The organism is Streptomyces sp. NBC_01622, from assembly GCF_045209635.1.
Classification (GTDB): domain Bacteria; phylum Actinomycetota; class Actinomycetes; order Streptomycetales; family Streptomycetaceae; genus Streptomyces.
Map to the genome: position 1 here is coordinate 8,634,747 of NZ_CP109293.1, position 114,335 is coordinate 8,749,081.

104 protein-coding genes, 3 rRNA genes, 6 pseudogenes and 1 riboswitch (2 of these 114 cut by a window edge) are annotated in these 114,335 nt (G+C 70.3%); of the genes and pseudogenes, 64 read left to right on the forward strand and 49 right to left on the reverse strand.

Annotated elements, in window-relative coordinates; all coding sequences use genetic code 11:
• The 5 genes and pseudogenes from OH768_RS39995 to OH768_RS40015 form a co-directional block, all read left to right on the forward strand.
• Positions 1-594: the 3' portion of a transporter substrate-binding domain-containing protein gene (locus tag OH768_RS39995; protein WP_406461194.1), read on the forward strand. Its footprint begins 264 nt before the window's first position; the window shows 594 of its 858 coding nt (coding positions 265-858); its start codon lies off the left edge, out of view; its stop codon occupies positions 592-594.
• Positions 591-1,424 carry an amino acid ABC transporter permease gene (locus tag OH768_RS40000; RefSeq protein ID WP_406461196.1) on the forward strand — a complete coding sequence of 278 codons (834 nt, stop codon included), beginning with the start codon at positions 591-593 and terminating at the stop codon, positions 1,422-1,424. Before OH768_RS39995 ends, OH768_RS40000 begins: the two co-directional genes overlap by 4 nt.
• Positions 1,421-2,209, forward strand: a complete 789-nt coding sequence (locus OH768_RS40005) for an amino acid ABC transporter ATP-binding protein (RefSeq protein ID WP_406461198.1) — start codon at positions 1,421-1,423, stop codon at positions 2,207-2,209. The genes OH768_RS40000 and OH768_RS40005 overlap by 4 nt, the downstream gene beginning before the upstream one ends.
• Before the next feature lie 88 nt (positions 2,210-2,297).
• Positions 2,298-3,389 (forward strand): amidohydrolase family protein, encoded by a 1,092-nt coding sequence (locus tag OH768_RS40010; protein WP_406461199.1) that lies wholly within the window; start codon positions 2,298-2,300, stop codon positions 3,387-3,389.
• A gap of 126 nt (positions 3,390-3,515) precedes the next feature.
• Positions 3,516-3,881, forward strand: a pseudogene (locus OH768_RS40015) (hypothetical protein); the annotation flags it as partial.
• 42 nt (positions 3,882-3,923) lie between these two features.
• Here the strand turns inward: OH768_RS40015 and cobC are convergent.
• From cobC to cobM, 6 genes are read right to left on the reverse strand one after another with little or no spacing between them, the layout of a single operon-like run.
• Positions 3,924-5,009, reverse strand: a complete 1,086-nt coding sequence (cobC, locus tag OH768_RS40020; protein WP_406461200.1) for an Rv2231c family pyridoxal phosphate-dependent protein CobC — start codon at positions 5,007-5,009, stop codon at positions 3,924-3,926.
• Entirely contained in the window at positions 4,999-5,937 is a 939-nt protein-coding gene (locus tag OH768_RS40025) for a sirohydrochlorin chelatase (RefSeq protein WP_406461201.1), read from the reverse strand. The genes cobC and OH768_RS40025 overlap by 11 nt, the downstream gene beginning before the upstream one ends.
• Complete coding sequence (locus tag OH768_RS40030) at positions 5,934-6,524, reverse strand: precorrin-8X methylmutase (RefSeq protein WP_406465648.1); 591 nt, start codon at positions 6,522-6,524, stop codon at positions 5,934-5,936. The genes OH768_RS40025 and OH768_RS40030 overlap by 4 nt, the downstream gene beginning before the upstream one ends.
• Before the next feature lie 5 nt (positions 6,525-6,529).
• A complete protein-coding gene (gene cobJ, locus OH768_RS40035; protein ID WP_406461202.1) occupies positions 6,530-8,242 on the reverse strand; it encodes a precorrin-3B C(17)-methyltransferase in 1,713 nt (570 codons plus the stop codon).
• On the reverse strand, positions 8,239-9,477 hold the full coding sequence (cbiE, locus tag OH768_RS40040) for a precorrin-6y C5,15-methyltransferase (decarboxylating) subunit CbiE (RefSeq protein WP_406461203.1): 1,239 nt from the start codon (positions 9,475-9,477) through the stop codon (positions 8,239-8,241). The genes cobJ and cbiE overlap by 4 nt, the downstream gene beginning before the upstream one ends.
• Positions 9,474-10,304, reverse strand: coding sequence for a precorrin-4 C(11)-methyltransferase (gene cobM / locus OH768_RS40045; RefSeq protein WP_406461205.1), 831 nt, complete (start codon positions 10,302-10,304; stop codon positions 9,474-9,476). The genes cbiE and cobM overlap by 4 nt, the downstream gene beginning before the upstream one ends.
• Positions 10,305-10,414: 110 nt before the next feature.
• Here cobM and OH768_RS40050 point away from each other — a divergent pair, with 110 nt between their 5' ends.
• Complete coding sequence (locus OH768_RS40050; RefSeq protein WP_406461207.1) at positions 10,415-11,143, forward strand: ZIP family metal transporter; 729 nt, start codon at positions 10,415-10,417, stop codon at positions 11,141-11,143.
• Between the two features lie 11 nt (positions 11,144-11,154).
• Here OH768_RS40050 and cobI read toward each other — a convergent pair whose 3' ends face one another.
• The 10 genes and pseudogenes from cobI to OH768_RS40100 all read right to left on the reverse strand — a co-directional run bounded on the left by cobI (position 11,155) and on the right by OH768_RS40100 (position 24,887).
• The gene (cobI, locus tag OH768_RS40055) at positions 11,155-11,907 is read right to left on the reverse strand and encodes a precorrin-2 C(20)-methyltransferase (protein WP_406461208.1); all 753 of its coding nucleotides are present in this window, start codon (positions 11,905-11,907) and stop codon (positions 11,155-11,157) included.
• Positions 11,904-13,403, reverse strand: coding sequence for a cobyrinate a,c-diamide synthase (locus tag OH768_RS40060; protein WP_406461210.1), 1,500 nt, complete (start codon positions 13,401-13,403; stop codon positions 11,904-11,906). The genes cobI and OH768_RS40060 overlap by 4 nt, the downstream gene beginning before the upstream one ends.
• Positions 13,403-14,002, reverse strand: a complete 600-nt coding sequence (gene cobO / locus OH768_RS40065) for a cob(I)yrinic acid a,c-diamide adenosyltransferase (protein WP_406461212.1) — start codon at positions 14,000-14,002, stop codon at positions 13,403-13,405. Before cobO ends, OH768_RS40060 begins: the two co-directional genes overlap by 1 nt.
• A complete protein-coding gene (locus tag OH768_RS40070; protein WP_406461214.1) occupies positions 14,002-16,017 on the reverse strand; it encodes a putative cobaltochelatase in 2,016 nt (671 codons plus the stop codon). Before OH768_RS40070 ends, cobO begins: the two co-directional genes overlap by 1 nt.
• Entirely contained in the window at positions 16,014-19,676 is a 3,663-nt protein-coding gene (cobN, locus tag OH768_RS40075) for a cobaltochelatase subunit CobN (RefSeq protein ID WP_406461216.1), read from the reverse strand. Before cobN ends, OH768_RS40070 begins: the two co-directional genes overlap by 4 nt.
• A complete protein-coding gene (locus OH768_RS40080) occupies positions 19,673-21,184 on the reverse strand; it encodes a cobyric acid synthase (protein ID WP_406461218.1) in 1,512 nt (503 codons plus the stop codon). Before OH768_RS40080 ends, cobN begins: the two co-directional genes overlap by 4 nt.
• On the reverse strand, positions 21,181-22,122 hold the full coding sequence (locus tag OH768_RS40085; protein ID WP_406461220.1) for a cobalamin biosynthesis protein: 942 nt from the start codon (positions 22,120-22,122) through the stop codon (positions 21,181-21,183). Before OH768_RS40085 ends, OH768_RS40080 begins: the two co-directional genes overlap by 4 nt.
• 99 nt (positions 22,123-22,221) lie before the next feature.
• A riboswitch (cobalamin riboswitch) is annotated at positions 22,222-22,364 on the reverse strand.
• Positions 22,365-22,497: 133 nt separating this feature from the next.
• Positions 22,498-22,719 carry a hypothetical protein gene (locus tag OH768_RS40090; RefSeq protein ID WP_406461221.1) on the reverse strand — a complete coding sequence of 74 codons (222 nt, stop codon included), beginning with the start codon at positions 22,717-22,719 and terminating at the stop codon, positions 22,498-22,500.
• Positions 22,720-22,755: 36 nt separating this feature from the next.
• Positions 22,756-24,015, reverse strand: coding sequence for an anion permease (locus OH768_RS40095; protein WP_406461223.1), 1,260 nt, complete (start codon positions 24,013-24,015; stop codon positions 22,756-22,758).
• Between the two features lie 98 nt (positions 24,016-24,113).
• Positions 24,114-24,887 (reverse strand): annotated as a pseudogene (locus OH768_RS40100) (lysozyme).
• Positions 24,888-25,083: 196 nt separating this feature from the next.
• On the opposite strand from OH768_RS40100, the gene OH768_RS40105 reads away from it, so the two are divergent.
• The 7 genes from OH768_RS40105 to OH768_RS40135 all read left to right on the forward strand — a co-directional run bounded on the left by OH768_RS40105 (position 25,084) and on the right by OH768_RS40135 (position 32,899).
• Positions 25,084-25,815 carry a class II aldolase/adducin family protein gene (locus OH768_RS40105; RefSeq protein ID WP_406461225.1) on the forward strand — a complete coding sequence of 244 codons (732 nt, stop codon included), beginning with the start codon at positions 25,084-25,086 and terminating at the stop codon, positions 25,813-25,815.
• 67 nt (positions 25,816-25,882) lie between these two features.
• Positions 25,883-26,449: a TetR/AcrR family transcriptional regulator gene (locus tag OH768_RS40110; RefSeq protein ID WP_406461226.1), complete on the forward strand. Its 567-nt coding sequence runs from the start codon at positions 25,883-25,885 to the stop codon at positions 26,447-26,449.
• 107 nt (positions 26,450-26,556) lie between these two features.
• Positions 26,557-28,014, forward strand: a complete 1,458-nt coding sequence (locus tag OH768_RS40115) for an MFS transporter (protein ID WP_406461228.1) — start codon at positions 26,557-26,559, stop codon at positions 28,012-28,014.
• A gap of 69 nt (positions 28,015-28,083) precedes the next feature.
• Entirely contained in the window at positions 28,084-28,524 is a 441-nt protein-coding gene (locus tag OH768_RS40120; RefSeq protein WP_406461229.1) for an SRPBCC family protein, read from the forward strand.
• Positions 28,525-28,580: 56 nt separating this feature from the next.
• Complete coding sequence (locus tag OH768_RS40125; RefSeq protein WP_406461231.1) at positions 28,581-29,957, forward strand: carotenoid oxygenase family protein; 1,377 nt, start codon at positions 28,581-28,583, stop codon at positions 29,955-29,957.
• 207 nt (positions 29,958-30,164) lie between these two features.
• Positions 30,165-31,328, forward strand: coding sequence for an alpha/beta hydrolase family protein (locus tag OH768_RS40130; protein ID WP_406461232.1), 1,164 nt, complete (start codon positions 30,165-30,167; stop codon positions 31,326-31,328).
• A gap of 167 nt (positions 31,329-31,495) precedes the next feature.
• Entirely contained in the window at positions 31,496-32,899 is a 1,404-nt protein-coding gene (locus OH768_RS40135; RefSeq protein ID WP_406461234.1) for a hypothetical protein, read from the forward strand.
• A gap of 6 nt (positions 32,900-32,905) precedes the next feature.
• Here OH768_RS40135 and OH768_RS40140 read toward each other — a convergent pair whose 3' ends face one another.
• Complete coding sequence (locus OH768_RS40140; protein WP_406461236.1) at positions 32,906-33,331, reverse strand: VOC family protein; 426 nt, start codon at positions 33,329-33,331, stop codon at positions 32,906-32,908.
• Between the two features lie 133 nt (positions 33,332-33,464).
• Positions 33,465-33,614, reverse strand: a pseudogene (locus tag OH768_RS40145) (neutral zinc metallopeptidase); the annotation flags it as partial.
• On the opposite strand from OH768_RS40145, the pseudogene OH768_RS40150 reads away from it, so the two are divergent.
• Positions 33,607-33,972, forward strand: a pseudogene (locus OH768_RS40150) (neutral zinc metallopeptidase); the annotation flags it as partial. The pseudogenes OH768_RS40145 and OH768_RS40150 overlap by 8 nt on opposite strands.
• 37 nt (positions 33,973-34,009) lie before the next feature.
• Here OH768_RS40150 and OH768_RS40155 read toward each other — a convergent pair.
• Positions 34,010-34,231: pseudogene (locus OH768_RS40155) on the reverse strand (hypothetical protein); the annotation flags it as partial.
• Between the two features lie 225 nt (positions 34,232-34,456).
• Here OH768_RS40155 and OH768_RS40160 point away from each other — a divergent pair.
• From OH768_RS40160 to OH768_RS40170, 3 genes are all read left to right on the forward strand, one after another.
• Entirely contained in the window at positions 34,457-36,055 is a 1,599-nt protein-coding gene (locus OH768_RS40160) for an ABC-F family ATP-binding cassette domain-containing protein (RefSeq protein WP_019067438.1), read from the forward strand.
• 350 nt (positions 36,056-36,405) lie between these two features.
• Positions 36,406-36,624: a helix-turn-helix domain-containing protein gene (locus tag OH768_RS40165; protein ID WP_019060653.1), complete on the forward strand. Its 219-nt coding sequence runs from the start codon at positions 36,406-36,408 to the stop codon at positions 36,622-36,624.
• 117 nt (positions 36,625-36,741) lie between these two features.
• On the forward strand, positions 36,742-37,554 hold the full coding sequence (locus OH768_RS40170; protein WP_406461239.1) for an enoyl-CoA hydratase/isomerase family protein: 813 nt from the start codon (positions 36,742-36,744) through the stop codon (positions 37,552-37,554).
• A gap of 18 nt (positions 37,555-37,572) precedes the next feature.
• Here the strand turns inward: OH768_RS40170 and OH768_RS40175 are convergent, their stop codons facing one another.
• Complete coding sequence (locus OH768_RS40175; RefSeq protein ID WP_406461241.1) at positions 37,573-38,325, reverse strand: nucleopolyhedrovirus P10 family protein; 753 nt, start codon at positions 38,323-38,325, stop codon at positions 37,573-37,575.
• 87 nt (positions 38,326-38,412) lie between these two features.
• Here OH768_RS40175 and OH768_RS40180 point away from each other — a divergent pair, with 87 nt between their 5' ends.
• The 5 genes from OH768_RS40180 to amaP are packed head-to-tail and all read left to right on the forward strand — an operon-like array spanning position 38,413 to position 40,786.
• A complete protein-coding gene (locus OH768_RS40180) occupies positions 38,413-38,898 on the forward strand; it encodes an Asp23/Gls24 family envelope stress response protein (RefSeq protein ID WP_019067435.1) in 486 nt (161 codons plus the stop codon).
• 58 nt (positions 38,899-38,956) lie between these two features.
• On the forward strand, positions 38,957-39,142 hold the full coding sequence (locus tag OH768_RS40185; protein WP_019060657.1) for a hypothetical protein: 186 nt from the start codon (positions 38,957-38,959) through the stop codon (positions 39,140-39,142).
• On the forward strand, positions 39,139-39,531 hold the full coding sequence (locus tag OH768_RS40190) for a hypothetical protein (RefSeq protein ID WP_406461243.1): 393 nt from the start codon (positions 39,139-39,141) through the stop codon (positions 39,529-39,531). The genes OH768_RS40185 and OH768_RS40190 overlap by 4 nt, the downstream gene beginning before the upstream one ends.
• Positions 39,528-40,202, forward strand: a complete 675-nt coding sequence (locus tag OH768_RS40195; protein WP_406461245.1) for a DUF6286 domain-containing protein — start codon at positions 39,528-39,530, stop codon at positions 40,200-40,202. Before OH768_RS40190 ends, OH768_RS40195 begins: the two co-directional genes overlap by 4 nt.
• A 5-nt stretch (positions 40,203-40,207) precedes the next feature.
• Positions 40,208-40,786 (forward strand): alkaline shock response membrane anchor protein AmaP, encoded by a 579-nt coding sequence (gene amaP / locus OH768_RS40200; protein WP_406461247.1) that lies wholly within the window; start codon positions 40,208-40,210, stop codon positions 40,784-40,786.
• A gap of 7 nt (positions 40,787-40,793) precedes the next feature.
• On the opposite strand, the gene OH768_RS40205 is transcribed toward amaP, so the two are convergent.
• From OH768_RS40205 to OH768_RS40225, 5 genes are all read right to left on the reverse strand, one after another.
• Positions 40,794-41,549 (reverse strand): SDR family oxidoreductase, encoded by a 756-nt coding sequence (locus OH768_RS40205; protein WP_406461248.1) that lies wholly within the window; start codon positions 41,547-41,549, stop codon positions 40,794-40,796.
• A gap of 5 nt (positions 41,550-41,554) precedes the next feature.
• Positions 41,555-43,342 carry a glycoside hydrolase family 15 protein gene (locus OH768_RS40210; protein WP_406461250.1) on the reverse strand — a complete coding sequence of 596 codons (1,788 nt, stop codon included), beginning with the start codon at positions 43,340-43,342 and terminating at the stop codon, positions 41,555-41,557.
• A gap of 71 nt (positions 43,343-43,413) precedes the next feature.
• Complete coding sequence (locus tag OH768_RS40215; protein ID WP_406461252.1) at positions 43,414-44,208, reverse strand: SURF1 family protein; 795 nt, start codon at positions 44,206-44,208, stop codon at positions 43,414-43,416.
• A 72-nt stretch (positions 44,209-44,280) separates the two neighbouring features.
• Complete coding sequence (locus OH768_RS40220; protein WP_078532401.1) at positions 44,281-44,514, reverse strand: hypothetical protein; 234 nt, start codon at positions 44,512-44,514, stop codon at positions 44,281-44,283.
• A gap of 93 nt (positions 44,515-44,607) precedes the next feature.
• A complete protein-coding gene (locus OH768_RS40225; RefSeq protein WP_406461254.1) occupies positions 44,608-45,597 on the reverse strand; it encodes a DEDDh family exonuclease in 990 nt (329 codons plus the stop codon).
• Between the two features lie 172 nt (positions 45,598-45,769).
• Between OH768_RS40225 and OH768_RS40230 the strand changes: the two genes are divergently transcribed.
• The 8 genes from OH768_RS40230 (at position 45,770) to OH768_RS40265 (ending at position 53,472) form a co-directional block, all read left to right on the forward strand.
• Positions 45,770-46,567, forward strand: coding sequence for an acetoacetate decarboxylase family protein (locus tag OH768_RS40230; protein ID WP_406461256.1), 798 nt, complete (start codon positions 45,770-45,772; stop codon positions 46,565-46,567).
• Positions 46,567-47,451 carry an SDR family NAD(P)-dependent oxidoreductase gene (locus OH768_RS40235; protein ID WP_406461258.1) on the forward strand — a complete coding sequence of 295 codons (885 nt, stop codon included), beginning with the start codon at positions 46,567-46,569 and terminating at the stop codon, positions 47,449-47,451. Before OH768_RS40230 ends, OH768_RS40235 begins: the two co-directional genes overlap by 1 nt.
• Positions 47,452-47,461: 10 nt before the next feature.
• A complete protein-coding gene (locus OH768_RS40240; RefSeq protein ID WP_406461260.1) occupies positions 47,462-48,745 on the forward strand; it encodes an amidohydrolase family protein in 1,284 nt (427 codons plus the stop codon).
• Positions 48,742-49,980, forward strand: coding sequence for an amidohydrolase family protein (locus tag OH768_RS40245; RefSeq protein WP_406461262.1), 1,239 nt, complete (start codon positions 48,742-48,744; stop codon positions 49,978-49,980). Before OH768_RS40240 ends, OH768_RS40245 begins: the two co-directional genes overlap by 4 nt.
• Before the next feature lie 25 nt (positions 49,981-50,005).
• Complete coding sequence (locus OH768_RS40250) at positions 50,006-50,728, forward strand: VIT family protein (RefSeq protein ID WP_406461264.1); 723 nt, start codon at positions 50,006-50,008, stop codon at positions 50,726-50,728.
• A 126-nt stretch (positions 50,729-50,854) separates the two neighbouring features.
• Positions 50,855-51,721, forward strand: coding sequence for a sterol desaturase family protein (locus tag OH768_RS40255; RefSeq protein WP_406461266.1), 867 nt, complete (start codon positions 50,855-50,857; stop codon positions 51,719-51,721).
• Positions 51,718-52,383: a lysoplasmalogenase gene (locus OH768_RS40260; RefSeq protein ID WP_406461268.1), complete on the forward strand. Its 666-nt coding sequence runs from the start codon at positions 51,718-51,720 to the stop codon at positions 52,381-52,383. Before OH768_RS40255 ends, OH768_RS40260 begins: the two co-directional genes overlap by 4 nt.
• Before the next feature lie 42 nt (positions 52,384-52,425).
• Positions 52,426-53,472: a zinc-dependent alcohol dehydrogenase family protein gene (locus OH768_RS40265; protein WP_406461270.1), complete on the forward strand. Its 1,047-nt coding sequence runs from the start codon at positions 52,426-52,428 to the stop codon at positions 53,470-53,472.
• Positions 53,473-53,487: 15 nt separating this feature from the next.
• On the opposite strand, the gene OH768_RS40270 is transcribed toward OH768_RS40265, so the two are convergent.
• From OH768_RS40270 to OH768_RS40280, 3 genes are all read right to left on the reverse strand, one after another.
• Positions 53,488-54,498, reverse strand: coding sequence for a CopD family protein (locus tag OH768_RS40270; RefSeq protein ID WP_406461272.1), 1,011 nt, complete (start codon positions 54,496-54,498; stop codon positions 53,488-53,490).
• 100 nt (positions 54,499-54,598) lie between these two features.
• Positions 54,599-55,996: a CoA transferase gene (locus tag OH768_RS40275; protein WP_406461274.1), complete on the reverse strand. Its 1,398-nt coding sequence runs from the start codon at positions 55,994-55,996 to the stop codon at positions 54,599-54,601.
• 110 nt (positions 55,997-56,106) lie between these two features.
• Positions 56,107-57,639: a S8 family peptidase gene (locus tag OH768_RS40280; RefSeq protein WP_406461276.1), complete on the reverse strand. Its 1,533-nt coding sequence runs from the start codon at positions 57,637-57,639 to the stop codon at positions 56,107-56,109.
• 311 nt (positions 57,640-57,950) lie between these two features.
• On the opposite strand from OH768_RS40280, the gene OH768_RS40285 reads away from it, so the two are divergent.
• The 3 genes from OH768_RS40285 to moaA all read left to right on the forward strand — a co-directional run bounded on the left by OH768_RS40285 (position 57,951) and on the right by moaA (position 61,061).
• Positions 57,951-58,307 (forward strand): DUF485 domain-containing protein, encoded by a 357-nt coding sequence (locus OH768_RS40285; protein ID WP_406461278.1) that lies wholly within the window; start codon positions 57,951-57,953, stop codon positions 58,305-58,307.
• Positions 58,304-59,923 (forward strand): cation acetate symporter, encoded by a 1,620-nt coding sequence (locus tag OH768_RS40290; protein WP_406461280.1) that lies wholly within the window; start codon positions 58,304-58,306, stop codon positions 59,921-59,923. The genes OH768_RS40285 and OH768_RS40290 overlap by 4 nt, the downstream gene beginning before the upstream one ends.
• Before the next feature lie 148 nt (positions 59,924-60,071).
• Positions 60,072-61,061 carry a GTP 3',8-cyclase MoaA gene (gene moaA / locus OH768_RS40295; RefSeq protein ID WP_406465649.1) on the forward strand — a complete coding sequence of 330 codons (990 nt, stop codon included), beginning with the start codon at positions 60,072-60,074 and terminating at the stop codon, positions 61,059-61,061.
• A 45-nt stretch (positions 61,062-61,106) separates the two neighbouring features.
• Here moaA and OH768_RS40300 read toward each other — a convergent pair whose 3' ends face one another.
• Together OH768_RS40300 and OH768_RS40305 are read right to left on the reverse strand one after the other, a co-directional pair.
• Complete coding sequence (locus tag OH768_RS40300) at positions 61,107-61,325, reverse strand: hypothetical protein (RefSeq protein ID WP_406461282.1); 219 nt, start codon at positions 61,323-61,325, stop codon at positions 61,107-61,109.
• Positions 61,326-61,548: 223 nt separating this feature from the next.
• Entirely contained in the window at positions 61,549-61,947 is a 399-nt protein-coding gene (locus tag OH768_RS40305; protein WP_406461283.1) for a DUF3099 domain-containing protein, read from the reverse strand.
• A gap of 246 nt (positions 61,948-62,193) precedes the next feature.
• Here OH768_RS40305 and OH768_RS40310 point away from each other — a divergent pair, with 246 nt between their 5' ends.
• Positions 62,194-62,472 (forward strand): GlsB/YeaQ/YmgE family stress response membrane protein, encoded by a 279-nt coding sequence (locus OH768_RS40310; protein WP_381242647.1) that lies wholly within the window; start codon positions 62,194-62,196, stop codon positions 62,470-62,472.
• A gap of 58 nt (positions 62,473-62,530) precedes the next feature.
• Here OH768_RS40310 and tyrS read toward each other — a convergent pair whose 3' ends face one another.
• The 3 genes from tyrS to OH768_RS40325 are packed head-to-tail and all read right to left on the reverse strand — an operon-like array spanning position 62,531 to position 66,759.
• Positions 62,531-63,799, reverse strand: coding sequence for a tyrosine--tRNA ligase (tyrS, locus tag OH768_RS40315; protein WP_406461286.1), 1,269 nt, complete (start codon positions 63,797-63,799; stop codon positions 62,531-62,533).
• 45 nt (positions 63,800-63,844) lie between these two features.
• A complete protein-coding gene (locus OH768_RS40320; RefSeq protein WP_406461288.1) occupies positions 63,845-65,239 on the reverse strand; it encodes a metallopeptidase TldD-related protein in 1,395 nt (464 codons plus the stop codon).
• On the reverse strand, positions 65,236-66,759 hold the full coding sequence (locus OH768_RS40325; RefSeq protein WP_406461290.1) for a TldD/PmbA family protein: 1,524 nt from the start codon (positions 66,757-66,759) through the stop codon (positions 65,236-65,238). Before OH768_RS40325 ends, OH768_RS40320 begins: the two co-directional genes overlap by 4 nt.
• 241 nt (positions 66,760-67,000) lie before the next feature.
• On the opposite strand from OH768_RS40325, the gene fabG reads away from it, so the two are divergent.
• The 3 genes from fabG (at position 67,001) to OH768_RS40340 (ending at position 69,025) form a co-directional block, all read left to right on the forward strand.
• On the forward strand, positions 67,001-67,720 hold the full coding sequence (fabG, locus tag OH768_RS40330; RefSeq protein WP_406461291.1) for a 3-oxoacyl-[acyl-carrier-protein] reductase: 720 nt from the start codon (positions 67,001-67,003) through the stop codon (positions 67,718-67,720).
• Positions 67,721-67,725: 5 nt separating this feature from the next.
• Positions 67,726-68,493 carry an enoyl-ACP reductase FabI gene (gene fabI, locus OH768_RS40335; RefSeq protein ID WP_406461293.1) on the forward strand — a complete coding sequence of 256 codons (768 nt, stop codon included), beginning with the start codon at positions 67,726-67,728 and terminating at the stop codon, positions 68,491-68,493.
• A gap of 175 nt (positions 68,494-68,668) precedes the next feature.
• Positions 68,669-69,025 (forward strand): hypothetical protein, encoded by a 357-nt coding sequence (locus tag OH768_RS40340; RefSeq protein WP_406461295.1) that lies wholly within the window; start codon positions 68,669-68,671, stop codon positions 69,023-69,025.
• On the opposite strand, the gene OH768_RS40345 is transcribed toward OH768_RS40340, so the two are convergent.
• On the reverse strand, positions 69,000-69,695 hold the full coding sequence (locus OH768_RS40345; RefSeq protein WP_406461297.1) for a FadR/GntR family transcriptional regulator: 696 nt from the start codon (positions 69,693-69,695) through the stop codon (positions 69,000-69,002). The genes OH768_RS40340 and OH768_RS40345 overlap by 26 nt on opposite strands.
• Before the next feature lie 70 nt (positions 69,696-69,765).
• Here OH768_RS40345 and OH768_RS40350 point away from each other — a divergent pair, with 70 nt between their 5' ends.
• The 4 genes from OH768_RS40350 (at position 69,766) to OH768_RS40365 (ending at position 72,283) form a co-directional block, all read left to right on the forward strand.
• Positions 69,766-71,097: a CynX/NimT family MFS transporter gene (locus OH768_RS40350; RefSeq protein WP_406461299.1), complete on the forward strand. Its 1,332-nt coding sequence runs from the start codon at positions 69,766-69,768 to the stop codon at positions 71,095-71,097.
• Positions 71,098-71,175: 78 nt separating this feature from the next.
• Positions 71,176-71,292 carry an SGM_5486 family transporter-associated protein gene (locus tag OH768_RS40355; RefSeq protein ID WP_086021959.1) on the forward strand — a complete coding sequence of 39 codons (117 nt, stop codon included), beginning with the start codon at positions 71,176-71,178 and terminating at the stop codon, positions 71,290-71,292.
• Between the two features lie 200 nt (positions 71,293-71,492).
• Positions 71,493-71,699: a hypothetical protein gene (locus OH768_RS40360; RefSeq protein WP_406461300.1), complete on the forward strand. Its 207-nt coding sequence runs from the start codon at positions 71,493-71,495 to the stop codon at positions 71,697-71,699.
• A gap of 65 nt (positions 71,700-71,764) precedes the next feature.
• Complete coding sequence (locus OH768_RS40365) at positions 71,765-72,283, forward strand: SixA phosphatase family protein (protein ID WP_406461301.1); 519 nt, start codon at positions 71,765-71,767, stop codon at positions 72,281-72,283.
• 89 nt (positions 72,284-72,372) lie between these two features.
• Here OH768_RS40365 and serB read toward each other — a convergent pair whose 3' ends face one another.
• Together serB and OH768_RS40375 are read right to left on the reverse strand one after the other, a co-directional pair.
• Positions 72,373-73,581, reverse strand: a complete 1,209-nt coding sequence (serB, locus tag OH768_RS40370; RefSeq protein WP_406461303.1) for a phosphoserine phosphatase SerB — start codon at positions 73,579-73,581, stop codon at positions 72,373-72,375.
• A gap of 299 nt (positions 73,582-73,880) precedes the next feature.
• The gene (locus OH768_RS40375; RefSeq protein WP_406461305.1) at positions 73,881-75,863 is read right to left on the reverse strand and encodes a streptophobe family protein; all 1,983 of its coding nucleotides are present in this window, start codon (positions 75,861-75,863) and stop codon (positions 73,881-73,883) included.
• Positions 75,864-76,110: 247 nt separating this feature from the next.
• Here OH768_RS40375 and OH768_RS40380 point away from each other — a divergent pair, with 247 nt between their 5' ends.
• Positions 76,111-78,615 (forward strand): FHA domain-containing protein, encoded by a 2,505-nt coding sequence (locus OH768_RS40380; protein WP_406465651.1) that lies wholly within the window; start codon positions 76,111-76,113, stop codon positions 78,613-78,615.
• 89 nt (positions 78,616-78,704) lie between these two features.
• Here the strand turns inward: OH768_RS40380 and OH768_RS40385 are convergent, their stop codons facing one another.
• The 3 genes from OH768_RS40385 to OH768_RS40395 form a co-directional block, all read right to left on the reverse strand.
• Positions 78,705-79,499, reverse strand: coding sequence for a transglycosylase SLT domain-containing protein (locus OH768_RS40385; protein ID WP_406461307.1), 795 nt, complete (start codon positions 79,497-79,499; stop codon positions 78,705-78,707).
• A gap of 298 nt (positions 79,500-79,797) precedes the next feature.
• Positions 79,798-80,889: an S-adenosylmethionine:tRNA ribosyltransferase-isomerase gene (locus OH768_RS40390; protein ID WP_406461309.1), complete on the reverse strand. Its 1,092-nt coding sequence runs from the start codon at positions 80,887-80,889 to the stop codon at positions 79,798-79,800.
• A complete protein-coding gene (locus OH768_RS40395) occupies positions 80,886-81,581 on the reverse strand; it encodes an SDR family NAD(P)-dependent oxidoreductase (protein WP_406461311.1) in 696 nt (231 codons plus the stop codon). The genes OH768_RS40390 and OH768_RS40395 overlap by 4 nt, the downstream gene beginning before the upstream one ends.
• A gap of 184 nt (positions 81,582-81,765) precedes the next feature.
• On the opposite strand from OH768_RS40395, the gene OH768_RS40400 reads away from it, so the two are divergent.
• The 4 genes from OH768_RS40400 to OH768_RS40415 all read left to right on the forward strand — a co-directional run bounded on the left by OH768_RS40400 (position 81,766) and on the right by OH768_RS40415 (position 84,395).
• Entirely contained in the window at positions 81,766-82,911 is a 1,146-nt protein-coding gene (locus OH768_RS40400; protein WP_406461313.1) for a GAF domain-containing sensor histidine kinase, read from the forward strand.
• Entirely contained in the window at positions 82,904-83,545 is a 642-nt protein-coding gene (locus OH768_RS40405; RefSeq protein ID WP_019067391.1) for a response regulator transcription factor, read from the forward strand. Before OH768_RS40400 ends, OH768_RS40405 begins: the two co-directional genes overlap by 8 nt.
• Positions 83,546-83,711: 166 nt before the next feature.
• On the forward strand, positions 83,712-83,951 hold the full coding sequence (locus OH768_RS40410; RefSeq protein WP_406461315.1) for a chaplin: 240 nt from the start codon (positions 83,712-83,714) through the stop codon (positions 83,949-83,951).
• A 204-nt stretch (positions 83,952-84,155) separates the two neighbouring features.
• Positions 84,156-84,395, forward strand: coding sequence for a chaplin family protein (locus OH768_RS40415; RefSeq protein WP_400974217.1), 240 nt, complete (start codon positions 84,156-84,158; stop codon positions 84,393-84,395).
• 260 nt (positions 84,396-84,655) lie between these two features.
• Here OH768_RS40415 and OH768_RS40420 read toward each other — a convergent pair whose 3' ends face one another.
• On the reverse strand, positions 84,656-85,444 hold the full coding sequence (locus tag OH768_RS40420; protein ID WP_406461317.1) for a hypothetical protein: 789 nt from the start codon (positions 85,442-85,444) through the stop codon (positions 84,656-84,658).
• Between the two features lie 132 nt (positions 85,445-85,576).
• On the opposite strand from OH768_RS40420, the pseudogene OH768_RS40425 reads away from it, so the two are divergent.
• The 3 genes and pseudogenes from OH768_RS40425 to OH768_RS40435 form a co-directional block, all read left to right on the forward strand.
• A pseudogene (locus OH768_RS40425) lies at positions 85,577-86,101 on the forward strand (ABC transporter ATP-binding protein); the annotation flags it as partial.
• A gap of 346 nt (positions 86,102-86,447) precedes the next feature.
• Positions 86,448-86,882, forward strand: coding sequence for an NfeD family protein (locus OH768_RS40430; protein WP_406461319.1), 435 nt, complete (start codon positions 86,448-86,450; stop codon positions 86,880-86,882).
• Between the two features lie 130 nt (positions 86,883-87,012).
• Positions 87,013-87,972 (forward strand): SPFH domain-containing protein, encoded by a 960-nt coding sequence (locus OH768_RS40435; protein ID WP_406461321.1) that lies wholly within the window; start codon positions 87,013-87,015, stop codon positions 87,970-87,972.
• Between the two features lie 65 nt (positions 87,973-88,037).
• Here OH768_RS40435 and OH768_RS40440 read toward each other — a convergent pair whose 3' ends face one another.
• The 3 genes from OH768_RS40440 to OH768_RS40450 form a co-directional block, all read right to left on the reverse strand.
• Positions 88,038-88,544, reverse strand: a complete 507-nt coding sequence (locus OH768_RS40440) for an HNH endonuclease (RefSeq protein ID WP_019067385.1) — start codon at positions 88,542-88,544, stop codon at positions 88,038-88,040.
• 145 nt (positions 88,545-88,689) lie between these two features.
• Positions 88,690-89,229: a YbhB/YbcL family Raf kinase inhibitor-like protein gene (locus OH768_RS40445; protein ID WP_406461323.1), complete on the reverse strand. Its 540-nt coding sequence runs from the start codon at positions 89,227-89,229 to the stop codon at positions 88,690-88,692.
• 40 nt (positions 89,230-89,269) lie between these two features.
• The gene (locus OH768_RS40450; RefSeq protein ID WP_406461325.1) at positions 89,270-90,052 is read right to left on the reverse strand and encodes a sporulation protein; all 783 of its coding nucleotides are present in this window, start codon (positions 90,050-90,052) and stop codon (positions 89,270-89,272) included.
• Between the two features lie 137 nt (positions 90,053-90,189).
• Between OH768_RS40450 and OH768_RS40455 the strand changes: the two genes are divergently transcribed.
• The 6 genes from OH768_RS40455 (at position 90,190) to OH768_RS40480 (ending at position 98,999) form a co-directional block, all read left to right on the forward strand.
• The gene (locus OH768_RS40455; protein ID WP_406461327.1) at positions 90,190-90,831 is read left to right on the forward strand and encodes a DNA-3-methyladenine glycosylase; all 642 of its coding nucleotides are present in this window, start codon (positions 90,190-90,192) and stop codon (positions 90,829-90,831) included.
• 534 nt (positions 90,832-91,365) lie between these two features.
• A 16S ribosomal RNA gene (locus tag OH768_RS40460) occupies positions 91,366-92,893 on the forward strand.
• A 312-nt stretch (positions 92,894-93,205) separates the two neighbouring features.
• Positions 93,206-96,328, forward strand: a 23S ribosomal RNA gene (locus OH768_RS40465).
• Between the two features lie 106 nt (positions 96,329-96,434).
• A 5S ribosomal RNA gene (gene rrf / locus OH768_RS40470) occupies positions 96,435-96,551 on the forward strand.
• The 16S, 23S and 5S rRNA genes sit together here, the layout of an rRNA operon.
• Before the next feature lie 259 nt (positions 96,552-96,810).
• Positions 96,811-98,199, forward strand: a complete 1,389-nt coding sequence (locus OH768_RS40475; RefSeq protein ID WP_406465845.1) for a hypothetical protein — start codon at positions 96,811-96,813, stop codon at positions 98,197-98,199.
• Complete coding sequence (locus tag OH768_RS40480) at positions 98,136-98,999, forward strand: hypothetical protein (RefSeq protein ID WP_406465653.1); 864 nt, start codon at positions 98,136-98,138, stop codon at positions 98,997-98,999. Before OH768_RS40475 ends, OH768_RS40480 begins: the two co-directional genes overlap by 64 nt.
• Before the next feature lie 76 nt (positions 99,000-99,075).
• On the opposite strand, the gene OH768_RS40485 is transcribed toward OH768_RS40480, so the two are convergent.
• Entirely contained in the window at positions 99,076-100,368 is a 1,293-nt protein-coding gene (locus OH768_RS40485; protein WP_406461329.1) for a DUF1015 family protein, read from the reverse strand.
• 72 nt (positions 100,369-100,440) lie between these two features.
• On the opposite strand from OH768_RS40485, the gene OH768_RS40490 reads away from it, so the two are divergent.
• The 4 genes from OH768_RS40490 to OH768_RS40505 are packed head-to-tail and all read left to right on the forward strand — an operon-like array spanning position 100,441 to position 104,486.
• The gene (locus OH768_RS40490; RefSeq protein ID WP_406461331.1) at positions 100,441-101,469 is read left to right on the forward strand and encodes an HAD hydrolase-like protein; all 1,029 of its coding nucleotides are present in this window, start codon (positions 100,441-100,443) and stop codon (positions 101,467-101,469) included.
• A 49-nt stretch (positions 101,470-101,518) separates the two neighbouring features.
• Positions 101,519-102,562, forward strand: coding sequence for a FecCD family ABC transporter permease (locus OH768_RS40495; RefSeq protein ID WP_406461333.1), 1,044 nt, complete (start codon positions 101,519-101,521; stop codon positions 102,560-102,562).
• A gap of 26 nt (positions 102,563-102,588) precedes the next feature.
• Positions 102,589-103,614, forward strand: a complete 1,026-nt coding sequence (locus OH768_RS40500) for a FecCD family ABC transporter permease (protein WP_406461335.1) — start codon at positions 102,589-102,591, stop codon at positions 103,612-103,614.
• A complete protein-coding gene (locus OH768_RS40505) occupies positions 103,611-104,486 on the forward strand; it encodes an ABC transporter ATP-binding protein (RefSeq protein WP_406461337.1) in 876 nt (291 codons plus the stop codon). The genes OH768_RS40500 and OH768_RS40505 overlap by 4 nt, the downstream gene beginning before the upstream one ends.
• On the opposite strand, the gene OH768_RS40510 is transcribed toward OH768_RS40505, so the two are convergent.
• On the reverse strand, positions 104,470-104,817 hold the full coding sequence (locus OH768_RS40510) for an SCP2 sterol-binding domain-containing protein (protein ID WP_406461339.1): 348 nt from the start codon (positions 104,815-104,817) through the stop codon (positions 104,470-104,472). The genes OH768_RS40505 and OH768_RS40510 overlap by 17 nt on opposite strands.
• A gap of 42 nt (positions 104,818-104,859) precedes the next feature.
• Between OH768_RS40510 and OH768_RS40515 the strand changes: the two genes are divergently transcribed.
• From OH768_RS40515 to OH768_RS40535, 5 genes are all read left to right on the forward strand, one after another.
• Positions 104,860-105,153 carry a hypothetical protein gene (locus OH768_RS40515; RefSeq protein WP_406461341.1) on the forward strand — a complete coding sequence of 98 codons (294 nt, stop codon included), beginning with the start codon at positions 104,860-104,862 and terminating at the stop codon, positions 105,151-105,153.
• Positions 105,154-105,160: 7 nt separating this feature from the next.
• Complete coding sequence (locus tag OH768_RS40520; protein ID WP_406461343.1) at positions 105,161-105,976, forward strand: TlyA family RNA methyltransferase; 816 nt, start codon at positions 105,161-105,163, stop codon at positions 105,974-105,976.
• The gene (locus OH768_RS40525) at positions 105,973-106,878 is read left to right on the forward strand and encodes an NAD kinase (RefSeq protein ID WP_019059337.1); all 906 of its coding nucleotides are present in this window, start codon (positions 105,973-105,975) and stop codon (positions 106,876-106,878) included. Before OH768_RS40520 ends, OH768_RS40525 begins: the two co-directional genes overlap by 4 nt.
• A gap of 127 nt (positions 106,879-107,005) precedes the next feature.
• A complete protein-coding gene (recN, locus tag OH768_RS40530; protein ID WP_381246114.1) occupies positions 107,006-108,724 on the forward strand; it encodes a DNA repair protein RecN in 1,719 nt (572 codons plus the stop codon).
• Between the two features lie 228 nt (positions 108,725-108,952).
• Positions 108,953-110,089 carry a glycosyltransferase family 4 protein gene (locus tag OH768_RS40535; RefSeq protein ID WP_406461345.1) on the forward strand — a complete coding sequence of 379 codons (1,137 nt, stop codon included), beginning with the start codon at positions 108,953-108,955 and terminating at the stop codon, positions 110,087-110,089.
• Between the two features lie 8 nt (positions 110,090-110,097).
• Here the strand turns inward: OH768_RS40535 and OH768_RS40540 are convergent, their stop codons facing one another.
• The 4 genes from OH768_RS40540 to OH768_RS40555 form a co-directional block, all read right to left on the reverse strand.
• Entirely contained in the window at positions 110,098-111,744 is a 1,647-nt protein-coding gene (locus OH768_RS40540) for a PucR family transcriptional regulator (RefSeq protein ID WP_406461347.1), read from the reverse strand.
• 43 nt (positions 111,745-111,787) lie between these two features.
• Positions 111,788-113,170 carry an FAD-binding protein gene (locus OH768_RS40545; protein WP_406461349.1) on the reverse strand — a complete coding sequence of 461 codons (1,383 nt, stop codon included), beginning with the start codon at positions 113,168-113,170 and terminating at the stop codon, positions 111,788-111,790.
• 183 nt (positions 113,171-113,353) lie between these two features.
• Positions 113,354-113,569 carry a DUF6243 family protein gene (locus OH768_RS40550; protein ID WP_406461351.1) on the reverse strand — a complete coding sequence of 72 codons (216 nt, stop codon included), beginning with the start codon at positions 113,567-113,569 and terminating at the stop codon, positions 113,354-113,356.
• Positions 113,570-113,600: 31 nt separating this feature from the next.
• On the reverse strand, positions 113,601-114,335 hold the end of the coding sequence (locus OH768_RS40555; RefSeq protein WP_406465655.1) for a glycoside hydrolase family 15 protein. The gene runs 1,068 nt beyond the window's last position; 735 of the gene's 1,803 nt are visible here — the last part of the coding sequence; its start codon lies beyond the right edge, outside the window — the gene reads right to left on this strand; the stop codon is at positions 113,601-113,603.

The window sequence follows — 114,335 nt, forward strand, 5'->3', positions numbered from 1 at the left end:
AAGCAGAAGATCCTGGACACCCCGTTCGAGAACTTCAAGACCGGTGCCTTCCTCAACGCCGGCGAGTGCGACCTGGCCGCCGCCGGCATGACCATCACCGCCGAGCGCAAGAAGAACGTCGACTTCTCCGACCCCTACTTCGACGCCACGCAGGCCGTCCTCGTCGACAAGAAGAGCGGGATCACCTCCCTCGCCGACGTGAAGACCAAGGGCAGGAAGCTCGGCGCCCAGGCGCAGACCACCGGCGAGGACTACGCGAAGAGCAAGGGCTTCGACCCCGTCTCCTTCGAGTCCTCCGACGCCGTCCTCAACGGCCTGCGCACCGGCCAGGTCCAGGCCGTCATCATCGACTACCCGGTCGTCCAGGGCTGGCTCAAGACCAAGGCCAACGCCGATGCCTTCCAGGTCGTCGACAACCTCAACACCGGTGAGCAGTACGGCTTCACGGTCAAGAAGGGCAACACCAAGCTCCTCGCCGCCATCAACGAGGTGATCAAGGACGCGAAGGCCGACGGGACGTACAAGAAGCTGTACGAGAAGTGGATCGGCCCGTACGACGCCTCGGCGGCCTCGCCCTCACCCGCAGCCTCATGACTGATACCGATGTCCAGCTCCAACCCAAGGTACAGGGCCTGACGCGTCGTCAACGGCGCAGGCTGTCCAAGGGAGTTCAGTACACCGTGTTCCTCGGCGCGGTGATCGCCTTCGCGGTCACCGCCGACTGGGGCCGCCTGAAGAACCAGTTCGCGCAGTGGAGCATCGCCAAGCAGATGTTCCCCGACGTCATCACACTGGCGTTGAAGAACACCGTGCTCTACACCCTGTCCGGCTTCGTCTTCGGACTCGTCCTCGGCATGATCGTCGCGCTGATGCGGCTCTCGTCCGTCGGCCCGTACCGCTGGCTCGCCGGAATCTACATCGAGATCTTCCGCGGCCTGCCCGCCCTGCTCATCTTCATCTTCGTCGGCGTCGCCGTGCCCCTCGCCTTCCCCGGCACGGAGATCGTCGGCGGCACGTACGGCAAGGTCGCCCTCGCACTCGGCCTGGTGTCCGCCGCTTACATGGCGGAGACGATCCGGGCCGGCATCCAGGCGGTGCCCAAGGGCCAGTTGGAGGCGGCCCGTTCGCTCGGCTTCTCGCAGGCGCGGGCCATGGTGTCGATCGTCGTCCCGCAGGCGTTCCGGATCATCCTGCCGCCCCTCACCAACGAACTCGTCCTCCTCTTCAAGGACTCCTCCCTGGTCCTCTTCCTCGGCGTCACCCTGGAGGAACGCGAACTGTCCAAATACGGCAGGGACTTGGCCAGTACGACCGCCAACTCCACGCCCATCCTGGTGGCGGGCCTGTGCTATCTCCTCGTCACGATCCCGCTGAGCTTCGTGGTGCGCCGTATGGAGACGAAGACGGGGGAGGCCGTGCGATGACCGCCCCACCCGGGAACCCCGAGATCGAAGTACGCGGCCTGCACAAGTCGTTCGGCACGAATGAGGTGCTGCGCGGCATCGACCTGGAGATCGGGCAGGGCGAGGTGGTGTGCGTCATCGGCCCGTCCGGCTCCGGCAAGTCGACGCTGCTGCGCTGTGTGAACCTGCTCGAAGAACCCACGAAGGGGCAGGTGTTCGTCGGCGGTACCGAAGTCACCGACCCAGATGTCGACATCGACGCCGTACGCCGTCGTATCGGCATGGTCTTCCAGCAGTTCAACCTCTTCCCGCACCTGTCCGTCACCGAGAACCTCACCCTGCCCCAACGCCGGGTCCTGCGCCGGGACAAGGCGGCGGCGGAGAAGGTGGCCGCGGAGAACCTGCGGCGCGTGGGCCTGTCCGAGAAGGCCGCCGCCTACCCCGCGTCCCTCTCCGGCGGCCAGCAGCAACGCGTCGCCATCGCACGGGCGTTGGCGATGGACCCCGAGGTGATGCTCTTCGACGAACCGACCTCCGCACTCGACCCGGAACTGGTGGGCGACGTACTGGCGGTCATGCGGATGCTCGCGAACGAGGGCATGACCATGATGGTGGTCACCCACGAGATGACGTTCGCGCGCGAGGTCGCCGACCGGGTCGTGTTCATGGACGGCGGGGTGATCATCGAGGACGGCACGCCCGACCGGGTCATCGCCAACCCGACACACGAACGCACCCGCCACTTCTTGTCACGCCTACTGGACCCGGCGATGGCTGAAGTACAGGACGAGGAGAGCGCCCCTTAGGGGCGCGGGGCCGTATCGATATGCGGCTTCGCCGCGTGGGCGCGACCAGCCACAATGAACCCGCACCCGACGAACTATCGTGCGTCCCATGAGCGATCAAGCCGTGCTGCACGTAAAGGGCCGGGTCCTGGTGGGACCGGAGGACATCCGTGACGAACTCTGGGTGATCGACGGCCGCATCTCCTACGACCGCCCCGTCGACGCCCATGACGTCCGCACGGTCGACGGCTGGGCCCTCCCCGGCCTCGTCGACGCCCACTGCCACGTCGGCCTCGGCCCCCATGGCCCCGTAGACGCGGCCACCGCCGAAACGCAGGCACTCGCCGACCGCGACGCCGGCACCCTGCTCCTGCGTGATGCCGGCTCGCCGTCCGACACCCGCTGGATCGACGATCGCGAGAACCTCCCGAAAATCATCCGCGCGGGCAAACACATCGCCCGCACCCGCCGCTACATCCGCAACTTCGCCCACGAGATCGAGCCGGACGAACTCGTCGCCTACGTCGGCCAGGAAGCCCAACGCGGCGACGGGTGGGTCAAGTTGGTCGGCGACTGGATCGACCGCGACCTCGGCGACCTGTCGGCCTGCTGGCCGCGCGAGGCGGTCGAGGCGGCGATCGCCGAGGCCCACCGGCTCGGTGCGCGCGTCACCGCGCACTGCTTCGCGGAGGACGCGTTGCGCGACCTGGTCGAGGCGGGCATCGACTGCATCGAGCATGCCACCGGCCTCACCGAGGACCTCATCCCGCTGTTCGCCTCGCGGGGCGTGGCAATCGTCCCGACCCTTGTGAACATCGCGACCTTCCCGCACCTCGCCGCGGGCGGCGAGAGCAGGTACCCGAGCTGGTCGGCCCACATGCTCCGACTCTACGAGCGGCGCTACGACACCGTGCGCGCCGCCTACGACGCCGGCGTCCCGGTGTACGTCGGGACCGACGCCGGGGGATCGTTGGCCCACGGCCTGGTCGCCGCCGAGGTCGCCGAACTGGTCACCGCCGGCATCCCGGCCGTAGAGGCGCTGTCGGCGACCGCGTGGGGTGCGCGGCGGTGGCTCGGGCGGCCCGGGCTCGAGGAGGGCGCATCGGCGGACTTCGTCGTGTACGAGGCCGACCCGCGCGCCGATGTGCGCGTCCTGGCGTCGCCGCGACGGGTGGTGCTGAACGGGCTGGTGATCGAATAGTCGCCAGCCGATTCGAATGCGTTCACGGAAAACCCACGATGGGGTGAAGTGACGCAGGATCGCTGACGGTTCACCTTTCGTGGGTAATTCTTACCGGGTCCCAAGCATGTCTCTTCTGGGGGTCCCGCGGGGTTTGCTCACGCGACCACCAACCAGGGGCGCGCGAGCGCCGTCGTACTGCGCACCGGGCTCGACGTGTCCCTGCTCAACAAGACCGTGGACGTCCCGCTCGCGGTCTCTTTCAACGAGGTCCAGGCACCGCGGAGTGCCGAAAAGACCGCGCTCTCCGCCGAGTCGAATCTGCTCGGGTCCGTGACTGTGTTCGGCAAGCGGGTCACGGTGACCGCCGGTGGTCCTACGGAGGTTCAGGTGCCGGGGGTCGGGTCGGTCCGGCTGGACCTGTCCAAGACGTCGACCACGTCTCGTACGGCCGCTGCGACCGCGCTCCAACTCAAGGTGTCCGTCAATCCGTTGAAGCTGAACGTGGCGGAGGCGGGGTTGGCTGAGAAGTGTGCCTCTGAAAAGCTCCTCCCCTCACCGCCCCGCCAACGTCACCGCCTGATCCAGCGCCTGCAAGAACCGATTCACCGTCGTCCGGTCCCGTACCGCCAGCCGTAGCCACTGCTCGCCCAGTCCGGGGAACGTGTCCCCGCGCCGGACCGCGAAGCCCAGGTCGCGCAGGTGCCGCCGGACGGCAACCGCGTTGGGGACGCGGACGAGGACGAAAGGGCCCTCGGCGGGTTCCATGACCTGGAGTCCGTCGGGCGCGAACTCGGCGAGGCCGGCGACGAGATGGGCCCGGTCGGCGGCGATGCGGTGGGCTGCGTGGGCGGCCTCCGCGAGGGCCGGTGCGTCCATGCACGCCTCCGCCGCGGCGAGCGCGGGCGTGGAAACCGGCCACAGCGGCTGGGCCCGTTCGAGTTCGGCGATCGTCTCGGGGGCTGCCAGGACGTAGCCGATCCGCAGCCCCGCCAGGCCCCACGTCTTGGTGAGGCTGCGCAGGACCACGAGGCCGGGGATGTCGGTCCGGCCCGCGAGCGCCTCGCGCTCACCCGGCACCGCGTCCATGAACGCCTCGTCGACCACCAGGAGCCGTCCGGGGCGGGCCAGTCGGGCGATCGCCGCGGCGGGGTGGAGGACGGACGTGGGGTTCGTCGGATTGCCGACCAGCACCAGGTCCGCGCCCTCGGGGACGGCCCCCGGGGTCAGCCGGAAACCGTCCGCCTCCCGCAGCAGCACCCGCTCCACCTCGTGCCCGGCGTCCCGCAGCGCCGCCTCCGGCTCCGTGAACTGGGGGTGTACCACCACCGGCTGATGGACCTTCAGCGCACGGGCGAGCAGCACGAAGGCCTCGGCCGCACCCGCCGTCAGCAGTACGCGGTCCACCGGCAGCCCGTGCCGCGCCGCGACCGCCGCCCGCGCCGCCCGCCCGTCGGGGTAGGCGGCGAGGCCGGTGAGTGAGTCGGCTATTCGCTCACGCAGCCAGGTGGGCGGGGTGTCCGCGCGGACGTTCACCGCCAGGTCGATCAACCGGGCGCCGTCGTCCCGGACTTCGGCATCACCGTGATGACGGAGATCATGGGTTTCGCGCTTGGGATCGTGGGCTCTGTCAGTGTGCATGGGCGTGCCCACCGTGATGGTGATGCCCGTGGTGGTGACCGTCGTGGTCGTGACCGTCGTCGTCCGGGTGGAAGTGCGGCTGCTGCGGCTGCCCCACCTTGTCCTCGAAACCGGGCAGCGCGATGCGGTACACGCACGAGTCGCAGTTCATCCGCAGATCACCCTTGACCGCCTCCCGGTACCGCTCCATCACCAGGTCGAGCAACTCCGGCTCCGGACCGATGACTTCTGCCGACCGTACCTCGGTCTCCGGGTGCGCCGCCGCCCACCCCTCCGTCTGCTGCCGTACCCGATCCGGCAGGATGCCCGTGAACAGGAAGTACGGCAGCACGACTATCCGCCGCGCGCCCAGCTTCACACACCGGTCCAGGCCGCTCGGCACGTCCGGCGCCGCCAGCGACACGAACGCCGGCTCCACGCCCGCGTAGCCGCGCCCCTCCCACAGCAGCCGCGCCGCCTTGTGCACCTCGGCGTTGGCGTCCGGGTCCGTCGACCCGCGCCCCACGAGGAGCACGGTCACATCGGCCCGGTCCTCGGGCGTCCGCGCCGACTCGCCCAGCGCCTCGTCGAGCCGTCGCTCCAGCACCTTCAGCAGCGACGGGTGCGGGCCCAGCGGACGGCCGTACGTGTAGGAGATCCCCGCGTGCCGCTCCTTCTCCCGGGCCAGCGCCGCGGGGATGTCCCCCTTGGCGTGTCCGGCGGACACCAGCATCAGCGGTACGGCGGCGAACCGGCGCACCCCGCGCTCCACCAGCTCGGTCACCGCGTCGCCCAGCGGTGGCGGCGACAGCTCGATGAACCCGCCCGCGACGGGCAGTTCGGGGTGACGGCGGCCCAACTCCCGTACGAAGGACCGGAACGCCTCGGCTCCGGCCTCGTCCCGGGTGCCGTGTCCGGCGATGAGCAGGGCGGGCGGCGGGGTGGTCACGATTTCTCCTCGGACGGTGATGTGGGGTGGTACAGCAGGGCGTTGAGGGCGGCCGCGGCGACCGCCGAGCCGCCCTTCTCGGACACGTTGCTCACGGCGGGCAGCCCGCTCTCGCGCAACGCGGCCTTGGACTCGACGGCGCCGACGAAACCGACGGGAAGCCCGATGACGAGTGCGGGGGAGGCGTCCAGCGTCAGCAACTCCTCCAGGGCGGTGGGCGCGTTGCCGATCACCCACAGGGCGCCGGGCCCGACCTCCTCGTGGGCGAGCCGGATCGCGTGCGCCGAACGCGTCAGCCCGGGACCTGACTTGGCGTCCTTGAGCCGGCACACGGTCGGGTGCCCGGTGATTCCGGCCGCGACCATCGCCACGTCCACGACCACCGGTGCCCCCGCGTGCAGCGCGCTGTGCGCCTTCGCCAACTCGCCCTCGTCCAGGACGAGATCGGACGCGTACTCCAGATCGGCCGCGGAGTGGACGACCCGCTCCACGACCGCGCGGGTCAGCGGCGGGAGGTGCGAGGTGTCCAGGCGGGCGCGCATCCGCCGGTAGGACTCCACCTCGATCGGATGGATCACTCGGTCCACGGGGATCATTCGGCCACCTCCTGCGCTGTCCGGTCCGCCTGCCAGCGGTACCCGCGCGGTGTCACCATGCGTCCGGCGATGTCCCGGGTGGCCGTGTTGCCCACGGTCACCACTGTCATCATGTCGACCGTCGCCGGATCCAGTGCCGCCAGTGTCGTCAGGCGGCTGGATCCGTCCGGCCGCGAGGCGTTCCGTACGACACCGACCGGCGTGGCCGGCTCCCGGTGCTCGGCGAGGATCGCCAGCGCCTTCGGGAGCTGCCAATCGCGGCCCCGGCTGCGGGGGTTGTAGAACGTCACCACGATGTCCGCCTCGGCCGCCGCCCGCACCCGCCGCTCGATGATCTCCCACGGCGTGTGCAGATCGGAGAGGCTGATCGACACATGGTCGTGGCCGAGGGGCGCCCCGAGGATCGCGGCGGCGGCCAACGCGGCCGTCACGCCCGGGACTCCGACCACGTCGATGTCGTCCGAGGCCTCCGCCAGCGCGGGCGAGGCCATCGCGTACACCCCGGCGTCCCCGCTGCCGATCAGCGCGACCGCCTGCCCCTTCCGCGCCTCGGTCACTGCCGTACGGGCCCGCTCCTCCTCGGCGCCGAGCCCCGACTCCAGGACCAGCGTCCCGGGCCGCAGCAGATCGCGGATCTGGTCGACGTACTGGTCGAGCCCCACCAGCACGGCGGCGCGCTGGAGTTCGGCCTTGGCGCGCGGGGTGAGCAGGTCCCGGGCGCCGGGTCCGAGCCCGACCACCGCGAGCCGGCCGCGCGCGAGCCGCCGTACGACGGCGCAGGTCGCCATCGCGGGCCGCCCGTCGGCGCGTACCGACTTCCGCTTGGGGACGAGGAGTTCGCCCCCGCCGACGAGCGCGGCGGCCTCCGCCACGGACGGGGTGCCCACGGCGGCGAGCGGTGCCTCGGAGGGGTTGGGCACCTCCACGGCCGCCAACTCCTCGGCGGAGTGGGTCACCAGCGGTACCCCGAGCCGCCGGGCCGCCTCGACGATGCCGGGCTCGTCCGACTTGGCGTCGACGGTGGCGAGTTCGGCGAGGGACGTGAGGGACAGCCCCGCGTCGCGTACCGCGCTCTCGACGAGTCCCAGCACCTCTTCCACCGAGGCACCCTTGGACGCGCCCACCCCGACGACGAGCGACGGCGGCCGGAGTACGACCTCCCGCTCGGCGGGCTCGACGGCGCGATCGGTGACCCGGATGACGTAGGAGCCACCCGTCCCCGACACCGGGAGCGGCGGCAGCGGCCACGCCAACTCGGCGTCCAGGGCGACCGGTTCGCCGTCGAGCAGAGCCCGCGAGACGCCCGCTACATCCCCCTCCACCGGGAACCCGAGGGTGTCGAGGCCGGGCACGCCGACCGCGTCCGTGGCCGTGGTGACGACGGGCTGGGCGGCCAGCAACTCGCCCACCTGCACGGCGAGTTCATTGGCCCCGCCGCCGTGTCCGCCGACCAGCGAGACGGCGAAGCGTCCGCCCTCGTCGACGCACACGACCCCGGGGTCGGTCCGCTTGTCGGCCAACAGCGGGGCGATCAGCCGTACTACGGCTCCCGTGGCGAGGAAACACACGAGCTGCTCGCACTCCGCGAACGCGGCCCGGACGGCGTCCCCGACGGGACCCTCGTACACGCGCGTACGGTCCGGCCACGCGGCGGCCAGCCGGTCGCGCGCCGTCGCTCCCGCCGCCGTGGCGGAGATGAGGCCGATCACTGAGCAACTCCTTCAACAGATGCCGGAGGCCGGACGCCCCACAGCAGAAAGACGGGATTGGTGGCCGCCAGCCGGGTCACGTCCCCCGGCAGCGGCGCGAGCCGGGACGACTGCAGCAGCACCCCGTCGACCGCGAACCCGGCACCGCCGAGCGCCTCGCGGACCGCCGGTACCCGGTCGAGCGCGGCCATCGCGACGACCACGGTCCGCCGGGCCCGTCGCGCGCACGCGGTGACGATGGCGGGCAGTTCGCGCCCGCCCCCGCCGACGAACACGGCGTCGGGGTCGTCGAGGTCGGACAGCACGGTCGGTGCCGCCCCGTGCACGATGTGGACGTCGACGCCGTGCGCCTCGGCGTTGGCGCGGATCCGCTCGACACCGTCCCGGGTCTTCTCGACGGCGGTGACGGCGGCGCCGAGCCGGGCGCACTCGACGGCCACGGACCCGGAGCCGGAGCCGATGTCCCAGACCAGTTCACCGAGCCGCGGCCCGATCCTGGCCAGTGCCAGCGCCCGTACCTCGAACTTGGTGATCATCGAGTCCCGGTGCTCGAACTTCCGCTCGTCCAGCGCCCATTGGGCCGGTCCGACGGCGGCCCCGGCGACCGTCCGTACGCCGTCCGAGCCCCGGGACTCGTCGAGGCACAGGACCACACTCACCGCCGTACCCCAGTCCCGGGCGGCGGCCTCGGCGAGTGTGAGCCGCTCCACCTGTTCCTCCCCGGAGCCGAGCGCGGACGCGACGACGAGGACGCGCCCGGTGGTCCGGTGGGTGAGGGCGGCCCCCAGTTCGGCGGGTCCGGCCCCCGGTCCGGTGAGCACGGCGACCTTGGGATGCGCGCGGCATGCGTTGACCGCCGTACGGAGATCGCGTCCGTGCGCGCTGACCACGACCGCGTCGTCCCAGGTCAGACCGAGCCGGGCGAAGGCGGTGGCGACGGAGGAGACGGCGGGGCGTACGTCGAGGGCATCGGCGCCGAAGCGTTCCGCCAGCGCCCGGACGATCCCGAAGAACCCGGGGTCGCCCGAGGCCAGCACGACGACCGGCTCGTCCTTCTCGACGTACGCCGCGATGGTGTCGAGGGCGGGCGCGAGCGGGCCGAGGACGATCTGTTCGGCGCCGTCCGGGAGCGTGGCGGCGGCCAGATGGCGCCGGCCGCCGACGACGAGCCGGGCAGCGGCGAGCACCTCGTCCGCGACCGGCGCGCCCGTCCCCGTACCGACGACCGTGATCACGTGCTCGCACCCCGCGAGCGCAGGGCCCGGCGGGCCTCCGGGTCGGCCTTGCGGTAGCCGTGGAAATGACCCGGGTGGTAGAGGTGCGAGCGGGTGCCGTGGGCGTCGAGGGCCGGGCCGACCAGGAAGAGGGTGTGCTTCCAGAGCTTGTGCTCCTTGACCGTCTCCTCCAGCGTGGCGATCGTGCACTTCACGATCAGTTCCTCGGGCCAGGTGGCCTGGTAGGCGACGACGACGGGTGTGTCCGTCGGGTAGCCGCCCTCCAGCAGCTCCCGCACCAACTGCCCGCTGCGGGCGGCCGACAGGAAGATCGCCATCGTCGTACCGTGGCGCGCGAACTCCCGCACCTCCTCCCCGGGCGGCATCGGCGTCTTGCCGCCGCCGAGCCGGGTGAGGACGACGGACTGCGCGACCTCCGGGATCGTCAGCTCGCGCTGCGCGAGGGCGGCCACAGCCGAGAACGCGGAGACTCCGGGGACGATCTCGGTCTCGATGCCGATCGCACGGCACCGGTCGAGTTGCTCCTGCGTACCGCCCCAGAGGGCCGGGTCGCCGGAGTGGATGCGCGCCACGCGCAGCCCCTCCGCACCAGCCCGCTCGTACACGGCGACGACGTCCTCCAGGGACATGGTCGCCGAGTCCAGGATCTCGGCGCCCTCGCGCGCGTGGTCGAGAACCTCCGCCTGGACCAGGCTGGCCGCCCAGATCACGACGTCGGCCTCGGCGATGGCGCGCGCGGCACGGAACGTCAGCAGATCGGCGGCGCCGGGACCGGCACCGACGAAGGTCACCTTGCCGGTGGGGGTATCGGCGGCGGCATCGGCCATGGGGTCGGATCCTCTCAAGCGGGACAAACAGAACGGGAACGTCAGTACACGTGGGGGTGGAGTGGTCCAGGATGTGCGCGAACAGGGGTTGATCGGATAGCAAGGGGACTATGGCGGTCTTCGTCGCGCTCGGCGCGTTCCTGATGACGCTGGCCGGCGGCTGGACGGCACAGCGCGTGACCGACCGCCGCCATCTCGTCCTGGGCCTGGCCGGCGGCCTGATGCTGGGCGTCGTAGGCCTCGATCTGCTGCCGGAGGCGCTGCGCGCGGCGGGCCACGAGGTCTTCGGCGTACCGGCCGCCCTGCTGCTCTTCGTGGCCGGCTTCCTCGTGGCCCATCTGGTCGAACGCATGCTCGCCGCCCGCCAGGCCTCCCACGGCGCCGAGGAAAGCAACGGCCGCGCGCCCGAGGTCGGCCTCACGGCGGCCGCCGCGATGGTCGGCCACAGCTTCATGGACGGGGTCGCGATCGGCGCCGCGTTCCAGGTGGGCGGCGGCATGGGCACGGCGGTCGCGCTCGCGGTCATCGCCCATGACTTCGCGGACGGCTTCAACACGTACACGATCACGAGCCTGTACGGCAACGCCCGCCGCAAGGCGATCGCGATGCTGGTCGCGGACGCGGCGGCCCCGGTGGCCGGCGCCGCCTCGACGGCGTTCCTGAGCATCCCGCAGGGGCTGCTCGGCGGCTATCTCGGCTTCTTCGGAGGCGTGCTCCTCTACCTCGCCGCCGCCGAGATCCTCCCCGAGGCCCACCACGAACACCCCGCGCCCGCGACCCTGCTGTGCACGGTCGCCGGAGCGGGCTTCATCTGGCTGGTGGTCGGCCTCGCGGCCTGATCTACGACCGGTCACAACTTCCCGCCCCGCCCGCCCTCGCGCCGCGCGGGGGCGATGAGCGTCGACAGATAGGGCAGCGGCTCCCCGTCCAGCTCGGCGGCCGGCCGGATCGACTCCTCGGGCAGCCCGAGCGCCGACCCCCACACCGCGTCCTCGATCCGCCCGGTCTCCCGCAGCGCCTCGGCGACCTCGCCCGCCTGCCGCCCGAACTTGTACGCCACGACCGTCCCCGGCCCGGCCAGCGCGTCCTTGAGCACGGCGGACCCGGCGGTCACGGGCACGAGTGTCAACGGCTCGGTCCCTTCCGTGAGTACGGCCCCGGAACGCGCGGCGAGATCCTGCATGGCGGTGATTCCGGGCACGGTCTCGACCACGACTCCCGGCACCAACTCCCCGATGGTCAGGGCGAGATAGGTGAAGGTGGAGTAGACGTTCGGGTCCCCGATGGTGGCGAACGCGACGACCCCGTGCGCGGCGAGCAACTCGGCGACCTTCGCCCCCGCCGCATCCCAGGCGGCCTCGCGCCGGGCCCGGTCGGTCCGCTCGTTGAGCGCGAACACGACCCGGAGGACCTTCTCCTCCGGCACGTAGTGCAGCACGGTCGCTTCGGCACGCCCCCGCTCCCCGCCATCTTTTCCATCGGACGCAGCCATCACAGGCACCACGACGACATCGGCGGCGCGCAGAGCGTTGACGCCCTTGACGGTCACCAGCTCCGGATCGCCGGGACCCACCCCGACTCCGATCAACTTGCTGTTGCTCATGACGTCCGGCACCTCTCCACGAACCGACGGGCCACACCGGGCTCGGCCGCCCAGTGCGTGTGCAGATAACTCGCGTGCACACCCTGTTGTACGAAACCTTCGACCCGCCGCTCGGGAGCGCGTACCCCCCAGGCGGGAGCCGCCCCCGAGCAGGGCTCGACGACGGTCCGGTGGAACTCGTGCCCGCGCATCCGCGTCCCGGCCACGGCCAGCACACTGTCGCTCAGCGCGACGGCGTCCCGATACCCCAGGGTCAGCCGTTCGCTCATCCGCGCGGTGGCGTCGAGCACCCCGCACATCGGCAGACCGTCCAACTCTCGGCACAGATACAGCAGTCCGGCACACTCGGCGGCCACGGGGGCCCCGTTCTCGGCGAGCGCGCCAACGGCCTTGCGCAACGGCTCGTTCGCCGACAACTCGGCGGCGTACACCTCGGGGAACCCGCCTCCGATGACCAACCCGCGTGTCCCGTCCGGCAGTTGTTCATCGTGGAGGGGATCGAATGGGACGACCTCGGCACCGGCCGCAGTGAGGAGCTCGGTGTGCTCGGCATAGGAGAAGGTGAAGGCGGGGCCACCGGCGACGGCAACCTTCACTTTTGAGTTCGGGCGGGCAAAATCAGCCCGTCCGGCGTTTGAGGACGAGGCCCTTTCGGGGCCGAAGCGGGGGTCTGGGGGCGCAGCCCCCAGGGACGATGGGGGTCCCCCCGCTCGAGCGAAGCCGAGAGTGGGGGAGGGAAGGGGCGGCGGGGGCGAAGAATCCAGGACCTCAGCCGCATCCCAAGCCGCACAGGACAACGCACCGGCACTGCGCGCCAGCGCAAGCAATGCCTCCAGATCACACCCGGCGTCGACCTGCGCCCCCATCGCCGCAACAGCCTCCACCGCCGCAGCCCGCCGCTCGGCGACCGGCACCAACCCCAGATGCCGCGACGGCGTATCCACCTGCGGCACCCGCCGCAGCACACCCAGCACCGGTACCCCGGCAGCGTCCAACGCCTCCCGCAGCAACGCCTCATGCCGGTCCGACGCCACCTTGTTGAGGACCACGCCCCCGACCCGCACCTCCGGATCCCAGGACGCGAACCCGTGCACCAGCGCGGCGACGGACCAGGACTGCGAGGACGCGTCGACCACGAGCACGACCGGTGCCCGCAGCAGCTTCGCCACGTGGGCCGTGGACGCCAACTCCCCTTCGCCCGCGGCCCCGTCGTACATCCCCATCACACCCTCGACGACGGCGAGATCACACCCGCGTGCCCCGTGCGCGAACAGCGGACCGATCAACTCCGGCCCGCACAGGTACGCGTCGAGGTTCCGCCCCACCCGCCCGGTGGCGAGCGCGTGGTACCCGGGGTCGATGTAGTCCGGCCCGACCTTGTGCGGGGAAACGGCGAGCCCCCGCGCGGCGAACGCGGCCATCAGCCCCGTGGCGACGGTGGTCTTGCCGCTGCCCGAAGAGGGCGCGGCAATGACCAGCCGAGGCACAGAAGACATCACCACTCGATACCCCGCTGGCCCTTCTGACCGGCGTCCATCGGGTGCTTGACCTTCGACATGTCGGTCACGAGATCGGCGAAGTCGACGAGCTTCTCCGGCGCGTTCCGCCCGGTGATGACCACGTGCTGCGTGCCCGGACGGTCCCGCAGCACGGAGATCACCTCGTCCGTGTCGACCCAGCCCCAGTGCATCGGGTACGCGAACTCGTCGAGCACGTACAGCTGGTACGTCTCGGCGGCGAGATCCCGCTTGACCTGCTCCCAGCCCTCGCGCGCCTTCTCCTCGTTGTCCATCTGGGAGTCGCGCTGCACCCAGGACCAGCCCTCGCCCATCTTGTGCCAGTCGACGGACCCGCCCTCGCCGGAAGCACCCAGCACCCGAAGGGCGTTCTCCTCGCCGACCTTCCACTTCGCCGACTTGACGAACTGGAACACCCCGATCGGCCACCCCTGGTTCCAGGCGCGCAAGGCAAGCCCGAAAGCGGCGGTGGACTTGCCCTTGCCGATGCCGGTGTGCACGACGACGAGCGGCCGGTTGCGGCGCTGACGGGTCGTCAGTCCGTCGTCCGGTACGACACTTGGCTGCCCCTGCGGCATTACGCGGCCCTCCTCTGTACGTCCTTGACCAGCCCGGCGATCGAGTCGGCCCGCAACTCGTCGAGTGTGACCGCCGTGCCGTCCAGCTCACCGGCCAACTGCCGGGCCAGGCCCAGCCGTACGGGCCCCGACTCGCAGTCCACGACCACGGAGGCGACCCCGTCGGCCGCGAACAGCCGCGCTGCCCGCCCGGCCAGCGCGACCGGCTCGGGCCCACCGGTGGCCCGCCCGTCGGTCACCACGACCACCAGCGCCCGCCGCGCGGGATCCCGCAACCGCTCCACCCGCAGCACGTCACGCGCCTTGAGCAGTCCGGCCGCGAGCGGCGTCCGCCCTCCGGTCGGCAACGACTCCAGCCGTACGGCGGCGGCGTCCACGGAGGAGGTCGGCGGCAGGGCGACATCGGCGGCGGACCCGCGGAAGGTCACCAGACCTACCTTGTCCCGCCGTTGATACGCGTCGAGCAGCAGCGACAGTACGGCGCCCTTCACCGCGCTCATCCGCTGCCGGGCCGCCATCGACCCGGAGGCGTCCACGACGAACAGCACGAGGTTGCCCTCACGCCCCTCCCGCGTCGCCTGCCGCAGATCGTCCCGGCGCACGACCAGCCCGCGCCCGGCCCTGCCACGCGCCAGCTGATGCGGAGCCGCCGCCTGCACGGTCGCCGCCAAGTGCAGCTTGGTGAGCGCCCCTTGGGGCCGCCGGGCCCCGGTGGTCCGCCCGTGCTCGGTCCGCGCCCGCGAACGCCGCCCGGCGGCACCCTCACCGATCCCGGGCACGCTCAACGCCTTGGTGCGGAAGGGCTCGGAGGCGCGTACGGGCTGCTGCTCACCGGAACCGGAAGGCTGCGGCTCCCCGCCCTCGCCGGCTTCCGGCTGTGCACCGGTGTCACCGCCCTGAGGACCGTCCGAGTCATCCTCGGGCGACTGCCCACCGCCGCCACCCGGGCCGTCGGGACCGTCCGGCCCCGGATCATCATCTTCGGGCGTCTGCTCCTGCTCCTGCTCGGCGAACTCCTCCAGCGTGTCGTCGAGCTTGTTCTCGTCAAGTCCCGGCGCGTCGAAGGGATTTCGCCTCCTGCGGTGCGGCAGCGCGAGCAGCGCGGCCTGCCGTACGTCCTCGGCGAGTACGTCGGTCCGCCCGGCCCAGGCGGCCAGCGCGGTCGCGGTCCGTGCCATCACGATGTCGGCGCGCATACCGTCCACCTCGAAAGCGGCACAGGTCGCCGCGATCTGCCGCAGCGCCCCGTCGCCCAGCCGCACGGACGGCAACAGCGCACGCGCGGCGATGATCCGGGCCCGTACGGAGGACTCCTCGTCCGCCCAGCGCTCGGTGAAACCGGCCGGATCGTCGTCGTAGGCGAGCCTGCGCCGCACGACCTCGACCCGCTGGTCGGGCTCCCGGGAGGCGGCGACCTCCACAGTGAGGCCGAAGCGGTCGAGCAACTGGGGGCGCAGTTCGCCCTCTTCGGGGTTCATCGTGCCGACGAGCAGGAAGCGCGCGGCGTGCCGGACGGAGACGCCCTCGCGTTCGACGTACGACGCGCCCATCGCCGCCGCGTCCAGCAGCAGGTCGACCAGGTGGTCGTGGAGGAGGTTGACCTCGTCGACGTAGAGGATGCCCCGGTGCGCGTCGGCGAGCAGGCCGGGCTCGAAGGCCTTGACGCCCTCGGCGAGGGCCCGCTCGATGTCGAGCGCGCCGACGAGCCGGTCCTCGGAAGCGCCGACCGGCAACTCGACCATGCGGGCGGGGCGTTGGGTCCCGGGTCCGGTCTTGTGCGGGCCGTCCGGGCAGGCCGGGTCGGGTGCGGCGGGGTCGCAGGAGAAGCGGCAGCCGGGGACGACGGCGACCTCCGGCAGGAGCGCCGAAAGGGCACGCACGGCCGTCGACTTGGCGGTGCCCTTCTCGCCGCGTACCAGCACACCGCCGACCGCCGGCGACACCGCGTTCAGCAGCAGCGCGAGCCGCAGGTCGTCCTGGCCGACAACGGCCGTGAACGGAAAGGGAGTTGTCACTGGTCGTCGCCCTCCAGGTCGCCTTCGAGCTCCAGATAGGTGGCCCGCAGTCTCTCCAGCGTGTCCGCGTCCGGCTCGGCCCACAGACCGCGCTCGGCGGCTTCGAGGAGCCGTTCGGTGATGCCGCGCAGCGCCCACGGGTTGGACTTCTTCATGAAGTCCCGGTTCTCCGGGTCGAAGACGTACTCGGCGCTGAGCTTCTCGTACATCCAGTCGTCGACGACCCCGGCCGTCGCGTCGTAGCCGAAGAGGTAGTCGACGGTCGCCGCCATCTCGAAGGCGCCCTTGTAGCCGTGCCGGCGCATCGCGGCCATCCAGCGGGGGTTGACGACCCGCGCGCGGAAGACCCGGTGCGTCTCCTCGCCCAGCGTGCGGGTCTTGACCTGGTCCGGGGTCGCGGAGTCGCCGACGTACGCCTCGGGGGAGGCGCCGGTCAGGTGGCGGACCATGGCGACCATGCCGCCGTGGTACTGGAAGTAGTCGTCCGCGTCGACGAGATCGTGCTCGCGGGTGTCGACGTTCTTGGCCGCTACGGCAATTCGCCGGAACGCGGTTTCCATGTCCCCGCGCGCCGCCCGCCCGTCGAGACCGCGCCCGTAGGCGTACCCGCCCCACACCGCGTACACCTCGGCGAGGTCCGCGTCGCTGCGCCAGTTGCGCGCGTCGATCAGCGGCAGCAGTCCGGCGCCGTACGCGCCCGGCTTGGAGCCGAAGATACGGGCCGTGGCCCGGCGCCGGTCGCCGTGCTCGGCGGTGTCCTCGTCGGCGTGCGCGCGGACGTAGTTGGACTCGGGGGGTTCGGGCAGGTCGGCCACGGCCCGTACCGCGTCGTCGATCAGCCCGACGACGTGCGGGAACGCGTCCCGGAAGAAGCCGGAGATCCGCACCGTGACATCGATGCGCGGCCGGCCCAGCTCCGTGACAGGCACGATCTCGAAGCCGGTCACCCGGCGCGAGGCGTCGTCCCAGACCGGACGGCAGCCCAGCAGCGCGAGGATCTCGGCGATGTCGTCGCCCTGGGTGCGCATCGCCGACGTACCCCACACCGTGAGGCCGACGGATTTGGGGAACTCGCCGTTGTCCTGGAGGTACCGCTGCACGAGCGAGTCCGCCAGCGCCTGCCCGACCTCCCAACTCAGCCTGGACGGAATGGCCTTGGGGTCGACGGAGTAGAAGTTCCGGCCGGTCGGCAGGACGTTGACCAACCCCCGGGTCGGGGAGCCCGAGGGGCCCGCCGGGACGTAACCCCCGTCGAGCGCGAGGAGGATGTGGTCGATCTCGTCGGTGGTGCGGGCGAGGCGGGGGACCACCTCGTCGCAGGCGAACTCCAACACCGCTACGCAGTCCGGGAGTTCGGCGCCGATGACGGCACGCACGAGCGCCGGGACGGTCGTGACGTCCCACTCCTGGGCCTCCATGCCCTCCGCGAACCGGCGGCACAGCTGCTCCAGCAGATCGATCGCGTCGGCGGCCGAACGGGCCGGTCCCTCGACGAGATCCGTCAGCTCCACCGGCACCTTCACGGGAGCGCCGGGCTCGGCCAGCAACTCCTTCTCGACCAGCCCGAAATGCTCGGCCAGTGAGGCCCGCAGACCCGGCAGCGCGTTGGCCTGCCCGCCCCACACCTGCGAGGCGCGCAGCACGGCCAGCACGAGGTTCACACGAGCCTCACCGACCGGGCCGCCGCCGAGGATGTGCAGCCCGTCGCGGATCTGCACGTCCTTGATCTCGCACAGATAGCCGTCGATGTGCATCACGAACTCGTCGAACGCGGCGTCGTCCGGCTGGTCGTCCACATGCAGGTCGTGGTGCAGCTCGGCCGCCTTCACCAGCGTCCAGATCTGCGCGCGCACGGCCGGTGCCTTCGTCGGGTCCAGGTCGGACACCAGGGCGTACTCGTCGAGGAGTTGCTCCAGCTTCGCCAGGTCGCCGTACGTGTCGGCACGCGCCATCGGTGGCACCAGGTGGTCGACGACCGTGGCGTGCCCGCGCCGCTTGGCCTGGGTGCCCTCGCCCGGGTCGTTCACGATGAACGGGTAGATCAGGGGGAGTTCACCGAGTACGGCGTCGGGCGCGCAGCCGCTGCTGAGCCCAAGTCCCTTGCCCGGCAGCCATTCCATGGTGCCGTGCTTGCCCATGTGGACGATCGCGTCCGCGCCGAAGCTGTTGTCCAGCCAGCGGTAGGCGGCCATGTAGTGGTGCGACGGCGGCATGTCGGGGTCGTGGTAGATCGCGATCGGGTTCTCGCCGAAGCCGCGCGGCGGCTGGATCATGACCACGACGTTCCCGAACTGGAGGGACGCGAGCACGATGTCGTCGCCGTCGACGTAGAGGCTGCCCGGCGGCTCGCCCCACGCGTCCAACATGCCCTGCCTGAGGTCGGGTTCGAGCTTGTCGAACCATGCCCGGTAGTCGGCGAGCGGTACCCGCGCGGGCGCGGCGGCCAACTGCTCCTCGGTGAGCCATTCGACGTCGTGGCCACCGGCGTTGATGAGCCGGTGGATCAACTCGTCCCCGTTGTCGGGGTGTTCGTCGACCCCGTACCCGGCGTCCCGCAGCGCGTCCAGCACCCGGATCGCCGAAGCGGGCGTGTCAAGACCGACCGCGTTGCCGACCCGCGAGTGCTTCGTCGGGTAGGCGGTGAAGACGAGCGCGAGCTTCTTCTCGGCGTTCGGCTTGTGCTTCAACTTCGCGTGCCGTACCGCGATTCCGGCCACCCGCGCGGCCCGCTCGGGGTCGGCGACGTAGACCGGGACGTCGGCTCCATCGTCGTCGACCCGCTCCTTGAAGGAGAAGGGGACCGTGATCAGCCGGCCGTCGAACTCGGGGATCGCGACCTGCATCGCCGCGTCCATGGGGGAGAGGGCGGCGTCGGACTCGTCCCAGGCGGCCCTGGACGACGTAAGGCAAAGTCCTTGCAGCACGGGCACGTTGAGGTCGGCGAGCGCGCCGATGTCCCAGGCCTCCTCGTCGCCGCCGGCCGAGGCCTGCGAGGCGTGCGTACCGCCCGCGGCGAGGACGGTGGCGATCAGCGCGTCCGCCTTGCCGAGGATCTCGTACAGCCGGGAGTCGGCACCGCGCAGCGAACCGCAGTACACGGCAAGGGCGTTGGCGCCCTTCGCCTCGATCCGGTCGCACAGGGTGTCGACGAAGGCGGTGTTGCCGGAGAGGTGATGTGCCCGGTAGAAGAGCACGCCGACGGTCGGGCGGCCCTCGACGAAGGCACGCTCGCCGTGGACGCCGAACTCGGGCATCTTCTGCGGCGCTTCGAAGCCCTCGCCCGTGAGCAGCACGGTGTCGGAGAGGAAGCGGGCGAGTTCGGTGAGGTTGTCAGGACCGCCCTCGACGAGATAGCGCAGCGCCTCGGCCACCACACCGGCCGGTACCGACGACTCGGCCATCAACTCGGCGTCCGGGACGGACTCTCCGCCCAGCAGCACGGTCGGGATGCCCGAGGCCTTGAGCGCGGCGAGCCCGTCCTCCCAGGCCCGCTTGCCGCCGAGCAGCCGTACGACGGCGATGTCCGAGCCCGCGATGAGCGCGGGCAGCTCCTCGCCGGCGTCCACGCGGGACGGGTTGCCGATCCGGTACCCGGCGCCGGAGGCACGCGCCGCCAGCAGATCCGTGTCGGCGGTCGACAACAACAACACTGTGCTCATGCGGGCGCTCCCGGTGGAATGAAAGGCAGTCCTTGTGGCGCGCCGGACTCGATGAGCCGCCACAGCGCGTCCGTGTCCGCGTGCTGTTCGATGAGGTCGCCGAGCCGGTCGAGCTGCTCCTCGCGCAGCGCGGCGAACGAGGTGTCGGCGGCCGGCACGAACCGGCGGCCCGCCGCGGCGGCCACCTTGCGCAGGAACGCCCGCCGGAACCCGTCCGACTCCAGCGAGCCGTGCCAGTGGGTGCCCCAGGTCTGGCCGACCCGGCAGCCGTCCAAGAAGGGCTCACCGCCGCTGAGTTGGGCGACACCGTGATGGATCTCGTACCCTTCGACCCGCTCGCCGAGGGCTTCGCCCACGGGTCGGGTGAGGGTCTTCTCGCGCGCGAAGCGCACGCGCAGGGGGAGTACTCCGAGCCCGTCGACCGATCCCCGCCGGCTCTCGACCTCGTCCTCGATGTGCTCGCCGAGGATCTGGAAGCCGCCGCAGACGCCGAGAATCGGCCGCTGTTCGGCGGCCCTGCGGACGAGGGCGTCGGCGAGGCCGCGCTCCCGCAGCCACTCCAGCGCCTGCACCGTCCCCCGGGTCCCCGGGATCACGACGAGGTCGGCGTCGGCCAACTCCTCCGGCCGGTCCACGAACCGCACCACGACGCCCGGTTCGGCGGCCAGCGCGTCCACGTCCGTGAAGTTGGACATGAGGGGGATCGCGCAGACCGCGACCCGCAGCACGTCCTCGCCGGCCGGCGGCGCGGTGTTCGACTCGCGGACGGTCCCGCGCAGCGAGATGTGCAGCCCGTCCTCCTCGTCGATCCCGAGCCCGTGCTGGAACGGCAGCACGCCGTACGTCCGCCGTCCGGTGAGGCCGTACAGCATCTCCAACCCCGGCTCCAGGAGCGACACATCGCCCCGGAACTTGTTGACGAGGAACCCGGCGACGAACGCCTGATCCTCCGGCGACAGCAGCGCCACGGTTCCGAAGAAGGAGGCGAAGACGCCGCCGCGGTCGATGTCGCCGACCACGAGCACGGGCAGCTGTGCGTTGCGTGCGATGCCCATGTTCACGATGTCGGTCCGCCGCAGATTGATCTCGGCTGGACTGCCGGCCCCCTCACAGATCACCGCGTCATACGTGCCCCGCAACTCGGCGAGACAGTCCAGCACGGTGCCGAGCAACTGCTCCTGCCGCCCGCCGTGATAGCCGCGCGCGCTCATCTCACCAACAGGCTTGCCCATGAGCACGACCTGACTGGTGCGGTCGCCGCCCGGCTTGAGGAGGACGGGATTCATCAGCGCGGTCGGCTCGATGCGGCAGGCCTGCGCCTGCATGGCCTGCGCCCGCCCGATCTCGGCACCTTCGCGCGTGACGAACGAGTTGAGGGACATGTTCTGCGCCTTGAACGGCGCGACCTTCACGCCCTGCCGCACCAGCCACCGGCAGATCCCGGCGGTGACGACGCTCTTCCCGGCGTCCGAGGTGGTGCCCGCGACCAACAGCCCGCCGCCGCTCATGACTTCCGTCCCTTCACCAGCAGCCGGCCGGCGACACTGACCCCGAGCGCGAGCCAGCCGACGCGCCGGGACAGCCGTACGGCCCGATCGATGTCCGGTACGGCGACGGCGCGTCCGGCACCGTTCAGCACGGGCCGGTGCTCGACCCGGCCGCCGTAGGAGAGCGTCCCGCCCAGTCGCACGCCGAGTGCGCCCGCGAAGGAGGCCTCCACGGGACCGGCGTTGGGGCTCGGGTGCTTGGGGGCGTCGGTGCGCCAGGCGCGCACCGCTCCGCGCGGGTCGCCGCCCGCGACGGTCGCGAGGACGGCGGTGAGGCGGGCGCCCGGCCAGCCGGCGAGGTCGTCGAGGCGGGCCGAAGCCCAGCCGTAGCGGCGGTACTTGGCCGACTTGTGGCCGACCATGGCGTCCAGGGTGTTCACGGCCCGGAAGCCGAGCAGACCCGGGACACCCGCGATGCCGCCCCACACCAGGGCGCCCACCACCGCGTCGGAGGTGTTCTCGGCGACGGACTCGACGACGGCCCGGGCGATGCCGTCGGCGTCGAGGGCCTGCGGGTCCCGGCCGCAGAGGTGCGGCAGGCGTGCCCGCGCGGCCTCGATGTCACCGGCCTCCAGTGCCCGCCCGATGACCCCGGCCTCGCGCGCGAGGGAGGTCCCGCCGACGACCGCCCAGGTGGCGGCGGCGGTGAGGGCGGCAGAGGCCGTACGGGACGGTCGTAGGGCCGAAGTCGCTACGGCGGCGAGAGAGACGGTGGCGCCCACGCACACGGCGGTGTGCAGGGCGCCCCAGCCTCGGTGGTCGCGCCACAGGAGCTGTTCCACGGCACCGGCGGCGCGGCCGAACGCGGCGACCGGATGCCCGCGGCGGGGATCGCCGAGCAGGTGGTCGCCGAGAAGTCCGGCGGCGGCGCCGTACGCGAAGACGCGATCGGCACGCATCGGCTCAGCCGGTCGCTGAGTCGGACACTGCGCTGGTACGGGACCTCGAACGGCAGCCGAGCATGGCGATATGTCCTCACTCAGGGTGTCCACGCCCTGGTTCGACGAGACCGGCGGTGAGAGTTCCTGGCTCCCGGGGTTGTCTACCCCGGTGACAGTGGCGGGACCGCGCCGGATTCGCACCGGCTTCCTCTCCTGCCGCCGTACATGGCTCCGGCAGTCCACCACGGGGTTGGAAGGGGCGTCAACTTGCTGTTGACCTGCGGGGGAGGAGTGTGCTGATGCCCACACGCGGGTCGTCGAAGGAGCACGCGAGCGTGGGGTGCGGGACGGTGATCCGTCCCGCACCCCACGCTCGGTCCAACTGGCGGCCGGTCAGGCCACGATGATGTAGATCCCGTACGCCACCGCCGCCGCGCAGGCCGCGAAGCAGGCGTAGGCGCCGGTCAGGGCGAGGTTCGCGGAGTCGCCCTGGACGGTGGCCCGTTCGCGGCGCGAGAGGGCGGTGATGCCGAGGGTGAAGACGGCCACCAGGGCGACGGTGACCACGAGGCTGACGCCGAAGACGGAGCCGAGGGCTGCCCAGTCGATGTGCATGCTTCTACTTCCTTCTTGATGACCGGGTGCTCGGGCTCAGACCGCGGCGGCCGGCGGGGTCGCCGGGTCGGACTTCACGACGGGGGCCGGGGTCACGGGCGGCGAGGGGATCGTCGCCGTGAGGCCCTCGGAGAGGGCGACCGACGGGGGCGGGGTGACGGCGGCGATCGCGGCGGTGACCACGCCGGCCGGCTCCTCGAACTCGTTGACGTTCGAGGCGTCGACCACCTGGCGGCGGGACACGATCCAGATCGCGGTGCTGGAGGCGATCAGGAAGACGGCCACCAGCGCGGTGCCCCAGTCGCCGAGGTCGGTCACCGACTCGGCGAGCGCGCCGACCAGCGCGGCGGCCGGCAGCGTCAGACCCCAGGCGACGAACATCCGGGTGGCGGTCGACCAGCGGACGACCCCGCCCTTGCGGCCCAGGCCCGCACCCATCACGGAACCGGAGACGGCGTGCGTGGTGGAGAGGGAGAAGCCGATGTGCGAGGAGGCCAGGATGACCGCGGCGGCGCTGGTCTGGGCGGCGAAGCCCTGCTGCGGCCGGAGGTCGGTCAGGCCCTTGCCCATGGTGCGGATGATGCGCCAGCCGCCAATGTAGGTGCCCATCGCGATGGCGAGGCCCGCGGAGAGGATGACCCAGGTGGGCGGGTCCGAGTCGGGGGCGATGGAGCCGCCGGCGATCAGGGCGAGGGTGATGATGCCCATCGTCTTCTGCGCGTCGTTCGTGCCGTGGGCCAGCGAGACCAGGCCGGCCGAGGCGATCTGGCCGACGCGGAAGCCCTTGTCGGCGGCCTTGCCGTCCGAGTTCCGGCTGAGCGCGTACGAGAACCTGGTGGCCAGCATCGCCGCGACGCCCGCGACGATCGGGGCGGCGACCGCGGGCAGCAGCACCTTGGTGACCAGGACGTCGCCGTGGACCGCGCCGGTGCCGGCCGAGGCGATGGTGGCGCCGATCAGACCGCCCATGAGGGCGTGCGAGGAACTGGACGGCAGGCCGACGAGCCAGGTCACCAGGTTCCAGAGGATCGCGCCGACCAGGGCGGCGAAGATGACCTCGGGACGGATGCCGCTCTCGTCGACAAGACCCTTGGAGATCGTGTTGGCGACCTCTACGGAGAGAAAAGCGCCCACCAGGTTGAGGGTGGCCGACATGGCCACCGCGACCTTGGGCTTGAGCGCACCGGTCGAGATGGTGGTGGCCATCGCGTTGGCGGTGTCGTGGAAACCGTTCGTGAAATCGAACGCGAGTGCGGTGACCACCACAATCGCGAGAATCAGCGAGAAGCTTTCCATTTACCCAGGCAATCGTTCGAGGTCGTTGGCGCGTTGACCGTAGGCAACCTGAATGAACGGAAGATGAACTGAGGGGGTCTCTGAAGTGTCTGTACAGCCTAGTAACCCCTGGCGAACTTCTTCAGTTGGCTCAAGGACCCGTTGAAGAGATTCTGATCCCCCGGCAGGCTGCCGCTGTTGTCGTACTGCCAGAAGGTCCAGTACGACCAGCCGGCGGGCAGTGAGCCCGCGTCCGCCGACTCGTGGCGGGCGATCCACAGCGCGTGTGTCGAGGCCAGGGCGGTGCTGCTGCCCGTGCAGGTGTTCCATCAGTGGGCGGTCGTGTAGATCACCGGGCGGCGGCCCGTCTCGCGCCTCACCTCGGCGCTGAAGGCCTTGATCCAGCCGACCGTCTTCGCCTTGCTCAGGCCGTAGCAGCCGTGCTTCTTGTCGTACGGGTTGTATTCGATGTCGAGCGCCGGCGGCAGCGTCCAGCCGTCCGCCCTCCAGCCGCCGCCGTGCGCCACGAAGTAGCCGGCCTGGGCCGCGCCCGACGACTTGTCCGGGAGCGCGAAGTGGTAGGCGCCCCGGATGATGCCGGCGGCGCGGGCGCCGTTGTACTGCCGGCCGAAGTAGGGGCTGACGTAGTTGGTGGACTCGGTCGCCTTGACGTAGACGAAGGTGGCGCCCTGCGCCTTCGCGCTCGGCCAGTCGACGTTCTTCTGGTGCGAGGAGACGTCGTGGCCCTTGGCGGGGCTCGCGGCGGCGGCCGGGATCTCGACGAGTGCGACTCCGGCGACGGCGAGCGCGGTCACGGAGGCCGCGGTGAGGCGGGCGCGGTGACGGGTGCCGTGGTGCGTGCGACGGCGGGACGGTTTGCGATCACGGGCCATGTTTCCCCCGGGAATGGCGGCGTGCACGACAAATCCCCCAGAGGCCATTGGAGGATCTGTCGATGCCGATCGGTCTCCGGCCAAGCGGCTTGAGTGGGCGTTACGTGCCCATATGTACTCTTTCGGATGTGCGGCTTCCGGCTTAAAGTGCCCTCGCCCGAGCGCGTGTTGGGGAACCGGCTGGCAGGATCGCGGCATGGCTGAGCGGCGGCGGGACGAGCGGGGCGGACGGGATGTCGGGGAGGGCGCACAGGCTGTGGGGGAGCCGTGGCGGAGGCGTGTGCGCCCTGAGGAGGCGCACGCCTGGGACGAACTCGTCGTAACGGCCCGCCGGACGGTGTCCGACGGCCTGGTGGTCGGCACCTCCGGGAACGTCTCGGTGCGCGTCGGCGACATCGTCCTGGTCACACCCTCGGGCGTCCCTTACGACCGGCTCACACCCGACGACACCGTCGGCGTCGACATCGAGGGCCGACAGGTCCTCGGCACCCTCCTCCCGACGAGCGAACTGCCCATGCATCTCGCCGTCTACCGCAACACCGACGCCCAGGCCGTCGTCCACACCCACGCCGTCCACGCGACGGCCGTCTCGACCCTCGTCCCCGAACTCCCCTCGATCCACTACATGTCCGGCGCCCTCGGCGGCCCGGTCCGGGTTGCCCCGTATGCGACATACGGCACCGAGGAGTTGGCCGAGAACATGCTCCAGGCCCTCGCCGACCGCTCCGCCTGCCTCCTCCAGAACCACGGCACGATCGCCTACGGCACCTCCCTGGACCAGGCGTTCGACCGCACGGCCCAGCTGGAGTGGATGTGCCGGTTGTGGCTGACGGCGTCGTCGGTACCGGGGCTGTCGCCGACGCTGTTGTCGGGGGAGCAGGTGGCGGAGGCGGGGGAGCGGTTGCGGGGGTATGGGCAGCGGGGGTGAGGGGATCGGGGGTGTCGACAGTGGTGAGTGCGTTGACACGGAAAAGTGTGAGTGGTTGAGTACTCACATGAAGAGCGAACGGCCCCGCCAGTTGTCCACCGCCGAGGAGCGCCGCGAGACGGTGCTGCGCACCGCCATCGGTGCCTTCGCGGCGCGTGGCTACTGGGGCACCACCACCACCGAGGTCGCGAAGGCGGCCGGCATCTCGCAGGCCTACGTCTACCGCCTGTTCCCGAACAAGGAACTACTGTTCACCGCGGTCGTCGAGTACTGCTTCGTGCAGGTGCGGGCCAGTCTGGAGCGGGCGGCGTCCGAGGCGAAGGGCAGCTCCGCCGAGGTGGTGCTGGAGGCCATGGGCGACAGCTACGCCCAGCTGATCAGCGACAACGATCTGATGCTGATCCAACTGCATGCCCAGGCCGCGGCTGTCTCCGAACCGGCGGTGCGGGAGGTGGTCCGGCAGGGCTACGCCCGTCTGGTGGAGTACGTCCGCGGCGCCTCGGGCGGTACCGAGACGCAGGTCCAGGAGTTCTTCGCGTGCGGCATGCTGTGCCACCTCATCGTCTCCATGGGAGCCGATGAGGTGGATGCTCCGTGGATTCGAACGCTGTCCAGGGGGATCACGCACTACTGACACCCGGTGTGACCGGGTAACCAGGCCTTCGGGTCTGTGGGCGGGGCATGCGGCCCCGCCATTTCTCAGCCGTTTTTTGTGAGTGGTTGACCACACAGGAGGATGCCGTGAGGATCACGGAAAGCATTCGCAGCCCCCGCGCGGCGCTCGCGGCCCTGGCGGGAGCGCAGTTCACCGTCATGCTCGCCACCTCGATCGTGAACGTGGCCCTGCCCCAGATCCGCGCCGGTGTCGGGCTGTCGGACAGCGGTACGACCTGGGTGGTCAACGCCTACGGGCTGGCCTTCGGCGCGCTGCTGCTGACCGGCGGAAGAACGGCCGACCTCCTCGGCCGACGCCGTGTGCTGCTCGCCGGACTCGCCGTGTTCGGGGCCGCCTCGCTGGCCGCCGGGCTGGCCACCTCGTCCCCGGTCCTGATCGCGGCCCGCGCGGTACAGGGTCTGGGCGCGGCGGCGATCGCCCCGGCCGCGCTGGCCCTGGTGATGGACCTGTTCCCACCAGGACCCGGGCGGGGCAGGGCACTTGGCGTGTGGGGCGCGGTGTCCGGTGCGGGCGGCGCGGCCGGAGTCCTGCTCGGCGGGGTCCTCACCCAGGCATGGGGCTGGCAGTGGATCTTCTACGCGGTCGCCGTCGGCTCGTGCCTGATCCTGACCGGCGTCGCCGTCAGCGTGCCACGGCCCCCGGTCTCCGAGCGCGGCCGGTTCGACCTGCTCGGCACCGTCACCGTGACCCTCGCGCTGACCGCCCTCGTGTGGGGCCTGACCACCTCCCGCCGCTCGGGCTGGACGGACACCACCGTCCTGGGAGCCTTCGCCGTCACCGCCGTACTGGGGGCCGCGTTCGTCCTCGTAGAGCGGCGCCATCCGAATCCACTGCTGCCGCCGCGCCTGTTCCGCGCCGGCCGAGTCACCGTCGGCAACGCGCTGATGGCGCTGCTCGGCTCGGTGTGGATCGCCCTCTTCTTCTTCCTGCCGCTCTATCAGCAGCAAGTCCTCGGCTCCAGCCCCCTGGTCACCGGCCTGGGTCAACTCCCGCTCGCCGCGGCCAACATGCTCGGCTCCACGCTCGCCTCGCGGATCTCCCGCCGGATCGGTGCCGTGGCGACCGTGACCGGCGCGCTGCTGACCGAGGCGGCCGGACTGCTGTGGCTGTCCGGGATCAGTGCCCACGGCGGCTACCTCACCGACGTCCTCGGCCCCAGCATCCTCGTCGGACTGGGCCTGAGCATCGCCTTCGTCCAGCTCACCGCCCTGTCCGTGGAGGGCGTCGCCCGGCGGGACTCCGGGCTGGCCGGCGGTCTGGTGAACACCTCGCGGCAGGTCGGCGGCGCCATCGGCCTCGCCGTCCTGGCCACCCTCGCGGGTACCACCACCGCCCACGCGGCCGTTCATCAGTCGCAGGTGGAAGCGCTCACCGTCGGCTACCGCACCGCCTTCGGTGTCTCCTCCGCCGTCCTGGCCGCGACCGCTGTCCTCGCCGCCCTCCTGACCCGACGTGGCCGCACGGCGGACGGGGAGACCCGGTCGGGCGCCGACGCCGCCCCGTCCACCGCCCGCACCCGCTGAACCACCGTCAGTCCACCTGATCCACCTCATCCACCTGATCCACCCGATGCATCGAGAGGAAGAAACGACATGTTCACCATCGACGAGACAGCCCCCGTCGTCGTCCGCCTGTCCACCACGATCGACGCCCCGCTGGAGCGGGTCTGGGACCTGCACACCGACATCGACTCCTGGGCGAGCTGGAACGCGGACGTCGACCGGGCCACCCTCAACGGCCCCCTGCTGCCCGGTACTTCCTTCACCTGGAAGACCCACGGCCTGGACATCACCTCCACCGTCCGCGAACTGATATCCGGCGAGCGGATCGTGTGGGCCGGCCCCGCGAACGGCATCGACGGCGTCCATGTGTGGACCTTCGAGCACTCCGGCGACCAGGTCACCGTCCACACCGAGGAGTCCTGGAGCGGCGCCCCCGTCGACGCCGCGGTCGCCGAGCTCGGCCAGGCCCTGCGCGACTCCCTGACCGCCTGGCTCGCCGCCCTCAAGTCCCGTGCGGAGCAGGACAACTGACACGCCGTCATCCAAGTCCAGCCGTCATCGCACGTCCGAAAAGAGAGGTTCCAGCCATGAACACCACCGACAACAAGCCCTATCTGACCGGCCACTACACCCCGACCGTCGACGAGATCACCGCCACCGACCTGACCGTCGAGGGCTCCCTGCCGCCGGAGTTGACCGGCCGGCTGATCCGCAACAGCCACAACCCCAAGCCCGGCGTCACCCCCACCCACTGGTTCAAGGGCAGCGGCATGGTCCACGGCATCCGGCTGCGGGCGGGCCGCGCCGAGTGGTACCGCAACCGCTGGGTGCGCACCCCCGCCCTGGACGGCGCCCCCTACATGACCGAGCACGGCCCGGACCTGACGGCCAGCCCCGCCGGCACCCATGTCATCGAGCACGCCGGACGCCTGCTGGCGCTGTGCGAGGCCAACTTCCCCTTCGAACTCACCCGGGACCTCGACACGGTCGGCGCGCACGACTTCGGCGGCAAGCTGCGCAGCGCGATGACCGCGCACCCCAAGACCGACCCGGTCACCGGCGAACTGCACTTCTTCGGCTCCTCGCCGTTCCCGCCGTACCTGATGTACTACGTCGCCGACGCCAAGGGGCACATCACGCACAGTGCCGAGATCCCGGGCGCCACCGCCTCCCTCAAGCACGACTTCGCCATCACCCGCCACCACGTGGTCTTCGTCGAGGGCACCGTCACCTTCGACCCCGGCGAGCACTCCGGCATCCCGTACAGCTGGAACGACGCGCAGCCGGCGCGGATCGGCGTCATGCCGCGCGGCCCGCAGGGCGCGGCGAAGATCCGCTGGTTCTCCATAGAGCCGGGCAACATGCTGCACGCCGCAAACGCCTACGAGGACGCCCAGGGCCGCATCGTCCTTGAGGGCCCGGCCGTGGACCGGGAGGGTTTCCAGCTCTCCTGGAACTGGTGGGTCGGCGCCCCCGGCCGCGGCACCGAGCCCAACACCCGCTCCTACACCCGCCGTTGGGTCGTCGACCTGACCGCCGGCAGCGTCGACGAGCAGATCATCGACGACCTCGCCGTCGAATTCCCCACCCTCAACGAGGAGTTCCTCGGCGCCGAGCACCGCTACCAGTACGCGGTCTCCTTCCCCGACCAGGAGGGCTACGGCGGCTACGGCATCGTCAAGTACGACCGCGCGACCGGCGCCCGCAGCATCCACCAGGCAGGCGACGCCCGGCTGCCCAGCGAGGCCGTGTTCGTCCCCGCCGCGGGCGCCACCCGCGAGGACGACGGCTACCTGCTCACCGTCGTCTCCGACCTCAAGCAGAACGCCTCCCAGCTCCTCGTCCTGGACGCCTCCGGTCTCGACCGGATCGCGACCGTCCACCTCCCGCACCGGGTCACCGGCGGCATCCACGGCTCCTGGATCCCCGACAGCGACCTGGACGGCACCGGCAGCGACAACTGAGGCGAGAGCTGACGCTGCGGCTGTGTCCCCGGGGGAGTGCCTCCGGGGACACAGCCGTGTCCCCGGCCCGGCTGCGCTCTCCCATCGGTCGCCCCTCTCGCCGATCGCCCTCGCTCCACACCACCGAAACCGCCCCACCCACCACCCCGAGCCCATCCGATCCCTCTTCGGCTGGCCGGTGACCGGGTCCCCCGGGACACTGGTCCCGTGCACACAGTCAAAGCGACGGCCGCGGCCGTCTCCGTGGCCCTCGCGGCCGGTGCGGTGGGCGTCGCCGCCGGCCGGTACGCCAGCGACGCCGCGCTGAAGGCACCGCCCGGCCGCCCCCTGCCGACCGAACCACGGCTCACGGTGCACGCCACCGCCGCCGGACAGATCACCCTCACCCGGGACCTGGCCTCCCTGCGCCCCGGCACCTACGGCCTCGCCGGTGACGGCTCCCACGCGGTCGTCGGCCCCGTGATCGACACAGCGCCCCTCCCCCGGTCTCGGCTTCGCCCGACCGGGGGGACCCCCATCGCCCACACCGTCGTACGCCGCCTCGAACGCGTCACCCACGGCACCCTGCACCCCCGCGACAAGGTGTGGCTCACCCCGAACCTCCACATCGGCAACCCGAGCGCCGCCCTCGGCCTCGACCACGCCGACATCGACATCCCCGGCGAACTCGGCTCCCTGCCCGCCTGGTTCGTACCCGGCGCGCGCAGCACCTGGGTGATCGCGGTGCACGGCCTGGCCGCCACCCGCGAACTCGCCCTGAACGTCATGGAGTTCCTGCACCGCAACCGCTTCCCGGTACTCGCCCCCGCCTACCGCGGCGACCTCGGCGCGCCCCGCAACCCCGACGGCCTGGGCCACCTCGGCGAGACCGAGTGGCGCGACCTGGATGCCGCGATCCGCTACGCCGTGCGCTACGGCGCCGAGCACGTCGTCCTGTACGGCTGGTCCACCGGCGCCACCATGGCGCTGCGCGCCGCCGCCCACTCCGGGATGCGCGACCGCGTCTCCGGCCTGGTGCTGGACTCGCCGGTGCTCGACTGGGAGACGACGCTGCGCGCCCTCGCCACCGCCCGGCACACCCCGGGCGCGCTGCTGCCGCTCGCGGTCCGCGCCGCCCAGGGCCGCACCGGTCTGCACGGCGACCGCATCGCCGAGGCCGCCGATCCCGCCCGGCTCAAGGTGCCGACCCTGATCTTCCACGGCCCCGACGACACCGTCGCCCCCTGGTCCCTCTCCCGCCGCTTCGCCGCCCGGCGCCCCGACCTGATCACCCTCCAGCCGGTCGCCCGGGCACCGCACAGCGCCATGTGGAACGCCGACCCGGCCGCCTACGAGGAGATCCTGCGCCGCTTCCTGACTCCGCTGATGTGACCCCGGCCCACTCACCGGCCCGCCCCCTCCGACCTTCCGTTTAGCCCTGTACCACTGGCCTGAACCCGGTCCCCAGCAGCCAGCGGGACCCCCTGCCTTGGCCCTCCCCGTCGCCCGCCGTGACATTCCGTTTGGGTTTTCGGACCGTCAACCGGAAGACTGCACCCGTGACGTCCCGTATCCCGCGCGACTCCAGGCTTCGACTCGTCCGCCCGCGACCCCTGGCCGCCGCCCCCCGAGCGATGAACCAGCGGCGCTCGCGCCGCCCCGCACCCCGTCCTCCGGAGGGCACACCGGCCCCCGCGGAACTGGCCAGAATGGCACGCTCCGGCCTGGCCGGCGCGGCCCGCGTCGCCCACTGGGCCGACGCCGCACTACGCCCCGGCCGTGACGGCGCGAGCCCCGACGGCAAAGGCACCCTCTCCGAAGCGACCGCCGAACTCGCGGCCGAGGATCTGGGCCTGACCGCGGCTCAGGTCCGTGCCGACTGGGACACCGCCCGCCTCGCCGGCCTCGTCGAGGTGCACGGCGACAGCGCCCGCCCCGGCTGGCGGCTGCGCGCCTGGGACCGCGACGACAGCGCCGTACTGCGCGGCTGGGTCGCCCTCTTCGACGCCTGGTCGCTCGCCCACCCGGAACCCCGGGAGTACGAGCCCTCCGCCGTCGCCGAGGTCGTCTCGGCCATGCCGCAGGTGCTCTCCTTCCTCCAGCTGTCCGCCGGGCCCGTCCCCGTCGCCCAGCTCCTCGACCTCCTCGGCCAACGCGTCACCGAACTGCGCACCGAGCGCTGCGAGATCCCCTACGGCCCGCAGCCCGAACCGGTCCAGCAGCCCCCGGCCGACGGCGAGACCCCTCTCGACGCCCTCCTCGACTGGGCCCTGCACGCCCTCGCCTCCGTAGGTGCCCTCACCTACGGCGACGCCCAGGCCACCCTCACCCCGCTCGGCAGCTGGGCGGTCTGGGTCAAGCTGGAGCAGATCTGCGTGGCCGCGCAGAGCCCCGCCGGGAACATCGAGCAGTCCGCTGAGGACATGCTCCGCGGCTGCTCCCAGCTCCGCCCGAACGCCGCCCGCGCCGAGTACCGCGCCTGGCTCGCCGCCCGCACCGTGGGCAGCGCGGTCGGCCAGCTGATCGACGCCGCCCGCGGCGAGGACGCCCTGCTGCGCGGCCTCGCCTTCGAGGCGCTCCGCGTCGTCGGCGCCCCCGCCGAGCCCGACGTCCGCGCGGCGGTGGGCGAGGCGACGCTGCGGCCGTACGCCCTGCTGTGGCTCGCGGAGCACGACGGGATCGACCCGGAGGACGCCCACGAGGTCCTCACCCGCGAGGAGGCCACCTGGATGTGGGTCGACACCGCAGCCGCGGTCGCCGATCACGGGGAGGCCCCGCTCCTCGTGCGCCACCTGGAGTCCGCGATCCAGCCGACCGTCCCCATGCTCCTCGACGAGGTGCGCGCCGTAGGGCACCCGCGCACCGTGCAGGTCCTGGTCGCGCTCGCCGCGGCCCACCCCGACCCGGCGCTCGCCAAGGCCGTGCGCCGGGCTGCCTTCCAGGTGCACACAGGGGGCAGTTAGGCCGGGTCAGGCACCTGTCGCCCCGGGTATCTCCGGGGCGTAGGTACCGAAGCTCCAGATGTTGCCCTCGATGTCCCGGGCCATGTAGTCCCGTGATCCGTACTCCTGGTCCGTCGGGGGCATCAGGATCTCCGCGCCGTGCTCCACGGCCCGTCGGTGGTGGGCGTCGACGTCGTCCACGACGAGGTACACCCCGGCGGGTCCCGCGCTCTTCATCGCCTCGTCGAAACGCCCGCCCCGGCCCTTGGAGCCGAGCATCACCGCGCCGTTGCCCTGCACCAGCTCGGCGTGCATCACCGAGCCGTCCTCGCCCTCGTACACCGCGAGTCCGGTGAAGCCGAAGGCCTCCGTGAGCTGCCGGATCGCCGCCTTCGCGTCCGTGTACAGCAGGGACGGGTAGATGCTGGGACGCCCGCTGTCCTTGGCTGTCATGCCGATCACTCCCTTGTGCGTCGGGTGTTGTCTGGTGCCGTGCGCTTTCGCTGTCTTTCCGCCGCTTCGATCGCTTTCGACGAGTCTTGCACCCGCCACTGACAACGCCCCGCGAACCGGCACCACGGGGCCGTCAGCGGAAGGTGTCGCACTGCGCCATGTCCCCGGTCCGGTAGCCCTGGTAGAACCACTGCTGCCGCTGCGCCGCCGACCCGTGCGTCCAGGTCTCCGGTGTGACCCGGCCCTGGAATCGCTCCTGGATCCGGTCGTCGCCCGGGACGGCGACCTCGGCGGTGGGGCCGTTCTACTGTCCCGGCGACCGCAAGGTCTATCTGGACCTGGGGTTCTTCGACGAGCTTCGGACGAAGTTCGGCTCCAGTGGCGGCCCGTTCGCGCAGGCGTATGTCGTGGCCCACGATTACGGGCACCATGTGCAGGACCTGATGGGCACCCTTGGCCGGTCGCAGGACGGGCGGACCGGTGCGAACAGCAACGCGGTGAAAGTGGAGTTGCAGGCGGACTGCTACGCGGGCGTGTGGGCGCATCACGCCACGACCACGAAGGACGAGCCGACCGGGCGGCCGCTGATCACCAGCCTCACGGAGGCCGACATCCGGGACGGCCTGGACGCGGCGGTGGCGACCTGCCCGCTGAAGAAGACCGTGGGGGACCGGGTGTGCTCGACTGCACCTGGGCCAGTGAGGACGCGGTCGCCACCGGTGAGTCGCTGCCCGACGACAACCCCAGGTTGTCGGTGCCGACGCCGAAGAAGAGCCCCAGGAGTAGTGCGATCAGCCCCGCGAGGCCCCCGCCCACGGTCGCGCGCCCGCCGGGAATCCGGCTGCCGCGCACGTCCTGCACCTCGGAGGTGTCCAGATCGGCATCGTCGTCGAACTGCATGGGCCCCGCTCTCCGCGCGTGTGGCCCCCTGGCGCCCATCCTCGCCCGCCGCCCGCGCGGGGCCGAACGGGGGACGCCCCTGGTGGCGCCGAACACACCCGCGCACCGGAAAAACGCTTGCATTGCCCCGTTAGACTTGGCCCATGGCCATTCTCCTCGCGCATTAGACGGCGGGAACGTCCTCAGCCGCCCCTTCCGCCTACGACCCCGCTCTGGAGTCTGACCGTGATCTCCGCCTCCGGTATCGAGCTGCGCGCCGGTGCCCGCGTCCTCATCGAGTCCGCGACCTTCCGCATCGCCAAGGGCGACCGCATCGGTCTGGTCGGCCGCAACGGCGCCGGCAAGACCACCCTGACCAAGGTCCTGGCCGGCGAGGGCCAGCCCGCCGGCGGCACCGTCACCCGCTCCGGCGAGGTCGGCTACCTCCCGCAGGACCCCCGCACCGGCGACCTCGACGTGCTCGCCAGCGACCGCATCCTCTCCGCGCGCGGCCTGGACACCCTGATCCGCAAGATGCGGGAGAACGAACAGCGCATCGCCAACGGCAGCGGCGCCACCCGCGACAAGGCCATGCGCCAGTACGAGCGCCAGGAGACCGAGTTCCTCACCAAGGGCGGCTACTCCGCCGAGGCCGAGGCCGCCACCATCGCCGCCGCGCTGAACCTGCCCGACCGCGTGCTCGGCCAGCCCCTGCACACGCTCTCCGGCGGTCAGCGCCGCCGTATCGAGCTGGCCCGCATCCTGTTCTCGGACGCGGACACGCTCCTGCTCGACGAGCCGACGAACCACCTCGACGCCGACTCGATCGTCTGGCTGCGCGACTACCTGAAGACGTACCGCGGCGGCTTCATCGTGATCTCCCACGACGCCGACCTCGTGGAGACCGTCGTGAACAAGGTGTTCTATCTGGACGCCAACCGCGCCCAGATCGACGTCTACAACATGGGCTGGAAGCTCTACCAGCAGCAGCGCGAGGCCGACGAGAAGCGCCGCAAGCGCGAGCGGCAGAACGCCGAGAAGAAGGCCGCCGCCCTGCACTCGCAGGCCGACAAGATGCGCGCCAAGGCCACCAAGACGGTCGCCGCGCAGAACATGGCCAAGCGCGCCGACCGGCTGCTCGCCGGGCTGGAGGCGGTGCGGGTCTCCGACAAGGTCGCCAAGCTGCGCTTCCCGGAGCCCTCGCCCTGCGGCAAGACCCCGCTCATGGCGGAGGGCCTGTCGAAGTCGTACGGCTCCCTGGAGATCTTCACCGACGTCGACCTGGCCATCGACAAGGGCTCGCGTGTCGTCATCCTCGGCCTGAACGGCGCCGGCAAGACGACCCTCCTGAAGCTCCTCGGCGGTGTCGAGGAACCGGACACCGGCGAGGTCATCCCGGGCCACGGCCTCAAGCTCGGCTACTACGCGCAGGAGCACGAGACCCTCGACCCGGAGCGCACGGTCCTGGAGAACATGCGCTCCGCCGCTCCCGACCTGGACCTGGTCGAGGTCCGCAAGACGCTCGGCTCCTTCCTGTTCTCGGGCGACGACGTCGACAAGCCCGCCGGGGTCCTCTCCGGCGGCGAGAAGACCCGCCTCGCGCTCGCCACCCTGGTCGTGTCCTCGGCGAACGTCCTCCTCCTGGACGAGCCGACGAACAACCTCGACCTGGCCAGCCGTGCGGAGATCCTCGGGGCGCTGCGCACCTACAAGGGCGCCGTCGTTCTCGTCACCCACGACGAGGGCGCGGTGGAGGCGCTGCAGCCGGAGCGGATCATCCTGCTGCCGGACGGCGTCGAGGACCTGTGGGGCGCGGACTACGCGGATCTCGTCGCCCTGGCCTGATCGAACCGGCTTGATCGAATGCTTGATCAACGGCGTATGGATCATTCGGCCTACCGGTGATCCATCATCTGTGTGAGATCTCCTCGTACCGAGGTGTGTCCTACATCAATTTCCCGGCCGAGTCCTTTATCGACAAGGGCTCGGCCGTTCCGCGTCTCTGACCAGGTATTTCGCGCAGCGAATCGTTCGGCCGTGCGGACGCGGCCGTCAGGAATTCCACATTCCACTTGTGGGGACGCGCTCCTGTCGTCAAAACCTTGTCCTACGGACCTTGCCGAATGGGTGGCCATGAACGCTTGGAGGGGTGATCATGAGGAGACCAAGAGCGCACTTCCCATGAGGAGGCACGGGTGGCCGAGACTCTGAAGAAGGGCAGCCGGGTAACCGGCGCCGCGCGCGACAAGCTCGCGGCAGACCTGAAGAAGAAGTACGACTCCGGTGCGAGCATCCGAGCGCTGGCCGAGGAGACCGGCCGCTCGTATGGCTTCGTACACCGGATGCTCAGTGAGTCGGGCGTCACGCTCCGTGGGCGTGGCGGGGCGACCCGGGGCAAGAAGGCTTCGGCCTGACCCCGAGCGGCTCAACGGCTTCGATGGTGGCCACCCGGTCGGACGACTGACCGGCCGGGTGGTTACTGTGCAGTCACTTAGCTCTGCTCTGTTGACCGCACACATCGGAGGCGCCCCATGGCTTCGCCCGAACAGGACGACAAGGACCTCGGTCCCGTACTCGACAAGGACGGCGTACGGCTCACCGTCGACGATGCGATCGCCACGGTGACGCTGACCAACCCGGCCAAGCGCAATGCCCAAAGTCCTGCTCTGTGGCGGGCGTTGGCGGAGGCCGGGCGGTTGCTGCCGGGCTCCGTCCGTGTCGTGGTGCTGCGTGCCGAGGGCAAGTCCTTCTCGGCCGGACTCGACCGGCAGGCGTTCACGCCCGAGGGCTTCGACGGCGAACCGTCGTTCATCGACCTCGCGCACAACAGTGACGCCGTGCTGGACGAGGCCATCGCCGGGTACCAGGCGGGCTTCACCTGGTGGCGACGCAGCGACATCGTGTCCATCGCCGCCGTACAGGGGCATGCCATCGGGGCCGGCTTCCAGCTCGCCCTCGCCTGTGACCTGCGCGTCGTCGCCGACGATGTGCAGTTCGCCATGCGCGAGACCAGCCTCGGACTGGTGCCCGACCTGACCGGCACCCACCCGCTCGTGGGGCTCGTCGGCTACGCCCGCGCGCTGGAGATCTGCGCGACCGGGCGCTTCGTCGCGGCCGAGGAAGCGGTGAGCACCGGCCTGGCGAACATCGCCGTGCCCGCCGACCAGGTCGGGGACACCGTACGCGAGCTCGCGACAGCCCTGCTGGCGGCGCCGCGCGACGCCCTCATCGAGACCAAGGCGCTGCTCCAGGGCGTCCAGGGGCGTACGTACGACGACCAGCGCGCCGCCGAGCGCGCCGCCCAGGCCCGACGGCTGCGGGACCTCGCCGGCGTCGGCGAATAGACGTCAGCCGACCGTGGTTCAGCCGATCCTCGTGACGAGCACCGCCACGGTCGGGTGACCGGGCAGCACCTCGCCGACCCTCGCGCGGACCTCCCGGGCCACCTCCAGTGCCCGGTGGTCCGCGCGTACGGCGACCTCTACGCGCGCGTGCAGGCGCGGCAGCGCACCTTCGTCCTGCCGCTCCTCGATGTGCACCGCCCGTCCCAGCCCGCCCAGCGCACCGGTCAGCCGGGTCACGCCCGGGACAGTGAGCGCGGCCGCGATGATCAGGGACTCGCCGCCGTCGTCAACATTGACCATCTGGTCAAGGTCGTCAATGTGGTCAACGTCGGCGGCGGCGTGATCCACATCGTCCGCTCCGTCAACGTCGTCCATATGGTCCAGCAAGGCTGTCACTTGTAGATCAACCTCCGTCACCACCAGCCCGAGCCGCTCCGCCGCGGCCGTCGCCAGCGCCGCGCGCAACCGGGACGCGGTCGCCGGAAGGGGCTCGGTCGCCCCGGCCGCGAAGTCGGCCGTGATCCGCAGCGGACCGGGCGGCAGTGCCCCCGGCGGTGGCGGTACGGCGGGCTCGTGCACGTCCTCCGGATCGGCGAGCGCGATGCGCAGCGCGCCCAGCCGCGCGCCCCGTACGTGCTGCGCCACGCCCCGCAGTACGGCCTCGGCCGCCCGCTCCGCGATCCACGCGCCGTCACGCCGGTCGCCCAGGGGCAGCAGCCTGCCGAGCCCCAACTGCTGCCGTACCGCTCGCGTCCATGAGTCCGCCGTCATTCCTCCAGCCTGCCGCATCCCCGGCGCGAGAGAATGGAACCGCACTTACCGTGGTCGAAGGACGACGACCGAAAGGGACGTACGGCGATGACCGACATGACGGAACGGAACCGGACGCAGGACCCCGACGGCGAGAGGGAGCCGCTGCAGACCCGTAAGACCCCCACCAAACGCGGCGGCGGCGACCCGGCGTCCAGAGGGCGCACGACCATCGCCGACGGGGTCGTGGAGAAGATCGCCGGGCTGGCCGCCCGGGACGTCCTGGGCGTGCATGCCATGGGGAGCGGGCTGTCCCGCACCTTCGGGGCCGTGCGCGACCGGGTGCCCGGCGGTTCGAAGTCGGTGTCCCGGGGCGTGAAGGCCGAGGTCGGCGAGGTGCAGACCGCCCTCGACCTGGAGATCGTCGTCGACTACGGGGTGTCGATCGCGGACGTGGCCCGGGCCGTACGGGAGAACGTCATCGCGGCCGTGGAGCGGATGACCGGACTCGAAGTCGTCGAGGTGAACATCGCGGTCAGCGATGTGAAGCTGCCCGACGAGGAGGACGACGAACCGGAGCCCCGGCTCCAGTGACCGGGCCGACGGATGAACCCACGAGCAGCGGGCCGACGAACGAGCTGAGGAGCGCAGGATGAGCAGGGCCGTGGTCGGCATGATCGCCGGAATGGCGCTGGGCTTCGCCGGATACTTCGGCGGGTTCGGCGCGTTCCTGCTGGTGGCCGCCCTGGGCGCCATCGGGTTCGTCGTCGGCCGGTTCCTCGAAGGGGACCTGGAACTCGGCGACTTCTTCCGCTCGCGCGACGACCGGCGGCGGTGACGTCCGTGAGCGGCGCCGGCGGCGCGGTCGACGAACGCGGCAGACCCCCTGCGGCCGTCCCGCCCGGCGAGCGGGGCGCCACCCGGATCGCCGACCGGGTCGTGGCGAAGATCGCCGCGCAGGCCGCGCGCGAGGCGCTCGGACCGCTGCACCCCGACGCCGCACCGCCGCATGCCACCGTCGTCGTGCACCACGAGACGGTACGCGTGCGCGTGCACCTCGAACTCGACTATCCCTGCGACATCGGCGACCGCTGTCTTCGGGTGCGTCGACAGGTGGTTCAGCGGGTACGCGCGTTGGTGGGCATGGAGGTGCCCGAGGTCGCCGTCCAGGTGGAACGGCTGCATCCGGCACAGGCACACCGCGCGGCACAGGGGAGGACGCGATGAGCGAGCCCCAAGGCTCCGAAGGCACGACCCAACGACTACCGGTCATCGAGAAGGAGACCGACCCCGGACCCGGCGGGTACGACCCGGCGGCGGACCGCGGGCCCGCGCCCATAGTCGACGGCGGTGGCAAGGACGGCCGCTTCTGGTCGGCACGCCGCGTCCCCGCGGCCGTCGTCGCCGTCCTGCTGCTCGCCGGCGCGGGCGCCCTGCTCTACGACATCACCGCCGTGCGTGCGAAGCGGCCCGCCGCCCACTGGCGGCGCGAACTGGTCCGGCAACTCGCCGAACGGCCCCTGGACGACACCTGGGTCCTCGTCGGCGCAGGCATCGCCGCCGCCCTCGGCCTCTGGCTGATCGTGCTCGCACTCACGCCCGGCCTGCGCCAGGTGCTGCCGATGCGCCGCACCCACGCCGACGTCCGGGCGGGCCTGCAACGCTCCGCCGCCGCGATGGTGCTGCGCGACCGGGCCATGGAGGTCTCGGGCGTGCAGTCGGTGCGGGTGCGCACGAGCCGGACGAAAGCCGATGTCCGCGCGGTGTCCCATTTCCGTGAACTCGACGACGTACGGGCCGACTTGGACGCCGTGCTCAGCGACGCGATCACCGGTCTCGGGTTGGCCGGGCCGCTCGCGCTGTCGCTGCGCGTCGGCCGTTCCGGACGGAAGGGGTGAGCGCGGTGCTGAGGATCGTCAACCGTGTGGTGATCGGTGTCGTGGGTCTCGTGCTGGTCGTGCTCGGCGGCTCCGTGCTGGCGGTCGGGCTGGGCGTGAAGCCGCCGTCCTGGTGGATCTACGACGGCCGTCACGACGTCCTGCTGAGCGACGCCCGGCGGACCCGCTGGCGGCACGACGGCTGGTGGTGGCCCACGGTCCTCGCCGTGCTCGCCGTCCTCGTCCTGCTGGCCCTGTGGTGGCTCGTCGCGGTGCTGCGGCGGCGCCGGCTCACCGAGGTCACCGTCCGCACCGGCGACGGCGAGGGCGCGCTGCTGCGGGGCCGGGCCCTGGAAGGCGTCCTCGCCACCGACGCGGGCGACCTGGACGGCGTGGCCCACGCGCACGTGCGGCTCGCCGGCACCCGCACAGCACCCGAGGCCCGCATCCGGCTCAGCCTGGAACCCCACGTGGACCCCGGAGTCGCCCTCGACCACCTGACGGCCAACGCCCTGGCCCACGCCCGCGACTCGGCGGGCCTGGACGCGCTCCCGACGGAGGTACAGCTGACGGGCGTCAAGCACCGCGCGGAGCGGGTCAGTTGACGGTGCGTCAGAAACCGTGCCGCATACCGCCGTCGACCGGCACCATGATCCCCGTCAGATAGGACGCCGCCGGCGACAGCAGGAACGCCGCCACGCGCCCGAACTCGTCCGGCGTCCCGTACCGCCGCAGCGGAATCCGCGACTCGTTGGCCGCGCGGGTGGCCTCCGGGTCCGCGGACAGGCCGTCCAGCTCGCGCACGCGGTCCGTGTCGATGCGGGCGGGCAGCAGTCCGACGACACGGATACCGCGCGGCCCCAGCTCGTCCGCCAGGGACTTGGCGAAACCGGCCAGGCCGGGCCGCAACGCGTTCGAGATCGTCAGCCCGGGGATCGGCTCGTGCACCGAACCGGACAGCACGAAGCCGATGACCCCGCCCGCCTCCAGCTCCCCGGCCGCCGCGCGGGCGAGCCGTACCGCGCCCAGGAACACCGACTCGAACGAGGCCTGCCACTGCTCGTCGGTGGTGTCCGCGACGAACCCGGGCGGCGGCCCGCCGACGCTCACGAGGATGCCGTCGAAGCCCCCGAAGTGCTCGCGCGCGGCGGCGATCAGCCGGGCCGGCGCGTCCGCGTCGGCGTTGTCGACGGCCACGCCCACCGCGTTCGGGCCCAGTTCGGCCGCCGCGTCGACGGCCCGCTGCTCGTCCCGCCCGGTGACGACGACCTTCGAGCCGTCGGCCACCAGCTCGCGCGCGGCGGCGTTGCCCAGTCCACGGGTGGCCCCGGTGACGACGTACACCCGGTCCTTCAGTCCAAGATCCATGGCCCCTATCCTGCCTTCTTGTCCCCGAACAGGGTGAGGGCGGTGTTCACCAGGCCGATGTGGCTGAACGCCTGCGGGAAGTTGCCCAGCTGACGGCCGGCCACCGGGTCGTACTCCTCCGCGAGCAGCCCCACGTCGTTCGCGAGCCCCACCAGACGCTCGAACAGCACCCGGGCCTCCTTCGTACGGCCCGTCATGTGCAGCGCGTCCACGAGCCAGAACGAGCACGCCAGGAAGGTGCCCTCGTCGCCCGGCAGTCCGTCCACGGGGACGTCGGCGGCGGTGTCGTAGCGGCGTACGAAGCCGTCGTGGCCGAGCGCCGCCTGGACCGCGTCGACCGTGCCGACGACCCGGGGATCGTCGGGCGGCAGGAAACCGAAGCGGGGGATCAGCAGCAGGGCCGCGTCCAGTTCCTGCGAGCCGTAGTACTGCGTGAACGTGTTGCGTACCGGGTCGAAGCCCTTCTCGCACACGTCCCTGTGCACCGCGTCCCGCAGCTCGCGCCAGCCCGACAGGTCCCCGGGGAGGTCGGCGTACTCCTCCAGAGTGCGTACGGCCCGGTCGGCCGCCACCCACACCATGACCTTGGAGTGCACGAAGTGGCGGCGCCCGCCGCGCACCTCCCACAGGCCTTCGTCGGGCTGCTGCCACTGCGCGCGCAGCCACTCCAGGAGGACGCCCTGCAACGACCACATGTGCGGCTTGGGCGACAGACCCGCGCGCCGGCCCAGCCACAGGGAGTCCATCACCTCCCCGTAGACGTCGAGTTGCAGCTGGTTGACGGCGCCGTTGCCGATCCGCACGGGCGCCGAGGCGCCGAAGCCGGAGAGGTGCGGCAGCTCGAACTCGGGCAGCCGCCGCTCGCCCGCCACGCCGTACATGATCTGCAGGTCCGCCGGATCGCCCGCGACCGCGCGCAGCAGCCAGTCGCGCCAGGCCTCGGCCTCCTTGTGGTAGCCCGCGGCGACGAGGGCGCCCAGGGTGAGGCTGGAGTCGCGCAACCAGCAGTAGCGGTAGTCCCAATTGCGTACGCCGCCCATCTCCTCGGGCAGCGAGGTGGTGGCCGCGGCCACGATCCCGCCGGTCGGGCGGTAGGTGAGGGCCTTGAGGGTGATCAGGGAACGTACGACCGCGTCCCTGTGGGGGCCCTCGTAGCGGCAGCGGGCCGCCCAGTGCTCCCAGTCCGCGACGCTGGTCCGCAGCGACTTGTACGGGTCCACGAGCGCCGGACGCGGCTCGTGCGAGGGGTGCCAGGTGAGGACGAAGGCGACCTTCTCACCGGCCTCGACGGTGAACTCCGAGAGGGTGCTGAAGTCCTCGCCCCAGGTGCGCACCTCGGGCTCGCTGCGCAGCCACACCGAGTCGGGACCCGCCACGGCCACCCGGTGCCCGTCCGCCCTGCGCACCCACGGCACGACCGCGCCGTAGTCGAAGCGGAGGCGCAGCGTGCTGCGGACGGTGACCTTGCCGCTCAGGCCTTTCACGATGCGTACGACATCGGGGGCGCGGTGGCGCTGGGGCATCAGGTCGGTGACGCGTACCGCGCCCTCGGCGGTCTCCCACTCCGTGTCCAGGACCAGGGTGCCGGGGCGGTAGGCGCGGCGGGTGCAGCGGTCCGCGCCCTCGGGGGCGATGCGCCAGTGGCCGTTCTCCTCGTCGCCGAGCAGTCGTGCGAAGCAGGCGGCGGAGTCGAAGCGCGGCACACACAGCCAGTCGACCGAGCCGTCCATGCCGACCAGGGCCGCGGTCTGTTCGTCGCCGATGAGGGCGTAGTCCTCGATACGTGGGTGCACGGGGTGCGGGTTCCCTCCCTACCGGCGGGGCAATCAAGGTTCGGGGCCGGGCGGGTGAAGCGCGGGACGGCTCACACCGGCGCGGGCTCGGCCTCCGCCGTCTCCGCTTCCTTCGCCGCCGCCTCCCGGCGGTCGCGGGCCTCGCGGCGGGCCAGGACGACATAGCCGACCGGTACGGCCGCGGCGAACAGCCACCACTGGATCATGTACGCGTAGTTCAGCGGGGCGTCTTCCTTGCCCGGGTCGGAGATCTGCTCCGGGGTGCCGCCCTTCGCCTCGGGCGCCGTCTGCTCGACATAGCCGCCGAGCACCTGGGCGTGCAGCCGCTTCGCCTGCTCTTCACTGTTGATCAACATGATCTGCCGGTCGGGCAGGCCCTTGATGTCCTTGATGCCGCTCGCCGCGGTCGTCTCGTCGGCCATCAGACGCCCGGTGATCGTGGTCCTGCCGCTCGGCGGCGCGGGGATCTGCGGGAAGGCGGTCTGCGCACCGTTCGCCGGGATCCATCCACGGTTGATCAACACCACCTTGCCGTCCGTCAACACGAACGGGGTGAGGACATGGAAGCCGACCTCGTCGTCGTCATTGGTGCGGCGCCGGACGACGACTTCCTTGGAGGTCTCGAAGGTGCCCGTCGCGGTGACGGTGCGGTACTTCTCGGTACGGGTGACCGCGTGCCCGGGGGTGCTGATCTGCTCCACGGGGACCGGCTCGGCGTGCAGCGCGTTCGTGACCAACTGGTTCCGGGCGCTGCGCATCTCGTAGCGGTGCATCTGCCAGATGCCCAGCCTGATCATCGTGGGGATCAGGAGAAGGGTGATCAACGCGAGGATCACCCACTGCCGGGACATCAGGAAGCGGTACACCCCACGACCGTACAACTCGGTCGTGGGGCGCATTGAGGGGGGTACCGGAAGGGACTCCTTCGGGCCGGCGGCTCACACCTTGTCGATGATCCCCACCTTCCCCTCCGCCCGCGCACAGTGGCCGCCGCAGAACCAGTGGCCCTCGACCTCCACGCCCTGGCCGATGATCTGCACCCGGCAGTGTTCGCAGATCGGGGCCATGCGGTGGATCGCGCAGGAGAAGCAGTCGAAGACGTGTACCGCGCCCTGCGCGTGCACCTCGAAGCTCATGCCGTAGTCATTGCCGCACACTTCACATCTCGCCATGCGCCACAGGGTGAGCCGTCCGCCCGGCACGGGCGAGCGGACGCGGGGCGAGTCGTACGACAATCACCCGTCCGTACGGTCACCAGGGCGCCGTCAGTCCGCCGCCTCGACGTCCCGCAGCAACTGCCCGAACGCCGCCTCGTCCACCACGGGTGTGCCGAACTGCCGGGCCTTGACCACCTTCGAGGTGCCCGAGTCCGGATCGTTCGTGACGAGCAGGCTGGTCAGCCGGGACAGGCTCGTGGCGACATGCAGTCCGGCCTCCACGGCACGGTCCTCCAGGAGCTCGCGCTCGATGGACGTGTCCCCGGAGAACGCGATCCGCATCCCCTGCTTGAGCGGCTTGCCGTCCTCGAACCGGCCCGGGTTCGGGTACGGGCACGCGGGCCGCTTGCGCGCGGGCCGCCAACTGCCCGCCCCGTAGCCGCTGTAGCCGCCCCCCTGGTGTCCGATCCGGGGCGCCGGCCGGTCGGCGGTCCACTCGGTCAGCGGCCGGCACTCGTGCAGCGGCAGCCGTACACCGTTGCTCGCCGCCGCCCGCAGGCTCGGCCGGAACGCCTCCGCCAGCACGCGCGCGTCGTCCAGCGCGTGGTGCGCGCGCTGCTGCACGACACCGAAGTGCGCCGCCAGAGACTCCAGCTTGTGGTTGGGCAGCGGGAGGGCCAGCTCCTTGGAGAGCGCGATGGTGCACAACCGCTGACGGACCGGGGGCTCGATCTGCACGCGCGCGTACTCCCGCGCGATCATCTGCCAGTCGAAGACCGCGTTGTGCGCGACCAGCACCCGGCCCTCCAGGCGGGTCGCGAACTCCTCGGCGATGTCCTTGAAGAGGGGCGCGCCCTCCAGGACGTCACTCGTCAGACCGTGGATCCACACGGGGCCGGGATCGCGCTCCGGGTTGACCATCGTGTACCAGTGGTCCTCGACCTCGCCGAGCGCGTCCAGCCGGTAGACGGCCGCGGAGATTATCCGGTCGTCCCGGGCCAGACCGGTGGTCTCCACGTCAACGACCGCGTATCCCTGGGGATACGCGGCCGGCCACGGAGTGGCTGCGGACACTGCGGGCGAGTGGTCTTCGAGCATGGTCATTGAGGATACGGGCCGTCACTGACAGCCCTGTCCCTCAGGTGCCTTGTCCCGTCCGCCCGTTCGGGTCGTCCGAACGCACGCGCGCGTGGCTATGGACCTTTTGCCCGCCCGGTGCAAGCGTGCTGCCCGCCTGACGGATGACGGCCTACGAAGGGCGGTACGGCGTATGGCACGCGTACGGTACGGCGCACGGACCGAGGCGGAGATCGCCGCCGCACGCACAGCGAGCGCGAAGCTCCCCGACATCTGGTCCACCGGTGTGGTGGCCGTCTGGGAGAGCGACCCGGACGCGGTCGCGGCGGTCCTGCCGCCGCCCCTCAAGCCCACCGGGCGGCCCCTGGTCCGGGTGAACATAAGCAAGGTCGAACTGACCGGATACCCCCTGGGCGCGGGCTCGTTCGCGGTCGCCGCCGCGCACGACGGCGTCGAGGGCTGGTACCCGCTGGTCATGCCGATGACCCACGAGCGTGCCCTCACCGGCGGCCGTGAGGTCTTCGGAGAGCCCAAGAAACTCGGCGAGGTGACCGTCGAGCGCGTGGGCCTCGTCGTGCACGCGTCCCTGGCCCGGCACGGCATCGCCTTCGTCGAGGTCCGCGGCGCGGTCAGCGACGAGCTGCCTCTCCCCGGGCCGACGCAGAAGACCGACTTCTACTTCAAGTTCCTTCCCGCGGTGGACGGTTCGGGCTTCGACGCCGACCCGGTGCTCGTGCACTGCCTGCGCAACGAGAAGGTCCGCCGCCTCGAACGCGTCACCGGAGACGTCGTCCTGCGCGAGTCCATGTACGACCCGGTCGCCGACCTCCCCGTACGCACCCTCGTCGACATCACCATCGGCGAGAAGACCAGCGACCAGCGCGGCAAGGTCGTCGAACGGGTCGACGCGCGGGCCCTGTTGCCGTACATCCACCAGCGTTACGACGATCCGCAACAGGTCCATGACGGGCCGCCCGAGGGGAGCGTCTGATGGAGCTGAGGGAGGGTCAGGTCGCTGTCGTCACCGGGGCCGCGAGCGGGATCGGGCTCGCGATGGCACGGCGGTTCGCCGCCGACGGGCTCAAGGTGGTGCTCGCCGATGTCGAGGAGGGAGCCCTCGACAAGGCCGCCGCCGATCTGCGTGCCGACGGCGCCGACGTGCACGCGCGCGTGGTCGACGTCGGCGTACGTCAACAGGTCCTGGATCTGGCCGAGTCGGCCTACGACACGTACGGCGCTGTCCATGTCCTGTGCAACAACGCGGGGGTCGGCTCGGGCGCCGAGGGCCGGATGTGGGAGCACGAACCGAACGACTGGCAGTGGGCGTTCGCCGTCAATGTGTGGGGCGTTTTCCACGGCGTCCAGGCGTTCGTGCCGAGGATGATCAAGTCCGGTCAACCCGGTCATGTCGTCAACACGTCCTCCGGGGACGGCGGTATCGCCCCGCTGCCCACCGCCTCCGTGTACGCCGTCACCAAGGCGGCCGTCGTGACGATGACCGAGTCCCTGTACGCGCACTTGAAGGCGGAGCACGCGCGCGTGGGTGCCTCGGTGCTCTTCCCGGGGCCGCACATGCTGCGCACCGGCCTGTGGGAGTCGCACCGCAACCGGCCCGCCCGGTACGCCAAGGAGCGCCCCCGCAGGACCCCTTACCGCAGCCTCGACCAGTGGGAGAGCGCGATGAGGGCGGCGGGCAAGGAGGTCGCCTTCACGCCCGTCGAGGAGGTCGCCGGCCTCGTCGTGGACGGCATCCGCGCGGACCGCTTCTGGCTGCTGCCCGAGAGCGAGCACAGCGACGCCCAGATCAGGGCCCGGGCGCGCTCGATGCTCGACCGGGCGAATCCGTCGTACCTCGAGAGCTTCATCCTGGACTGAGGGGGCCGTTGTGACCGACCAGGAGCCGTACCTGATCATCTCCTCCGACTGCCACGCCGGGCTGCCCACCGAGGAGTACCGGCCCTATCTGGACGCCCGGTTCCACCGGGACTTCGACGAGTTCCTCGCCGGACGCGACCGGCGCCGCGAGGAGATGACCCGGCTCGGCATCCGCAACGAGGCGTTCGCGGCGAAGTGGTTCCAGGACAACGAGGAGGGGCTGCGCGGGGGTTGGGACACCGGGCAGCGCCTCAAGGAGCTGGACGGTGACGGGGTGGCCGCCGAGGTGGTCTTCCCGGACGCCGACGCCGTCGACAGCCAGACCGCGGCGCCCTTCGGGGTCGGACTCGGCCTCTCCGGGGACCAGGACCCCGAGTTGGGCATGGCGGGCGCGCAGGCCCACAACCGTTGGCTCGCCGACTTCGTCTCCGAGCACCCCGAACGGCACTGCGGGGTCGCCCTGTTGCCGGTGACGGCCCCCACGGAGAAGGTCGTCGCGGAGATCCACCGCGCCAAGGAGTCCGGGCTCGGCGCCCTGATGATCCCCTCCATGTGGGTCGACAAGGAGCCCTACCACGACGCCCGTTACGACCCCGTGTGGGCAGCCGCCGCCGAATGCGCGATGCCCGTACTGACCCACTCCGGGGCCGCGCCCCGCCACGAGTACGGCGACCACCTGGGCATCTACGTCAGCGAGGTGACCTGGTGGCCCGCCCGGCCGCTCTGGTTCCTGCTCTGGTCCGGGGTCTTCGAACGCCACCCGGGTCTCAAGTTCGGTGTCGCGGAGTCGGGTTGCTGGTGGCTGCCGAACCAGCTGTGGTTCATGGACCGCCTCTACCTGGGCGCCCACGGCGGCAAGAAGCTCTCACCCTTCGCGGAGCTGAAGCGCCCGCCGAGCGAGTACCTCGACCGGCAGGTCTTCATCTGCGCCACCAACACCAAGCGCCGCGAACTGGCCCAGCGTTATGAGATCGGCGTCGACAACATCCTCTGGGGCAGCGACTTCCCGCACCCCGAGGGCACCTGGCCCGACACGCGCGCGTGGCTGAAGCGCACCTTCCATGACATCCCGGTCGGCGAGACCCGCCGCATGCTGGGCCTGGCGGCGGCCGACGCCTTCGGCTTCGACGTGGCGGCCCTGGAGCCGCTGGCCCGCCGGATCGGTCCCACCCCCGCGGAACTCGGCCAGCAGGACGACCAGGAGCCCGTGAGGGCGTCCTGGGCGCGCTCCCGCGAGGTCGGGCGGCACTGGCTGACCGACCACGACTTCCCGGTCCTGGGGGTGACGCCATGAGCGCCACGGGCGCGGACCGGTACACGGTCATCTCGGCGGACTGCCACGCGGGCGCCGATCTCCTCGACTACCGGCCCTACTTGGAGAAGCAGTACCACGACGAGTTCGACGCGTGGGCGGCCATGTACGTCAACCCGTACGAGGACCTGGTCGCCGACACGGCCGACAAGAACTGGAACTCCGCGCGGCGGATCGCGGAGCTGGAACAGGACGGGATCGTCGCCGAGGTCGTCTTCCCGAACACCGTTCCGCCGTTCTTCCCGTCCGGCTCCCTCATGGCGCCCGCGCCGACGGCCGAGGAGTTCGAGTGCCGCTGGGCCGGCCTGCGCGCCCACAACCGCTGGCTGGCGGACTTCTGCGCGGCTGCGCCGGGTCGGCGGGCGGGTGTCTTCCAGATCCTCCTGAACGACGTCCAGGAGGCCGTCCAGGAGATCCGGTGGGCGGTCGAAGCGGGCCTCAGGGGCGGCCTGTTGCTCCCCGGCACCCCACCGGGCTCGGGGCTGCCGGAGCTGTACTCGTCGACGTACGACCCGATCTGGGCCGTGTGCGCGGAACTCGGCGTGCCCGTCAACCACCACGCGGGCTCGGCCGCCCCGCCCCTCGGCGACGAACCCGCCGCCCGCGCGGTGTTCATGGTCGAGACGACCTGGTTCTCGCACCGGGCCCTCTGGCACCTGATATTCGGCGGTGCCTTCCGCCGCCACCCGGACCTGAGGCTGGTGCTGACCGAGCAGGGCTCCGGCTGGATACCCGGGGTGCTCGACATGCTGGACTACTACCACGGGCGCCTGGTCGCGGCGGCGTCGAAGGCGGCCACGGCGGAGTCCAGGTTCGGCGCGGGGCTCGCCGCCTCGATGGGCAAGGGTCCTTCGGAGGTCTGGCGCGACAACTGCTTCGTGGGCGCCAGTTTCATGCGCCCGCACGAGGTACCCCTGCGCGACCGCATCGGCATCGAGAAGATCATGTGGGGCAGCGACTACCCGCACGACGAGGGCACCTACCCGTACTCCAGGGAGGGCCTGCGCTTCGCCTTCGCGCGCGTGCCGCGCGACGAGGTCGCCGCGATGCTCGGCGGCAACGCGGCCCGCGTGTACGGCTTCGACCTGGACCTCCTGGACCCGATCGCGGCGAAGGTCGGTCCCACGGTGACCGAGATCGCCGAACCGCTCGCCGAACCGCCTGCGGACGCCACGAGCCCGGTGTTCGCGCGGGGGGCGTCGGTACGAGTGTGGTGACGCGAGGGGTGGGATCCTCCGGGGTGTGACGGAACCGACCCATGACGAGGCCCATGACGAGGCCCACAACGGCACACTGGGCTCGCGGCTGAACTGGCTGCGGGCGGCGGTACTGGGAGCCAACGACGGCATCGTGTCCACCGCGGGGCTCGTCGTCGGCGTGGCCGGCGCCACGGACGACCGCTCGGCGCTGCTGACGGCCGGTCTGGCGGGCCTCCTCGCCGGCTCCATGTCGATGGCGGCGGGGGAGTACGTGTCCGTCTCCACCCAGCGCGACTCGGAGAAGGCGGCCCTGGCTCTGGAGAAGCGCGAGCTGAAGGAGCAACCGGAGGCCGAACTGGAGGAGTTGACCGAACTTCTCCAGGACCGCGGTCTGACCCGTGACGTGGCCATGGAGGCGGCGGCCCAGCTCACGGAACGCGACGCGCTGCGCGCCCACGCGCGCGTGGAGCTCAACATCGACCCCGACGACCTCACCAACCCCTGGCACGCGGCCTGGGCGAGCTTCCTGTCCTTCACGGTCGGCGCGCTGCTGCCGCTGCTGGCGATCGTCCTGCCGCCGGCGGACTGGCGCCTCGGCGTCACCGTGGTGTCGTCGCTGGCCGCACTGCTCCTGACGGGCTGGAGCAGCGCACGGCTCGGCGCGGCGGAGACGAGGCCGGCGATGCTGCGGAACGTGATGGGCGGGGCGCTCGCGATGGGGGTCACCTATGCGGCGGGGGCGCTGCTGGGGGCGGTGGGGGTGTAGCGGACCCACAACCCGGGCGCGGCGGGCCCGTTGGCGGAGATCGCCAACAAGCAAGCGCGTACCCCAGGAAATACTTGTGGGTAACAACGTCTAGTCGTGGGCGATTCGCGGTCCTACGGTTCACCCATGCCGAACCTGCCCGATGCCGTGCTCTGGTCGATACCCGCCTTCGTGCTGCTCACCGTGATCGAGATGATCAGCGTGCGCATCCACCCCGACGAGGACGCGGCGGGCTACGAGGCGAAGGACGCCGCGACGAGCGTAGGCATGGGGCTCGGGAGCCTCGTCTTCGACTTCCTCTGGAAGATCCCGATCGTCGCGATCTACACCGCGATCTACGAACTCACGCCGCTGCGCGTGCCCGTGCTGGGGTGGACGATCCCGCTGATGCTGCTCGGGCAGGACTTCTTCTACTACTGGTCCCACCGCGGCCACCACGTGATCCGCATCCTCTGGGCCTGTCACGTCGTCCACCACTCCAGCCGCAGGTTCAACCTCACCACGGCCCTGCGCCAGCCCTGGACGACCCTCACGGTATGGCCGTTCTACGTCCCGCTCGTCGCCCTGGGCGTGCATCCCGCCGCGCTGGCGTTCTGCTCCTCGGTGAACCTCGTCTACCAGTTCTGGATCCACACCGAGCGGATCGACAGGATGCCCCGATGGTTTGAGTTCGTCTTCAACACGCCGTCCCACCACCGTGTCCACCACGCCTCCCAGGGCGGCTATCTGGACCGCAACTTCGGCGGCATCCTCATCGTCTGGGACCGGCTCTTCGGGTCGTTCGTCCCAGAGGTTGAGCGGCCCGTCTATGGGTTGACGAAGAACATCAACACGTTAAACCCGATCAAGGTCGCCACCCATGAGTACGTCGCCATTGCCAAAGACCTGAAGACGGCGACCAGTTGGCGCGAGCGCGCGGGGCGGGTGTTCCGGGGACCGGGCTGGACGCCGGTGGCCGCGGTGGAACAGACCGAGGAGTCCGTGGCCGCGTGAGAGCGTCCCGGGCGCTGCCGGCTGCCTTCGTCCTCGCCGCAGTCCTCGACCTCGTCTCCCTCGTCCTGGGCTTCCGCGCCGGCCATCTGGTCACCAAGCCGCTGCTCATGCCGCTGCTCGCCGCGTTCGCCGCCCGCGCGGGCGGCCCTCGGCTCCTGGTCGCTGCCCTGCTGTGCGGCTGGGGCGGCGACGTCCTGCTGCTCTCCGACACCGACCCCGCCTTCATGGCCGGGATGGCCTCCTTCGCCGCCGGTCACGTCTGCTACCTCGTCCTGTTCCGGCGCCACGCTCCGCCACGCGCGCGTGCGGGTCTGCTCGCCGTCGGCTACGCCGTCGCCCTCGTCACCCTGGTCGTCCTCCTGTGGCCCGACCTGCCGGCCGGCCTCCGTGTCCCCGTCGCCGGGTACAGCACCCTCCTGACTGCGATGGCCTACACCGCGGCCACCAGGCTCGGCCCGGTCGCCGGGCTCGGCGGGGCGCTCTTCATGCTCTCCGACACCCTCATCGCGACCGGCGTCGCCGACTGGCCGCAACTGCCCCGGCCCGACTTCTGGATCATGCTGACCTATACGGCGGCACAGTTCCTGCTGGTCCGGGGCGCCCTCGATGCGCGGCCCGCGCCGGCGGCGGCGTACCGTGAAGTGCGCTCGACCACCCCCTGAGCGCACCGCACCAGCAGACCAGCGACGAGAAGGACCCTCGCCATGCGCGCCACCACCATCCACGCCCCGTTCGACATGCGCGTGGAGGACGTGCCCGAGCCGATGGTGCAGCTGCCCACCGACGCCGTGGTCCGGGTGCTGCGCGCCTGCATCTGCGGCAGCGACCTGTGGGCGTATCGCGGCGAGGCGGCCCGGCAGCCGGGGCAGCGGATCGGACACGAGTTCCTCGGGATCGTCGAGGAGACCGGCTCCGAGGTGAACGGCGTCAAGGCCGGTGACCTCGTGGTCGCGCCCTTCATGTGGTCCGACGGTGTCTGCGCGTACTGCCGCGAGGGCCTCACGACCTCCTGCGTGCACGGCGGCTTCTGGGGTGCCGTGGGCTACGACGGCGGCCAGGGCGAGGCGGTACGTGTGCCCTTCGCCGACGGCACGCTCGTACGCCTCCCCAAGGAGGCGGCTTCCGACGACCACCTGCTGTCCGCCCTGCTGACCCTGTCGGACGTCATGGGCACCGGCCATCACGCGGCCCTCGGCGCGGGCGCCCGCAAGGGTGCCACCGTCGCCGTCGTGGGCGACGGAGCGGTCGGCCTGTGCGCCGTGCTCGCCGCCAAGCGCCTCGGCGCCGAGCGGATCATCGCCCTCGGCCGCCACGAGGCCCGCACGGCCATCGCGCGCGACTTCGGCGCCACCGACGTCGTCGCCGAACGCGGCGAGGCCGCCGTCGAGGCCGTACGCGAACTCACCCGCGGCCAGGGCGCGCACTCCGTCGTCGAGGCCGTCGGCACCGAGCAGTCCATGCGTACGGCCGTCGGTATCACGCGCGACGGCGGCGCCATCGGCTTCGTCGGCGTGCCGCACGGCAGCGGCACGGGCCTCGACCTCGGCGTCATGTTCGACCGGAACATCGCGCTGCGCGGCGGAGTCGCGCCGGTCCGCGCGTACATCCCGGAACTGCTGCCCGACATCCTGGACGGCACCATCGACCCCTCGCCCGTCTTCGATCTGACGGTCGGCCTGGAGGGTGTGCCCGACGGCTACAAGGCGATGGACGAGCGCACGGCCCTGAAGGTCCTGGTCGTCAACAGTTGATCAATGCAGAGTTGATCAATGCCAGCGGATCGGCACCGGCAGTGCGGTCAACAGTCCGGAGACCACGACCACCACCCCCAGCACGACGACTTCGGCCCGCGCCGGTGAGTAGGTGGCCAGTGGATCGGTGGCCCGCCGCAGCCGGTGGCGCGCCCAGAGCGCGAGTACGGCGACGGTGGCGACGAGGAGCACCTTGGCGAGCAGGGCGCGCCCGTACGCAGTCGTCGTCAGCTGGTCCAGGATCGTGCCGGCCGGCATCCTGCGCAGGGAACTCCACACCCCCGTGGCGGTGATCGCGGCGAGCAGTACGGCGGCCACGCGCGCGTAGAGGCCCAACAGCGCGGCGCCCGCCTCGGAACCCCGCCACTGCCGCAGCGTCCGCAGCGCGTGCAGCAGCCCGCCGACCCACAGCGCCGCGCACGTCAGATGCACCAGGGTCAGCTCCGAGCCGACCAGTGGGCTGTGCTCGCCCACCGGGTGCGCGCGCAGCGCCTCCGCGAGGACCACGGCGGCAAGGGGCCACACCTGTACGGCGGGTCGGCGCGACCGGGCGCACAGGGCCGCCACGGCGAACCCGTTGACCTCCAGGAGCGCCAGCTTGCCGTCGCGGGACTGGTAGAGGCCGCCGACGTCGATCTCGGCGAGGCTGTGCGGCACCAGATTGCCCGTCGCCACGACCGAGGCGAGTCCCAGCGCGGCGACGAATCCGGCACCGGCCGCGTACAGGGCCCAACTCCGGGGGCCGCTCGGGGGAGCGCCGGGCACGGTGCGCGCCAGCCGGTTCACGAACAACTCGCCCAGCGGCACGCACAGCGCACCGAACAACACCGCCCGCAGCAGCGCGATGCCGCCGACACCGGGCGCGGCGGCCTCCCCGGTGTCGTGCAGCGCGGCGGACGGACCGAGCAGCGGAATCAGCGCGGCGAGCAGCACCAGGGCCAGTACGGCGACCGCCCGGCGCGTACCGGGGCGCCGCCCGGGGCCACTGGTGTCGGCCGCTTCGACAGTCGGTCGTATCAAGGTCACCCCAAGATCTTCACCAGCCGTCACAGAACCGGGCAAGTGCAACAAAACAACTGGCGGAACCGGATTCCGCTCATAGTTACGTTTCCGCCCCGCCCCCGGATCAAGCCCAACGAGCCGGGTCCGTGCCCCAACGACCCGGCGGGCGCGCCCAGTTCACGGGCCCGCCGGCGAAGGAGACCGGCGACAGCGCGTGCCGCAGCCGCCCGATACCGCTGCCAGTCTCGACCAGCCAGGCATCCGGCTGGTTGTACGCCGTCCCGCTCAGCTCGCGCACCTCCCGTTCCTTTTCGGATGCCGTTCCACCCGTTGTCAGCCAGGCCGCGGTCCGTGCCAGCGCCAGCCGCAGTACGAGCCCGCAGCCCTGCTCCGACCGGTCCGTCAGCGCCCGCAGTACCGAGGCCGCCAGCAGATACCCGGTCCCGTGGTCGAGGGCCTGCGCGGGCAGCGCGCCGGGCCGCTCGGGCGACCCCTCGGAGGCCGCGATGCCGGTGGCGACCTGCACCAGGCTGTCGAACCCGCGCCGTTCGCCCCACGGCCCGTACGCGCCCCACGCCGACAACTGCGCCACGATCAGCCCGGGCCGGCGGTCGGCCAGCGCCTCGGGAGCGAGGCCGAACCGGTCCAGTGCGCCCGGTCGGTACCCGGTGACGACCACGTCGGCCTGCCCGAGCAGTTCCTCGAAGGTCCGCCGGTCGGCCGCCAGGCCGAGATCCAGTCGGGCCGACCGTTTCCCGAAACCGGTGTCCGCGTGCGCGTCGGGATCCTCCGGCAACCGCGGGGCGTCCACGCGCAGCACGTCAGCGCCCAGCAGCGCGAGCGTGCGGGTGGCGACCGGGCCCGCGATCACCCGCGTCAGATCGAGCACTCGAAGTCCGGCGGCCGGCAGCAACGGATCGCCGTCGAGCGGCGGCAGCGCACGCGCGCGTGCCGTGTCGAGCCGCTCGCGCTCGACGAGAGGCCGCCCGGTCACCGCGACTCCCTGCGGGTGTACGGCCCACTCCGCCGCCGTCCGCAGTGCGACCGCGAGGCCTCCGGCGGCGTACACGGTCTCCTCCACCTCCGACGCGGACCGTTCGGCGAGCACGTCGGCCACATCCTCCATGGAGGTGTCACCCGGCAGCCGCAACGCGCCCAGCAGTCGCGCCCGGTGGTGCGGATAGTTCGCGTGGGTGCGGACCCAGCCGTCGGCCGTCCGCCAGAACCGCGACAGCGGCGCGAAGGAGACCGGCGCCCGCCCGTCGATCAGCAGATGCCGCTCACTGACGAACGCCGTGGCGACGGCCCCGTCGTCCACCCGCGCCCCGGGCACCTCCGTGCGCCCGGCCCGCCGCGCCCCCAGCTCGGCGGCGGCCAGCGCGCACGCCCCCACGCAGGCCCGGGCCAACTCCCGTACGGGAAGCCGTGCTTCGAGCGCCCCCTGGCGCTCGACGGTCGAGACACGCGAGACCAGGGCGGGATCGCCGCCCAGAGCGGCCCATGCCACCTTGATGTCAGTCATGACTGCACTATGCAGTATTGATTCAATCAATATGCCTGGGGTGACGATGCAGACAAGAACGGGCCGGGCGGAGATCCGCCCGGCCCGCATCAACAGAGAACAGGTACGGGCTACTTGACCGCCCGCAGCGCGTTCACGATGCCGAACCCGTAGAAGCCGTTGACGCGCTTGCCGCCGACGCAGGTCGCGTCCGCGATGCCGTCGCCGTTGGTGTCGTACACGTCGGTCGGGCAGCCCGGGTTGTCCGCCTCGGCCTTCAGCAGCGCCTGCAGCTGGGCCGGAGAGGCATGCGGGTGCGTGGACTTCAGCAGCGCGGCCACGGCGGCGACGTGCGGGGTCGCCATCGACGTGCCCTGGAGGTAGCCGTACGTGTTGTTCGGCAGCGTGGACAGGATGCGGCCGTCCTTCGACGGCGTGTTCGCGGGCTGCCGGATGTCCCCGCCCGGCGCCGACACGTCGATCACGCCCTGGCCGTAGCTGGAGAAGTACGACTTGGCCTTCGTGACACCGACCGAACTCACCGTCACGACACCCGGCAGCTGGGTCGGCACGTCGAAGCACTCGTGCGGGTCGACCGTGCGGGTCACCGCGGTGGAGTCGTCGGGGCTGGAGTCGTCGACCAGGGCGTGGGAGTCGAGGTCGTCGTTGGAGTTGCCGGCCGCGGCGACATTGAGCGTGCCCTTGCTCTGGGCGTACAGCTGGGCCCTGTTGACCGCGTCGACGATGGCACGTTGATCGGGGTCGTCCATGCAGTTGTACAGCCAGGGATCAACGTAGTAGCTGTTGTTGGTGATCTCCACGCCGTGATCCGCGGCGAACACGAACGCGCAGACCACGCTCTCCGGGTAGAACAACTGGCTCGAGTCAGGCTCCGCCACCGTGATCCCGGCGACCTTCACGCCCGGCGCGACCCCCGCCACACCGATGCCGTTGCGGGCGGCGGCGATCTCACCCGCGACATGCGTGCCGTGGTAATGAACGGAGTCCACGGGACGCCAGGAGCCGTACGTCGTGTCGGCCTTGCCGCCCACGCAGTTCGCGGACTGCGAGGGGGAGAAGTTCGGGGCGATGTCCGGGTGGGTGTCGTCGACGCCGACGTCGATCACGGCGACCGTCACGCTCTTGCTGCCCGGGTTGATCTTCGCGGCCTTGTCGGCGCCGATCGCTGGCAGGTCCCACTGGTCGGCCTCGAGGGGCTCGCTGTCACCGGCCGCGGCGGAGGCCTTCGCCGTCTTCGCGGCCTGCTCCTTGGAGAGGTACTGCACGGCGCCCTCGTCGGTCGTCGTGGCGAGGCTCAGCGGCGCGGTGCGCGTGGCACCGGCCGACTGCACACCGGGCACCTTGCGGATGATCAGCCCGAAGTCGGGGTTCGCCGAGTGCACGACGATCACGCCGATCTGCTCGTACGTCTCCACGATGCTGCCGCCGGCCGCATTGATCGCCTTCTTGACCGTGTTGATCGTCCGGTGGTCCAGTCGAGTGTTGACCACATACGAAAGGTTGGGCGCGTCGGCGGCCTGCGCGGTGGTCTCCGTGATCGGGACCGCCGAAGCCGCCGACGGGAGGAAACCGAGCGAGGCGGTCAGCGACAGCACGACCGGTACGGCGAGGGCGAGCCGGTGTCTGGGGCGCAGATGAGCCATGGGATCTCCACATCATCCGGAAACGAAAAGGCCCGAGACGTGATGCCTCCCGGGCAGGTACATGACGAGTGGTGCCAGCTGAAGCTATCTCCCGCGAGGGCTGGCCAGCAATGACTTCCCAAAGGCGAGTCCTGAAAGAAGTCAAAGGAGTTGAACCGGTCCACGCGTGGCGCCGTGACCTTGGGCAGGAAGCGCCAGCAGGATCGGGGACCCCTCGATATCGCGCAGGGAAGTCACCCGATCACTCCTGGTGGCGTGATCCGTAGGTCTGTGAGGTCGCAACCAGCATGTCCGCAACGCGAGGAGACACCGTGGCCACCGAGACACCACCACCCTCGAATGCCGAACCCAAACTCCCCAGTACCGAGGAGTTCGAACAGGTCCAGGAGAGCGCGGAGTTCGCCGAACTGCGTCGCGCCCACCGCTCCTTCGCCTTCCCGCTGACCGTCGCCTTCATCGCCTGGTACCTCCTGTACGTCCTGCTCTGCAACTACGCGGACGACTTCATGGACACCAAGGTCGTCGGCAACATCAACGTCGCCCTCGTTCTGGGCCTCGGCCAGTTCCTCACCACGTTCCTCATCGCCTGGTGGTACGCGCGGTACTCCGCCGCGAAGCTCGACCCCAAGGGTGAGGCCATCAAGTCCCGGATGGAGGGCGGCGCATGAGCCCCGCGATCACCCTGGCCGCCGGCGAGGCGAGCCAGCACCGGCCGCTGATCATCACGCTGTTCGCGGTCTTCGTCGCCGCGACACTCGTCATCACCGTCTGGGCGGGCCGCCAGACCAAGAGCGCCGCCGACTTCTACGCGGGCGGCCGGCAGTTCACCGCCTTCCAGAACGGCCTGGCCGTCTCCGGCGACTACATGTCGGCCGCGTCCTTCCTCGGCATCGCGGGCGCCATCGCCCTCTTCGGCTACGACGGCTTCCTGTACTCGATCGGCTTCCTGGTCGCCTGGCTGGTCGCCCTGCTCCTGGTGGCCGAACCACTGCGCAACTCCGGCCGCTACACCATGGGCGACGTCCTCGCCTACCGCATGCGCCAGCGCCCGGTCCGTACGGCGGCCGGCACCTCCACCATCGTGGTGTCGATCTTCTACCTGCTGGCCCAGATGGCCGGCGCGGGCGTCCTGGTCTCCCTGCTCCTGGGCATCACCAGCGACGCGGGCAAGATCGGCATCGTCGCCCTGGTCGGCGTCCTGATGATCGTGTACGTCACCATCGGCGGCATGAAGGGCACCACCTGGGTCCAGATGGTCAAGGCCTGCCTGCTCATCGCCGGCGCCCTGCTGCTGACCTTCCTGGTGCTGCTGAAGTTCAACTTCAACGTCTCCGACCTGCTCGGCAAGGCCGCCGACAACAGCGGCAAGGGCTCCGCCTTCCTGAACCCCGGCCTCAAGTACGGCGCCACCGGCACGACCAAGCTGGACTTCATCTCCCTGGGCATCGCCCTGGTCCTCGGCACCGCGGGCCTGCCGCACATCCTGATCCGCTTCTACACGGTGCCCACCGCCAAGGCCGCCCGTAAGTCGGTCAACTGGGCCATCGGCCTCATCGGCGCCTTCTACCTGATGACCCTGGCCCTCGGCTTCGGCGCCGCGGCACTGATCAAACCGGACGAGATCATCGCCTCCAACAAGGCGGGCAACACGGCGGCCCCCCTCCTGGCCCTCCATCTGGGCGGAGTCGACTCCAACTGGGGAGCGATCCTCCTGGCCAGCATCTCGGCGGTCGCCTTCGCCACGATCCTCGCGGTCGTCGCCGGCCTCACCCTGGCCTCGTCCTCCTCCTTCGCCCACGACATCTACGCCAATGTCATCAAGCGGGGACAGGCGACGGAGAAACAGGAGATGACCGCCGCCCGGTACGCCACGGTCGGCATCGGCGCCGTCTCCATCCTCCTCGGCGCCCTCGCCCGCGACCTGAACGTCGCCGGCCTGGTCGCCCTCGCCTTCGCGGTCGCCGCCTCCGCCAACCTCCCAACCATCCTCTACAGCCTCTTCTGGAAGCGCTTCACCACCTCAGGAGCCCTCTGGTCGATCTACGGCGGCCTGGTCACCGCGGTCGGCCTGGTCCTGTTCTCGCCGGTCGTCTCCGGAAAACCCGCCTCGATGTTCCCGGACGTCGACTTCCACTGGTTCCCCCTGGAGAACCCCGGCATCATCTCCATCCCGGTCGGCTTCCTCCTGGGCTGGCTCGGCACGATCCTCTCCAAGGAGGAGCCCGACACCGCCAAGTACGCGGAGCTGGAGGTACGGTCCCTGACCGGCACCGGAGCCCACTGAGTCCCCGCACGCCGACGGCCGCGTCGTAGATCCCTACGACGCGGCCCCGTCGTACCTCGTGGGATCGGGCCGCCCTCGTTGTCAGAGGTGTCGCGTAGGCTCGCAGGTGTCGGAAAACATGCGATCCGAATTGAGGGAGGAGGCCCACGTGCTCATCGACACCTATGGCCGAGTGGCCACCGACCTGAGGGTTTCGCTGACCGACCGGTGCAACCTCCGGTGTACGTACTGCATGCCCGAGGAGGGCCTGCAGTGGCTGGCGAAGCCCGACCTCCTCACGGACGACGAGATCGTCCGCTTGATAGACATCGCGGTCACCTCCCTCGGTATCGAGGAGGTCCGCTTCACCGGCGGCGAGCCCCTGCTGCGCCCCGGCCTGGTCGGCATCGTCGAGCGGGTCGCGGCCCTGGAGCCCCGCCCCCAGATGTCTCTCACGACCAATGGCATCGGCCTCAAGCGCACCGCGACCGCCCTGAAGAAGGCGGGCCTGGACCGGGTCAACGTCTCCCTGGACACCCTGCGCCAAGACGTCTTCAAGACCCTCACCCGCCGCGACCGACTCAAGGACGTCCTCGCGGGCCTGGAAGCCGCCCACGACGCGGGCCTGACCCCGGTGAAGATCAACTCGGTGCTGATGCCGGGCCTCAACGCCGACGAGGCCCCGGACCTGCTGTCCTGGGCCGTCGCGCACGACTACGAACTGCGTTTCATCGAGCAGATGCCCCTGGACGCCCAGCACGGCTGGAAGCGCGAGGGCATGGTCACGGCCGGCGACATCCTCGCCTCCCTCCGCACCCGCTTCGAGCTGACCCCCGAAGGCACGGACGAGCGCGGCTCGGCCCCGGCCGAGCGCTGGATCGTGGACGGCGGCCCGCACCGCGTGGGCGTCATCGCCTCGGTCACCCGCCCGTTCTGCGGAGCCTGCGACCGCACCCGCCTCACCGCCGACGGCCAGATACGCAACTGCCTGTTCGCCCGCGAGGAGACCAGCCTCCGCACCGCCCTGCGCTCCAACGCCCCGGACGAGGAGATAGCCCGCATCTGGCGCCTGGCGATGTGGGGCAAGAAGGCGGGCTCGGGCCTGGACGACCCGTCGTTCCTCCAGCCGGACCGACCGATGTCGGCGATCGGCGGCTGAGCAGCCGTCGTAGACGAAGGGGCGCTACGGAACTTCGGGTGGCCCCTACGGGAGTTCGGGCGCTTCCCAGTCCTCGAACTTGACGACGTCCTTCAGGAAGCCCCGCACACCGAGGAACTGGGACAGGTGCTCGCGATGCTCCTCGCACGCGAGCCATGTCTTGCGCCGCTCCGGCGTATGGACCTTCGGGTTGTTCCACGCGAGGACCCACACGGCGTCGGCGCGGCAGCCCTTCGCGGAGCAGATGGGTGTCTCGTCACTCACGGAAACTCACGGAATTCGTCTCGCAGATGCGCTGAAAAGGCGACGCCGAGCAGCCACGGGGGGAGCTGCCCGGCGTCGGTCTGTCGCTCCGACGGGGGATGCGGAGCGCGTACGAAGTATGTCACGGGTAACCGGTCGCTCGGCACCGGAACAACATGATTGATCTGAGCTTTTCTTGAGCTTGGTGCGGAGCCGACTTCCGTTTATGGCACGTTCGCCATGGTCACGACCGGCCCTGCGGTTCGCCCCGCACACCGGGCGTCGGCTCGGGTACGACCTCTTCCGGGACGGGTTCCGCGACGCTCTCGTCCGACCGCGGCGGCGTGATCATCGGCCGCAGCGGCGCGGTGACGAACGTCGACGGCAGACCGGGCGCGTTCTCCCGCCCGGCATTCGCGATCACCACGGCGACATAGGGGAGGAGCACACCGAGCACCAACGCGACGATCGCGACGTGCCGTTCGACGTTCCACAGGGAACAGGCGAGAATCACCGACACCGTACGGATCGACATCGAGATGACATACCGGCGCTGCCGACCGCGGACATCCTCCGCGAGTCCCGTCCGGGCTCCGGTGATCCGGAACACCTGGGCGTTGCCTTCGCCGTGCAGCTTCCGCATCACATTCCACCATCCGCCCGCATCGGACTCTCCCGGGCCCGCACCCCGGTTCGCACCCGATCCGGGAACCGGGCCCCGACACCACCAACGTTACGCCGCGCCTGCGCCGCCTTCGAGACCGGGGCACCCCGGGTCCGGGCGAGGAACCTGCGCCGTACCACGTACGGCCGTACCCGACATGCGGCGTACGGTGACCGGGCCCACACTTGGCGTAATGCTCACGTCGAGCCGTACAAGGAGGCAGCCATGGGCTGGTTGTGGGCGATCATCGTCGGATTCGTGCTGGGCCTGATCGCGAAGGCGATCATCCCGGGCAAGCAGCACAGTCCGCTCTGGCTGACCACCATCTGCGGCATTCTCGGCGCCATCGTCGGCAACGCGGTCGCCCGAGCGGCCGGCGTCGACGCGACCAGCGGCATCGACTGGAGCCGTCACGCGTTCCAGCTCATCGCCGCGATCATCATCGTCTTCGTCGTCGACATGGCGTACATGGCGACGATCGGCAAGAACAAACAACGAGCCTGACATCCGTACGACGAAGGGGCGGCCTCCCGAACCGGGAAACCGCCCCTTCGCCATGTGCTCACGCGCCCGTGACCTCCACGGCCGCCAGATTCTTCTTGCCCCGCCGCAGCACCAGCCACCGCCCGTGCAGCAGATCTTCCTTCGCCGGCACGGCATCCTCCGCGGCGACCTTCACGTTGTTCACGTAGGCCCCGCCCTCCTTCACGGTCCGCCGCGCGGCGGACTTGCTCGCCACCAGGCCGACCTCCGCGAACAGGTCGACGACGAGCCCGAGTTCGGCGACCTGGACGTGCGGCACCTCGGAGAGGGACGCGGCGAGCGTCTTCTCGTCGAGCTCCGCCAGTTCACCCTGCCCGAAGAGAGCCTTCGACGCGGCGGTCACCGCGGCCGTCTGCTCGGCGCCGTGCACCAGCGTCGTCAGCTCCTCGGCCAGCGCGCGCTGCGCGGCTCGGGCCTGGGGACGCTCCTCGGTCTGTCGCTCCAGCTCCTCGATCTCCTCGTGGGACTTGAAGCTGAAGATGCGCAGGAACTTGGAGACGTCCCGGTCGTCCGCGTTCAGCCAGAACTGGAAGAAGGCGTACGGCGTGGTCATCTCGGGGTCGAGCCAGACCGTGCCGGACTCCGTCTTGCCGAACTTGGTGCCGTCGGCCTTGGTGATCAGCGGCGTGGCCAGCGCGTGCACCACGGCCTCCGGGTCGACCCGGTGGATCAGGTCGGTGCCCGAGGTGAGGTTGCCCCACTGGTCGCTGCCGCCGGTCTGGAGGGTGCAGCCGTGCCGCCGGAACAGCTCCAGGAAGTCCATGCCCTGGAGGATCTGGTAGCTGAACTCGGTGTAGCCGATGCCTGCCTCGGAGTTGAGCCGTCGGGAGACGGCCTCCTTGGCGATCATCTTGTTGATCCGGAAGTGCTTGCCGATGTCCCGCAGGAACTCGATGGCCGACAGGCCCTGGGTCCAGTCCAGGTTGTTGACCATGATCGCGGCGTGCGGGCCCTCGAAGTCCAGCAGCGGGGCGATCTGCGCACGCAGCCGCTCGACCCACTGGGCCACGACGTCCGGCGAGTTGAGCGTCCGCTCCGCGTTGGGCTTCGGGTCGCCGATCAGGCCCGTGGCACCGCCGACCAGGCCCAGCGGACGATTGCCCGCCTGCTGGATTCGGCGCATGGTCAGGATCTGCACGAGGTTGCCGAGGTGCAGGCTGGGCGCGGTCGGGTCGAAACCGCAATAGAACGTGACGGGACCGTCCGCGAACGCCTTGCGCAATGCGTCCTCGTCAGTGGAGAGGGCGATGAGCCCCCGCCACTGCAGTTCGTCGACGATGTCCGTCACGGTTCTCGTATCTCCTTGGGATGGTCTCGTGAATCAGGTACGAGGTTATACGCCCTGACTGACAGAGCTCATATTGAAGTCCGGCACCCGCAGCGCGGGCATCGCAGCCCTAGTGAACCAGTCGCTCCATTCCCTCGGCAGCGTCTTTTCCGTCCGCCCCGCCTCGGTCGCCCGCCCCAGCAGATCCACCGGCGACTCGTTGAACCGGAAGTTGTTCACCTCGCCCGCCACCTCGCCGTTCTCGACGAGGTAGACGCCGTCCCGGGTGAGCCCGGTGAGCAGCAGCGTCGCCGGGTCGACCTCGCGGATGTACCAGAGGCAGGTGAGCAGCAGCCCGCGCTCGGTGTTCGCGACCATCTCCTCCAGGGAGCGGTCCTCGCCCCCGCTGAGGATCAGGTTGTCGATCGACGGCGCGACCGGCAGCCCGGTCAGGCCCGCGCTGTGCCGGCTGGTCAGCAGATGCCGCAACTCGCCCTCGCGCACCCAGTCGGTCGCCGTCAGCGGCAGCCCGTTGTCGAACACCGACTGGTCGCCCCCGGAGGTGTGCGCGAGCACGAACGGGACGGATTCCAGGCCCGGTTCGTTCGGGTCGCTGCGCAACGTCAGCGGCAGTTCGGCGAGCCGCTCGCCGACGCGGGTCCCGCCGCCGGGCTTGGAGAACACCGTGCGGCCCTCGACCGCGTCCCGGCCCGACGCCGACCACATCTGGTAGATCAGCAGGTCCGCGACCGCGGTCGGCGGCAGCAGCGTCTCGTACCGCCCGGCGGGCAGCTCGATCTTCCGCTCGGCCCAGCCCAGTCGTACGGCCAACTCGGCGTCCAGAGCAGCCGGGTCGACGTCCTTGAAGTCCCGGGTCGAGCGGCCGGCCCAGGCCGAGCGCGTACGGTCCGGGGACTTGGCGTTCAGCTCCAGCGTCCCGTTGGGCTGGTCGTGGCGCAGGCGCAGCCCGGTCGACGTACCGAGGTAGCTGGTGACCAGCTCGTGGTTGGCGAAGCCGTACAGCTCGCGACCGCCCGCACGCGCGCGTGCGAACGATTCGCCGAGCGCCGGGGCGAAGTCGGTGAACACGCTGGACGAGGTCTCGGCGGGCCCGTCCGTGAAGTCGGGCGACGCGGCCACGCCCGTGACGAGCGGCTGCGCGTCCTCGGCGGGCTCGGCCCCGCGCGCGGCGGCCTCGGCGGCGCGTACGAGCGGCTCCAGCTCCTCCGGGGTGACGGCGGACCGGGACACGACCCCCGAGGCGGTGCCCTCCTTGCCGTCGACGGTCGCGATGACGGTGAGCGTGCGCCCGCGCGTGACACCGTTCGTGGTCAGCGCGTTGCCCGCCCAGCGGAGGTTGGCGGTCGACTGCTCGTCCGCGATGACGACACAGCCGTCGGCCCTGGACAGTTCGAGGGCGCGCTCGACGATCTCGTGCGGCTTGTTCGTACGAGGACTCATCGACCGGCCTCCTGAGTGGTGTTGAGGATGTTGACTCCCGTGAAGAGGGCCGACGGGCAGCCGTGCGAGACCGCCGCGACCTGGCCCGGCTGGGCCTTGCCGCAGTTGAAGGCACCGCCCAGGACGTAGGTCTGCGGACCGCCGACCGCCGCCATGGACCCCCAGAAGTCGGTGGTCGTCGCCTGGTACGCGACGTCCCGCAGCTGCCCGGTGATCCGCCCGTTCTCGATCTTGAAGAAGCGCTGCCCGGTGAACTGGAAGTTGTAGCGCTGCATGTCGATCGACCACGACCGGTCGCCGACCACGTAGATCCCGCGGTCGACCCCGCCGATCAGATCCTCCGTGGACAGCCCCGCCGGATCGGGCTGCAGCGACACGTTGGCCATGCGCTGCACCGGGACATGGCCGGGGGAGTCGGCGTACGCGCAGCCGTTGGAGCGGTCGAAGCCGGTCAACTTGGCGATGCGGCGGTCGAGTTGGTACCCGACCAGGGTGCCGTCCTTGACGAGGTCCCAGGACTGGCCCTCGACGCCCTCGTCGTCGTAGCCGATGGTGGCGAGGCCGTGCTCGGCGGTGCGGTCGCCGGTGACGTTCATCCGCTCGGAGCCGTACTTGAGCTTGCCGAGCTTGTCGAAGGTGGCGAACGAGGTGCCGGCGTAGGCGGCTTCGTAGCCGAGCGCGCGGTCCAGTTCGGTGGCGTGGCCGATGGACTCGTGGATCGTCAGCCACAGGTTCGACGGGTCGACGACGAGGTCGTACAGGCCCGCCTCGACGGTCGGGGCCCGCATCTTCTCGGCGAGCAGCTCGGGGATCCGCGCCAGCTCCTCGTCCCAGTCCCAGCCGGTACCCGTGAGGTACTCCCAGCCGCGCCCCACGGGCGGTGCGATGGTGCGCATCGAGTCGAACTCACCGCTCGACTCGTCGACCGACACCGCGTTCAGCTGCGGGTGCAGCCGGACGCGCTGCTGGGTGGTCACCGTCCCCGCGGTGTCGGCGTAGAACTTGTTCTCGTGCACAGTGAGCAGCGAGGCGTCCACATGGTTGACGCCGTTCGCCGCGAGCAGCCGGGCGCTCCAGTCCGCCAGCAGCCCCGCCTTCTCCTCGTCGGGCACGGAGAACGGATCGATCTCGTACGACGAGATCCACGTCCGCTCCTCGTGCACGGGCTCGGCGGCCAGCTCGACGCGCTCGTCCGACCCGGCCGCCTTGATCACCTGGGCCGAGAGCTTCGCCATCGCCACCGCCTGCGAGGCGACCTTCGCGGCGGCGTCCAGACTCAGGTCCACGCCCGACGCGAACCCCCAGGTGCCGCCGTGCACGACCCGCACCGCGTACCCGAGGTCGGTGGTGTCCGACGTACCGGCCGGCCGGGCGTCCCGCAGCCGCCAGGAGGCGCTGCGCACCCGCTCGAACCGGAAGTCCGCGTGCTCCGCGCCGAGCGCACGCGCGCGTGCCAGCGCGGCGTCGGCCAGGGCGCGTAGCGGAAGTGCCGTGAAGGCTTCGTCGATGGAATGAGGCACGGAGGTCTCCCTGCTGTCGTGGCCTGTGGAGTCCGATCATGTCGCGCGGACAGGTGCGGGGACCACACGTTTCCGCTCGGAGTCGGCTCTTTCTGTAGAGACCCGACAGCGAGTCCCCCAAGCCACTGTCGGTGCCCGATTGTCCCGTGGCGCGGACCGACCGATAGGTTTTCGACAAGGCCGTCTGTTAACCAGGGAGTACCGGGCAGGCGCGCAGGACCGCTATCGAAAGGGTGATCCGTTGAGCCGCTCGGTTCTCGTCACCGGAGGCAACCGGGGCATCGGCCTCGCCATCGCCCGTGCGTTCGCCGACGCCGGCGACAAGGTCGCGATCACGTACCGCTCTGGTGAGCCGCCGGCCGCCCTCCTTGAATTGGGCTGCCTGGCCGTGAAGTGCGACATCACCGACACCGAGCAGGTGGAGCAGGCCTACAAGGAGATCGAGGCCGAGCACGGCCCCGTCGAGGTCCTGGTCGCCAACGCGGGAGTCACCAAGGACACGCTTCTGATGCGCATGTCCGAGGAGGACTTCACCTCGGTCCTCGACACCAACCTCACCGGCACCTTCCGCGTCGTCAAGCGCGCCAACCGCGGCATGCTGCGCGCCAAGAAGGGCCGCGTCGTCCTCATCTCGTCGGTCGTCGGCCTGCTGGGCGGTGCCGGTCAGGCGAACTACGCCGCCTCCAAGGCGGCCCTGGTCGGCTTCGCGCGCTCGCTCGCCCGTGAGCTGGGCTCGCGCAACATCACCTTCAACGTCGTCGCGCCCGGCTTCGTCGACACCGACATGACCAAGGTGCTGAGCGACGAGCAGCGCGAGAACATTGTGAAGCAGGTGCCGCTCGGCCGTTACGCGCAGCCCGAGGAGGTCGCCGCGACGGTGCGGTTCCTCGCCTCGGACGACGCCTCGTACATCACTGGAGCCGTCATCCCTGTTGACGGCGGACTGGGAATGGGTCACTGATCACCATGAGCGGAATTCTCGAGGGCAAGCGCGTCCTGATCAGCGGTGTGCTGCTGGAGTCCTCCATCGCCTTCCACGCCGCCAAGCAGGCCCAGGAGCAGGGCGCCGAGATCATCCTGACCGCGTTCCCGCGGCCCACGCTGACCGAGCGCATCGCCAAGAAGCTCCCCAAGCCCACCAAGGTCATCGAGCTCGACGTCACCAACGGCGAGCACCTGGCGCGCCTCGCCGACGTCGTGGGCGAGGAGCTGGGCGGTCTGGACGGTGTCGTGCACTCCATCGGGTTCGCGCCGGCGGATGCGCTCGGCGGTAACTTCCTCAACACGCCGTTCGAGTCGGTCGCCACCGCCATGCACGTCTCGGCGTTCTCCCTGAAGTCGCTGACCATGGCCTGCCTGCCGCTCATGCAGAACGGCGGCTCGGTCGTCGGCCTCACCTTCGACGCGTCCTTCGCGTGGCCGCAGTACGACTGGATGGGCCCGGCCAAGGCCGCCCTGGAGGCCACCAGCCGCTACCTCGCCCGCGACCTGGGCAAGCAGAACATCCGCTGCAACCTCGTCTCCGCGGGCCCCCTCGGCTCGATGGCGGCCAAGTCCATCCCGGGCTTCAGCGAGCTCGCCTCCGTGTGGGACAACCGCTCCCCCCTGGAGTGGGACCTCAACGACCCGGAGCCGGCCGGGAAGGCCATCGTCGCCCTGCTGAGCGACTGGTTCCCGAAGACCACCGGCGAGATCGTCCACGTGGACGGCGGTCTGCACGCCATCGGCGCCTGACCTCCCGGCCCGACTTCTCCTACTGCGTCGACGCCCCGTTTCCCGCACCGCGCGGGAAACGGGGCGTCACCCGTTCGGCCCCGTAGACCGGGCGGGGCCGGGCCACAACTGCGCACTCTGGATTACGCGTTCACCACGCGATTTCCTCCCCAGCACCACCGAGGAGGTTCCCCTTGTGCGCCTGTCCCGCAGCCTGGCCTCAGCGACCGTCGCCGTCGCGCTCGTCATCTCGCTGGCGTACGAGGCGATGCCCCACGCACGCGTGGAGGCCCGGAAACCGGCCGCCGCCCCCCAGCTGTTCGGCGCCGCATGCCGCACCGCCGTCCACGGCTCGCAGGTGATCGCGTACTGCCACAACCCGTACCCCCAGACGGACCGCGTCAGCCTGCACATCGAGTGCGACCGCTGGTGGGACATCGACAGCGACGGCACCGGGATCGACGCAGGCCCGGCGCAGACCGTACGGCTGGCCGGCCGCTGCTGGGAGGACGTCCGCGCGGTGTGGGTCAGCCACCAGAAGCGGGCCCGCTGAGGCGCCCCGGGCGGCACAGGAACGGATAGCCCGCGGCCTCCGCCGCGGCCCCCCGCGCGTCGCCCGCGCGGATCGCGTCCACGAGCCGCGTGTGGTCCATGTACGACTCCGGAGTCAGCTCCTCGCCGATGTCCGCGCGCAGCCAGTCCCTCAGCACCTCGCCCAGGTCGGCGTACATCGCCGTCATGACGTCGTTGTGCGAAGCCGCCACCACGGCCATGTGCAGGGTCGCGTCGGCCGTCACGAAGGCCTCCGTGTCGCCCGACGCCCACGCCTCCTCGCGCCGTACGAGGAGGGCGTCCAGCTGCTTGAGGTCCTTCTCGGTGCGCCGCTCGGCCGCCAGCTGCGCCGCCGCCGACTCCAGGGTGGAACGCAGTTCGGCGATGTGCCGGGGGTCGGCGTCCGCGAACCGGCGGTGCATCACGCCGGCCAGCTCGCTGGTCGCGACGACGTAGGTGCCGGAGCCCTGGCGGATGTCCAGCAGACCGTTGTGCGCGAGCGCGCGGACGGCCTCGCGGACCGTGTTGCGGGCGACCCCGAGCTGCTCGACCAGCTCCGGCTCGGTCGGGATCCGGGAGCCGACCGGCCACTCGCCCGAGGTGATCTCGTTCCGCAGCGCGGCGATGACCTGCTCGGACAGCGCCGAACGACGGGGGTGGCTCAGAGGCATGGCACACCTTCGCATGTGCGGGGCGGGAGCGGGCCACCCGGGGATGGACAACCAATCATCCCATGATTCTATGATGGTCGGCATGGCGAGCGAGGAAACCCGGACACTGAAGTCCACGACGACGAACATCGGCGGCCCGGCCGCGAGCGACTCCCCGGCACCGACCGGAGGTCCGTCCGCCGGAGGACCGTCGGCGGCCACGCGCGCGTGGACGACGCGTGTGGTCATCGTCGGCATCGTGCTCGCCGCACTGAACCTCCGCCCCGCCATCACCAGCCTCGGCGCCCTCCTCGAAGAGGTCCGCGACGGCCTCGGCATGAGCGGCAGCGTCGCCGGACTGCTCACCTCCGTGCCCCCGCTGTGCTTCGCCGCCTTCGGCGTCATGGCCCCGCGCCTCGCCCGCCGCTTCGGCCCGAGCACCGTGGTCTGTGCCGGCATGCTCGCCATCACCGCGGGCCTGCTCATACGGCCGTACGTCGGCGGCACGGCGGGCTTCCTGGCCGGCAGCGCGCTCGCGCTCATGGGCATCGCGGTCAGCAACGTCCTGATGCCGGTGATCGTCAAGAGCTGGTTCCCCGAGCGGGTCGGCTCCATGACCGGCCTGTACTCGATGGCCCTCGCCCTCGGCACCGCCGCCGCGGCCGCGGTCACGGTGCCCATGACCGAGTCCCTGGGCGGCAGTTGGCGCTCCGGCCTGGCCGTGTGGGCGGGGCTGGCCGCAGCCGCCGTACTGCCGTGGATCGCTCTCGTACGACACCGGGAGGCGCCCGCGGAACCGCCCTCCCGCACGCGGGAGACCGAGCGGGCGCGGCCCGAATTGCGCATCACCCGCAGCCGTACCGCCTGGGCGCTCGCCGTGTTCTTCGGGCTCCAGGCCACCGCCGCGTACATCACGATGGGCTGGATGGCGCAGATCTTCCGGGACGCGGGCGTCTCCGCGGGCACGGCCGGGCTGCTGCTGGCAGTCACGATGGCGATGGGCGTGCCCCTGGCCTTCGTCATCCCGCGCGTGGCCACCCGGCTGCCCCACCAGGGGCCTATCGTCGTCGTGCTCGGCGTCTGCGGTCTCGCCGGATACGCGGGCCTGTACCTCGCGCCGGCCGGCGGAGCCTGGGCCTGGGCCCTGCTGCTCGGTGTCGCCAACTGCGCGTTCCCGCTGGCTCTGACGATGGTCGGCATGCGGGCCAGGACCGGCGCGGGCGTCGCCCAGCTGTCCGCCTTCGCGCAGAGCGCCGGGTATCTGATCTCCATCCCGGGGCCGCTCCTGGTCGGCGTGCTCTACCAGCACAGCGGCGGCTGGGGACTGCCGATCGCCCTCATGGCCGGCCTGATGATCCCGCAGATGGCCGTGGGCGTCCTCGCGGGACGCGACCGCACGGTGGAGGACGAGGCGGCCCGCTGATCTCTCCCCGGCCCCGGCCGGCCCCCTCGGCCTCACCCCGGCGCATCCGGTGCGGACCAAGGGTGCGAGACTGGACGTATGCCAGTGCTCGACCCGAACCCCCAGAACGGCCAGCGGAAGATGCTGCTCGTCTTCGGCTCGTTCTTCGCCATCTTCATCGTCATCGCCATCATCGCGACGATCGCGTCCCCGTGACCGCCTGATCGCCCGACCGCGGCCCCGCAACTGCGCCTCCATGGGCCGATGGTGGGGTTCTCCCCACCATCCCCTAGGGGGTGAGGCTCAGGGTCAAGTGGGTGGATCTCCGGATGGGTTGAGGGCCGCGCGTTCCGTAGCTTCGAAGTGTGACCGCGAGAAGCGGATCGCGGACCACTCGGAGACCAGCGGAGGCACACATGTCGGCCCCAACGCACACCCGGCCCCACCCGGCGACCACGGGCGGCGTCGACATCAGGCTGCCGTGGTGGGCCCTCGCCCTGCCGGCACTCGCCTTCATCGTGCTGCTCGTGATGATGCTCAACCCGACAGACGCGCAAGCGGCGGCCTCGGACCCGATGATCACCCACCTCTTCGAGCGCGCGCAGCAGCTCATAGCCCGCTGAGCACGGGCGAAGCCGCCCGTCAACTCCCTGCGCCCCATGGCCTGTTTCATGCGAAGCTGGATCCCATGAGCGTCGCAGAATCCCGCAGGATTGTCCTCTTCCGGCATGCGAAGGCCGACTGGCCCGAGGTGACCGACCACGAGCGGCCGCTCGCTGAGCGGGGCCGCCTGGACGCGGCCACTGCCGGAAGCAGACTGGCCGACACCGGCATCCCCTTCGATCTGGCCCTCTGCTCCACCGCGACCCGCACCCGGGAGACCTGGAAGCTGGCCGTCCACGAACTCGCGCACCGGCCGAAAACCGTCTACGAGGAGAGGCTCTACGAGGCCTCGCCCGGCGAGCTGATCGCCGTACTGAACGAGACGCCCGACGACACGCGGAACCTGATCCTCATCGGCCACAACCCGGGCGTTCAGGGCCTGACCGAGATCCTCACCGGACCGGACACCGGTGAAGCCCGCGAGCGGCTGACCCGCCGCGGCTTCTCGACCTCCGCCTTCGCCGTGCTGACCTTCGACGGCTCCTGGAAGTCACTGGAGCCGGGCGTGGCGACGCTGGCCGACTACTGGGCGCCGTCCGAGTAGACCCGTAGATCCGCAGTCCCGCGGTCCCGCACGACAAGGGGCCCGGCACCAAGCGGTGCCGGGCCCCTGAAGGACCTGAAGGGTCGGGGTCAGTCCTCGTCGTGGGTGTCCGCCGCCTCGACCTCTTCGCGGGTGACGCCCAGCAGATACAGCACGGTGTCGAGAAACGGCACGTTCACCGCCGTGTGCGCGGCCTCCCGTACGACCGGCTTCGCGTTGAAGGCGACGCCGAGACCGGCCGCGTTGAGCATGTCCAGGTCGTTGGCGCCGTCGCCGATCGCCACGGTCTGCGCCAGCGGTACGCCCGCCTCGGCGGCGAAGCGGCGCAGCAGCCGTGCCTTGCCCGCGCGGTCGACGATCTCGCCGGTGACCTTGCCGGTCAGCTTCCCGTCGACGATCTCCAGCGTGTTGGCCTGGGCGAAGTCGAGCCCGAGCCGGTCCTTGAGGTCGTCGGTTACCTGCGTGAACCCGCCCGACACGACGCCGACTTGATAGCCGAGCCGCTTGAGCGTACGGATCAGGGTGCGGGCGCCGGGCGTCAGCCGCACCTCGCTGCGCACCTTGTCCACGACCGAGGCGTCCAGCCCCGCCAGCAGGGCCACGCGCGCGTGCAGCGACTGCTCGAAGTCCAGCTCCCCGCGCATCGCGGCGGCGGTCACCTCGGCGACCTCGTCCTCGCAGCCGGCGTGCGCGGCGAAGAGTTCGATGACCTCGTCCTGGATGAGCGTGGAGTCGACGTCCATGACGACGAGCCGCTGGGCCCGCCGGTGCAGCCCCGCCGCCACGACGGCGACATCGACGCCGAGCGCCGCCGCGTGGGTGGCGAGGGCGGTGCGCAGGGGCTCGGTCTCCACCCCCGACACCGCGAACTCGACCGCTGTCACGGGGTACTTGGCGAGCCGGAAGATACGGTCGATGTTGCCGCCGGCCTTGGTGATGCTGGCGGCGATCGCGGCGGTGGACTCCGCGGTGAGGGGGTGGCCGAGCACGGTCACGAGCGAACGCCCGAGCCCGCGCGGCCGGTTGTCGCCCAGGCCGGAGATGATCTCCGCCTGCATTTTCATCGACTCGGCCCAGCTGTGCACGGTGGCCCGCAGATCCCCTTCGAGCCCGGCGGGCGGCGGCGTCACAAGGGCGCACAGCACCATCCGGCCACGGGTGACGACCTGCTCGATGTCGACCACGTCGACGGAGTAGGCGGCGAGGGTGTCGAAGAGTCCGGCCGTGATGCCCGGCCTGTCCTTGCCGAAGATCTTGACGAGGAGAGTGGGGACGTCAGAGGTCTGCGAAGCGCTCATGGTGTACCCACCGTATCCGGCACGCAGTGCCTTATGCCGCAGAGGTCCGCCCAGCGGACACGGAACAGTGGGTGTCGGGTCGGTGGCGGGAGTCTTACGGGCCGATCACGAAGGAGCTGGTGGACGGTCGCGAGCCGGTTCGGGGCGATCAGGAGACGCGCCGAGGCGGTCGCGGTGGGGTGCACCGCCGATCAGGAGTTGGCGGGGCGTCGGGCAGGGCAGGCGACGGGTACGGCGCCGGACGCGGGGGATACGGGCGGACGGGTGGGGCGCGACGGTTCGGGTGACGCCGAGGTGGATCACCGGCGCCCCTTGGGCCTCCCCGGAGGTGGCGGGGGCGGCGGAGGAGGCTGCTGCCCGTCGTCCGAGTCGTCCCCGGGCCAGTCCCGCGAAGGCGTCCCGGGCGGACGCCGGGGCGGCCGGGACGGCGGCTCGTAGGACTGGGCCATGGTCGGAGCGCCGTACATGTCGCCGGGCGGCTGCGGGTCGCCGTGGGGCACTGGTTCGCCGTAGGGGCGAGTGGCGTCGTCCGCCGGGACGGCCCCGGACCGCCCCGCGCCGCCCGGCGCACCGGACGACCACGAGTCTCCGGCGGGCGGCCGACCGCCTCCTCGCGGCGACCCCGCACCCGGCGACCCCGCACCCGGCGACCCCGCACCCGGCGGCCACGCGCCCTCCGGCGCCCCGCCGCCCTCCGGTTGCCGTAGCTCGTCGGGCAGCTGGAGATACGGGTTGGTCGCGGGGTTGGGCGCGCGGTACGGCGTGCTCGGCACGTAGGGGCCTGTGTGTCCCGTGCTCCCCGCAGGCTGCGCGTGTTCCGGATGGCCTTCGTACTCCGGCGCCCCGGCATCCGGCCTCGCCACCCCCAAGTCACCCAGTGCCAGCCGCGAGGCACGCCGTCCCGCCGCCCCCGTCGCATACGCGAGCAGCCCCCCGACGCACCCCGCGCCCGCGCCCCACGCCGCGCCCAGCAGCAGCGCCATGCCCAGATGCCCGTGCAACTCGATCCCGGCGCCGAACGCGTCGAAGCCCAGCACCGACAGCGACGCGTCCACCGACACATCCGTCAGCCAGGCCAGCAGCGGCAGCGTCAGGGCGGTCGCGACCCCCAGTCGCACAGCGCACCGCCCGGCGAAACCGAGCGCCCCCGGACCACCGACGTTCTTCGCGCCCACAGGTGTCCGCCCCGCGGTGAGCACCCCCGCCAGCAGCATCATCAGGGCCGCGGCGGCTCCCAACAGCCATACACGGTTGTCCAGTTCGGCCAGTCGCCCCAGCGTGACCGGCTGGTCGGACTTCACGCTCAGGAGGTCGTCGAGGGGATGGGGGAGCAGCTTCGCCAGTTCGCCCGTCGCCTTGCCGTCCCAGGGGACGAAGAGGCCGATCGGGATGCCGAGCCAGACCCCGTTGGGCGCGCCGAGCAGCGCGGCGCCCGCGATCCGTTTCGGGTGGTCGTCGCCGATCGCCGCGTACGCCGCCGCCGCGAGCCCCGCCGCCACCGCGACCAGCAGCACCGTGACGAGCGCGGACGCGGCCGGCCGTACGACACGGTGGACGGCCTCCCAGCCACGGGGGAGGGGCGTACGGCGGGACGCCAGCAGGGCGATCAGCAGGATGCCGGCCGACCAGGCCAGGCCGCCCAGCAGGGTCGGCGCCGTGTCGACCGTGAAGCCGACCGCCGCCTTCGCCTTGACCAGGTCGCTGATCTTGCCCGGCAGCAGCCCGCCGATGTCACCGATGTCGCCGAGGCCGGGGATGTTCACCCCGCCGCCGCCACCGCCGCCGCCCGTGAGTTTGTCGAGGCCCAGCTTGCTTCCGTCGATCGTGATGACGTCGTGCCCGGCCCAGGCCAGGCCGCCGAGCATCGCCACGAAGAGCGCGATCACCGAGCCCCCGCGCGCGAGGAGTTCGGCCGGTGCGATCACAACTCCGGCCGCCCGCAGGGACCGTAGGAAGAAGTACGACAGAAGCAGTGCTCCTACCAGGCTCACGCCCAGCGGCGTGATCGTGACGGCCGTGGTCGCCTGGGCGCCGGTCAGGCCGAAGGCGGAGACGTCGCCGGTCGGGGTGACCGAACCGCCCGCGCCGAGCGCCACCACCGCCGCGGTCATCGGGCCGAGCGAGCCCGTCGCGTCGGCGCCCAGCAGGTGCAGGCCGAGCGCGGCCGTGCCCGCCATGCCGATCAACGCCCAGCTGACCGAGGCGATCGCGGACAGCAGGACGTCACCCCAGGGCACCCTCGTGTCGTAGTGCGCCGTCCTGACACTCGTCGCTGAGCTCATGGCAGACCCCCCGATCCGCGGCACGGCGTGGTGCGGACACCACGCATGTCCCCCCTCGCGTGGATTACCACTCTCCGGGTCGGTTTCCACCCCGTCAACGGAACCGCCGAACGCGTAACAGCGTGCTCATCACAAGGCCCGACTTTCGGTCAGGGGGTGCAGACTGAAATAGTTCCCGACGATGTTCGACATCCCTAGACTCCCCGTGATGGGGCGTAACTCGGGGGACTACTCAGTGGGGCATGGAGTGCCGGAACTCGTACTGGAATTGAATGGACAAACCTGGACGCTCGACGCGTCCAGGACCTACACCCTCGGACGTGATCCGCAGGGGGACGTCGTGGTCGACGACGCCAGGGTCTCCTGGCGGCACGCCACGATCAGCTGGAGCGGCCGGAGTTGGGTCATCGACGACCACGGCAGCACCAACGGCACGTTCGTGCAGGGCCAGCGCATCCATCAGATGGAGATCGGCCCCGGCTCGTCCGTGTACCTGGGCAACGCGACCGACGGCCCGCAGCTGAGCCTGTCCGGTGCCGCCGCCTCCGTGGCGAGCCCGCAGGCCCAGCCGCAGCAACAGCCGTACGCGGCACAGGGCGCGGGCCCCGGCTGGGCCCAGCAGGCGCCACCGCAGCAGACGCCTGAGCAGCAGCGTTTCCAGCCGTCGGCCGCCGCGCAGATTCCGCAGCAGCCGGGACCCGGTGTCGGCGCGGGGGCGCCGCCGGTCTACGGCGACCGCAGCCCGACCACGTTCCACCAGTTCTCGCTGGACCGCGTGATGCACATCGGCCGTGCGCTGGAGAACGAGTTGGTGGTCTCCGACCTCCAAGTCTCGCGCCACCACGCCGAGTTCCACGCGACGCTCGACGGCCGCTTCGAGATCCGTGACCTCGGCTCGCACAACGGCACGTACGTCAACGGCCAGCCGATCACCAAGGGCGGCTCGGCGCTGCTCGGCCCGAACGACATCGTCGGCGTCGGCCACTCCACGTTCCGCCTGGTCGGGGACCGGCTCGAGGAGTTCGTCGACACCGGTGAAGTCTCCTTCTCGGCACGGCACTTGACCGTCGAGGTCGACGGCGGCAAGCAGATCCTCAAGGACGTCTCCTTCGGCGTACCGGAGAAGTCGCTGATCGCGGTCATCGGCCCGTCGGGCTCCGGCAAGTCCACCCTGCTCAAGGCGCTCACCGGTTACCGGCCCGCCAACCAGGGCGACGTCCTCTACGACAACCGCAACCTGTACAAGCAGTTCGCCGAGCTGCGCCAGCGCATCGGTCTGGTCCCGCAGGACGACATCCTGCACAAGGAACTGACCGTCAAGAAGGCCCTCAAGTACGCGGCCAAGCTGCGCTTTCCCGCCGACACCACCGGCGACGAGCGCGAGGCCCGCATCGACGAGGTGCTGCGCGAGCTGAAGCTCGACATCCACAAGGAGAAGAAGATCACTTCTCTCTCCGGTGGCCAGCGCAAGCGCGTCTCGGTGGCCCTGGAACTCCTCACCAAGCCCTCGCTGATCTTCCTGGACGAGCCCACCTCGGGCCTCGACCCGGGCATGGACCGCGATGTCATGCAGCTGCTGCGCGGCCTCGCCGACGACGGCCGCACGGTCCTCGTCGTCACCCACTCGGTGGCCGAACTGGCGATCTGCGACAAGCTGTTGGTGATGGCTCCGGGCGGTGCCGTCGCCTACTTCGGCCCGCCAGAGGAGGCGCTGAACTTCTTCGGCTACGACACCTGGGCCGATGTCTTCTCCGCCTTCGAGAACTACCGCGACTACGACTGGGCCGGCCGCTGGAAGGGCTCGCAGCACTACCAGATGTACGCCGCCGACATCGACGCGATTGCTCCGCAGTCCGTACAGATGCCGCCGATGCAGGCCATGAAACCGCCGAAGCCACAGGGCTGGATGTCGCAGTTCGTCACGCTGGTGCGCCGCTACGTCACGGTGATCGCCTCCGACAAGGGCTTCCTGGCCCTGATGGTGATCCTGCCGGGCGTCCTGGGCGCGGTGAGCCTGCTCATCGACTCGGGCAACAGCCTGCTGCCCAACCCGGCCAGGGCGAACGGCCAGATCATCCCCAACGGCACGGCCACCACGGTCCTGCTGATCCTCGCGGTCGGCGCCTGCTTCGCCGGCGCGGCCAACTCCGTCCGTGAGCTGATCAAGGAACGGGTCATCTACGAACGGGAGCGCGCGACGGGGCTGTCCCGTTCCGCGTACCTGATGTCCAAGGTGTTCGTGCTCGGTGTGATCACCGCGCTGCAGGGCCTGATGGTCGGTGTCATCGGCTTCTCCAGCCGGGAGATCCCGAAGCAGGGCCTGGTGCTCGGCAGCCAGACCATGTTCGAGCTCTGCATCCCGATCATGGGTCTCGGCTTCACCGCGATGATGTTCGGCCTGATCATCTCCTCGCTGGTGAAGACGGCCGAGAAGACGATGCCGCTGCTGGTGATGTTCGCGATCATCCAGGTCGTGTTCACCGGCTGCCTGTTCACGCTGAACGGCGCGATCGGCGTCAACCAGTTCTCGTACCTGATGCCCTCGCGCTGGGCGGTCGGTGCCGCGGGCGCCACGCTGGACTTCAACAAGATCAGCCCGCCGAAGCCCGGCGACAGCACGGACCCGCTGTGGGAGCACACCGTCGGCGCCTGGGGCATGGACATGGCCGCCCTGATCGCCCTCGGCGTGATCTGCGGCATCTTCGTGGCCCGCTTCCTGCGCCGCCACGAGCCCGAGGTCATGCGCAAGTAGCCGGTCCGTACGACGCCGAAGGGCGGCACCCCTCACACGGGTGCCGCCCTTCGGCGTCGATACCGAGACCCAGAGGTCCGCCGGAGGCCTCAGTACGCGCTGTTGACGTTGTCGATCGAGCCGTACCGCGCGGCGGCGTAGTTGGCCGCGGCGGTGATGTTGGCGACCGGGTCGTAGATGTTCGTCGAGGTACCTGAGACGTGGTATGCGTTGAACGTCGGCTGGATGACCTGGAGCAGACCGATCGACGGGGTGCCGTTGACCGCGTTGACGTCCCAGCCGTTGACGGCGCTCGGGTTGCCCGAGGACTCCCGCATGATGTTCTTGTACAGGCCGTTGTACGAGCCCGGGATGCCCTTCTGCTTCATGATCGCCAGGGCGTGGTTGATCCAGCCGCTGAGGTTGTTGGCGTAGGTCGTCGCGGCGACGGGCTGGAGCTTGACGCGCTGGCTGGAGCGGCTCGCGGCCTTCTTGGCCTTGCGCGCGGCCTCCGCCTTCTTCTTGGCGGCGGCTTCGGCGGCCTTCTTCTTCGCGGCGGCGTCCGCCTTGGCCTTCGCGGCCTTCGCCGTCGCGGCCTTCACCTTCGCGTCCGCCTTCGCCTTCGCGTCGGCCTTCGCCTGGATCGCCTCGGTCTTGAGGCTGGCACCGGCGAGCTGGTCGGTGACGCTTGCCCTGACGCCCTTGATGGGCTCCGTGCTGTACGCCACCTTCGCCGGGGAGGCGGCGTCGGTGGTGGTCGTCCCCGCGTCGCTGGGCACCGCGGAGAAGGCGAGGGCGGCGGCGCTGAGCGTGGCGACACCGGCGAGCGCGATCTTGTGCTGCTTCGTCAGCTTGTTCAGCCCGGTCAGGCGACTAGGACCAGGAGTGTTCGTGTTCTTGGGCATGGTGGATGGACCTCTTCGAATGGCGCGGAGGTCGCTCACCGTCCGGCGGGGACGCGGGTGCTTCCGGCACAAACGCCGCGGACGGGATCCGCGGCGCTGAGCGACGGCTGCAATTCTTAGCGGTCGCAAAAACCTGTGGCAAAGGTGTGACGTACGATCCCCGGTAGTGGACCAGGGAAGGGCAAAACGGGACAGACGGGACCGTCTGTCCCGCTCAAGCGGGTCAGGTTTATCTCCTATGTTCCCTAGTACGTGATCTGCGCCCTATGTGCGGGCTCACATCGGCGACGCGGCAACCTCACTCGTAGTTGCTCACGCAACGCACTGCGTGAGGATCCTCCTCCGGGAGGATGAGGTGCACGTCCCCGAACTCGTGCCACAGGTAGAGCCCGCGCAGCGCCTCCTCATAACTGCGGTCGACAGCGGCCCGCCCGGCGACCGCCTCCAGCATCAGCAGATGCGAGGCCTCCGGCTCGTGCAGCCCCGTCAGCAGCCCGTCCACCACCCGCACCCCCCGCTCCGGGGTGACGACGAGATCCGTCCACCCCGCACGCGCGCGTACGACCCCGTCACCCCCGGCGGCGGACTCGACGGCCCGCACGGCGGTGGTCCCCACCGCGATCACCCGCCCGTCCCCCGCCCTGACCGCGTTGATCAACCGGGCCGACGCCTCCGACACCGCGAACCGCTCCGGATACGGCGGCTCATGCACCTCGGCCGACGCCACCCCCGTGTGCAAGGTGATCGGCGCGAACTGCACCCCCCGGCTCACCAGCTCCGCCACCATCCGCGCGGTGAAGGGCCGCGCGGCACTCGGCATCTCCGCACTGCCCGTCCCGTCCTCGTCCTCGGACGGCAACGAGAACACGGTCTGATAGACGGCCAAGGGCTGGTCCCGCTCCGTGTAGGAGTAACGGATGGGCCGCCCGTGCTCACGCAACAGCTCCACTACCCCCGAACCGGACACCCGCGCCCACCACAACCGCTCACCCCGCGCGCTCAGCGGCTCCTCCAGGGTCAGCCGCGCGTCCCCGGGCAGCCGCACCTCCGTCCCCGCCGGGCCGCCCGCACGCGCGCGTGAGGTGCCCTTCCCGTCCGGCTCCCGCAGCTCGACCGCCCACCGCCCGTCATCGCCCCGCGTCGAGAAATGCACCACCACGCGCGCGTGCCCGATCCACCCGTCCACCGCGGCGGCCAGCGTCGGCGACGTGTTCACGACCAGCAGATCCCCAGCCCGCAGCAGCCGCGGCAACTCCCCGAACCCGTGATGCGACACCTCGGTACCCCGCGACACCAGCAGCCGTACGGCGTCGCGGTCGAGCCCGGGCCCGCGCTGCTCGGCCGGCACGCGCGCCGACAGCTCCTCCGGCACCCTCACCGCCACCGTCATCGCTCCTCCAGCAGTGCCGGGGCCCCATAACGCCCGCTCGCCGGACGCTCGTCCAGCAGCCGCAGGAAGGCCGGCACCACCGAGGCCGGCGACGGCCGGGGATCGTCGTCCTCCGGTACCGCCGCCGCGTACAGGTCCGTGCCCATGTCCCCGGGGTCCACCGCCCACACCCGCAGCCCGGGCTCCTCCGCGCCGAGCACCGCCGCCAACTGGTCGAGGGCCGCCTTGGACGCCCCGTAGCCGCCCCACGTCTCGTAAGCCTCGGCCGCCGCGTCCGAACTGACCGCGATCACCGCACCGGCCCGCGAGGCCCGCAGCAGCGGCAGCGCCTCCTGGACCAGCCCGAGGGCGGCCACCACATTCACCTCCAGCGCCCGCCGCAGCCCGTCCAGGGGCAGCTCGTCGAGCCGTACGAGCGGTTCGGCACCCAGCGCGCTCGCGTTGCTCACCAGCAGATCGACGCCCCCCAGCTTCCCCGCCGCGGCCACCAGCTCGGCCCGGTGCCCGGCGTCCGTGACATCCCCCGGGACGGCCTCCACGCGCGTGCCGTACGCGCCGACGGCCACCGCGGCCTCCCCGAGCGCCCCCTCGGTCCTGGCGTCCAGCACCAGGTCCCAGCCCCGCGCGGCCAGCGCCTCGGCGAGCGCCCGCCCCAGCCCCTTCGACGCCCCCGTGATGATCGCTACCGACATGACACACGTCCCCTCGTCCACTACGCCTCCGTCGGCGTGCCCCCAACGTAGGAACGGGACCGCCCCCGCCGCGTCGGACGCCGGCCGCAGTCCACCGGGGCCCTTCGCCCTAGGCCTTCCGGACCAGACGACGGCCGCCACCCGGCCGATCCGCGTTGTCACACCCCGCCGGTACCGTGAGGACATGAGTCAAGGTCCACGGTCCGGCCTCGCGGCGGTGAGCTCCGCACTGCTGGCCATGAGCAGGCACCTGGAGGTGCGCGACGTCCTCAAGACGATCGTCGCCTCGGCCCGCGAGCTGCTCGACGCGCAGTACGCCGCCCTCGGCGTCCCCGACGACCACGGTGGCTTCGCCCAGTTCGTGGTCGACGGCGTCAGCGACGCCCAGTGGAAGGCCATCGGCCCGCTCCCGCGCCAGCACGGCATCCTCGCCGCGATGCTGCACGAGGCCAAGGCCGAACGCCTCGCCGACGTGCGCAAGGACCCGCGCTTCGAGGGCTGGCCCTCGGCCCACCCCGACATGTCCGACTTCCTGGGCCTGCCCATCCGCGACGACGACGAGGTCATCGGCGCCCTCTTCCTGGCCAACAAGAACTGCCCGAAGCCGAACGGCGGTTGCGGCTTCACCGAGGAGGACGAGGAACTGCTCTCCATCCTCGCCCAGCACGCCGCCATCGCCCTCACCAACGCCCGCCTCTACGAGCGCAGCCGTGAGCTGACCATCGCCGAGGAGCGCTCCCGCCTCGCCCACGAACTGCACGACGCGGTGGCCCAGAAGCTGTTCTCCCTCCGCCTCACCGCACAGGCCGCCGCCACCCTCGTCGACCGCGACCCCTCTCGGGCCAAGGGCGAACTCCAGCAGGTGGCCGCGCTCGCCGCCGAAGCCGCCGACGAACTGCGCGCCGCGGTCGTCGAGTTGCGCCCCGCAGCCCTCGACGAGGACGGACTGAGCGCCACCCTGCGCACCCAGATCCAGGTCCTCGACCGCGCCCACACCGCGCGCGTGACCTTCACCGGCCCCGGCTTCCGCGCCCTGCCCGCCGCCCAGGAGGAGGCCATGCTGCGTGTCGCCCAGGAGGCCCTGCACAACGCCCTGCGGCACTCCGGCGCGGACCATGTCGCCGTGACCCTGGAGCGCAGCGGCTGCGGCGCGATCCTGCGGATCACCGACGACGGCACCGGCTTCGAACCCCAGTCGATCCGCCGCGCGGGACGCCACCTCGGGCTGGTCTCCATGCGGGACCGGACCAACGGCGTCGGCGGCACACTCACCGTGGAATCGGCGCCCGGAAAGGGCACCACGATCGAGATGGAGGTCCCCGGTGGCTGACGCAATCAAGGTGCTGATCGTCGACGACCACCAGGTCGTCCGCCGGGGCCTGCGCACCTTCCTGGAGGTGCAGGACGACATCGAGGTCGTCGGCGAGGCGGCCGACGGCGCCGAAGGGGTCGCCCGCACCGAGGAGTTGAAGCCCGACGTCGTCCTCATGGACGTCAAGATGCCGGGCATGGACGGCATCGACGCACTGCGCAGACTCCGCGAACTCGACCACCCCGCGCGCGTGCTGATCGTCACCAGCTTCACCGAACAACGCACGGTGATCCCGGCCCTGCGCGCGGGCGCCGCCGGTTACGTCTACAAGGACGTGGACCCGGACGCCCTGGCCGGCGCCATCCGCTCCGTCCACGCCGGCCACATCCTGCTCCAACCCGAGGTCGCGGGCGTCCTGTTGTCCCAGGAGGAGTCCAACTCGGGGCAGGGGAGAGGCGGTTCGCTCACGGAGCGGGAGCGCGAGGTGCTCGGCCTGATCGCGGACGGCCGCTCCAACCGCGAGATAGCCCGCGCCCTGGTGCTCTCCGAGAAGACGGTCAAGACCCACGTCTCGAACATCCTGATGAAGCTCGACCTGGCGGACCGCACCCAGGCCGCCCTGTTCGCCGTACGCCACGGCCTCACCAGGTGAGCGGCACTGCGGCGACGGCGTGACGGCAACACGGAACGTCCCGTGCCGGACCGAGATTCATACCGTCGTGGGAATGTCCCCCAGATGGCGCATCCTTCGTGGTTCTCGACCGTTCTCCAGTGCGTGCCGCGGCGCCTGCCGCGGTGATCGCTAGGAGGGCTCAGAAGTGAAGAACCTGAAGAAGGCAGCGGCCGTGACGATGGTGGCCGGCGGGCTGGTAGCCGCCGGTGCCGGGCTGGCCTCCGCCGACGGCCTGGCGAACGGCCAGGCCGTCTGTTCGCCCGGCGTCGGCTCGGGCAACGTCGTCCAGGTCCCGGTGCACGTTCCGGTGAACGCGGTCGGCAACAGCGTCAACGTCATCGGCGTCCTGAACCCCGCCTTCGGCAACCTGGGCGTCAACCACTGACGCACGTCGCTCCGCGACAGTGACCTCCGGCCTTCCGGGCGCTCCCGGGAGGCCGGTCTGCTCGTCACCTCGTCGGTTTGTCCTGCCAATGATCCGAACGGGCAGTCAAACGCGCATTCCCGTGCCGTTTCCGGTACTCCCTGCGTTGATCAGCCCACGACCCGCGGCCGGGTCGGTCACGCAATCGCAAGAGGAACGCTTCCCATGAACATCGCCAAGAAGGCCGCCGTGGCCCTCACCGTCGCCGGTATCGCCGCTGGCGCCTCCGCCGGTGCCGCTGTCGCCGACGCGGGTGCCGACGGCGCGGCCGTGAAGTCGCCGGGTGTGGGTTCCGGCAACGTCGTCCAGGTCCCGGTCCACGTCCCCGTCAACGTCGTCGGCGACAGCGTCAACGTCATCGGCCTGCTGAACCCCACGTTCGGCAACAAGGGCATCAACGACTGACGCCCACAGCAGTAAGAAGGGGCCCCGAGAGTCAACGACGACTCACGGGGCCCCTTCTGCACGTGAGCACCATCAGCTTGTCCGGCGCCTTTCCAACTCAGGCCGCCAATCCTCAGCCCGTCGGGCGCCTTTCGACGCAGGCCTGCAAAATCAGCCCGTCCGGCGTTTGAGGACGAGGCCCTTTCGGGGCCGAAGCGGGGGCCTGGGGGCGGCAGCCCCCAGAGACGCCCACACCGACACCCCGCACCCGGCGATCACCCTCACCGCACCCCCTTCTCCCGCTCCTCCACAACGGAGTTGTACGCCGCGACCTGCGCCCGCCGAGCCGTCCGCTCCACCGGCCGCAACGCCTCCGCCCGCACCGCCATCTCGGACGCGCTCACCGCGCCCCCGTGCCCGCTCTCCGCGGCCAGGGACACCAGCAACTCCACTCGCTGCGCCAGCTCCAACACCCGCACCGCGCGCGGCGGATACCCCGGCGCCAACACCTCCCGCCCCCGCTCGGCCCGCGCGCGATACGCGTCGAGCGCCGCCTCCGCGACCGGCCCCGACCCGGCCACGTCCAGCCGCGACACCACCGCCGTCGCATCCCGCAGCGCCTCCGCGAGCTCCCGCTCGGCCTCCCCGAGCGAGGGCACATCGGCGGGCGGCGCCTCCCGCACCGGCAGACAGTGCCAGACGACCTCGACATGGACATCGCCGGCGGGACCGGCCTCGTACACCTCGGGAACGAGGCCGAGCGCGGCGCCGTAGCAGATCACCGCCTCCTCGGCCTCCAGGGCCCGCGCGTTGAACGCGGGCGGGCCGCTCAGCCCCAGCGGGTGTCCCGAGGTGGGCAGCGCCAGCCGAAGTCCGGTCACCCCGAGGGTGCGCAGCCGTCCCAGTGCGAGTGTGAGTCCGACGGGTGCCGACTCGCCCGGCAGCCCTTCCACCCGGTGCACGGCGTCCTCGCCCACGATGGCGAGTACGGCGTCGTCCGGTGAGACAAGCCCGGCCAAAAGGGCGTTTCCCCAGGCAGCGAGGCGTCCTGATCGTGGTTCCGAAAGCATGCCCCCCACCCTAAGGACCGGACCGATGGGATGGACCGCCCGGCCGGTGGCGTAGATTTCTTCGAGGGCTGCGCCTACCGGCGCACGCGACAGCCGAGACAGGCCGACGATGCAATGGGAGACAGCGCGCTCATGAGCGATGTTCTGGAGCTGGAGGACGTAACCGTGGTCCGGGAGGGCCGGGCTCTGGTGGACCAGGTCTCCTGGTCGGTCAAGGAGGGCGAGCGCTGGGTCATCCTCGGCCCGAACGGCGCCGGCAAGACCACGCTCCTGAACGTCGCGTCCAGCTACCTGTTCCCCAGCAGCGGCACCGCCACCATCCTCGGCGAGACCCTCGGCAAGGTCGACGTCTTCGAACTGCGCCCCCGCATCGGCGTCGCCGGTATCGCCATGGCCGAGAAGCTCCCCAAGCGCCAGACCGTCCTGCAGACCGTGCTGACCGCCGCCTACGGCATGACCGCCGGGTGGAACGAGGACTACGAGGACGTCGACGAGCAGCGCGCCCGCGCCTTCCTCGACCGCCTGGGCATGAGCGACTACCTGGACCGCAAGTTCGGCACCCTCTCCGAGGGCGAGCGCAAGCGCACCCTCATCGCCCGCGCCCTGATGACCGATCCCGAGCTGCTCCTCCTCGACGAGCCCGCCGCCGGCCTCGACCTCGGCGGACGCGAGGACCTCGTACGCCGCCTCGGCCGGCTCGCCCGCGACCCGATCGCCCCTTCCATGATCATGGTCACCCACCATGTCGAGGAGATCGCCCCCGGCTTCACCCACGTCCTGATGATCCGTCAGGGCAAGGTCCTGGCCGCGGGCCCGCTGGAGCTCGAACTCACCGCGCGCAACCTCTCCCTCTGCTTCGGCCTCCCGCTGATCGTCGAGCAGGTCGGCGACCGCTGGACCGCACACGGTCTCCCCATGTCCTGACCGAACTCCCCTGAAAAATACGGGTCGTACGGGCATATGCGCCCTGTCCGCGACCGACCCGCCGCCCTACCATGACCATGTGAACGACATCGGCGCATGGGTGTGGTGGCTCGTCGGCGCGGCAGCACTCGGAATCCCGCTCGTGGTGACCGCGATGCCGGAGTTCGGCATGCTCGCCGTGGGCGCCGTCGCCGCCGCGGCCACCGCCGGGCTCGGCGCGGGCGTCGTCCTTCAGGTCCTCGTCTTCGCCGTCGTCTCGGTCGCCCTCATCGCCGTCGTACGGCCCATCGCGACCCGGCACCGTTCGACCCGCCCCCAACTCGCCACGGGCGTCGACGCGTTGAAGGGCAAGCAAGCCGTCGTCCTGGAGCGCGTGGACGGCTCCGGCCACGGCCGGATCAAGCTCGCCGGCGAGGTCTGGTCGGCCCGCGCACTCGACACCGACCGCGCCTACGAACCGGGCCAGGAGGTGGACGTCGTGGAGATCGAGGGAGCCACCGCGATCGTCATCTGACCTCGCAGGACTCAACTGAACCGAACAGCACACGAGTTGGGTGACGGTCTGACAGACTCGACCAGCAAGATCTTCAACAACCATAAGATCTTCCGAAAGCGCCGAGGCGGAGAAGGGTACGGGGAGCACGATGGAACCGGTCATCATCGTCTTGATCATCCTGGTGGTGTTGGTCTTCATCGCTTTGATCAAGACGATCCAGGTCATCCCGCAGGCAAGTGCCGCGATCGTGGAGCGGTTCGGCCGCTACACGCGGACACTCAACGCGGGACTCAACATCGTCGTCCCGTTCATAGACACGATCCGCAACCGCATCGACCTGCGAGAACAGGTCGTACCGTTCCCGCCGCAGCCGGTGATCACCCAGGACAACCTGGTCGTCAACATCGACACGGTCATCTACTACCAGGTGACGGACGCGCGGGCCGCGACCTATGAAGTGGCCAGCTACATCCAGGCAATTGAGCAGCTCACGGTCACCACGCTCCGCAACATCATCGGCGGCATGGACCTGGAGCGGACCCTGACCTCCCGCGAGGAGATCAACGCGGCCCTGCGCGGAGTCCTCGACGAGGCGACGGGCAAGTGGGGCATCCGCGTGAACCGCGTCGAACTCAAGGCGATCGAGCCCCCCACCTCCATCCAGGACTCGATGGAGAAGCAGATGCGCGCCGACCGTGACAAGCGCGCCGCGATCCTCACCGCGGAAGGCACCCGCCAGGCCGCCATCCTCACCGCCGAGGGCGAGAAGCAGTCCCAGATCCTGCGCGCCGAAGGTGAGGCCAAGGCGGCCGCCCTGCGCGCCGAGGGCGAGGCCCAGGCCGTCCGTACGGTATTCGAGGCCATCCACGCCGGAGACGCCGACCAGAAGCTCCTGAGCTACCAGTACCTCCAGATGCTCCCGAAGATCGCCGAAGGCGACGCCAACAAGCTCTGGATCGTCCCCAGCGAAATCGGCGACGCCCTCAAGGGCCTCTCCGGCGCCATGGGCAACATGGGCCCGTTCGGCGGCGGTTCGAGCAACGACGGAGGCAACTCCGGCAACTCGGGCGGCAATTCGGAACGCCGAGAGAAGCCGTCCATCGACTGACAGGCCTGTTCTACGACACTGGGGCCCACCTCGCAGGAGGTGGGCCCCAGTTCTGTTCACGTGCCCTACGCCGCCGGCTGCACCAGCCACTGCGGCAAGGCGTCGAAGTCCTCGGTCCCCAGCGCCAGCAGCATCGCATCGGCCGGCGTCGGCTCGAACGGCCGCCGCAGCAGGGGCATCCCCGCCTGCTCCGGAGTCCGGGCCGCCTTGCGGTGGTTGTCCTCCGCACACGAAGCCACCGTGTTCAGCCAGGAGTCCTGACCACCCTGCGCCCTCGGCACCACGTGGTCCACCGTCGTCGCCCGCCTGCCGCAGTACGCGCACCTGTGCCGGTCCCGGACCAGCACACCCCGCCTCGACCAAGGAGCTTGTCTTCGGAACGGCACCCTGACGTACCTGCACAGCCGGATCACCCGGGGCGCCGGTATGTCGACCTCGGCTCCGCGCATACGCAGTTCGGGGTGGGCCTGCTCGACGACAGCCTTGTCCTGCAGCACCAGAACGACGGCTCGATTCAACGACACCGTCGACAGCGGCTCGAAGCTCGCGTTCAGCACCAGCGTGTCCCGCATCCAGCCCACCTCCCATGTGCAACCGGCCCACCGGGTGGCGGGCTTGGATCAACTCTGGCCGGGCACGCCGAGATGGACAACGCAATAAAAAATGCCCGCCCCTGATCAATTCCAAGACCAGAGGCGGGCAAACGTTCAATGAACGTCAGTCTTCCGTCGGCGCTTCGTACTCACCGATCAACTGGGCACGTGCCAGAGCGTGAAACCGCAGGTTGAAACCGACGACCGCCGGAGAAACGTCCGAGTCCGGACCGAGCTTCTCCGTGTCCACGGCGTACACCGTGAACACATAACGGTGCGACCCGTCCCCGGGCGGCGGCGCGGCACCGCCGAAGTCCTTCGACCCGTAGTCGTTCCGCACCTGTACGGCGCCCTCCGGCAGCCCCTCGAACTTGCCGCTGCCCGCACCCGCAGGCAGCTCGGTCACCGAGGCCGGGATGTCGAACACCGTCCAGTGCCAGAACCCGCTCCCCGTAGGGGCGTCCGGGTCGTAGCAGGTCACGGCGAAACTCTTGGTCTCGGGCGGGAAGCCCTCCCACCGCAGCTGCGGCGAGGTGTTGCCGGCCGCGTAGACCTGAGCGTCCTTGAGCGTCGCCCCGGGCTCGACGTCCTCACTCGTCACCGTGAACGACGGCACGGGCAGATGGAAGTCATGGGGGAGCGGCCGCCGCTTGAGCTCGGTCACCTCGGTACCTCCTGATCGGTTTCTTCAGTGGACACCGAGCCTAGAACCAGTTGCGCTTGCTGCCGACCTCGGACAGCCACTGATTGAGGTACGCCGCCCAGTCCGTCCCGTGGAAGTCGCGCTGACCCACCTGGAAGGACCGGAAGGTGTCACTGCCCTCGCTGAACAGTCCCGGCTTCTTGTCCATCTCCAGGATGACGTCCATCGCGTTCTCATCGGCCACGAAGCTCAGCTCGACCTGGTTCAGCCCCCGGTACTGCGACGGCGGGAAGAACTCGATCTCCTGATAGAACGGCAGCTTCTGCCGGGTCCCCCGGATGTGACCGCGCTCCATGTCCGCGGTCTTGAACCGGAAGCCCAGCTGGATGAAGGCGTCCAGGATCGCCTTCTGCGCGGGCAGCGGGTGCACGTTGACCGGGTCCAGGTCACTGGAGTCCACGGCCCGCGCGATCGCCAGCTCGGTGCTCACCCCGATGTGCATCCCGCGCAGCGCCTGACCGTCGATCATCGTGACCGGCGTCTCCCAGGGGATCTCCAGACCGAACGGCACGGTGTGCGCGGTCCCCGCCTGCAACTCGAAGGCACCGCCCAGCCGCACCTTCGTGAACTCGATGTCCTGCTTGTACTCCTGGTCGCCGCTCTCGACCTCGACCTTGGCCTGCAGTCCGACCGAGAGCCCCTGGATCTCCTGGTTCACGGACCCGCCCTGGATCCGTACCTCGCCCTGGACCACACCACCAGGAACGACGTTGACCTCGGTCAGCACCGTCTCCACCGAAGCCCCGCCGGCCCCCAGGCTCGCGAGCAGCTTCTTGAACGCCATGACTCTCCCTTTACGAATGGACCCTTGATCCCTACAAACGCGATCCGACCGCGACCGGTTCCGCGCCACACCCTGGCAAGCGGACCGAACCTTGACCACCCCTTGGCACAAGCGCGTCTGGACTACGCTCGGACGCCATGATCGCGCCCCCGGACCGTAAGCCACTCCCCAGAGAGTTCTTCGACCGCCCCGTACTGGACGTCGCCGCCGACGTCCTGGGCCGCCTCCTCGTGCGTACGACCCCCGACGGTCCGATCGTCCTGCGCATCACAGAGGTCGAGGCCTACGACGGCGGAAACGACCCCGCCTCCCACGCCTATCGCGGCCCGACCGCGCGCAACGGCGTGATGTTCGGTCCACCCGGGTACGTGTACGTCTACTTCACCTACGGCATGTGGCACTGCATGAACCTGGTGTGCGGTCCCGAGGGCACGGCGAGGGCGGTCCTGCTCCGCGCCGGCGAGATCGTCGAGGGCGCCGGGCTGGCCCGCAAACGTCGACTCTCGGCCCGAAATGACAAAGAACTGGCCAAAGGCCCCGCCCGCCTGGCCACCGCCCTGGACGTCGGCCGCTCCCTGGACGGCACGGACGCGTGCACCACGGGCGAGACACCCTTGAGGATGCTGGCCGGTACACCCGTGGCTTCCCATCAGGTAAGCAACGGTCCGCGCACCGGAGTCTCGGGCGAGGGCGCGGTCCACCCCTGGCGCTTCTGGATCACCAACGACCCTACGGTGAGCCCTTATCGGGCTCATACGCCGAGGCGTCGGTCAAGTTGACGCGCCTAGGCAGGGTGCGTAACGTAGCCCAAGCCGCTTGACCCGGGTACGGCGTTCGCCTGCAGCCGGAAGCGGCCAACCCACTACCTACGACTCCCTCTCAGCAGGGGCGCGTTCAGCATGCCCGCATGCCTGAATTCGAACCTGCGGAACTCGATTATGAGCTGGCGAGGGAATCGGCTAACGTAGTGAATGTCGAAAGGCCGACAGGCGAAAGCCCAAAGCGTTTGACAATCCCAACCGACAGGGAATCGGGACCGGAAACGGTCTGATAGAGTCGGAAACGCAAGACCGAAGGGAAAAGCCCGGAGGAAAGCCCGAGAGGGTGAGTACAAAGGAAGCGTCCGTTCCTTGAGAACTCAACAGCGTGCCAAAAATCAACGCCAGATATGTTGATACCCCGTCTCCGGCCGTCATCTGATGGTTGGGGCGAGGTTCCTTTGAAGAAAACATACAGCGAGGACGCTGTGAACGATCATCTTATTCCGGTGGTTGTTCCGCTCTCGTGTGTGTGCACCCGATTACGGGTAAACATTCACGGAGAGTTTGATCCTGGCTCAGGACGAACGCTGGCGGCGTGCTTAACACATGCAAGTCGAACGATGAACCACTTCGGTGGGGATTAGTGGCGAACGGGTGAGTAACACGTGGGCAATCTGCCCTGCACTCTGGGACAAGCCCTGGAAACGGGGTCTAATACCGGATGATACTCCCGCACTCATGTGTGGGTGTTGAAAGCTCCGGCGGTGCAGGATGAGCCCGCGGCCTATCAGCTTGTTGGTGAGGTAATGGCTCACCAAGGCGACGACGGGTAGCCGGCCTGAGAGGGCGACCGGCCACACTGGGACTGAGACACGGCCCAGACTCCTACGGGAGGCAGCAGTGGGGAATATTGCACAATGGGCGAAAGCCTGATGCAGCGACGCCGCGTGAGGGATGACGGCCTTCGGGTTGTAAACCTCTTTCAGCAGGGAAGAAGCGCAAGTGACGGTACCTGCAGAAGAAGCGCCGGCTAACTACGTGCCAGCAGCCGCGGTAATACGTAGGGCGCAAGCGTTGTCCGGAATTATTGGGCGTAAAGAGCTCGTAGGCGGCTTGTCACGTCGGGTGTGAAAGCCCGGGGCTTAACCCCGGGTCTGCATTCGATACGGGCTAGCTAGAGTGTGGTAGGGGAGATCGGAATTCCTGGTGTAGCGGTGAAATGCGCAGATATCAGGAGGAACACCGGTGGCGAAGGCGGATCTCTGGGCCATTACTGACGCTGAGGAGCGAAAGCGTGGGGAGCGAACAGGATTAGATACCCTGGTAGTCCACGCCGTAAACGGTGGGAACTAGGTGTTGGCGACATTCCACGTCGTCGGTGCCGCAGCTAACGCATTAAGTTCCCCGCCTGGGGAGTACGGCCGCAAGGCTAAAACTCAAAGGAATTGACGGGGGCCCGCACAAGCAGCGGAGCATGTGGCTTAATTCGACGCAACGCGAAGAACCTTACCAAGGCTTGACATACACCGGAAAGCATTAGAGATAGTGCCCCCCTTGTGGTCGGTGTACAGGTGGTGCATGGCTGTCGTCAGCTCGTGTCGTGAGATGTTGGGTTAAGTCCCGCAACGAGCGCAACCCTTGTCCTGTGTTGCCAGCGTGCCCTTTGGGGTGACGGGGACTCACAGGAGACCGCCGGGGTCAACTCGGAGGAAGGTGGGGACGACGTCAAGTCATCATGCCCCTTATGTCTTGGGCTGCACACGTGCTACAATGGCCGGTACAATGAGCTGCGATACCGTGAGGTGGAGCGAATCTCAAAAAGCCGGTCTCAGTTCGGATTGGGGTCTGCAACTCGACCCCATGAAGTCGGAGTTGCTAGTAATCGCAGATCAGCATTGCTGCGGTGAATACGTTCCCGGGCCTTGTACACACCGCCCGTCACGTCACGAAAGTCGGTAACACCCGAAGCCGGTGGCCCAACCCCCTTGTGGGGAGGGAGCTGTCGAAGGTGGGACTGGCGATTGGGACGAAGTCGTAACAAGGTAGCCGTACCGGAAGGTGCGGCTGGATCACCTCCTTTCTAAGGAGCACTTCTTACCGATCCCTCCGGGGTGAGGTCAGAGGCCAGTACATCGGCGAATGTCCGGTGCTGGTTGCTCAAGGGTGGAACGTTGATTATTCGGCACTCGTGACTGTCTTCTCCTTCCAGTACTGCTCTTCGGAGCGTGGAACGTCGAGGGAAGCAGCAGGAGTGCCGGGCACGCTGTTGGGTGTCTGAGGGTACGGCCGTGAGGCTGCCTTCAGTGCCGGCCCCAGTGAACTCCGGTGCAGACCGGGGGTGATGGGTGGTTGGTCGTTGTTTGAGAACTGCACAGTGGACGCGAGCATCTGTGGCCAAGTTTTTAAGGGCGCACGGTGGATGCCTTGGCACCAGGAACCGATGAAGGACGTGGGAGGCCACGATAGTCCCCGGGGAGTCGTCAACCAGGCTTTGATCCGGGGGTTTCCGAATGGGGAAACCCGGCAGTCGTCATGGGCTGTCACCCACTGCTGAACACATAGGCAGTGTGGAGGGAACGCGGGGAAGTGAAACATCTCAGTACCCGCAGGAAGAGAAAACAACCGTGATTCCGGGAGTAGTGGCGAGCGAAACCGGATGAGGCCAAACCGTATGCGTGTGAGACCCGGCAGGGGTTGCGTATACGGGGTTGTGGGATCTCTCTTCTGTCGTCTGCCGGCGACAGGACGAGTCAGAAACCGTTGATGTAGGCGAAGGACATGCGAAAGGTCCGGCGTAGAGGGTAAGACCCCCGTAGTCGAAACATTGACGGCTCGTTTGAGAGACACCCAAGTAGCACGGGGCCCGAGAAATCCCGTGTGAATCTGGCGGGACCACCCGCTAAGCCTAAATATTCCCTGGTGACCGATAGCGGATAGTACCGTGAGGGAATGGTGAAAAGTACCGCGGGAGCGGAGTGAAATAGTACCTGAAACCGTGTGCCTACAAGCCGTGGGAGCGTCGCGCATCGAGTTTACTCGGTGCGTCGTGACTGCGTGCCTTTTGAAGAATGAGCCTGCGAGTTTGCGGTGTGTTGCGAGGTTAACCCGTGTGGGGAAGCCGTAGCGAAAGCGAGTCCGAACAGGGCGGTATAGTAGCGCGCTCAAGACCCGAAGCGGAGTGATCTAGCCATGGGCAGGTTGAAGCGGCTGTAAGAGGTCGTGGAGGACCGAACCCACCAGGGTTGAAAACCTGGGGGATGACCTGTGGTTAGGGGTGAAAGGCCAATCAAACTCCGTGATAGCTGGTTCTCCCCGAAATGCATTTAGGTGCAGCGTCGTGTGTTTCTTGCCGGAGGTAGAGCACTGGATAGGCGATGGGCCCTACCGGGTTACTGACCTTAGCCAAACTCCGAATGCCGGTAAGTGAGAGCGCGGCAGTGAGACTGTGGGGGATAAGCTCCATGGTCGAGAGGGAAACAGCCCAGAGCATCGACTAAGGCCCCTAAGCGTACGCTAAGTGGGAAAGGATGTGGAGTCGCAGAGACAACCAGGAGGTTGGCTTAGAAGCAGCCACCCTTGAAAGAGTGCGTAATAGCTCACTGGTCTAGTGATTCCGCGCCGACAATGTAGCGGGGCTCAAGCGTACCGCCGAAGTCGTGTCATTCCAGCAATAGCCCCAACGGGTGCTGGGATGGGTAGGGGAGCGTCGTGTGCCGGGTGAAGCCGCAGCGGAAGCTAGTGGTGGACGGTTCACGAGTGAGAATGCAGGCATGAGTAGCGATACACACGTGAGAAACGTGTGCGCCGATTGACTAAGGGTTCCTGGGTCAAGCTGATCTGCCCAGGGTAAGTCGGGACCTAAGGCGAGGCCGACAGGCGTAGTCGATGGATAACCGGTTGATATTCCGGTACCCGCTGTGAAGCGTCAAACATCGAGCCCGTTGATGCTAAGGCCGTGAAGCCGTTCCGGACCCTTCGGGGAAGGGAAAGTGGTGGAGCCGCCGGCCCAAGACGGTAGTAGGTGAGTGATGGGGTGACGCAGGAAGGTAGTCCAGCCCGGGCGGTGGTTGTCCCGGGGTAAGGGTGTAGGACGAACGGCAGGCAAATCCGCCGTTCACATAGTCTGAGACCTGATGCCGAGCCGATTGTGGTGAAGTGGATGATCCTATGCTGTCGAGAAAAGCCTCTAGCGAGTTTCATGGCGGCCCGTACCCTAAACCGACTCAGGTGGTCAGGTAGAGAATACCGAGGCGTTCGGGTGAACTATGGTTAAGGAACTCGGCAAAATGCCCCCGTAACTTCGGGAGAAGGGGGGCCATCACCGGTGAGAGGACGTGCTCCTTGAGCTGGGGGTGGCCGCAGAGACCAGCGAGAAGCGACTGTTTACTAAAAACACAGGTCCGTGCGAAGCCGTAAGGCGATGTATACGGACTGACGCCTGCCCGGTGCTGGAACGTTAAGGGGACCGGTTAGTCCAACTTCGGTTGGGCGAAGCTGAGAACTTAAGCGCCAGTAAACGGCGGTGGTAACTATAACCATCCTAAGGTAGCGAAATTCCTTGTCGGGTAAGTTCCGACCTGCACGAATGGCGTAACGACTTCTCGACTGTCTCAACCATAGGCCCGGTGAAATTGCACTACGAGTAAAGATGCTCGTTTCGCGCAGCAGGACGGAAAGACCCCGGGACCTTTACTACAGTTTGATATTGGTGTTCGGTTCGGCTTGTGTAGGATAGCTGGGAGACTGTGAAGCTTGGACGCCAGTTCAGGTGGAGTCGTCGTTGAAATACCAGTCTGGTCGTGCTGGATGTCTAACCTGGGTCCGTGATCCGGATCAGGGACAGTGTCTGATGGGTAGTTTAACTGGGGCGGTTGCCTCCTAAAGAGTAACGGAGGCGCCCAAAGGTTCCCTCAGCCTGGTTGGCAATCAGGTGTTGAGTGTAAGTGCACAAGGGAGCTTGACTGTGAGACCGACGGGTCGAGCAGGGACGAAAGTCGGGACTAGTGATCCGGCGGTGGCTTGTGGAAGCGCCGTCGCTCAACGGATAAAAGGTACCCCGGGGATAACAGGCTGATCTTCCCCAAGAGTCCATATCGACGGGATGGTTTGGCACCTCGATGTCGGCTCGTCGCATCCTGGGGCTGGAGTCGGTCCCAAGGGTTGGGCTGTTCGCCCATTAAAGCGGTACGCGAGCTGGGTTTAGAACGTCGTGAGACAGTTCGGTCCCTATCCGCTGCGCGCGCAGGAACATTGAGAAGGGCTGTCCCTAGTACGAGAGGACCGGGACGGACGAACCTCTGGTGTGCCAGTTGTTCTGCCAAGGGCATGGCTGGTTGGCTACGTTCGGGAGGGATAACCGCTGAAAGCATCTAAGCGGGAAGCCTGCTTCGAGATGAGTGTTCCCACCCACTAGATGGGTTAAGGCTCCCAGTAGACGACTGGGTTGATAGGCCGGATCTGGAAGGCGGGTAACCGCTGGAGGTGACCGGTACTAATAGGCCGAGGGCTTGTCCTCAGTTGCTCGCGTCCACTGTGTTAGTTCTGAGACAACGAACAGTTGTCGGCTAGAGCTTGAACCACACAACAGAAAAGTGTGCTTGTTCGCTCGAAACCATTAGGGTTTCGGTGGTCATAGCGTGAGGGAAACGCCCGGTTACATTTCGAACCCGGAAGCTAAGCCTTACAGCGCCGATGGTACTGCAGGGGGGACCCTGTGGGAGAGTAGGACGCCGCCGAACAATATTTGGAGGACCCCTGGTCCCAGCGTTCACGCTGGGACCAGGGGTCCTTTTCTTTTTCTTGTTTTGAGCACAAGCACAGCCCGGAGCGCGCCGAGTACCTGGCTGCGCGAGAATGACTTGCGGTACCGAAGACAGGAGTCACCGATGTCCACCAACTCTCCCGAGGACCGACCGGAGCGCGACGAGCGGCGACGGGACAGTGGTGACCGCGGCGACCGTGGCGGGTACCGCGGAGGCCCGAGCCGTAGCAACGATCGTGGCAACGACAACCGTGGCGGCGCCCCCCGTCGTGACGACCGTGGCGGCAGCGGTGGCGGCGATCGTGGTGGGTTCCGTGGGCGTGACGACCGTTCCGCCGGCCCGCGTCGCGATGACCGTTCTGCGGCTCCGCGTCGTGACGACCGGCCCGCCGGTCCTCGCCGTGATGACCGTGGCGGCGAGCGCGGAGGGCGTCCCGGTGGTTTCCGGCGTGACGACAACCGTGGTGAGCGGCCCCCGTTCCGGCGTGACGACCGCAGCGACAACCGGGGCGGCGATCGTCGCGATGACAACCGTGGCGATCGCGGTGGCTTCCGGCGTGATGACAGCCGAGGTGAGCGTCCGCCCTTCCGACGGGACGACAACCGCGGTGGCGGTGGCGGTTTCCGGCGTGACGACAGCCGCGGTGAGCGTCCGCCGTTCCGGCGCGACGACCGTGACAACAGGGGTGAGCGTCCGGCCTTCCGGCGCGACGACGACCGCGGTGACCGCGGCAGCTACCCCCGCCGCGACGACCGTGGCGGCAGCGGTGGCGGCGATCGTGGTGGGTTCCGTGGGCGTGACGACCGTTCCGCCGGCCCGCGTCGCGATGACCGTTTTGCGGCTCCGCGCCGCGACGACCGGCCCGCCGGTCCTCGCCGTGATGACCGTGGCGGCGAGCGCGGTGGACGTCCCGGTGGTTTCCGGCGTGACGACAACCGTGGTGAGCGGCCCCCGTTCCGGCGTGACGACCGCAGCGACAACCGAAGTGACAACCGGGGCGGCGAGCGTCCGCCCTTCCGGCGTGATGACCGTAGGGACGACCGCCGTGACGGTGACCGTCCCGCTTTCCGGCGGGATGACGACCGCGGTGACCGTGGCAGCTACCCCCGCCGCGACGACCGTCCGGCCGGTCCCCGTCGTGATGACAGCCGCGGTGAGCGTCCGCCCTTCCGACGGGACGACAACCGCGGTGAGCGTCCGCCGTTCCGTCGGGACGACCGAGACAACAGGGGTGAGCGTCCGGCCTTCCGGCGTGACGACGACCGTGGTGAGCGCGGCAGTTACCCCCGCCGCGACGACCGTTCCGCCGGCCCGCGCCGCGACGACCGTCCGGCCGGTCCTCGCCGTGATGACCGTGGCGGCGAGCGCGGAGGGCGTCCCGGTGGTTTCCGGCGCGATGACAGCCGTAGTGACCGTCCCGCGTTCCGGCGTGACGACGACCGCGGTGGTTACCCCCGCCGTGACGACCGGCGGGACGACCGTCGGGGCGATGACCGGCGCGGTGGCGGCCGGTTCCGGGACGACCGGGAGCGTGACCGCGACCGTGAGCCGATCAAGCGGCTGCCGATCCCCGAGGACGTCACGGGCGATGAGATCGACAAGGACGTACGCCAGGAACTGCTGAGCCTGCCGAAGGGGCTCGCGGAGGACGTGTCGAAGAACCTGGTGATGGTCGCCCGGCTCATCGACGAGGACCCCGAGGGCGCCTACGCCTACTCCAAGATCGCCCTGCGGCTGGCGTCGCGCGTCGCCGCCGTACGTGAGGCGGCCGGGTTCGCCGCGTACGCGAACCAGAAGTACAGCGAGGCGCTGGCCGAGTTCCGGGCCGCGCGGCGGATGACCGGCAGCGTGGATCTGTGGCCCGTGATGGCCGACTGCGAGCGTGGGCTCGGGCGGCCGGAGAAGGCGCTGGAGATGGCCGGGGCCCCCGAGGTGCACAAGCTCGACAAGGCCGGGCAGGTGGAGATGCGGCTCGTCGCGGCCGGCGCCCGGCGTGACATGGACCAGCTCGACGCGGCCATCGTCACGTTGCAGAGCCCCGAGCTGGCCTCGAACACCGTGCAGCCGTGGACCGCGCGACTGCGGTACGCCTACGCCGACGCCCTGCTCGCCGCCGGACGTGAGGACGAGGCACGGGAGTGGTTCGCCAAGGCCGTGGAGTCCGACAAGGACGGCAGCACGGACGCGTCGGACAGGCTCGCCGAGATGGACGGTGTCGCGTTCGTCGACGCGTTCGTCGAGGACGAGGACGGCACTGACGTCGACTTTGAGATCGACGACGAGGTCGAGCCCCAGGCGGAGGCCTCCGTAGCCGACGAGGTGGATGTCGACGATGAAGATGACGACATCGAAGACGACGAAGACGACGAGGACGAGCCCGTGGCCGAGCCTACCGCCGAGGCCAAGGACGACGACAAGGACTGACGGCAACGCACGTCGGCAGTGACGAAAGGGCGGGACCCCGACACCGGGGTCCCGCCCTTTTCGTTTTTCCGGTGTCTCAGGGCGCCAGCGCGCGCAGCACCAGCCCCGACGCCGGCTTCGGGCCGAAGGACGTCGACTTGCGGGGCATGGTGACGCCCTGGCGGGCCAGGTCGCGTACGACCTCCTCGCGGACGGGGTGCATCAACACGGCCGTACCGCCGTCGCGTTCGGCCTTGCGGACGGTGGCGGCGGTGTCGTGGATGTAGGCGATGTGGGCCGGGTCGTCCTCGGGGATGAGCCAGACGTGGTCCAGGAGGGTGGCGTGCAGGACCGTGGCGTCCAGGGTGCGCCAGGCGGCGGGGCGGTCGGCGGGGATCGTACGGGCCAGGAGGTCAGGGTCCGGGTGGTCGACCAGGTGGAAGGCGCCGTCGCCGGCGAGAAGGAAGGCGTTGCCCGCGCAGGCCGCGTCGGCGAGGGCCTCCAGGGCTTCCGGGAGCGGCACTTCCAGGTGCTGGACGCGGAACAGGCCGTCGAGGGCGGCCAGGGCGTCGGCGACCGGGACGCCGTGCAGGAGGCGGTGGATCGCGCGGACGCGGAGCGGGTAGCGGGCGGTGTCCACGAGGAGGACGAGGCCGTAGTCCCAGGGACTGGGGGAGGGGTGCTCCGCGCGTAGACGTCGGTAGGTCGCCCAGCGGTGGTGGCCGTCGGCGATGAGGGCCTGGTGGCGGGCCAGGTCGGTCTGGATGCGGGCCAGTTCGGTGGGGTCGGTGACCGACCAGAGGCGGTGGCTGTAGCCGTCCTCCGTGGTCGTCGAGAGGAGCGGGGGGTGTTCGGCGACGCGCTCGACGACCGTGGTCGTGTCGGACGGTGAGCCGTTGCCCCGGTAGGTGAGGAGCAGGGGTTCGAGGTTGGCGGAGGTGGCCCGCATGAGGGCCGCGCGGTCCGCCACCACGTGCGGCATGACGTCCTCGTGCGGCAGGACCACGCCCTCCGACGGGTCCGTCAGGCGCAGGGCACCGATGACGCCGCGTTGCAACAGGCCGTTCCCGTCGTGTTGTTCGTAGACGTACAGGCCGGGCTCGGGGTCGGTGGTGAGGACTCCCTCGGAGAGCCAGCGGTGCAGGGTGTCGGCGGCCTGTTCGTTGCGGGCACTGGGGGTGACGGCCTGCGGGAGGATCAGCCGGACGATGTTGTGCGGGTCGGCGTCCTGGAGGTGGTGCAGACCGTCGGGGCGTACGACGACGTCGTACGGTGGGGACGTCACGGCGGCCAGGCTGCCGACCAGGTCGGGGTCGTAGCGAAGGCCTCGGAACGGGGTGAGTTCCAGGCCTCGGCGCTCCGTTGCTTCCGAGTGACCTGCGGTGTTCATCCCGGCATCGTACGTGTGTCAGTGGCGTGCGGGATGATCGGGTGAAAGCGATCGAACGAGGAGCGATGTGGAATGAGCCAGAGCGTCAGGACGAGTCCCGAGGGCAGTGGCCGGGCCCTGAGCGAGGCGTACGACACGGCGCTGCTCGACCTCGACGGGGTGGTGTACGCGGGGGGCAACGCGATCGCCCATGCCGTCGATTCGCTCGCCACCGCCCGCGCGGGCGGGATGCGGCTGGCCTACGTCACGAACAACGCGCTGCGGACGCCGGACGCGGTGGCCGAGCATCTCACCGAGCTGGGGATACCGACCGGGGCCGATGACGTCATCACCTCCGCGCAGGCCGTCGCCCGGCTGATCAGCGAGCAGGTGCCGGCGGGCTCCCGGGTGCTGGTGATCGGTGGGGAGGGGCTGCGGGTCGCGCTGCGCGAGCGCGGACTTGAGCCCGTCGACTCGGCAGAGGACGAGCCGGTGGCGGTCGTGCAGGGCTACGGCGGCCCGGACCTGGTGTGGTCCCGGTTCGCGGAGGCCTGTTACGCGATCGCGCGCGGGGTGCCGTGGTTCGCGTCCAACACCGACCTGACGATCCCGAGCGCGCGCGGCATCGCGCCGGGCAACGGCGCCGCGGTGGAGGTCGTACGGATAGCGACCGGGGCCGAGCCGCAGGTGGCGGGGAAGCCGTTGCCGCCGATGCACAAGGAGACGATCCTGCGGACGGGCGCGGAGCGGCCGTTGGTGGTGGGGGACCGGCTGGACACGGACATCGAGGGGGCGTTCAACGGGGAGGTCGACTCGCTGCTCGTCCTGACCGGCGTGACCGACGGCGCGCAGTTGCTCGCCGCGCCGCCGCAGCACCGGCCGACGTACGTCGACGCCGATCTGCGGGGCATGCTCACCGGGCAGCCCGAGGTCACCGGGGCGGGAGACGGCTTCCGGTGCGGGGGTTGGACCGCGACGGCGGGCCGCGACCGGCTGGAACTCGACGGTGAGGGTGAGCCCTTGGACGGGCTCCGGGCGCTCTGTGCGGCGGCCTGGACGGCGGCGGGGGACGGTTCCTGCGCGCTGGACGGGGAGAAGGCGCTGGCGCGACTGGGGTTGTGAGCCCGACTCGACCGTGAAGGGCTGCGCGAGGGTAGGCTAACCTAACCTCGTGTTGGTCGACAGTCCCCCAGAACAGCGCGCGGAGACCGCCCCCGCGTCCCCAACCCGACGGGCGCCACGGGTCCTTGGGCTCTTCGTCTCCGTGGCGCTCCTGCTGCTCGTCGCCCTGGCGAGTATCGCGATCGGCGCGAAATCGCTGCCGTTGGGGGATGTGTGGCACGGCCTGTTCCATGACACGGGGACGTACGCGGACATCGTGGTCGACGACCGCACCTCCCGTACGGTCCTCGGGCTGCTCGCCGGTGCCGCGCTCGGCCTCTCCGGAGCCGTCCTCCAGGCGCTCACCCGCAACCCGCTCGCGGACCCGGGGCTGCTCGGCATCAACGCCGGCGCCTCGGCCGCGGTCGTCACCGCCATCACGTATTTCGGTATCACCTCGCTGAGCGGCTACGTCTGGTTCGCCTTCGCGGGGGCGGCGGTGGTCGGGGCGCTGGTCTGGTTCCTGGGCGGCAGCCGGGGCGCCACCCCCGTGCGCCTCGCCCTCGCCGGCACCGCGATCAGCGCCGCGCTCTACGGCTATCTCCAGGCCGTCATGATCATGGACGACGCGGCGCTCTCCAAGATGCGCTTCTGGACGGTCGGTTCACTGGCCTCGGCCACCGGCTCGACCATCACCCAGGTCGCGCCGTTCCTCGCGGTCGGCACGGTCGTCTCGCTGCTGCTCGCCCGGCCGCTGAACGCGGTGGCGATGGGCGACGACACCGCCCGCGCCCTCGGCGCCAACCTCAACCGGACCCGGGCGCTCGCCATGCTCTCCGCGACCGTGCTGTGCGGGGCCGCCACCGCCGCCTGCGGTCCGATCGTGTTCGTCGGCCTGATGGTGCCGCATGCGGTGCGCTCCTTCACCGGTCCCGACCTGCGTTGGATCCTGCCGTACGCCACGATCCTGTCGCCCGTGCTGCTGCTCGGCGCCGACGTGCTCGGGCGGCTGATCGCGCGGCCTGCGGAGCTGCAGGTCGGTATCGTCACCGCGGTCATCGGCGGTCCGGTCTTCATCTTTCTCGTACGACGGCGGAGGACGGCCCAGCTGTGAAGGCCACTCGAACCCAAGCTCTCCGGATGCGGGCTGTACGGACCGGTGGCCTCTCCCTGCGCCTCGATCTCCGTGCCGTCACCGTCGTCGTCCTTCTCCTGGTCTGCGCGCTCGCCGCGAGTGTCGTGCTGATCGGCACCGGTGACTTCCCGATCCCGGCCGGTGACGTCCTCAAGACGCTGTTCGGGGGCGGTGACGCGGGCCAGGAGTTCATCGTCAACGAACTGCGGCTGCCCCGGGTTCTCGTCGGGCTGCTGGTCGGTGCCTCGCTCGGGCTCGGCGGTGCGCTGTTCCAGTCCATCTCCCGCAATCCGCTGGGCAGTCCGGACGTCCTCGGCCTCTCGCAGGGGGCGACGGCCGGGGCGCTCGTCATGATCGTGCTGTTCTCCGGCAGCGCGACCGCCGTCACCCTCGGGGCGCTCGTCGGCGGTCTGGTGACCGGGCTCGCCATCTATCTGCTCGCGTGGAAGCAGGGAGTGCACGGGTACCGGCTCGTCCTGGTCGGCATCGGCGTCTCCGCCGTCGTCACCGCGGTCAACGGCTATCTGCTCACCAAGGCCGACCTCGTCGACGCGGCCCGCGCGGTCGTGTGGATGACCGGCTCCCTCAACGGCCGTGACTGGACGCAGGTCTGGCCGCTGCTCGGCCTGTGCGCCGTGCTGCTGCCGCTCGTCCTCGCCAACGCCCGCAGGCTGCGGATGACGGAGATGGGCGACGACGTGTCGTACGCCCTCGGGGTGCGGGTCGAGCGCGTACGGCTGCTGCTGATGGTGGCCGCCGTGCTGCTCACCGCAGCCGCGACCGCCGCCGCCGGACCCGTCGGCTTCGTCGCCCTCACGGCGCCGCAGCTCGCCCGGCGGCTGACCCGGTCGCCGGGCCCGAACCTGGTGTCCTCGCTGTGCATGGGCGCCACCCTGCTGGTCACCGCCGACTGGGCCTCCCAACGGGCCTTCGGCGCCGACCAGTTGCCCGTGGGCGTGGTCACCGGAGTCCTCGGCGGGGTCTACCTGCTGTGGCTCCTGGTCACCGAGCGCAGGGCGGGCCGGATATGAGCAACCAGAACGGCCTCAGCAGCGGGCTGAACAACCGAAGGAGCACCGTGAACCGCCTGTCCGCCGAGAACGTCACCCTCGCCTACGACCAGCGCGTCATCGCACGCGAGCTGTCGGTGGAGATCCCCGACAACTCCTTCACGGTGATCGTCGGCCCCAACGCGTGCGGCAAGTCCACGCTGCTGCGGGCCCTGTCGCGGATGCTGAAGCCGAGCGAGGGCCGGGTGCTGCTCGACGGGCAGGTCATCCAGTCGATGCCGGCGAAGAAGGTCGCGCGCACCCTGGGCCTGCTCCCGCAGTCGTCCATCGCGCCCGACGGGATCACCGTCGGCGACCTCGTGGGCCGCGGCCGGTACCCGCACCAGGGCATCCTGCGCCAGTGGTCCCAGGAGGACGAGCGGGTCGTACAGGAGTCGATGGCGCAGACCGGGGTCGCCGAGCTGGCAGACCGCTATGTCGACGAACTGTCCGGCGGGCAGCGGCAACGCGTGTGGATAGCCATGGCGCTGGCCCAGCAGACGCCCCTGCTGCTGCTCGACGAGCCGACCACCTACCTGGACATCCAGCACCAGATCGACGTCCTCGACCTGTGCGCCGAGCTGCACGAGGAGCAGGGCCGCACGCTGGTCGCGGTGCTGCACGACCTCAACCACGCGGCCCGCTACGCCACCCACCTCATCGCGCTGCGGGAGGGCGCGGTCATCGCGGAGGGTGCGCCGAACGACATCGTCACGGCCGAGCTGGTCGAGGAGGTCTTCGGACTGCGCTGCCAGGTCATCGACGACCCGGAGACGGGGACGCCGCTGGTGGTGCCGGCGGCGCGCAAGGCACGCGCGCGTGCCGTCAGTACAGTCGTTACAGGAGCTTCCTGAGGCGGAACAGGTCGAACAGGTTGGCCTCCAGCTTCACCCGGCCCGAGCCCCAGGCCTTGGCGAAGTTCAGGCCGCCGTTGACCATGGCCACCAGGTCGTCGCCGGCCATGGTCAGCCTGATCTGGGCCTTCTCCGGCGGAAGGCCCTCCACGGTCTCGTCCACCACGATCCGGCCGTCGGCCAGCCGACCGACGAAGGTGACGTCGAGATCGGTGATCCGGCAGCTGACCGAACGGTCCATGGCCGCGGCGGCGCGGACATTCCCATCGGCCTGCTGCATGTTGTCCGAGAGCTTCTCGAGTGCGGCGCGGCACTCCTCGATCGTTGCCATCGTGATCGACGGTACCCCAGGCCTTCGGGGTAGCGTCTGGGCATGAGCGACTCAGTTCCCGAGGCCGCGGCAGGGACCGCGGCCGAGGCCGTACCGGAGGCGGAGCCCACCTGCGACCCCGCCGCCCCCGCCCCGCTGAACGTGGACCGCACCCCGAGCGGCGACGCCGACGTCGACGCCCAGCTCGGGCGGCTTGCCGACACCGACCACCTCGCCACGGACGGCCATGTCGAGGTGTACGAGGATGTACACCGGGGGCTGCGCGACGCGCTCACCGCGCTCGACGCCCGCCCGGGACCTCCGGTGCCCCCTTCGACGTATGGCGATAGGAGCTGAACCGAACGTGGCAGGAGTGGCACGCCGCCGTCTCGACGCCGAACTGGTGCGGCGGAAGCTCGCGCGCTCGCGGGAGCACGCGAGCCAGTTGATCGCCGCAGGGCGGGTCACCGTGGGCAGGACCGTCGCGACCAAGCCCGCCACCCAGGTGGAGACGGCGGCGGCCATCGTCGTCGTAGCGGATGACGACGACCCGGACTACGTGTCGCGGGGCGGCCACAAGCTCGCGGGCGCGCTGGAGGTCTTCGGGCCGCAGGGGCTTGTGGTCGAGGGGCGGCGGGCGCTGGACGCCGGCGCGTCCACCGGAGGCTTCACCGATGTGCTGCTGCGGGCGGGTGCCACGCAGGTCGTGGCGGTCGACGTCGGGTACGGACAACTCGCGTGGTCTCTGCAGAGCGATGAACGCGTCACCGTCAAGGACCGTACGAACGTACGCGAGTTGACGCTTGAAGCGATCGATGGGGAGCCTGTGGATCTTGTCGTGGGGGATCTGTCCTTCATCCCGCTCGGACTGGTGTTGCCCGCCCTGGTGCGGTGCACGAAGCCGGACGCGGATCTGGTGATGATGGTCAAGCCGCAGTTCGAGGTGGGGAAGGAACGGCTGGGGAGCGGCGGTGTCGTACGCAGCCCGGAACTACGGGCCGAGGCCGTGCGCGGAGTCGCCCGGCGGGCGGCCGAGTTGGGGCTCGGGGTGCAGGGTGTCACCGCCAGCCCGCTGCCCGGGCCGTCCGGGAATGTCGAGTACTTTCTGTGGCTGCGGGCCGGGGCACCCGAACTGGACCCGGCCGATGTTGACCGTGCAGTGGCGGAGGGGCCGCGTTGACACAGAACCGAGCTCGTACTGTTTTCCTCCTCGCGCACACGGGTCGCCCCGCGGCGATCCGGAGTGCCGAACTGGTGGTCAAAGGGCTCCTGCAGTCCGGCATCGGAGTGCGCGTCCTGGAGTACGAGGCACGCGACCTGCCGTTGCCCGACGAGGTGGAGACGGTCACCGAGGCCACCCCGCAGTGCCTCGAGGGCTGCGAACTGCTCATCGTCCTCGGCGGCGACGGCACGCTGCTGCGCGGCGCGGAGTTCGCGCGGGCGTCCGGGGTGCCGATGCTCGGCGTCAACCTCGGCAGCGTGGGGTTCCTCGCGGAGGCCGAGCGGGACGATCTCGACAAGGTCGTGGACCGGGTGGTCACCCGGGCCTACGAGGTCGAGGAGCGGATGACCGTCGATGTCGTCGTGCACAAGAACGGCAACATCGTGCACACGGACTGGGCGCTGAACGAGGCGGCGGTGCAGAAGGCCGGCGCCGAGAAGCTGTTGGAAGTCGTGCTGGAGATCGACGGGCGCCCGGTGACGGGGTTCGGGTGTGACGGGATCGTTTGTGCGACGCCCACCGGGTCCACGGCCTACGCGTTCTCCGCGGGTGGGCCTGTGGTGTGGCCCGAGGTGGAGGCGTTGCTGATGGTGCCGATCAGTGCGCATGCGCTGTTCGCGAAGCCGTTGGTCACGTCGCCGGATTCTGTGCTTGCCGTTGAGGTGTTGCCGCACATCCCGCCGGGGGTTTTGTGGTGTGACGGGCGGCGGACTGTCGAGTTGCCTGCTGGGGCTCGGGTCGAGGTGAGGCGGGGAGCTGTGCCTGTGCGGCTGGCTCGGCTGCATCATGCTTCGTTCACCGATCGGCTTGTCGCCAAGTTCGCGTTGCCCGTTTCGGGGTGGCGGGGGGCTCCTCAGTAGCTGCGGGCCGGTGAGGGTTGAGCGCGCAGTTCCTCGCGCCCCTCCGGGGCGCTTCCCTCGCGTGGGTGACAGGGTGCCTCGCGCTTCTCCCGCCCTACCTCGTAAGGTCTTCACCGTGCTGGAAGAGATGCGGATACGGTCGCTCGGAGTCATCGACGACGCTGTCGTCGAGTTGTCGCCGGGGTTCACCGCTGTCACGGGTGAGACGGGTGCGGGCAAGACCATGGTCGTCACCAGTCTCGGGCTGTTGCTCGGTGGGCGGGCGGACCCGGCGCTGGTGCGGATCGGGGCGAAGAACGCGGTCGTGGAGGGGCGGATCTCCGTCCCTCCGGGCGGCTCCGCCGTGCTGCGGGCCGAGGAGGCCGGTGCCGAGCTGGACGACGGGACGCTGCTCATCAGCCGTACCGTTTCCGCCGAAGGGCGGTCCCGGGCGCATCTGGGCGGGCGTTCCGTGCCGGTGGGCGTGCTCGCGGAGCTGGCCGACGAGCTGGTCGCCGTGCACGGGCAGACCGATCAGCAGGGGCTGTTGAAGCAGTCCCGGCAGCGGCAGGCGCTCGACCGGTATGCCGGGGACGCCGTCACCGGGCCGCTGGCCAAGTACGCGGAGGCGTACCGGCGGCTGCGGGCCGTCGCCGTCGAGCTGGACGAGATCACCACGCGCGCGCGGGAGCGGGCCCAGGAAGCCGACATGCTGCGGTACGGGCTCGACGAGATCGCCGGCGTGGAGCCGCGTGCCGGGGAGGACGTGGAACTGGCCGCCGAGGCCGAGCGGCTCGGGCACGCGGAGGCGCTGGCGTCCGCCGCGACGGTCGCCCACGCCGCGCTCGCCGGTAACCCCGAGGACCCCGAGGGCATCGACGCGGCGACGCTTGTCGCGGGTGCGCAGCGGGCCCTGGAGGCCGTACGGTCGCACGACTCGGCGCTGGCCTCGCTCACCGACCGGATCGGTGAGATCGGCATCCTGCTCGGCGATGTGGCGGGGGAGCTGGCGGGCTACGCCGACGACCTGGACGCCGATCCGCTGCGGCTGGCCGCCGTGGAGGAGCGGCGGGCCGCCCTCAACGCGCTCACACGGAAGTACGGCCAGGACATCGCGGCCGTGCTCGCGTACGCGGAGCAGGGGGCCGCGCGGCTCACCGAACTCGACGGCGACGACGAGCGGATCGACGAGCTGACCGCCGAGCGGGACGCACTGCGGGGTGAACTGGGCGGTCTTGCACAGGCGTTGACCGACGCCCGGACGGAGGCCGCCGAGCGGTTCGCCGCGGCCGTCACCGCCGAACTCGCCTCCCTCGCGATGCCGCACGCGCGCGTGTCGTTCGAGATCCGGCAGACCGAGGACCCGGAGGGCGTCGAGGTCGGGGGACGTGCGGTCGCCTACGGCCCGTCGGGCGTCGACGAGGTCGAGCTGCTGCTCGCCCCGCACCCCGGTGCTCCGCCGCGGCCCATCGCCAAGGGCGCGTCCGGCGGTGAGCTGTCGCGCGTGATGCTGGCCGTGGAGGTCGTGTTCGCGGGGACGGATCCCGTGCCGACGTATCTCTTCGACGAGGTCGACGCCGGTGTCGGCGGCAAGGCCGCGGTCGAGATCGGCCGGCGGCTCGCGAAGCTCGCGAAGACCGCGCAGGTCGTCGTCGTGACCCACCTGCCCCAGGTCGCCGCGTTCGCCGACCGGCAGCTGCTGGTCGAGAAGACCAACGACGGATCCGTGACCCGCTCGGGCGTGAAGGTCCTCGAAGGCGAGGACCGCGTACGGGAGTTGTCCCGGATGCTGGCCGGCCAGGAGGACTCGGAGACGGCCCGGGCCCACGCGGAGGAGTTGTTGGCGACGGCGAGGGCAGACGGCTAGGGCGGGCTCGTCGTTCAGGAGGAGTGCGGGCCTCACTCGTACGGGTGACATGCCCCGCCCGTGTTGCCCTCTCGTACGGCCTCCGGGCTTTTCTGTGTTGCCGGAACACCCGTACGTACTGGCATCCTTGAGTTGGAACGCGTAGGAAGCGTGCGGTACACCCCCACCGCACGATCCTTATGTACTTTCTTCGTGACCGCCCGTCGCCGAACCAGGAGCCCCGGCCACGTGACCCCCGTGAGCAGCCACTCACCGCACGGCCAGTCGCCGCTGCGCACCGTGCAGGTGCTCGGCGGGGGCAACGCCGATAGCAGCGCGCATGTGCGCTCCCTGGCCTCCGGGCTCGTCGCGCGGGGCGTGCGGGTCACGGTGTGCGCCCCCGTCGAGGCCGATCACACCTACGACTTCACGGGCGCCGGCGCCGACCACGTACACGTCCCGCGCAGCAGCGACCCGGCCTCCGTGGCCGCACTCCGGGCCGCCTGCGCCGACGCCGACCTCGTGCACGCGCACGGACTGCACGCCTCCTTCCGCGCCGTCCTCGCGCTCAGCGGCCGTCGGACGCCCCTCGTGGTCACCTGGCACCACCGCGCGCACGTCGAGGGAGCGCGCGCCCATCTGCTGCGGCTGCTGGAGCGGCGGGTCGTCAAGGCCGCCGTCGTGGTCCTCGGCGCCACGTCCGATCTCGTCGACCGGGCGCGTCGGACCGGCGCCCGGGACGCGCGGCTCGCCGCCGTCGCGCTGCCGGGGCCGCGCAAGACCGTCGAGTACGAGGATCCCGACCGGCTGCGCCCCAAGCTCCGCGCCGAACTCGGCGCCACCGACCGCCCGTTGCTCGTCGCCGTCGGCTCGCTCGACCGGCAGCGCGGCTACGACACCCTCCTGGACGCCTCGCGCGGCTGGTGCCGCCTCGATCCGACGCCGCTGCTCGTGATCGCGGGGGAGGGGCCGCTGCGGGCCGAGCTGCAGCGGCGGATCGAGGACGAGGAACTGCCGGTCCGGCTCGTCGGGCGCCGCGACGACGTGGGCGAACTGCTCGCCGCCGCCGACCTCGCGCTCCTGCCCAGCAGTTGGGAGTCCCGCTCGGTGATCGCCCAGGAGGCCCTCCACGCCCGCGTCCCGCTGGTCGCGACCGCCGTCGGCGGCATCCCCGAACTCGTCGGCGACGCCGCCGAACTCGTGCCCTACGGCGATGCGAAGGCCCTCTCCGACGCGGTCACCGGCCTGCTGCGCGACCCCGAACGCCGGGACCTGCTCCGGGAGAAGGGCGTCCGACAGGCGTCCACCTGGCCCACCGAGGACGAGACCGTCGCCCAAGTCCTCAGCGTCTACGACGAGTTGACCCAGCCCTTGCCGCTGACCTGAGAGCTGGCCTAGGGCACGAGCCTGCGCGCCCGCAGCGCGAGGCTCAACGCCAGTACCGTCTGCGGGTCTTCGAGGTCCGTGCCCAGCAACTCGCCGATCCGGGCGAGCCTGTTGTAGAGGGTCTGCCGGTTGAGATGCAGTTCGCGGGCGGTCTCCGCCTTGCGGCCCGCGTGCGCCAAGTACGTTTCCAGGGTGGGGAGAAGGGGCGGCTTGGAGCGGTTGTCGTGGTCGCGGAGCGGGCCGATCGCCCGGTCCACGAAGGCCGCCAGGTCGGGATGGTCGCGCAGTCGCCACAGCAGCAGCTCGATGTCCAGGCGCCGGGCGTCGTACCACGGGCGGTCGGACAGGCCCTGCGCCGCCGTCGCCGTCTCGGCCGCGTGCCGCAGCCCCGCCGACGCCGCCGCCCAGCCGCCGGCCACCCCGACGACCACGATCGGCGGCTGTGCGCCAGGGCGTTGCATCCCGGCCCGCTCCACGCCCGCCCGTAGTGCCGCCGCGACCCGGTCCGCGACCGCCGACCGCTCCGACTCCGAGCGCAGGCCGAGCAGGAGCGGGACCCGGCCCTCGACCGGTCGTACGCCGAGCAGGACCGGGACCCCCACCGAGGCCAGTTCCTCGGCGACCGCGCGGGCCAGTACCGCCCAGCCGCCGCCGGGTGCGGCCAGCGCGTCGCCCAGCCGCATCACCACGGGGAGCAGGGGGCTGGTGCCGGGCTTGAAGCCCAGTACGCGGGCCTGGGCCGGGGCGTCCTCGGCGGCGATGCGGCCCTCGGCGAGGTCGGTGAGGAAGTCGCCGCGTCCGCGGGCCGCGAGCTCCTCCTCCTGGCGGGCCTGCATCAGGACCACGGCGAGGATGCCGGCGGCCCGTTCGGCGGCGATGCGGTGCACGGGGGCGAGGGGAGCGCGGACCGGGAGGAGGACGATCCGCGCGCGGACCGAACCCGTGCCGGGGCCGCCCCCGGGTACATCCACCAGCACCGAACCGGCGGGCGGCGAGCCGTCCTTGTGCTGGCCGCGCAGCCCATCCCACACCTGGAGCGGGTCGGCGCCCTCGGGCCCGGACCCCGCGGCGTAAAGGAGTTGGCCGTCCGGGGTCTCCAGGAAGACCGGGTTGTCGCTGAAGTCGGCCAGGATGCCCAGGACTTGGGGGATTCCGCCGCCGCCGAGCAGGGCCTCCGTACAGCGGCGGTGGACCTCCTCGGCCTGCTGGAGCAGTGCGTAGTGGCCGTTGACGATCTCGGTGTGGATCTCCTCGGTGACCGCCACGAACGGCACCTCGCGGTGCAGCTGGACCAGCGGGAGACCGGTCGCCCGAGCCGTCTCGACGAGGGTGGCGGGCAGCCGGGTGAAACGCGGGCCGAGTTCGACGACCAGGGCCGCGATGCCCCGCTCGGCGAGGGTGCGGACGAACGCGCGCTGTTCCGCCGGGCGCGTACCGAGGCCGTAGCCCGTGGTCAGGAGCAGTTCGCCGCCCTTGAGGAGGGAGGCGATGTTCGGGACCTCGCCCGCGTGCACCCAGCGCACGGTCCGCTGCAGCCGGTCGGCGCCCGCCAGGATCTCCGGCAGCCCGCTGCGCAGCCCGGGCAGCTCCAGCGCCCGCTGAACGGTGATCCCGGCGCCCTGGCTGTCGAATGCGCTGTCCGTACGGCTGTCCATGCAGCGGACGCTACCTGCGCGGAAGCCCTCTGCACATCTCGGGCTAGGCCGGCGTGATGTTGTGGTTGAAGCGGAAAACGTTGTCGGGGTCGTACTCCCGCTTCACCGCCGCGAGCCGCCGGGTGTTCTCGGCGCCCAGGCCCGCCGTCACCCGGTCCGTGCCCTCGTCGCCGATGAAGTTGAGGTAGGCCGCGCCGGTGCTCCAGGGCCGGACCCGGGCGCGGACGTCCCTGACCCACGCGATGCAGCGTTCGTCGTCGGCCGGGTCCTCCCACATGCCGAAGGGGTGCACGGCCCAGGGCGCGTTCCGGAACGGCAGCGGGTACTCGGCGGGCCCGGACGCGATCGCGCCACCCTGTGGGAACAGCGCATGCTGGGTGCCCGTGGGGACCGGCATGCTCTCGCCGAGGGCGCAGAAGACGTCCGTGAACTCGTCGGGCGCGCCCGTCAGATACTCGGCCGACCAGTAGTTCCGCATACCCGGCGGATCGTCGAACATCGTCTGGAACACGGCGTAGGGCAGCGCGGTGACGATCTCGATCTCGTGCGGCAGGGCCAGCAGCGGCTGGGCGAGCTTGCGCATGTCCTCCTCGGCACCGACGTAGGTGATCAGCGCGCCGCACAGCCGTCTGCCGACCAGGTGCTCGGGGACGAACTCCTCGGGCGGGGCGGTCAGATAGATGACTCTGCCGCTCGCCTCGTGCGGGCCGGTCTCGATGATCTCGCGGTAGGTGCGGATGACGTCGGGGCCGTGCTCGGGTTGGTACATCACCAGGGCGATGGAGAACTCGGGCAGCTCGTGCAGTCTCAGGGTGAGCGCGGTGGCGATGCCGAAGTTCCCGCCGCCGCCGTGCAGCGCCCAGAACAGCTCGGGGTTCTCCTCGGCGCTCGCGTGGACCACTTGCGCGTCGGCGGTCACCAGGTCCACGCCGAGCAGGTTGTCGACGGCGAGACCGAAGGCGCGGTCCAGCCAGCCGGTGCCGCCGCCCAGGACGAAGCCGCCGACACCGGTGGTGGAGACCCGGCCGCCGGTGGTGGCGAGACCGTGTTCCTGGGTCGCGCCGTTCAGTTCGGTCATGGTGGCCCCGCCCGCGATCCGTATTGCCCGGGCCGCGGGATGGATCGTCACCTCGCGCATATGGCGCAGGTCCACGACGAGTGCCCCGTCGCCCAGTGCCATGCCGGCGACGCTGTGGCCGCCGCCGCGCACCGCGATCGGCAGGTCCAGTTCGCGCCCGAAGCGCACGGCCCGTACGACATCGGCCTCGTCCACGCACTGGGCGATCACGGCCGGACGCCGGTCGATCATCGCGTTGAAGACGACACGGGCGTCGTCGAAACCCTGATCCCCCGGGGCGAACACGTCGCCGACCAGATCCTCGCGCAACGCGGTGAGAGCCGCGCTCGCCGTCGAGAGGGAAGCCATGGCCGCCTCCCTTTCAGAAAAGGGGCTTTTGTCCGCTTCCAGCCTAGGCGGGTGCGGTGCGGCGGTCGCGCCGGGCCGCCGCACCGCACCAAGCCGTAAGGACCAGCCGCCGTACGCCCCGGACGCCGTACGACGCAGGGCCCGGACCGCGTGTCACGGTCCGGGCCCTGCTGCTGCGGTACGTCAGCTCTTTGCGGTGTCGTCGCCCGCCTGCCCGGCGGCCTCAGCCGCGGCTGCCTTCTCGCGCATCTTGCGCACCAGCTCCGCCTTCTGGTCGGCTGCACCCTGGCGGTCGAGGTTGCGGTGCGGACCGTGGTTCTGCCGTTCGGCGCGGGACAGCTTCTTGCGCTGACCGCCGCCCATGCCCACGGGGTTGTTGATGTTCTTGCTCACGGTCACGGGTTCTCCCGGTAGTGATGTGAAGTGGGGGTCAGCCGCCGTAGGCCCCCGAAGCTGTCAGCCGCAGCGCCGTGTCGATCAGCGGCACGTGGCTGAAGGCCTGCGGGAAGTTGCCGACCTGGCGTTGCAGGCGCGGGTCCCACTCCTCGGCCAGCAGGCCCAGGTCGTTGCGGAGCGATAGCAGCTTCTCGAAGAGCTTGCGGGCCTCGTCCACGCGGCCGATCATCGCGAGGTCGTCCGCCATCCAGAACGAGCAGGCCAGGAAGGCGCCCTCGTCGCCGGGGAGGCCGTCGACGCCCTCGTCGGTGCCCGAGGTCGGGTAGCGCAGGATGAAGCCGTCCGGCGTGGACAGCTCGCGCTGGATCGCCTCGATCGTGCCGATCACGCGCTTGTCGTCGGGAGGCAGGAAGCCCATCTGCGGGATGAGCAGCAGCGAGGCGTCCAACTCCTTCGAGCCGTACGACTGCGTGAAGGTGTTGCGCTCCTTGTCGTAGCCGCGCTCGCACACGTCCCGGTGGATGTCGTCGCGCAGTTCGCGCCACTGCTCCAGCGGGCCGTCCGCGTCGCCCGACTCGATCAGCTTGATCGTGCGGTCGACCGCGACCCAGGCCATCACCTTCGAGTGCACGAAGTGGCGACGCGGGCCGCGCACCTCCCAGATGCCCTCGTCCGGCTCGTCCCAGTGCTTCTCCAGGTAGCGGATCAGCTTGAGCTGGAGCAGGGAGGCGTAGTCGTTGCGGGCCAGGCCGGTCATGTGAGCCAGGTG

Excerpts from the sequence above, each read along its gene's own strand:
- OH768_RS40050 (WP_406461207.1), top strand. The coding sequence starts at position 10,415 with ATGGCGGTCTTCGTCGCGCTCGGCGCGTTCCTGATGACGCTGGCCGGC.
- OH768_RS40120 (WP_406461229.1), top strand. The coding sequence starts at position 28,084 with ATGTTCACCATCGACGAGACAGCCCCCGTCGTCGTCCGCCTGTCCACC.
- OH768_RS40235 (WP_406461258.1), top strand. The coding sequence starts at position 46,567 with ATGGAGCTGAGGGAGGGTCAGGTCGCTGTCGTCACCGGGGCCGCGAGC.
- OH768_RS40540 (WP_406461347.1), bottom strand. The coding sequence starts at position 111,744 with ATGGACAGCCGTACGGACAGCGCATTCGACAGCCAGGGCGCCGGGATC.
- OH768_RS40275 (WP_406461274.1), bottom strand. The coding sequence starts at position 55,996 with ATGACTGACATCAAGGTGGCATGGGCCGCTCTGGGCGGCGATCCCGCC.
- OH768_RS40400 (WP_406461313.1), top strand. The coding sequence starts at position 81,766 with ATGAGTCAAGGTCCACGGTCCGGCCTCGCGGCGGTGAGCTCCGCACTG.
- OH768_RS40395 (WP_406461311.1), bottom strand. The coding sequence starts at position 81,581 with ATGTCGGTAGCGATCATCACGGGGGCGTCGAAGGGGCTGGGGCGGGCG.
- OH768_RS40105 (WP_406461225.1), top strand. The coding sequence starts at position 25,084 with ATGGCTGAGCGGCGGCGGGACGAGCGGGGCGGACGGGATGTCGGGGAG.
- OH768_RS40085 (WP_406461220.1), bottom strand. The coding sequence starts at position 22,122 with ATGCGTGCCGATCGCGTCTTCGCGTACGGCGCCGCCGCCGGACTTCTC.
- OH768_RS40360 (WP_406461300.1), top strand. The coding sequence starts at position 71,493 with ATGTCGGCCCCAACGCACACCCGGCCCCACCCGGCGACCACGGGCGGC.
- OH768_RS40185 (WP_019060657.1), top strand. The coding sequence starts at position 38,957 with ATGAGCAGGGCCGTGGTCGGCATGATCGCCGGAATGGCGCTGGGCTTC.
- OH768_RS40170 (WP_406461239.1), top strand. The coding sequence starts at position 36,742 with ATGGCTTCGCCCGAACAGGACGACAAGGACCTCGGTCCCGTACTCGAC.
- cobO (WP_406461212.1), bottom strand. The coding sequence starts at position 14,002 with ATGCCGCAGGGGCAGCCAAGTGTCGTACCGGACGACGGACTGACGACC.
- cobN (WP_406461216.1), bottom strand. The coding sequence starts at position 19,676 with ATGAGCACAGTGTTGTTGTTGTCGACCGCCGACACGGATCTGCTGGCG.
- OH768_RS40355 (WP_086021959.1), top strand. The coding sequence starts at position 71,176 with ATGCCAGTGCTCGACCCGAACCCCCAGAACGGCCAGCGGAAGATGCTG.
- cobM (WP_406461205.1), bottom strand. The coding sequence starts at position 10,304 with ATGGCCGATGCCGCCGCCGATACCCCCACCGGCAAGGTGACCTTCGTC.
- OH768_RS40505 (WP_406461337.1), top strand. The coding sequence starts at position 103,611 with ATGAGCAACCAGAACGGCCTCAGCAGCGGGCTGAACAACCGAAGGAGC.
- OH768_RS40490 (WP_406461331.1), top strand. The coding sequence starts at position 100,441 with ATGAGCCAGAGCGTCAGGACGAGTCCCGAGGGCAGTGGCCGGGCCCTG.
- cobC (WP_406461200.1), bottom strand. The coding sequence starts at position 5,009 with ATGCACACTGACAGAGCCCACGATCCCAAGCGCGAAACCCATGATCTC.
- OH768_RS40420 (WP_406461317.1), bottom strand. The coding sequence starts at position 85,444 with ATGCTTTCGGAACCACGATCAGGACGCCTCGCTGCCTGGGGAAACGCC.
- cobI (WP_406461208.1), bottom strand. The coding sequence starts at position 11,907 with ATGAGCAACAGCAAGTTGATCGGAGTCGGGGTGGGTCCCGGCGATCCG.
- OH768_RS40140 (WP_406461236.1), bottom strand. The coding sequence starts at position 33,331 with ATGACAGCCAAGGACAGCGGGCGTCCCAGCATCTACCCGTCCCTGCTG.
- OH768_RS40245 (WP_406461262.1), top strand. The coding sequence starts at position 48,742 with ATGAGCGCCACGGGCGCGGACCGGTACACGGTCATCTCGGCGGACTGC.
- OH768_RS40220 (WP_078532401.1), bottom strand. The coding sequence starts at position 44,514 with ATGGCGAGATGTGAAGTGTGCGGCAATGACTACGGCATGAGCTTCGAG.
- OH768_RS40175 (WP_406461241.1), bottom strand. The coding sequence starts at position 38,325 with ATGACGGCGGACTCATGGACGCGAGCGGTACGGCAGCAGTTGGGGCTC.
- fabI (WP_406461293.1), top strand. The coding sequence starts at position 67,726 with ATGAGCGGAATTCTCGAGGGCAAGCGCGTCCTGATCAGCGGTGTGCTG.
- OH768_RS40010 (WP_406461199.1), top strand. The coding sequence starts at position 2,298 with ATGAGCGATCAAGCCGTGCTGCACGTAAAGGGCCGGGTCCTGGTGGGA.
- OH768_RS40265 (WP_406461270.1), top strand. The coding sequence starts at position 52,426 with ATGCGCGCCACCACCATCCACGCCCCGTTCGACATGCGCGTGGAGGAC.
- OH768_RS40005 (WP_406461198.1), top strand. The coding sequence starts at position 1,421 with ATGACCGCCCCACCCGGGAACCCCGAGATCGAAGTACGCGGCCTGCAC.
- OH768_RS40515 (WP_406461341.1), top strand. The coding sequence starts at position 104,860 with ATGAGCGACTCAGTTCCCGAGGCCGCGGCAGGGACCGCGGCCGAGGCC.
- OH768_RS40365 (WP_406461301.1), top strand. The coding sequence starts at position 71,765 with ATGAGCGTCGCAGAATCCCGCAGGATTGTCCTCTTCCGGCATGCGAAG.
- OH768_RS40205 (WP_406461248.1), bottom strand. The coding sequence starts at position 41,549 with ATGGATCTTGGACTGAAGGACCGGGTGTACGTCGTCACCGGGGCCACC.
- OH768_RS40290 (WP_406461280.1), top strand. The coding sequence starts at position 58,304 with ATGAGCCCCGCGATCACCCTGGCCGCCGGCGAGGCGAGCCAGCACCGG.
- OH768_RS40125 (WP_406461231.1), top strand. The coding sequence starts at position 28,581 with ATGAACACCACCGACAACAAGCCCTATCTGACCGGCCACTACACCCCG.
- recN (WP_381246114.1), top strand. The coding sequence starts at position 107,006 with ATGCGGATACGGTCGCTCGGAGTCATCGACGACGCTGTCGTCGAGTTG.
- OH768_RS40450 (WP_406461325.1), bottom strand. The coding sequence starts at position 90,052 with ATGGCGTTCAAGAAGCTGCTCGCGAGCCTGGGGGCCGGCGGGGCTTCG.
- OH768_RS40545 (WP_406461349.1), bottom strand. The coding sequence starts at position 113,170 with ATGGCTTCCCTCTCGACGGCGAGCGCGGCTCTCACCGCGTTGCGCGAG.
- OH768_RS40320 (WP_406461288.1), bottom strand. The coding sequence starts at position 65,239 with ATGAGTCCTCGTACGAACAAGCCGCACGAGATCGTCGAGCGCGCCCTC.
- OH768_RS40000 (WP_406461196.1), top strand. The coding sequence starts at position 591 with ATGACTGATACCGATGTCCAGCTCCAACCCAAGGTACAGGGCCTGACG.
- OH768_RS40435 (WP_406461321.1), top strand. The coding sequence starts at position 87,013 with ATGGAACCGGTCATCATCGTCTTGATCATCCTGGTGGTGTTGGTCTTC.
- OH768_RS40230 (WP_406461256.1), top strand. The coding sequence starts at position 45,770 with ATGGCACGCGTACGGTACGGCGCACGGACCGAGGCGGAGATCGCCGCC.
- OH768_RS40500 (WP_406461335.1), top strand. The coding sequence starts at position 102,589 with ATGCGGGCTGTACGGACCGGTGGCCTCTCCCTGCGCCTCGATCTCCGT.
- OH768_RS40375 (WP_406461305.1), bottom strand. The coding sequence starts at position 75,863 with ATGAGCTCAGCGACGAGTGTCAGGACGGCGCACTACGACACGAGGGTG.
- OH768_RS40345 (WP_406461297.1), bottom strand. The coding sequence starts at position 69,695 with ATGCCTCTGAGCCACCCCCGTCGTTCGGCGCTGTCCGAGCAGGTCATC.
- OH768_RS40195 (WP_406461245.1), top strand. The coding sequence starts at position 39,528 with ATGAGCGAGCCCCAAGGCTCCGAAGGCACGACCCAACGACTACCGGTC.
- OH768_RS40095 (WP_406461223.1), bottom strand. The coding sequence starts at position 24,015 with ATGGAAAGCTTCTCGCTGATTCTCGCGATTGTGGTGGTCACCGCACTC.
- OH768_RS40455 (WP_406461327.1), top strand. The coding sequence starts at position 90,190 with ATGATCGCGCCCCCGGACCGTAAGCCACTCCCCAGAGAGTTCTTCGAC.
- OH768_RS40385 (WP_406461307.1), bottom strand. The coding sequence starts at position 79,499 with ATGCCCAAGAACACGAACACTCCTGGTCCTAGTCGCCTGACCGGGCTG.
- OH768_RS40310 (WP_381242647.1), top strand. The coding sequence starts at position 62,194 with ATGGGCTGGTTGTGGGCGATCATCGTCGGATTCGTGCTGGGCCTGATC.
- OH768_RS40390 (WP_406461309.1), bottom strand. The coding sequence starts at position 80,889 with ATGACGGTGGCGGTGAGGGTGCCGGAGGAGCTGTCGGCGCGCGTGCCG.
- OH768_RS40255 (WP_406461266.1), top strand. The coding sequence starts at position 50,855 with ATGCCGAACCTGCCCGATGCCGTGCTCTGGTCGATACCCGCCTTCGTG.
- OH768_RS40060 (WP_406461210.1), bottom strand. The coding sequence starts at position 13,403 with ATGTCTTCTGTGCCTCGGCTGGTCATTGCCGCGCCCTCTTCGGGCAGC.
- OH768_RS40415 (WP_400974217.1), top strand. The coding sequence starts at position 84,156 with ATGAACATCGCCAAGAAGGCCGCCGTGGCCCTCACCGTCGCCGGTATC.
- OH768_RS40440 (WP_019067385.1), bottom strand. The coding sequence starts at position 88,544 with ATGCGGGACACGCTGGTGCTGAACGCGAGCTTCGAGCCGCTGTCGACG.
- OH768_RS40350 (WP_406461299.1), top strand. The coding sequence starts at position 69,766 with ATGATGGTCGGCATGGCGAGCGAGGAAACCCGGACACTGAAGTCCACG.
- serB (WP_406461303.1), bottom strand. The coding sequence starts at position 73,581 with ATGAGCGCTTCGCAGACCTCTGACGTCCCCACTCTCCTCGTCAAGATC.
- OH768_RS40485 (WP_406461329.1), bottom strand. The coding sequence starts at position 100,368 with ATGAACACCGCAGGTCACTCGGAAGCAACGGAGCGCCGAGGCCTGGAA.
- OH768_RS40110 (WP_406461226.1), top strand. The coding sequence starts at position 25,883 with ATGAAGAGCGAACGGCCCCGCCAGTTGTCCACCGCCGAGGAGCGCCGC.
- OH768_RS40090 (WP_406461221.1), bottom strand. The coding sequence starts at position 22,719 with ATGCACATCGACTGGGCAGCCCTCGGCTCCGTCTTCGGCGTCAGCCTC.
- OH768_RS40180 (WP_019067435.1), top strand. The coding sequence starts at position 38,413 with ATGACCGACATGACGGAACGGAACCGGACGCAGGACCCCGACGGCGAG.
- OH768_RS40305 (WP_406461283.1), bottom strand. The coding sequence starts at position 61,947 with ATGCGGAAGCTGCACGGCGAAGGCAACGCCCAGGTGTTCCGGATCACC.
- OH768_RS40280 (WP_406461276.1), bottom strand. The coding sequence starts at position 57,639 with ATGGCTCATCTGCGCCCCAGACACCGGCTCGCCCTCGCCGTACCGGTC.
- OH768_RS40080 (WP_406461218.1), bottom strand. The coding sequence starts at position 21,184 with ATGAGCGGCGGCGGGCTGTTGGTCGCGGGCACCACCTCGGACGCCGGG.
- OH768_RS40225 (WP_406461254.1), bottom strand. The coding sequence starts at position 45,597 with ATGCTCGAAGACCACTCGCCCGCAGTGTCCGCAGCCACTCCGTGGCCG.
- OH768_RS40510 (WP_406461339.1), bottom strand. The coding sequence starts at position 104,817 with ATGGCAACGATCGAGGAGTGCCGCGCCGCACTCGAGAAGCTCTCGGAC.